General features: G+C 36.6%; 93 protein-coding genes, 1 tRNA gene and 1 riboswitch (2 of these 95 cut by a window edge). Of the genes, 53 read left to right on the top strand and 41 right to left on the bottom strand.

Annotated elements, in window-relative coordinates; all coding sequences use genetic code 11:
* The 3 genes from EO766_RS01510 to pfkA all read right to left on the bottom strand — a co-directional run.
* On the bottom strand, positions 1 to 1,627 hold the 5' portion of the coding sequence (locus tag EO766_RS01510) for a CocE/NonD family hydrolase (protein WP_074421265.1). The gene continues 230 nt to the left of window position 1, outside the view; 1,627 of the gene's 1,857 nt are visible here — the first part of the coding sequence; the start codon lies at positions 1,625 to 1,627; its stop codon lies off the left edge, out of view.
* A gap of 86 nt (positions 1,628 to 1,713) precedes the next feature.
* Positions 1,714 to 3,207 (bottom strand): pyruvate kinase, encoded by a 1,494-nt coding sequence (pyk, locus tag EO766_RS01505; RefSeq protein ID WP_218331007.1) that lies wholly within the window; start codon positions 3,205 to 3,207, stop codon positions 1,714 to 1,716.
* A gap of 29 nt (positions 3,208 to 3,236) precedes the next feature.
* The gene (pfkA, locus tag EO766_RS01500) at positions 3,237 to 4,226 is read right to left on the bottom strand and encodes a 6-phosphofructokinase (protein ID WP_218331008.1); all 990 of its coding nucleotides are present in this window, start codon (positions 4,224 to 4,226) and stop codon (positions 3,237 to 3,239) included.
* Positions 4,227 to 4,582: 356 nt separating this feature from the next.
* Between pfkA and EO766_RS01495 the strand changes: the two genes are divergently transcribed.
* Positions 4,583 to 5,485, top strand: coding sequence for an SDR family oxidoreductase (locus EO766_RS01495; RefSeq protein ID WP_287100641.1), 903 nt, complete (start codon positions 4,583 to 4,585; stop codon positions 5,483 to 5,485).
* 115 nt (positions 5,486 to 5,600) lie between these two features.
* Positions 5,601 to 6,398: a CHAD domain-containing protein gene (locus tag EO766_RS01490; RefSeq protein WP_218331010.1), complete on the top strand. Its 798-nt coding sequence runs from the start codon at positions 5,601 to 5,603 to the stop codon at positions 6,396 to 6,398.
* A 7-nt stretch (positions 6,399 to 6,405) separates the two neighbouring features.
* On the opposite strand, the gene ctlX is transcribed toward EO766_RS01490, so the two are convergent.
* The 3 genes from ctlX to EO766_RS01475 all read right to left on the bottom strand — a co-directional run bounded on the left by ctlX (position 6,406) and on the right by EO766_RS01475 (position 9,611).
* Entirely contained in the window at positions 6,406 to 7,326 is a 921-nt protein-coding gene (gene ctlX / locus EO766_RS01485; protein ID WP_287100640.1) for a citrulline utilization hydrolase CtlX, read from the bottom strand.
* A gap of 3 nt (positions 7,327 to 7,329) precedes the next feature.
* Positions 7,330 to 8,778 (bottom strand): arginine deiminase family protein, encoded by a 1,449-nt coding sequence (locus tag EO766_RS01480; RefSeq protein WP_287100639.1) that lies wholly within the window; start codon positions 8,776 to 8,778, stop codon positions 7,330 to 7,332.
* Positions 8,779 to 8,978: 200 nt separating this feature from the next.
* Positions 8,979 to 9,611: a spheroidene monooxygenase gene (locus EO766_RS01475; protein ID WP_287100638.1), complete on the bottom strand. Its 633-nt coding sequence runs from the start codon at positions 9,609 to 9,611 to the stop codon at positions 8,979 to 8,981.
* Positions 9,612 to 9,758: 147 nt separating this feature from the next.
* Between EO766_RS01475 and hutI the strand changes: the two genes are divergently transcribed.
* From hutI to EO766_RS01455, 4 genes are all read left to right on the top strand, one after another.
* Entirely contained in the window at positions 9,759 to 10,991 is a 1,233-nt protein-coding gene (gene hutI / locus EO766_RS01470) for an imidazolonepropionase (RefSeq protein WP_287100637.1), read from the top strand.
* Positions 10,992 to 11,117: 126 nt separating this feature from the next.
* On the top strand, positions 11,118 to 13,271 hold the full coding sequence (locus EO766_RS01465; protein WP_287100636.1) for a cation:proton antiporter: 2,154 nt from the start codon (positions 11,118 to 11,120) through the stop codon (positions 13,269 to 13,271).
* A 39-nt stretch (positions 13,272 to 13,310) separates the two neighbouring features.
* On the top strand, positions 13,311 to 14,366 hold the full coding sequence (locus EO766_RS01460; RefSeq protein WP_074420387.1) for an arginase family protein: 1,056 nt from the start codon (positions 13,311 to 13,313) through the stop codon (positions 14,364 to 14,366).
* Positions 14,367 to 14,526: 160 nt separating this feature from the next.
* Positions 14,527 to 14,709 (top strand): hypothetical protein, encoded by a 183-nt coding sequence (locus EO766_RS01455; protein ID WP_074420386.1) that lies wholly within the window; start codon positions 14,527 to 14,529, stop codon positions 14,707 to 14,709.
* Here EO766_RS01455 and EO766_RS01450 read toward each other — a convergent pair.
* Positions 14,706 to 16,646 (bottom strand): ABC-F family ATP-binding cassette domain-containing protein, encoded by a 1,941-nt coding sequence (locus EO766_RS01450; protein ID WP_081301323.1) that lies wholly within the window; start codon positions 16,644 to 16,646, stop codon positions 14,706 to 14,708. The genes EO766_RS01455 and EO766_RS01450 overlap by 4 nt on opposite strands.
* A gap of 159 nt (positions 16,647 to 16,805) precedes the next feature.
* On the opposite strand from EO766_RS01450, the gene EO766_RS01445 reads away from it, so the two are divergent.
* Entirely contained in the window at positions 16,806 to 17,393 is a 588-nt protein-coding gene (locus EO766_RS01445) for a DUF3347 domain-containing protein (RefSeq protein ID WP_074420385.1), read from the top strand.
* A 29-nt stretch (positions 17,394 to 17,422) separates the two neighbouring features.
* On the opposite strand, the gene EO766_RS01440 is transcribed toward EO766_RS01445, so the two are convergent.
* Positions 17,423 to 18,622 carry a hypothetical protein gene (locus EO766_RS01440; protein ID WP_074420384.1) on the bottom strand — a complete coding sequence of 400 codons (1,200 nt, stop codon included), beginning with the start codon at positions 18,620 to 18,622 and terminating at the stop codon, positions 17,423 to 17,425.
* Between the two features lie 178 nt (positions 18,623 to 18,800).
* Between EO766_RS01440 and thrS the strand changes: the two genes are divergently transcribed.
* The 3 genes from thrS (at position 18,801) to EO766_RS01425 (ending at position 24,074) form a co-directional block, all read left to right on the top strand.
* Entirely contained in the window at positions 18,801 to 20,738 is a 1,938-nt protein-coding gene (gene thrS / locus EO766_RS01435) for a threonine--tRNA ligase (RefSeq protein WP_287100635.1), read from the top strand.
* Between the two features lie 51 nt (positions 20,739 to 20,789).
* Positions 20,790 to 21,389, top strand: a complete 600-nt coding sequence (infC, locus tag EO766_RS01430) for a translation initiation factor IF-3 (protein ID WP_068242113.1) — start codon at positions 20,790 to 20,792, stop codon at positions 21,387 to 21,389.
* A gap of 201 nt (positions 21,390 to 21,590) precedes the next feature.
* Positions 21,591 to 24,074, top strand: a complete 2,484-nt coding sequence (locus tag EO766_RS01425) for a TonB-dependent receptor (protein WP_074420382.1) — start codon at positions 21,591 to 21,593, stop codon at positions 24,072 to 24,074.
* 483 nt (positions 24,075 to 24,557) lie between these two features.
* Here EO766_RS01425 and EO766_RS01420 read toward each other — a convergent pair whose 3' ends face one another.
* Both EO766_RS01420 and EO766_RS01415 read right to left on the bottom strand, forming a co-directional pair.
* Positions 24,558 to 26,084: a Do family serine endopeptidase gene (locus EO766_RS01420; protein ID WP_287100634.1), complete on the bottom strand. Its 1,527-nt coding sequence runs from the start codon at positions 26,082 to 26,084 to the stop codon at positions 24,558 to 24,560.
* A gap of 141 nt (positions 26,085 to 26,225) precedes the next feature.
* Positions 26,226 to 27,299, bottom strand: a complete 1,074-nt coding sequence (locus EO766_RS01415) for an acyl-CoA reductase (protein WP_287100633.1) — start codon at positions 27,297 to 27,299, stop codon at positions 26,226 to 26,228.
* Positions 27,300 to 27,317: 18 nt separating this feature from the next.
* On the opposite strand from EO766_RS01415, the gene EO766_RS01410 reads away from it, so the two are divergent.
* The 4 genes from EO766_RS01410 (at position 27,318) to EO766_RS01395 (ending at position 30,178) form a co-directional block, all read left to right on the top strand.
* On the top strand, positions 27,318 to 27,665 hold the full coding sequence (locus EO766_RS01410; RefSeq protein ID WP_218331020.1) for a 4Fe-4S dicluster domain-containing protein: 348 nt from the start codon (positions 27,318 to 27,320) through the stop codon (positions 27,663 to 27,665).
* Positions 27,666 to 27,991: 326 nt separating this feature from the next.
* Positions 27,992 to 28,978, top strand: coding sequence for a D-alanine--D-alanine ligase (locus EO766_RS01405; RefSeq protein WP_287100632.1), 987 nt, complete (start codon positions 27,992 to 27,994; stop codon positions 28,976 to 28,978).
* A gap of 52 nt (positions 28,979 to 29,030) precedes the next feature.
* Positions 29,031 to 29,843 carry a PASTA domain-containing protein gene (locus EO766_RS01400; protein WP_075051766.1) on the top strand — a complete coding sequence of 271 codons (813 nt, stop codon included), beginning with the start codon at positions 29,031 to 29,033 and terminating at the stop codon, positions 29,841 to 29,843.
* 26 nt (positions 29,844 to 29,869) lie between these two features.
* Entirely contained in the window at positions 29,870 to 30,178 is a 309-nt protein-coding gene (locus tag EO766_RS01395) for a rhodanese-like domain-containing protein (protein ID WP_075051765.1), read from the top strand.
* Between the two features lie 57 nt (positions 30,179 to 30,235).
* Here EO766_RS01395 and EO766_RS01390 read toward each other — a convergent pair whose 3' ends face one another.
* The gene (locus EO766_RS01390) at positions 30,236 to 32,620 is read right to left on the bottom strand and encodes a TonB-dependent receptor (protein ID WP_075051764.1); all 2,385 of its coding nucleotides are present in this window, start codon (positions 32,618 to 32,620) and stop codon (positions 30,236 to 30,238) included.
* 65 nt (positions 32,621 to 32,685) lie between these two features.
* A riboswitch (TPP riboswitch) is annotated at positions 32,686 to 32,807 on the bottom strand.
* A gap of 108 nt (positions 32,808 to 32,915) precedes the next feature.
* Between EO766_RS01390 and EO766_RS01385 the strand changes: the two genes are divergently transcribed.
* The 5 genes from EO766_RS01385 (at position 32,916) to EO766_RS01365 (ending at position 36,318) form a co-directional block, all read left to right on the top strand.
* The gene (locus tag EO766_RS01385; protein ID WP_075051763.1) at positions 32,916 to 33,641 is read left to right on the top strand and encodes a head GIN domain-containing protein; all 726 of its coding nucleotides are present in this window, start codon (positions 32,916 to 32,918) and stop codon (positions 33,639 to 33,641) included.
* Between the two features lie 57 nt (positions 33,642 to 33,698).
* Positions 33,699 to 33,770, top strand: a tRNA-Met gene (locus EO766_RS01380).
* 58 nt (positions 33,771 to 33,828) lie between these two features.
* Entirely contained in the window at positions 33,829 to 34,701 is an 873-nt protein-coding gene (gene era / locus EO766_RS01375; RefSeq protein WP_075051762.1) for a GTPase Era, read from the top strand.
* 30 nt (positions 34,702 to 34,731) lie between these two features.
* The gene (der, locus tag EO766_RS01370) at positions 34,732 to 36,045 is read left to right on the top strand and encodes a ribosome biogenesis GTPase Der (protein ID WP_075051761.1); all 1,314 of its coding nucleotides are present in this window, start codon (positions 34,732 to 34,734) and stop codon (positions 36,043 to 36,045) included.
* An 87-nt stretch (positions 36,046 to 36,132) separates the two neighbouring features.
* On the top strand, positions 36,133 to 36,318 hold the full coding sequence (locus EO766_RS01365) for a hypothetical protein (RefSeq protein WP_068241051.1): 186 nt from the start codon (positions 36,133 to 36,135) through the stop codon (positions 36,316 to 36,318).
* A 59-nt stretch (positions 36,319 to 36,377) separates the two neighbouring features.
* On the opposite strand, the gene EO766_RS01360 is transcribed toward EO766_RS01365, so the two are convergent.
* Positions 36,378 to 37,604 (bottom strand): 4-hydroxy-3-methylbut-2-enyl diphosphate reductase, encoded by a 1,227-nt coding sequence (locus EO766_RS01360; protein WP_075051760.1) that lies wholly within the window; start codon positions 37,602 to 37,604, stop codon positions 36,378 to 36,380.
* A 296-nt stretch (positions 37,605 to 37,900) separates the two neighbouring features.
* On the opposite strand from EO766_RS01360, the gene EO766_RS01355 reads away from it, so the two are divergent.
* Entirely contained in the window at positions 37,901 to 39,439 is a 1,539-nt protein-coding gene (locus EO766_RS01355; protein ID WP_287100631.1) for a glycoside hydrolase family 28 protein, read from the top strand.
* Between the two features lie 2 nt (positions 39,440 to 39,441).
* On the opposite strand, the gene msrC is transcribed toward EO766_RS01355, so the two are convergent.
* Positions 39,442 to 39,918, bottom strand: a complete 477-nt coding sequence (gene msrC / locus EO766_RS01350) for a free L-methionine (R)-S-oxide reductase MsrC (RefSeq protein WP_075051818.1) — start codon at positions 39,916 to 39,918, stop codon at positions 39,442 to 39,444.
* A 1-nt stretch (position 39,919) separates the two neighbouring features.
* Positions 39,920 to 41,461, bottom strand: coding sequence for a hypothetical protein (locus tag EO766_RS01345; RefSeq protein ID WP_143439280.1), 1,542 nt, complete (start codon positions 41,459 to 41,461; stop codon positions 39,920 to 39,922).
* A gap of 206 nt (positions 41,462 to 41,667) precedes the next feature.
* Here EO766_RS01345 and EO766_RS01340 point away from each other — a divergent pair, with 206 nt between their 5' ends.
* On the top strand, positions 41,668 to 43,566 hold the full coding sequence (locus EO766_RS01340) for an ABC-F family ATP-binding cassette domain-containing protein (RefSeq protein WP_075051819.1): 1,899 nt from the start codon (positions 41,668 to 41,670) through the stop codon (positions 43,564 to 43,566).
* 58 nt (positions 43,567 to 43,624) lie between these two features.
* On the opposite strand, the gene EO766_RS01335 is transcribed toward EO766_RS01340, so the two are convergent.
* Positions 43,625 to 43,870 (bottom strand): FKBP-type peptidyl-prolyl cis-trans isomerase, encoded by a 246-nt coding sequence (locus EO766_RS01335; protein WP_353744802.1) that lies wholly within the window; start codon positions 43,868 to 43,870, stop codon positions 43,625 to 43,627.
* 277 nt (positions 43,871 to 44,147) lie between these two features.
* Here EO766_RS01335 and EO766_RS01330 point away from each other — a divergent pair, with 277 nt between their 5' ends.
* The 3 genes from EO766_RS01330 (at position 44,148) to EO766_RS01320 (ending at position 46,206) form a co-directional block, all read left to right on the top strand.
* A complete protein-coding gene (locus tag EO766_RS01330; protein WP_218331029.1) occupies positions 44,148 to 44,792 on the top strand; it encodes a potassium channel family protein in 645 nt (214 codons plus the stop codon).
* Between the two features lie 64 nt (positions 44,793 to 44,856).
* Positions 44,857 to 45,159 (top strand): cation:proton antiporter regulatory subunit, encoded by a 303-nt coding sequence (locus EO766_RS01325; protein ID WP_218331030.1) that lies wholly within the window; start codon positions 44,857 to 44,859, stop codon positions 45,157 to 45,159.
* Between the two features lie 57 nt (positions 45,160 to 45,216).
* Positions 45,217 to 46,206, top strand: coding sequence for an aldo/keto reductase (locus tag EO766_RS01320; RefSeq protein ID WP_287100630.1), 990 nt, complete (start codon positions 45,217 to 45,219; stop codon positions 46,204 to 46,206).
* Positions 46,207 to 46,325: 119 nt separating this feature from the next.
* Here the strand turns inward: EO766_RS01320 and EO766_RS01315 are convergent, their stop codons facing one another.
* Positions 46,326 to 47,372 carry an NAD(P)-dependent alcohol dehydrogenase gene (locus EO766_RS01315; protein WP_218331032.1) on the bottom strand — a complete coding sequence of 349 codons (1,047 nt, stop codon included), beginning with the start codon at positions 47,370 to 47,372 and terminating at the stop codon, positions 46,326 to 46,328.
* A gap of 207 nt (positions 47,373 to 47,579) precedes the next feature.
* On the opposite strand from EO766_RS01315, the gene EO766_RS01310 reads away from it, so the two are divergent.
* Positions 47,580 to 48,080 (top strand): DUF4399 domain-containing protein, encoded by a 501-nt coding sequence (locus EO766_RS01310; protein WP_218331033.1) that lies wholly within the window; start codon positions 47,580 to 47,582, stop codon positions 48,078 to 48,080.
* A 74-nt stretch (positions 48,081 to 48,154) separates the two neighbouring features.
* On the opposite strand, the gene EO766_RS01305 is transcribed toward EO766_RS01310, so the two are convergent.
* Entirely contained in the window at positions 48,155 to 48,988 is an 834-nt protein-coding gene (locus EO766_RS01305; protein ID WP_228733173.1) for a CvfB family protein, read from the bottom strand.
* A gap of 108 nt (positions 48,989 to 49,096) precedes the next feature.
* Positions 49,097 to 50,554 carry a M20/M25/M40 family metallo-hydrolase gene (locus tag EO766_RS01300; protein WP_218331034.1) on the bottom strand — a complete coding sequence of 486 codons (1,458 nt, stop codon included), beginning with the start codon at positions 50,552 to 50,554 and terminating at the stop codon, positions 49,097 to 49,099.
* Between the two features lie 185 nt (positions 50,555 to 50,739).
* Here EO766_RS01300 and EO766_RS01295 point away from each other — a divergent pair, with 185 nt between their 5' ends.
* A complete protein-coding gene (locus EO766_RS01295) occupies positions 50,740 to 51,726 on the top strand; it encodes an acyl-ACP desaturase (protein WP_218331035.1) in 987 nt (328 codons plus the stop codon).
* A 225-nt stretch (positions 51,727 to 51,951) separates the two neighbouring features.
* On the top strand, positions 51,952 to 54,216 hold the full coding sequence (locus EO766_RS01290; protein ID WP_287100629.1) for a hypothetical protein: 2,265 nt from the start codon (positions 51,952 to 51,954) through the stop codon (positions 54,214 to 54,216).
* 78 nt (positions 54,217 to 54,294) lie between these two features.
* Here EO766_RS01290 and gcvP read toward each other — a convergent pair whose 3' ends face one another.
* Positions 54,295 to 57,177, bottom strand: coding sequence for an aminomethyl-transferring glycine dehydrogenase (gene gcvP / locus EO766_RS01285; RefSeq protein WP_287100628.1), 2,883 nt, complete (start codon positions 57,175 to 57,177; stop codon positions 54,295 to 54,297).
* 199 nt (positions 57,178 to 57,376) lie between these two features.
* Positions 57,377 to 58,336 carry a sterol desaturase family protein gene (locus tag EO766_RS01280; protein WP_287100627.1) on the bottom strand — a complete coding sequence of 320 codons (960 nt, stop codon included), beginning with the start codon at positions 58,334 to 58,336 and terminating at the stop codon, positions 57,377 to 57,379.
* A 126-nt stretch (positions 58,337 to 58,462) separates the two neighbouring features.
* Between EO766_RS01280 and EO766_RS01275 the strand changes: the two genes are divergently transcribed.
* Entirely contained in the window at positions 58,463 to 58,951 is a 489-nt protein-coding gene (locus tag EO766_RS01275; RefSeq protein ID WP_218331039.1) for a YkgJ family cysteine cluster protein, read from the top strand.
* Between the two features lie 45 nt (positions 58,952 to 58,996).
* Here EO766_RS01275 and EO766_RS01270 read toward each other — a convergent pair whose 3' ends face one another.
* Genes EO766_RS01270 through folK form a run of 3 tightly spaced genes read right to left on the bottom strand, consistent with a single transcriptional unit; the run spans position 58,997 to position 61,463 of the window.
* Positions 58,997 to 60,244: an MFS transporter gene (locus EO766_RS01270; protein ID WP_218331040.1), complete on the bottom strand. Its 1,248-nt coding sequence runs from the start codon at positions 60,242 to 60,244 to the stop codon at positions 58,997 to 58,999.
* A gap of 58 nt (positions 60,245 to 60,302) precedes the next feature.
* On the bottom strand, positions 60,303 to 60,935 hold the full coding sequence (locus tag EO766_RS01265) for a deoxynucleoside kinase (RefSeq protein ID WP_218331041.1): 633 nt from the start codon (positions 60,933 to 60,935) through the stop codon (positions 60,303 to 60,305).
* A gap of 30 nt (positions 60,936 to 60,965) precedes the next feature.
* Positions 60,966 to 61,463 (bottom strand): 2-amino-4-hydroxy-6-hydroxymethyldihydropteridine diphosphokinase, encoded by a 498-nt coding sequence (gene folK, locus EO766_RS01260; RefSeq protein ID WP_218331042.1) that lies wholly within the window; start codon positions 61,461 to 61,463, stop codon positions 60,966 to 60,968.
* Between the two features lie 205 nt (positions 61,464 to 61,668).
* Between folK and EO766_RS01255 the strand changes: the two genes are divergently transcribed.
* Together EO766_RS01255 and EO766_RS01250 are read left to right on the top strand one after the other, a co-directional pair.
* The gene (locus EO766_RS01255) at positions 61,669 to 62,034 is read left to right on the top strand and encodes a cupin domain-containing protein (protein ID WP_218331043.1); all 366 of its coding nucleotides are present in this window, start codon (positions 61,669 to 61,671) and stop codon (positions 62,032 to 62,034) included.
* A 73-nt stretch (positions 62,035 to 62,107) separates the two neighbouring features.
* The gene (locus EO766_RS01250) at positions 62,108 to 63,577 is read left to right on the top strand and encodes a M28 family metallopeptidase (protein WP_218331044.1); all 1,470 of its coding nucleotides are present in this window, start codon (positions 62,108 to 62,110) and stop codon (positions 63,575 to 63,577) included.
* 33 nt (positions 63,578 to 63,610) lie between these two features.
* Here the strand turns inward: EO766_RS01250 and EO766_RS01245 are convergent, their stop codons facing one another.
* Together EO766_RS01245 and EO766_RS01240 are read right to left on the bottom strand one after the other, a co-directional pair.
* The gene (locus EO766_RS01245; RefSeq protein ID WP_218331045.1) at positions 63,611 to 64,486 is read right to left on the bottom strand and encodes a creatininase family protein; all 876 of its coding nucleotides are present in this window, start codon (positions 64,484 to 64,486) and stop codon (positions 63,611 to 63,613) included.
* A gap of 82 nt (positions 64,487 to 64,568) precedes the next feature.
* Positions 64,569 to 65,042, bottom strand: a complete 474-nt coding sequence (locus EO766_RS01240) for a hypothetical protein (protein ID WP_218331046.1) — start codon at positions 65,040 to 65,042, stop codon at positions 64,569 to 64,571.
* A gap of 317 nt (positions 65,043 to 65,359) precedes the next feature.
* Between EO766_RS01240 and EO766_RS01235 the strand changes: the two genes are divergently transcribed.
* Positions 65,360 to 66,466, top strand: a complete 1,107-nt coding sequence (locus tag EO766_RS01235; RefSeq protein ID WP_218331047.1) for an ABC transporter permease — start codon at positions 65,360 to 65,362, stop codon at positions 66,464 to 66,466.
* A 7-nt stretch (positions 66,467 to 66,473) separates the two neighbouring features.
* The gene (locus tag EO766_RS01230; RefSeq protein WP_218331048.1) at positions 66,474 to 66,968 is read left to right on the top strand and encodes an SRPBCC family protein; all 495 of its coding nucleotides are present in this window, start codon (positions 66,474 to 66,476) and stop codon (positions 66,966 to 66,968) included.
* Between the two features lie 6 nt (positions 66,969 to 66,974).
* Here the strand turns inward: EO766_RS01230 and EO766_RS01225 are convergent, their stop codons facing one another.
* Genes EO766_RS01225 through queG form a run of 3 tightly spaced genes read right to left on the bottom strand, consistent with a single transcriptional unit; the run spans position 66,975 to position 70,454 of the window.
* Positions 66,975 to 68,168 (bottom strand): anhydro-N-acetylmuramic acid kinase, encoded by a 1,194-nt coding sequence (locus EO766_RS01225; protein WP_218331049.1) that lies wholly within the window; start codon positions 68,166 to 68,168, stop codon positions 66,975 to 66,977.
* On the bottom strand, positions 68,161 to 69,432 hold the full coding sequence (gene bioA, locus EO766_RS01220) for an adenosylmethionine--8-amino-7-oxononanoate transaminase (protein ID WP_218331050.1): 1,272 nt from the start codon (positions 69,430 to 69,432) through the stop codon (positions 68,161 to 68,163). Before bioA ends, EO766_RS01225 begins: the two co-directional genes overlap by 8 nt.
* A gap of 59 nt (positions 69,433 to 69,491) precedes the next feature.
* Positions 69,492 to 70,454 (bottom strand): tRNA epoxyqueuosine(34) reductase QueG, encoded by a 963-nt coding sequence (gene queG, locus EO766_RS01215; protein ID WP_218331051.1) that lies wholly within the window; start codon positions 70,452 to 70,454, stop codon positions 69,492 to 69,494.
* A 91-nt stretch (positions 70,455 to 70,545) separates the two neighbouring features.
* On the opposite strand from queG, the gene EO766_RS01210 reads away from it, so the two are divergent.
* Complete coding sequence (locus EO766_RS01210) at positions 70,546 to 72,579, top strand: transglutaminase domain-containing protein (RefSeq protein ID WP_218331052.1); 2,034 nt, start codon at positions 70,546 to 70,548, stop codon at positions 72,577 to 72,579.
* A gap of 66 nt (positions 72,580 to 72,645) precedes the next feature.
* Positions 72,646 to 74,544 carry a DUF3858 domain-containing protein gene (locus EO766_RS01205; protein WP_287100626.1) on the top strand — a complete coding sequence of 633 codons (1,899 nt, stop codon included), beginning with the start codon at positions 72,646 to 72,648 and terminating at the stop codon, positions 74,542 to 74,544.
* Positions 74,545 to 74,551: 7 nt separating this feature from the next.
* On the opposite strand, the gene EO766_RS01200 is transcribed toward EO766_RS01205, so the two are convergent.
* Positions 74,552 to 75,598 (bottom strand): serine hydrolase domain-containing protein, encoded by a 1,047-nt coding sequence (locus EO766_RS01200; RefSeq protein WP_287100625.1) that lies wholly within the window; start codon positions 75,596 to 75,598, stop codon positions 74,552 to 74,554.
* Positions 75,599 to 75,733: 135 nt separating this feature from the next.
* Between EO766_RS01200 and clpB the strand changes: the two genes are divergently transcribed.
* Positions 75,734 to 78,331 carry an ATP-dependent chaperone ClpB gene (clpB, locus tag EO766_RS01195; RefSeq protein WP_218331055.1) on the top strand — a complete coding sequence of 866 codons (2,598 nt, stop codon included), beginning with the start codon at positions 75,734 to 75,736 and terminating at the stop codon, positions 78,329 to 78,331.
* A gap of 118 nt (positions 78,332 to 78,449) precedes the next feature.
* Positions 78,450 to 79,028 carry a DsbA family protein gene (locus tag EO766_RS01190; RefSeq protein ID WP_075051683.1) on the top strand — a complete coding sequence of 193 codons (579 nt, stop codon included), beginning with the start codon at positions 78,450 to 78,452 and terminating at the stop codon, positions 79,026 to 79,028.
* Between the two features lie 54 nt (positions 79,029 to 79,082).
* Here the strand turns inward: EO766_RS01190 and EO766_RS01185 are convergent, their stop codons facing one another.
* Complete coding sequence (locus EO766_RS01185) at positions 79,083 to 80,957, bottom strand: M1 family metallopeptidase (protein ID WP_287100624.1); 1,875 nt, start codon at positions 80,955 to 80,957, stop codon at positions 79,083 to 79,085.
* 215 nt (positions 80,958 to 81,172) lie between these two features.
* Here EO766_RS01185 and EO766_RS01180 point away from each other — a divergent pair, with 215 nt between their 5' ends.
* Positions 81,173 to 83,158, top strand: coding sequence for a S9 family peptidase (locus EO766_RS01180; protein ID WP_075051686.1), 1,986 nt, complete (start codon positions 81,173 to 81,175; stop codon positions 83,156 to 83,158).
* A 79-nt stretch (positions 83,159 to 83,237) separates the two neighbouring features.
* On the opposite strand, the gene EO766_RS01175 is transcribed toward EO766_RS01180, so the two are convergent.
* Positions 83,238 to 84,134, bottom strand: a complete 897-nt coding sequence (locus EO766_RS01175) for an NIPSNAP family protein (RefSeq protein WP_143439724.1) — start codon at positions 84,132 to 84,134, stop codon at positions 83,238 to 83,240.
* 270 nt (positions 84,135 to 84,404) lie between these two features.
* Here EO766_RS01175 and EO766_RS01170 point away from each other — a divergent pair, with 270 nt between their 5' ends.
* The gene (locus EO766_RS01170) at positions 84,405 to 85,271 is read left to right on the top strand and encodes a DUF4382 domain-containing protein (RefSeq protein WP_287100623.1); all 867 of its coding nucleotides are present in this window, start codon (positions 84,405 to 84,407) and stop codon (positions 85,269 to 85,271) included.
* A gap of 435 nt (positions 85,272 to 85,706) precedes the next feature.
* Here the strand turns inward: EO766_RS01170 and EO766_RS01165 are convergent, their stop codons facing one another.
* The 3 genes from EO766_RS01165 to EO766_RS01155 all read right to left on the bottom strand — a co-directional run bounded on the left by EO766_RS01165 (position 85,707) and on the right by EO766_RS01155 (position 89,635).
* On the bottom strand, positions 85,707 to 88,436 hold the full coding sequence (locus EO766_RS01165) for a TonB-dependent receptor (protein WP_287100622.1): 2,730 nt from the start codon (positions 88,434 to 88,436) through the stop codon (positions 85,707 to 85,709).
* Between the two features lie 10 nt (positions 88,437 to 88,446).
* Positions 88,447 to 89,268 carry a GLPGLI family protein gene (locus EO766_RS01160; RefSeq protein WP_287100621.1) on the bottom strand — a complete coding sequence of 274 codons (822 nt, stop codon included), beginning with the start codon at positions 89,266 to 89,268 and terminating at the stop codon, positions 88,447 to 88,449.
* 70 nt (positions 89,269 to 89,338) lie between these two features.
* On the bottom strand, positions 89,339 to 89,635 hold the full coding sequence (locus tag EO766_RS01155; protein WP_287100620.1) for a hypothetical protein: 297 nt from the start codon (positions 89,633 to 89,635) through the stop codon (positions 89,339 to 89,341).
* A gap of 165 nt (positions 89,636 to 89,800) precedes the next feature.
* Between EO766_RS01155 and EO766_RS18365 the strand changes: the two genes are divergently transcribed.
* Together EO766_RS18365 and EO766_RS01150 are read left to right on the top strand one after the other, a co-directional pair.
* Positions 89,801 to 90,061 (top strand): ThiF family adenylyltransferase, encoded by a 261-nt coding sequence (locus EO766_RS18365; RefSeq protein ID WP_353744800.1) that lies wholly within the window; start codon positions 89,801 to 89,803, stop codon positions 90,059 to 90,061.
* Between the two features lie 133 nt (positions 90,062 to 90,194).
* Complete coding sequence (locus EO766_RS01150; protein ID WP_287100619.1) at positions 90,195 to 90,548, top strand: hypothetical protein; 354 nt, start codon at positions 90,195 to 90,197, stop codon at positions 90,546 to 90,548.
* A gap of 3 nt (positions 90,549 to 90,551) precedes the next feature.
* Here the strand turns inward: EO766_RS01150 and EO766_RS01145 are convergent, their stop codons facing one another.
* The gene (locus EO766_RS01145) at positions 90,552 to 91,316 is read right to left on the bottom strand and encodes a helix-turn-helix domain-containing protein (RefSeq protein ID WP_287100618.1); all 765 of its coding nucleotides are present in this window, start codon (positions 91,314 to 91,316) and stop codon (positions 90,552 to 90,554) included.
* A 235-nt stretch (positions 91,317 to 91,551) separates the two neighbouring features.
* Between EO766_RS01145 and EO766_RS01140 the strand changes: the two genes are divergently transcribed.
* From EO766_RS01140 to EO766_RS01085, 12 genes are all read left to right on the top strand, one after another.
* Positions 91,552 to 92,016 carry a hypothetical protein gene (locus tag EO766_RS01140; protein WP_287100617.1) on the top strand — a complete coding sequence of 155 codons (465 nt, stop codon included), beginning with the start codon at positions 91,552 to 91,554 and terminating at the stop codon, positions 92,014 to 92,016.
* 275 nt (positions 92,017 to 92,291) lie between these two features.
* Positions 92,292 to 92,495: a cold-shock protein gene (locus EO766_RS01135; protein WP_068248209.1), complete on the top strand. Its 204-nt coding sequence runs from the start codon at positions 92,292 to 92,294 to the stop codon at positions 92,493 to 92,495.
* A gap of 228 nt (positions 92,496 to 92,723) precedes the next feature.
* On the top strand, positions 92,724 to 94,052 hold the full coding sequence (locus tag EO766_RS01130) for a TolC family protein (RefSeq protein WP_068248206.1): 1,329 nt from the start codon (positions 92,724 to 92,726) through the stop codon (positions 94,050 to 94,052).
* A gap of 18 nt (positions 94,053 to 94,070) precedes the next feature.
* Positions 94,071 to 95,192 carry an efflux RND transporter periplasmic adaptor subunit gene (locus EO766_RS01125; protein ID WP_068248202.1) on the top strand — a complete coding sequence of 374 codons (1,122 nt, stop codon included), beginning with the start codon at positions 94,071 to 94,073 and terminating at the stop codon, positions 95,190 to 95,192.
* Positions 95,193 to 95,213: 21 nt separating this feature from the next.
* Positions 95,214 to 98,399, top strand: coding sequence for an efflux RND transporter permease subunit (locus EO766_RS01120; protein ID WP_218331361.1), 3,186 nt, complete (start codon positions 95,214 to 95,216; stop codon positions 98,397 to 98,399).
* 128 nt (positions 98,400 to 98,527) lie between these two features.
* Entirely contained in the window at positions 98,528 to 98,998 is a 471-nt protein-coding gene (locus tag EO766_RS01115; RefSeq protein ID WP_218331360.1) for a nucleoside deaminase, read from the top strand.
* Between the two features lie 21 nt (positions 98,999 to 99,019).
* Positions 99,020 to 99,841, top strand: coding sequence for a purine-nucleoside phosphorylase (locus EO766_RS01110; RefSeq protein WP_074417807.1), 822 nt, complete (start codon positions 99,020 to 99,022; stop codon positions 99,839 to 99,841).
* A 70-nt stretch (positions 99,842 to 99,911) separates the two neighbouring features.
* Positions 99,912 to 101,963, top strand: coding sequence for a putative porin (locus tag EO766_RS01105; RefSeq protein WP_074417806.1), 2,052 nt, complete (start codon positions 99,912 to 99,914; stop codon positions 101,961 to 101,963).
* 348 nt (positions 101,964 to 102,311) lie between these two features.
* Entirely contained in the window at positions 102,312 to 102,947 is a 636-nt protein-coding gene (locus EO766_RS01100; protein WP_074417805.1) for an HXXEE domain-containing protein, read from the top strand.
* 130 nt (positions 102,948 to 103,077) lie between these two features.
* Entirely contained in the window at positions 103,078 to 103,467 is a 390-nt protein-coding gene (locus EO766_RS01095; protein WP_074417804.1) for a hypothetical protein, read from the top strand.
* Positions 103,468 to 103,609: 142 nt separating this feature from the next.
* On the top strand, positions 103,610 to 107,980 hold the full coding sequence (locus tag EO766_RS01090) for a CusA/CzcA family heavy metal efflux RND transporter (protein ID WP_287100616.1): 4,371 nt from the start codon (positions 103,610 to 103,612) through the stop codon (positions 107,978 to 107,980).
* Positions 107,981 to 108,019: 39 nt separating this feature from the next.
* A complete protein-coding gene (locus tag EO766_RS01085) occupies positions 108,020 to 109,159 on the top strand; it encodes an efflux RND transporter periplasmic adaptor subunit (RefSeq protein WP_287100615.1) in 1,140 nt (379 codons plus the stop codon).
* 46 nt (positions 109,160 to 109,205) lie between these two features.
* On the opposite strand, the gene EO766_RS01080 is transcribed toward EO766_RS01085, so the two are convergent.
* The 6 genes from EO766_RS01080 to EO766_RS01055 all read right to left on the bottom strand — a co-directional run bounded on the left by EO766_RS01080 (position 109,206) and on the right by EO766_RS01055 (position 114,752).
* Positions 109,206 to 109,994: a hypothetical protein gene (locus EO766_RS01080; protein WP_287100614.1), complete on the bottom strand. Its 789-nt coding sequence runs from the start codon at positions 109,992 to 109,994 to the stop codon at positions 109,206 to 109,208.
* Positions 109,995 to 110,064: 70 nt separating this feature from the next.
* Positions 110,065 to 111,270 carry a hypothetical protein gene (locus tag EO766_RS01075; protein WP_287100612.1) on the bottom strand — a complete coding sequence of 402 codons (1,206 nt, stop codon included), beginning with the start codon at positions 111,268 to 111,270 and terminating at the stop codon, positions 110,065 to 110,067.
* 75 nt (positions 111,271 to 111,345) lie between these two features.
* Positions 111,346 to 112,194, bottom strand: a complete 849-nt coding sequence (locus EO766_RS01070) for a type 1 glutamine amidotransferase (protein WP_074419187.1) — start codon at positions 112,192 to 112,194, stop codon at positions 111,346 to 111,348.
* Positions 112,195 to 112,257: 63 nt separating this feature from the next.
* Positions 112,258 to 113,367 carry a M42 family metallopeptidase gene (locus EO766_RS01065; RefSeq protein WP_074419188.1) on the bottom strand — a complete coding sequence of 370 codons (1,110 nt, stop codon included), beginning with the start codon at positions 113,365 to 113,367 and terminating at the stop codon, positions 112,258 to 112,260.
* Between the two features lie 18 nt (positions 113,368 to 113,385).
* Entirely contained in the window at positions 113,386 to 114,300 is a 915-nt protein-coding gene (locus tag EO766_RS01060; RefSeq protein WP_074419189.1) for a UbiA prenyltransferase family protein, read from the bottom strand.
* On the bottom strand, positions 114,300 to 114,752 hold the full coding sequence (locus EO766_RS01055) for a hypothetical protein (RefSeq protein ID WP_141676743.1): 453 nt from the start codon (positions 114,750 to 114,752) through the stop codon (positions 114,300 to 114,302). Before EO766_RS01055 ends, EO766_RS01060 begins: the two co-directional genes overlap by 1 nt.
* A gap of 55 nt (positions 114,753 to 114,807) precedes the next feature.
* Here EO766_RS01055 and EO766_RS01050 point away from each other — a divergent pair, with 55 nt between their 5' ends.
* Positions 114,808 to 115,343, top strand: the 5' portion of a protein-coding gene (locus EO766_RS01050) for a LuxE/PaaK family acyltransferase (protein ID WP_074419190.1). It continues 433 nt past the right edge of the window; only the first 536 of its 969 coding nucleotides appear in the window; the start codon lies at positions 114,808 to 114,810; the stop codon falls past the right edge of the window.

The following is a 115,343-nucleotide window of genomic DNA, read 5'->3' as shown; positions in this document are numbered from 1 at the left end:
TAGGTATAAAAGCCTCCGGTTTTTCGAAACTGTTTCTGTATCTGCCACGCATAATTTCACCACGAACCAGCATTTCATATCCGCCCATTGGGTAGGTTTGGTGTATGGTATAACTAAAATCTTCCGGAAAAGCATCAATTAATTTTACCACAAAATCGGCATCGGTAGTTGAAATACTTACTTTTAAATGTGCCATAAGCGGCCCTGCAAGTGTTATGTCTTCTTCTAACGGTGGTGTTTCATATACCAAAACATCCGGCCTTGTGGCGGCAAAACGCTGATCATCATCCATATATTCCCTGGTTCTGTATTCATGTATACCGGCAGTATACGGTACCGGCCTTGCGGGATCACTGATGTATTCATCATAACTAATGGCTTTTTCTTTTTTAGATAAAAAAGAGAGCACTCCATTTTTTTCTAAATAAACAGGTTGTGGTTGTGTGTTATCGGGTGGCCAAGCATTGAAACGGTGCCACTCATTTGCGCCACTAAAAAATATATTGGCTTCTGCAATACTATCAACTGTTCCAATTCCTTTTAAGTAATAATTAAAATACGGAATTTCAATATGCTGTGCATACCAGTCTGCCGTATTGCTATTAAAATAAATATTTCCTAAATGTGTGCCATTACCGCTTGCCCATTGGCCATGATACCATGGGCCTATCACTAATTTGTTATTGTTTTTTGCATTGCTTTCAATGGCTTTGTATAAATTCCATGCACCAAAACAATCTTCTGCATCAAATAATCCACCCACCACCAATGATGCTGTTCCGGGTAAAATATGTTGCATAAAATTCCGATCATTACGTTCCTGCCACCAGGCATTGTAGTTGGGGTGATTCATCAAATCATTCCAAAATGCAATACTATCGCCCAATAAACGGGTTAAATTGGGTAATGCGCCGGTGGTAAGATAAAACCTGTAATTATCTTTGATTGGGTAATTAAAAGCAGTTGGACCAACGGTAGTGGGTTTAGGTCGCGGTTTCCCAAACGATGAGTAAAAAGCAAATGCATCCATGGCAAAGAATGCACCATTATGGTGAAAATCATCCCCCATAAACCAATCGGTAACCGGTGCCTGCGGACTTACTGCCTTCAATGCAGGGTGATTACTTAATGCAGCCATAGCGGTATAAAAGCCGGGATAAGAAATGCCAAATACGCCTATGTTACCATTGTTATTGTTTATGTTGTGTATTAACCAGTCAATGGTATCATAGGTGTCTGATGCTTCGTCAATATCTGTTTTATTTTTTTTATTGGGTAGATAGGGACGAATATTTACAAATTCTCCTTCGCTCATCCAGCGTCCTCTAACATCCTGTATCACCATGATAAAATTTTCTTTTAAATAGGTTTTATAATGGTTACGCCAAAATTTTCTAAATTCATTTTCGCCATAAGGGGCACAAGAGTAGGGGGTGCGTGTCATTAAAATGGGATGTTTTTCTGAAACATCTTTTGGAATATAAACAGATGTAAATAATTTAACACCATCCCGCATAGGAATGTACACTTCTTTTTTGATGTAGTTTTGTACAATCCAGGCAGAATCAGTGTTTTGTGCAATAGAAATGATGGGGATCAGGAAGAGTAAGCAAAAAAAATTTCGCATGGCAGTTTATTTTGTTGAGCGTTATGAAAATAAAAAAGATTCTTCATTTGAAGAATCTTTTTTTATGAAAAACGAATGATTTGCTATTAATCAATTTTTGTAACTTTTAATACGTTGGTAGGCAAATGTTTATCAACAGGTGTACTTCCTGTATTTACTACCACATCATTTGGTTTTATGAAACCACGTTGTTTTAAAATATTAATTTGATCGAAGATAATATCATCCAAACTTTCTTCTTCATCATAGTGAAAAGCCCTGACACCCCAGCTTAAACTTAATTGGTTCACCAAAGTTTTTTCTTTTGTAAAAATATACAATGGTGCTCTGGGTCTGTAACTGCTCAACATGAAGGCAGTGTAACCACTTTGCGTCATACCAATCAATGCCTGTGCATTTACATCTTCTGCCATTTTACAGGCATTGTAACAAACGGCATCACTTAAAAAGGAAGGAGAGTGGGGCTGTGGTTTTAAATCTTCTTCGCGGTTATATCTGTATTCCGTATTTTCTACTTCTGTAATAATTTTACGCATGGTTTCCACCACCAATTGCGGGTGATTACCTGTTGCGGTTTCACCGCTTAACATTACTGCATCGGCACCTTCTAAAACAGCGTTGGCAACATCTGTAATTTCACTGCGGTTGGGTTTTACCCTGTCCATCATACTTTCCATCATTTGTGTTGCAACAATAACGGGCTTGGCTCTGTGTATGCATTTGCGAATAATATCGCGTTGTGCCATCGGTACTTTTTCAACCGGTAATTCAACACCTAAATCGCCCCTGGCCACCATAATACCATCTGATTCAATAATAATATTTCTTAAATCAACCAAAGCGGAGGGCATTTCAATTTTTGCCATCACTTTAATTTTGCTTTTCTTTTCCTGCACTCTTCTTTTCAGGTCAATAATATCTTCTGCTTTTCTTACAAATGAAAGGGCTATCCAGTCTAATTCATTGTCAACAATAAATTCAAAATCGGTAATATCTTTTTCCGTCATGGAAGGAAGGGATATTTTCGTATCGGGAAGATTGACGCCTTTTTTGGGTAATAATATTCCGCCATAAGTTACTTTTACTTTTACATCGCCGGAAGCAGTGATGGAATCTACTACCACTTCCAACTTGCCATCATCAATTAAAATTTTATTGCCAATCTCCACATCATTGTGCAGATTGGGATACGATACATAAATTTTTTCTTTTGTACCTACTACTTTTTCTTTTGAAGTAAAAGTGAGTATATCGCCCGGATTAATTTGCAGCGAACCATTTTCAATTTCGCCTACGCGTAATTTAGGGCCTTGCAAATCGCCTAAAATGGAAATGTTATAAGGTTGTGTTGCATTAATTTTTCTGATATATTGAATAATTTCGAGTTTATCTTCATGTGTGCCATGAGAAAAGTTAAGCCGAAAAATGTTAACACCTGATTTAACGAGGCCCAACAATTTATCATAAGTATTACAGGCGGGGCCAACTGTTGCAACAATTTTGGTTCTGTGATAAGCGTGTTCAATACCTGCTTCTTTGTTCATTTCTGAGTATAGGTACTTGTCAATGTTTTTAGACATATAGTTGGTTTGTTTGCTTTGCTAAATAATTAAGATGCAAGAATTTTTACAATTTTCATCCATTCCTGCCCAATAGCCTGCCTTTCTTTTACGGCCATATCTAATGGGGTATAATGAATTTTATTATTGATAACACCCACCATTACATTATGCCTGCCAATTAACAAACTTTCTACAGCATAATAGCCCATGTGGCTGGCTACCAGTCTGTCGTGACAGCTTGGAGCGCCCCCGCGCTGAATATGCCCCAGAATACATACCCTGGTATCGGCGTTGGGCACTCTTTCTTTAATTACTTTGGCAATTTCTTCTGCACCGCCAAATTCTTCACCTTCCGCCACAACAATTAAATTTACTAATTTTTTCCGTTTTTCTTTTTCTGTTAATGAATGTATGAGTTCTTCAATATCAGTTTTAGTTTCGGGAATTAAAATATTTTCTGCACCGGTTGCAATTCCGCTGTGTAAAGCAATGTAACCCGCATCACGGCCCATTACTTCTACAATAAATAAACGGTCGTGTGCATCCATTGTATCTCTTATTTTATCAATGGCATCCACAGCAGTATTTACGGCAGTATCGAAACCAATGGTATAATCAGTACCTGCCATATCTTTATCAATAGTGCCGGGTATACCTATGCAGGGAATATCGAATTCGTTGGCAAAACGTTGCGCGCCTCTAAAACTTCCATCTCCTCCAATAATCACCAGTCCATCAATGCCATATTTTTTTAAATTGGTATAAGCCCTCTTTCTGCCTTCGGTTTCAAAAAAATCTTTGCTTCTGGCTGTTTTTAAAATGGTGCCGCCACGTTGAATGATATTGGCAACACTTCTGCTGTTCATGGGTATAATATCATCTTCCAACATACCATTATACCCCCGCATAATACCAAATACTTCCAGGCCATAATATAAGCCCGTTCTAACAACAGCTCTAATGGCTGCGTTCATACCGGGGGCATCACCACCCGATGTTAATACACCTATTTTCGTAACTTTTTTCTTGTCTGTCATTTTTAATTAAAAAATTATCGGCTATCAATGGTTTTGTTAATAATTTTTAAAGCACAAGGCTTTTTATTTTGAAGGTGCAAAAGTAAGCAATTACCGGTATACCACCATTTAGCCCCGGGGTATTAAATTTTTCTTTATCAAAACATAATGGCAAATTGGTTTGTATGGCATATTTGCTGTATCATTTGATTTTTGTCAAATTAATTGATATACATATCCAATTATGGGTTAAGAAGTGTTTCTATGTGTAGAATATGAATACGTTGGAGGATATACTGTCGTTAAAAATATTTCTTTCAAAATGATGCAATAGCAGAAAATAGTTTCATCCATGTATTAATTTTGTAGTATTGGTGATGAAAATTTTAATTACCGGTGCCAACGGTTTTATTGGTGCACATTTCATTCAATATTGTTTACAACACAAATTAAATTTTGTGGCTACAGGAACTAAGCCTGTTTGTAGTATTGATATACCGAATGATTATGCCACGATGGATATTACCAATAGAAAAAATATTCGGAAAGTATTGGAGCAATATCAGCCCAATGTGATATTGCATGCTGCAGCCATGAGTAAGCCGGATGAATGCCAATTGAATCAGGAAGCCTGTCTGCAGGTAAATTTGTTGGGAACACATCACCTTTTAATGGAGGCAGCAAACCTGAATCAGGCTGTACATTTCATATTTATATCAACCGATTTTATGTTCGGGGGTAATGGGCCTAATGCGGAAGAAGATGTAAAGCAACCACTTAATTTTTATGGTGCTTCAAAATTAATGGCGGAATTATGTTTATTGCAAACATCCCAACCGGTTACAGTAGTGCGGCCGAGTTTTGTTTTTGGCCCGGAAATAAAAGGTGTGAGAAAAGATTTTTTGCATCAGGTGTATGATAAAATTCAACAGCAGGAAGTGTTTCCAATTGTAAACGACCAGTACCGCACTCCAACATTCATTGTAGATTTTTGTAAAGGCTTGCATCAAATTATAGACACTGGTTCAACAGGTACATTTCATTTGTCCGGCAGTACCTACATTACGCCTTACCAAATGGCAGTTACAATGGCAGACATACTGCAATTGCCTAAACATACCCTGAAAGCCGTAACAGCAAATGATTTTCCTGAACCGGTAAAGCGAGCAAAACAAGGTGGATTAAACATTCAAAAAGCAGAAAAAATATTGGGTTATACTACTACTGATTTTGAAACAGCCATCCGGTTGAGTTTTGAAAAACAGGTTTCATACCAGTAAAATGATGCTGTTTGATAAGTTCAAGCCATAAAATATGCAGGAATGAAACCGTTGTTGTAAATTTATGTGCCAATGTAATAACTATTTTATTACATAAAAGTGGTATTCAATTTTTATGGCATCGCCATTTCAAAAATATTATGCACTCAGGGTAAAGAATGTTTTCAACAATCTTTATGAGGTAGAATTAACTGCCAGCAGCACTGCACTGCATGATATGCGGATTGAATTGAAGAAATTCAAAACCATTTTACATTTTTTAAAAACAGTTTATCCCAGGCACCGCATCAAAAAAGCAGCGAAATTAGTGGCTTCTGTTTTTGATGAAGCCGGGGTATTACGTGAAACACAATTGTTGCAACAATGGCTGCAGCAGCATAAAATGAACGAATTAGAAACCATGTTGGGGTTACAAGGTTCTTTATTGTATTCGCAACATATTTTTTTACAACATATACCCAAACACAAACAAGCCCTGCAAAAGGTGATTGATATTTGTGGCCCTTTGGTTGAGGAAACCAATGCGCTTTTACCCGAACAATACATGCAAAAATTGAAAATTGAAATTCAAGAACAGTTGAAAAAAAATTTAACGATAGAAGAGTGGCACGACTTCAGAAAAAAAATTAAACGTTGGATGAATGCTATTCGATGGGTGGCTATTGAAGGGGATGATTTTGAAGAAGCGCATTTTCCTTATTTTAATAATTTGCAAGAAGCAATCGGCAATTGGCACGACCTTATTATTATACAAGATTACTTTGTTGCATTACAGGCACAGAAATCAATTGACAAACAATTGCAGCAACAATTAAGTGCCGCACAACTCACATTATTATCGGGTTTGCAATACCGCGAAAAGCAGGTTAAGCACCTGCTGCAAATGCCGGTGCAACCTGCTCAGCTAAAATAGTTGTTATTTATTGTGTCTGTTGAACTGGTAAAAACACTTCTGCCAGCATACATCTGGCGCTGCCACCGCCATTTGTTTCAATAGTATTTAAGCTGGAATGAATGATGCGATTATAATTTTCTAAAATTTTTATTTGGTCAGCAGTTAAACTTTCATAGGCCTGTGTTGACATAATCAGCAGTTTTTCGCCCCTATTGTTTTGCACCTGTAACATATTGCCGGCAAAATGTTCCATTTGATGGAAGCTAATGAGGATAATGCTTTTATCCGTTTTATGAATGGCATCACGCACTAATTTTTTTTCATTTTCATCCGTAATACTTTCCATGCAAACCACAACAAATTGATCTGCCACACACATCATTACATTGGTATGGTAAATGGGCAAACCATTTCGATCGTTTGCGTGAAAAGCAACTGTTGTAAAACCGGTTTTTTCAGCAAAATTGTTTAATGCACTCATGTGGGTTCTGGGCGATAAACAGGCATAAGCAATTTTATGATCACGATCTAAAACCATACTGCCTGTGCCTTCCAAAAATTGATGGTTGGCTTCTAATGCAGTTAAATCAATTTTATTTTGAATCCTGAATTTTTTTTCAATGGCTTTCAATACATGTGGTTTCCGCTCGGCACGCCGGTTAACTGCAAACATGGGATATAAAATAATGTTTCCATCTTCATGAAAAGATATCCAGTTGTTCGGGAAAATTGAATCTGGTGTATACGGTTCGGGGGTATCTTCTACAATGGTAACATCTACACCATTGGCCTGTAATTTTTGTGCAAAAGCATCAAATTCACGGGCTGCCATTTCTGCTACATTATTGTTGGTATCATTTTGCTGAAAAGCATTATTCACGGCAGTTTGTTCATTAAATGAAAACTTAACCGGACGTATCATTAATAAATGGGAAGTGTTTTGCATAACTTATTCATTAACTGTTTCTCTTAATAAGGGCATGCTCATACAATGAAAACCGCCTCTGGCCCTCGATAATTCTGCAGATGGCATTAAAATAAGGGTATCCGTAATTTGTTGTGTATTAATTTTTCCTGAAACAATTTGTGGAATTAATTCTTTGGCATGTATTACCTGAAAACCTGCTGCTTTAAATGCTTCGGCGGTTTTGTCGTTTCGGTCGTAGCCCAAAACTACCCCTTCTTTAATAGCCAATAAATTACAGGAGTCTGTCCATTGCTCTCTGGCGCTATAAGGAAATTCATTATTGCCCGAAAAAATAATTTTAATATCTGCTTCCCTGCAATGAAAATCGTTTTTACTGATATCTATCAGCAGTTCTTCAAGACTATCGAAATGTACACTATTTTCCGGATCGTTTTTATGGAATTGTTTAATCTTTATTTTTTCATCTTTTTTCAGTTCCAGTGTGCGTTCAATGGCATCTTCATCTTCATGTAAAACTGCCTTTTTTGAAAAATTACCCAACATTACCCAAACATTTTTTTTTACCTGTGTAAAAACGGTATCAATATGCATGTAATCGCGTTTTTTGGGTATTTTAATGATGGTTACTTTTTCCATCAGGTTTTTCTTAAATACGATATGTGCAATTTTAGCTGCTGCTTCCGGCGATGTTCTTTCACTAACCCCCACCAGTAAATGATCATTACTGATCACCATAATATCGCCTCCCTCTAAAGTAATTTTTCTCTCATCTTCCTCTTTTGGTAATAAAAGATTTTGATAGGTATCGGTTAATTCAATGATATTCTGCTGGTATGCCTTAAAAAATGGATGGTTAAAGAAAATATATTTCGCCAGCAAAGCTTCTCTGGTTCTTGCTTTTTTAGCAGGTTTGTTCAATAAAACATGATCTTTAATAGTAATGCCAATATCTCGTGTAAAAATAAAATTGGGTATGGGTGCAAACAGCATTTCTTTGTTTTTTGCTGAACCGCTGATAAATGTTTTGGCTAATGCAACTGCATCATAATCCATTAATGCATTCTGTGTTTTAAAAGTGCAACCCTCTATGGCACAAACCGAAGCAACTAAGCTGTGTTTAATTGCATCGTTCAGTAAAATTTCAGCCAGTAACCATTCTAATTCAATTACTTTATCCGATTTGAAGAAGGCAGGATTATCCGGTTTATAAAAACTTCGGTTGGCTTTTTCTGCATCAATTTCAGGAAGTTTATCCTTTATTTTTTCGGGATCTAAAAAAAGCAGCAATATTTTGGTGTAATAATCATATTCTTCTTTCCGAATGGTGTTTAGATGTACAATATCTTCAAATAGCCAGTCCTGCGCTTTTGAAGGAACTACTTTCCCCAAACCGCTATCCGGACTATGAACCAATAATCGTTTTAGGGTACCAATTTCAGAGTTTACAAATAAACTTTGCGCATTTTGCATATACAAAAAATTTTATGTTATAAGTAATGAGGAATACGGAAAGACACAAGTGGTAATCCGTTGTTATAATCAAAAAAATATGGGAAGTATATAGCTGCCAAGCTAATGATCAGGCATTGCATTTAGACCGGCGTAAAGCCAGGCAAAATGAATAATGTAGGGTAATATGTTTCTAAAAGTTCTATTCATTGAGGTGCAAGTTACAATTTTCCGATGAAAGGATCAATGCCCTGCAAAGTTCCTTCAGCAGCTAAAGGTATAAAACGTACAAACATATCTTCTGCATACCAGTTTTCTTTTCTGGTTTTCACAATTACCTCTTGATGAAAAGGTTGTGAATAGGCAAATGAGCGCATGTGTGCTTTTGTTTCCCAAACACTTAATGTTGCACCTCTGAACCAAGGCATCTCTCCAATGCCAATAGAAGTAATTAATCCCTGTGCCTGTTGCATTTCTGCTGAAACAGCATCTACATGTTGCCAAAATCGTTTTACTTTTCTGCTACGAATGGTAGCTCTTGTTAATATGGCAATCGGGCCCTCATATTCCGACTTTTGGGGTAACTTTCCAAAACAGTATTGTTTATCCCATTTGCCACGGCCTTCAATAGGTTGCAGTTTTAACCAGAGTAATTCACATTTAAAAAATTGCCACCACCATTGAATGAATGGGGTTATATGATGAACTCTATTTTCTTGTACACTTGAAATGGTTAGAACAGCCCATTGCCGCCAGTCGGGTTGTAAATCGAAACTGCCATTTTTACCGCAGCCCAGCAGTTTATAAAAATGAACCGATTTGTTAAAAAACAGTGGAATTCTGAAAATAGCCATAGAAAGCATTCCAAAAAATCCCAAATATTTTGGGTATCTTACAACGTGGACATAACATATCATATTTTTAAGCTGTTAACCTGCAATTTAAGCTTAACAATGTTTATTTTAGAATTTGTTAATCCTATGGTGATAAAATAATGAATCATGCATTTGTTAATTACCAACATACATCAATTATTGAATGTTCGTGAACAGTGTTCTTTACTGCGCGGAAAAGCAATGGCTGAGTTACCGATGATTCAAAATGCTTTCTTGGTTGTTCATAAGGGCAGAATTGCTGCATACGGATGTATGGATGATTTACCCGAAAAAGTATATGATGCCGTATATGATGCTGCGGGTGCTACCGTATTGCCAACCTGGTGCGATAGCCATACCCATCTGGTATTTGCCAAAAGCAGAGAACAGGAATTTGTAGATAAATTGCATGGTTTGAGCTATGCAGATATTGCTGCCAGAGGAGGCGGTATTCTACATTCAGCTGCTGCATTGCAAGCCACATCTGAGGATGTTTTGTTTGAAAGTACATTAAAGCGTTTGCAGGAATTAATGCTTTTGGGTACAGGTGCTATTGAAATAAAAAGTGGTTATGGATTAACGGTAGCCGATGAATTAAAAATGTTACGGGTAATTCGGCGTTTGAAAGAGGTTGCACCCATACCTGTGAAAGGTACTTTTTTGGGAGCACATGCCGTTCCACACACGTATAGAGATAATAAGCAGGGTTATATAAAACTTATTATAGAAGAAATGTTGCCAAAAATTGTTCAGGAAACATTAGCCGATTATGTAGATGTTTTTTGTGAACAAAATTTTTTTTGTGTGAGCGATACAGAAAAAATTCTGGAAGCTGCTGATAAATATGGATTACCTGCCAAATTGCACGCAAATCAACTGTCTGTTAGTGGTGGGGTAGAAGTGGGAGTAAAATACAAAGCCGTATCCGTTGATCATTTAGAAGCCATGAATGAAAAATCAATTCATGCTTTAGGCGCATCGAATACAATTGCCACAGTATTGCCTACTGCAGCCTTTTTTTTAAGAATGCAATATGCACCGGTACGTAAAATGTTACAGGAAAATTGTGCGCTGGCATTGGCATCTGATTATAATCCCGGTTCATCGCCAAGTGGTAATATGAATTTTGTTGTTTCATTAGCCTGCATACAAAATGAATTTTTACCCGAAGAAGCCATTAATGCAGCTACGCTGAATGGTGCTTATGCAATGGGGGTAGAAAAAGAAGTTGGTAGTATTACCATTGGTAAAAAGGCAAATCTTATCTTCACCAAACCCATACCGTCAGTTGCTTATTTACCTTATCATTTTGGAACGCCGGTAGTTGATAAGGTAATGATTGAGGGTAAATGGGTTTAACCAACAATTTCAAGTAAGAATAGCGCGAATGTTAAAATGCAATCACCAAATTTTTATTTAAAACTTTTCTGTTATATTGCTTTAATAAATAAAACAGTTAACATTTAGCTTTTAATTTTTGAATTTATGAACGATTTTTTCAAACATTTTATCCATGAATTTCAATTACCGTTACAAAATCCTGTATTGATATTTTCATTAATATTATTTATAATATTATTATCGCCCATTATTTTAAAAAAATTAAACATACCCGGAATTATAGGTTTAATTATTTCAGGAGTTATTATTGGGCCACATGGTTTTAATGTACTTGAAAAAAATTCGGCTGTTGATTTATTTTCAACCATCGGCTTACTATACATCATGTTTATAGCAGGATTGGAATTAGATATTAATGAGTTTAGGGCCAATAAAAATAAAAGTTTCCTGTTTGGTTTTTTAACATTTATCATCCCATTGGGTATTGGTTTTCCGGTATGTCATTATTTATTGGGATACGATGTAAATGCCAGCTTTTTAACTGCGAGTATGTTTTCTACACATACTTTGGTAGCATACCCTATTGTCAGCAAATTAGGAATTGCTAAAAATCAGGCGGTGGCTATTACTGTGGGGGCAACGGTATTGACAGATACTGCAGTGCTGATTATTTTAGCCATTATTATGGGTAATCATGCAGGAACATTAAACTCCGATTTTTGGATACGGTTGCTGGTATCGCTCTCTATTTTTTCAGTCATCATGTTTTTATTGGTTCCACGAATTGCCAAATGGTTTTTCAGAGAATTAGAAAGTGAACGCCATTCACATTATATATTTGTTTTGGCTGTAGTTTTTTTTGCTGCCTTTCTGGCTGAAGTAGCTGGTGTAGAGCCCATTATTGGTGCATTTGTTGCGGGCTTAGCACTCAATAAACTCATTCCACATTCATCAGCCTTAATGAACCGGATTGAATTTATGGGTAATTCGCTGTTTATTCCTTTTTTCCTGATTTCCGTGGGAATGATTGTTGATGTGAGTGTAATTACGCATGGACCGGCTGCTTTAATTGTTGCAGGTACCTTAATTGCAGTGGCATTATCTGGCAAGTGGCTTGCAGCCTGGTTTACACAATTATTTTTAAAGTACTCAAAAGCGCAGCGCCAACTTATTTTTGGCTTAAGCAGCTCACATGCTGCTGCCACTTTGGCTATTATTTTGGTAGGGTTCAGAGCTAATATTATTGATGAAAATATTTTAAATGGTACCATTATTCTGATTTTAGTGACATGTGTTTTTTCTTCATTTGCAACTGAAAAAGCTTCCAAAAAAATATTGCTGAATAAGGAAAAAAATGAAATTGATATCTTGGAATCGAGTGTAATGAACAGTGAACAAATTTTAATACCTACTGCAAATGTTGAAACAGTTGATAAAATATTGGATTTGGCCATTTTAATTAAAGACAAAAAATCAGCTAATCCCGTTACTATTTTAACAGTTGTTCCTAATGATGAAACTGCAGAAAAAAATATTATATTATCGAAAAATAAATTAGAAAAATATATACAACAGGCATCTGCTACTGAAAATAAGGTTAATACCGTTACTACCATTGATCATAATGTTTCCAGCGGTATTTCAAGAATTACCCGCGAAATATTGGCTGATTATATTTTATTAGGCTGGCCTCATAAAAATGGAATTTTGGAAAACCTGATTAGCGATAAATTTGAAAATATATTAACAAAAATTAATAAAAATATTTTCATTACCCATTTATCGAAGCCATTTGTTTATAATAAGCGTATTGTTGTAATTATACCGGCTCTTGCCGAACTGGAAATAGGCTTTAATGCCTGGTTAAAGAAGTTAATTTATCTGTCGCAGGAACTCTCAATCCCTGTTTTAATATTTGGAAGCAACAAAACCTATACATCCATTCAACAATTTTGTACCCTCAATAAAATTAATTTTATTCCTTCTTTCAAAGAATTTTCAAATTGGGAAGATTTCCTAATTTTATCAAGAAATATTGTAAAAACTGATTTGTTGTTTTTTGTGTCTTCCCGAAAGGGAACAATGTCTTATAATAGCTTTCTCGAAAACATTCCCTATAAATTGGAAAAATATTTCGATGAGAATAATAAAATCATTATTTATCCGGAGCAAAATAATGCATATCAGGAAAATGAATATGATGGCATTCCATTAGCGCCCATAGCAAAAGGAATTGAATCCTCCATCGGAAAGGGAATTGACCTGATTTTTAAAAAGAAAAAAGATGGAGATAAATAAGCTTCGAATAATTTTATATTACTTATAAACTTTTCAATTATGCCCTATCTGCACCCATTTAAAAAAGAAGACATTTTATCGTTGGTTCGTATACGCAGGTACGAAACGAAATTAGGGGAGCGGGTGCAGACCATGCATCAGGTGCAGCAATTTAGAGAAAGTATGATGGAATCGGATGCGGATTTTGTTGTGCTGGGTATTCCGGAAGATATTGGCATAAAGGCCAATGAAGGGATTGGTGGCGCACATACCGCCTGGTCAGCATTTTTGCAAACTTTCCTCAACATTCAAAGCAACGATTTTTTAGATGGCCGGGAAATACTAATGGCAGGCTATTTCGATTTTGGTTCTTTACAGGATATAATTGAAATGAATGCATATAATTATGAAGAAAAAATAGAAGCATACCGACATGCAGTAAATACCATTGATGATGCTGTAGAACAGATGATTCATGAAATAACCCAGCAAAAAAAAATTCCCATTATTATAGGCGGTGGCCATAACAATGCCTACCCCTGTATTAAAGGTGCTGCAAAAGGCTGGTACAAAGCCGGTGTGATTGATTTGCCGCAGATAAATGTAATTAATTTAGATGCGCATGCCGATTACCGTGCCATGGAAGGAAGGCATAGTGGCAATGCTTTCCGCTATGCGGAAGAAGATGGTTATTTGGAAAAATATTGTATTCTGGGCCTTCATGAAAATTATATTGCACAAAACATCTGGATGGATATTGTGAACAATCCCTTTATTGATTGCATTACGTACGAAGATATTTTTCTGCACGAAAAACGTAGTTTTCAACAGGCAATGGCACATGCTGCCGGTTTTACGGAAGGAGGTTTATGTGGCATTGAATTAGATGTGGATGCTATTGAAAATGTATTGAGTAGTGCCGGCAGCCCAACAGGTATTGGTGTTATCCATGCCCGGCAATATGTTAATTTTATGGCCTGGAATATCCGTCCTGCCTATTTACATATCTGCGAAGCTGCTACCAGACTGGAAGATGGCCGTCAGAATATTGCTTCCGGAAAATTAATCAGTTATCTGGTGTCCGACTTTATTAAGGCCATGCTGGCGCAACTGTGAATAAAAAGAAAAAAAATAACAATGGTTTTAAAAAGGAGGCATAGCAATAACGATACCGTTTTTTATACCTATTTCCAATCCGGATTTGATGGGTTACCCAATGCCATTAGTGAATATCAGGCCGCTTTTGATAATGTAAAAGCTGCAATGGGAGAGGGCTATGTTTATTATTTTCAGAAAAAACAGCCCTGCAGAAGCAAAAGTTGTATTTGCAAAATTTTCTGATATTACCAAAGCAACTTATCCGGTAGTTACCATGCAATTACAAAAAAATATCAACATTGCCACGCTTTCAAAACAACAATATAAAATTGTGCTTGAGGTTGTAATGCCGGGCTATTAACCCTCTAATTCCATCAATTTTTCAAATAAAATTTCATATTGCTGCTGAGCGGCATCCCATTCTTTTTGAATCGCAGCATAGGCTTTTTCAAATTCAGAAAATTTTGCAGGATCCTTGTACAAATCGGGGTGTACCAATGATATTTCCAAAGCTGATTTTTTCTCGTTCAGTGTTTCTAATAAAGCCTCTGTTTGTTGAAATTTTCTTTTTACCTGTGCTAATTCCTTTTTTTGTTGTTTTTCGGGTTGATTGAATGGGGTGTTATTTTTTTGAAAAGCTACTTCCTTAACCGGCTGAGGTGTTGCCGCTTTTCCTTCTTTTTTGGAAGAATTTTGCTTCGCCATTCTTTCATTCCATTCTACCCATTCCTGATAAGTTCCTTTAAATTCTTTAATCTGATGGTCAACAATTTCCCAAATTTTATTGGCTGTTTTTGAGATAAAAAACCGGTCGTGACTAACTAATAAATAACTGCCTTCATAATTATTCAGTGCCTCGGCCAATAGTTCAACAGAATGCATATCTAAGTGGTTGGTAGGTTCATCCAGTAATAGAAAATTACTTCGGCTTACAATTACTTTGGCCAAAGCAACACGAGCTTTTTCACCTCCGCTGAGTAATCTGATTTTTTTATCGCTGTCATCCCCGCTGAATAAAAAACAACCTAACAAGGTGCGCAGTTCCAATTCATTTTTGTTGCTGCCACATTCTTTCATTTCATCCAGAATTGAATTGTTGAGGTTTAAGGCCTCTAATTGGTGTTGCGCATAAAAACTTTCCTCAACATTATGGCCCCAATTGCGCAATCCCTCAAATGTTTCGGTGCCGGCAACAATTCTTAACAAAGTAGATTTTCCTTTACCATTGGCGCCAATTAATGCAATTTTATCTCCCCGGTTTATTTCTGCTGTGGCATTTTGTAAAATTAAAGAAGCGCCAAAGCTTTTTTTTATGTCTTTTAGTTCGCAAATAATTTTTCCGGGTTGTTTATCAACCTGAAAATTAATTTTCATATTGGGGCGTTCTAGACTTATATTTTCAATTCTGTCAATTTTATCTAATCGCTTAATAGCACTTTGGGCTGCTGCTGCTTTAGATGCTTTAGAACGAAATCGTTCAATAAATCGTTCTTGTTGACGTATATAATCTTGCTGATTTTCGTATGCTTTTTGTTGTAATTCAATACGTAATGCTTTTTCTTGTTCATAAAAATCAAAATCGCCCACGTACACATGTAATTGTTGTTGGTACAATTCAACGATTTTATTCACCATTCTATTTAAAAAGAACTTATCATGGCTAACAATGACTACACTTCCACGATAATGTTTCAGGTATTTTTCTAACCATTCAATAGAAGGCAGGTCAAGATGATTGGTCGGTTCATCTAACAATAGTACATCGGGTTGTTGTAAAATCATTTTGGCCAAAAGTACCCGCATCCGCCATCCACCACTGAATTCTTTGTAAGGACGGTGCAGATCGGCATTTTGAAAGCCAAGTCCCTGTAATACCTCCTCTGTTCTGTGATGAATGGTATAACCGCCGGCTACTTCCAGTTCGTGTAACTTATCGGTATATGCCATTAAAAGTGCTTCGTCTTCTTTTGTTTCCAAAATTTTACCCAATTCCGCAATTTCTCTTTCTAATTGTTTTACTTTTTCAAAGGCACCCATCGCTACTTCAAGAATGGAATCATTGGTATCAAAACTCAATAAATCCTGATGCAGATACCCAATGGTGGTATCTTTCCCTTTTTCAACTGTGCCTTTTGATGGAGTATACTCGCCCACCAAAACCTTTAATAGGGTCGATTTTCCGGTTCCGTTATACCCAATTAATCCAATTCTGTCACCCGGCTGTATGTGCCAGGTAGCATCTGCTACAATTACTCTTGCACCAAATTCAAACGTAACATTTTGTAAACCTATCAACATTTTTTTTTGTATGTTTTGCTGCAAAGGTAATTGTCTGGTTTGAATGCATGCATGCAATAAGTGACATGCATCTAATTATCAATATATTGAAGGTAATTCAGAACTGATTTGCGCAGGTTTAAGTAAATTTGATGTATTATTCAGTATAAAATTGATGGTATGAAATTATGGCATTGGGGTTTTGTATGTTGTTTTGTTGTAATAGGATTAATAGCATGTAATCAAACCAATAATAAAGTTCCTATTCAGGAAAATACAGATGAGCCACTCATGGTATCGAAACACCAAATAAAATTTGATGCTGCATTTTCGGTGTTTCTGCACCAGTATTATCAATTGTCTGACGGATTGTATCATCAACAAATGAATACTATGAACAAAGCTGCTACCGATATGATGACTGCTGCCGATAGTTTACCGTTTCAGTTACTGAAAGCAGATACAGTGATTATTGAAACAGCACAACAAAATGTTGCGAACATAAAGGCAGATTTAGCGGGTATGGTTGGTGAACAAAATATGCAGGAAAAATTAAAAGGTTTTGCTGCAGTAAGCCAGGCGTTATATGATTTAATTAGAACCGTTCAATACAGTAAAGAAACAGTATATCATTTTCATTGTTCTACTGTTTTTAATAATGCCGGAGCCGATTGGTTAAGTAATTGTTCTGAAATTCAAAATCCATATTTGCCAAAAGCAAAAACTGTTTGTGGTAGTTTATTGGATTCATTACAATTTAAACCTTAAAACAAGCTTGCATTTGCATCATTATTATTTTAATATTTTTCTGCCCGGATGGTTTTGGGTCGGTAAGTAATTAGTACTTTGGCATTGGTGCCTTCATCAGAAGTAATAAAAATTTCATGCCTTTCATTACCGGCTGTGACTACCATTAATGCAGTATTGGGCGGTACATCGCCTAAATTATTGGCCACTGTAATAATTTCATGTGTTGGATTTTCTTTGCTCAGATGCAAGTATACTGTAATGGGTTTTTCGCTGAGCCTGCCGCTGTTCACCACTAATTGATGGTCATCATATACAGTAATAGTATCATTGTCAATTACACCATTGTCGTAAAAATCTATTTTTACATCTGGTGCAGCAACAAATATTTCCTTCACCATTTTATTTTTTCGTTCGGTTAATTCAGGTGGAATAACCGAAGACTGGGGAGTTGTTTTTACAACCGGTTTTTGGGCCGTATCCGGTAAAACCGGCGTTGTTTCCCTTTGCTTGTTTTGTTGTAAATTGGGTGTTGCAGGTTTTGTATTATTCCCACTTATTGTATTTTTTTGTTGTATTTCCTGAATCAATGCATTAATTTGTTGATTGTTGTTGAAATCAGGCGCTGGATTTACATCGGGTATTTTTTTTAGCAAAGCAGCTTTGCTTTTGGGCCCCCAGTTGCCATCTACAGTAATTCCCAATGCCTGTTGTAATTTTTTGATATTAACATGCTCAGAAGAGGCAATAGCCGGTGGTGAATCCGGTTTATTTTTCTCAACCAGCGGGTTTTGTTTTAAGAAGGGGGCAGGTTCAAAATCAGATTCGGGCACTTTTTCTAAATATACCATCCCACTGCCGCAATCCGTTTTATCTTTTTCACCCATACTGGAATAAGTACCGGAAAGCGTTTGCAGTTTACCTTCTTTACTATAATCCAAATAACAGGTCATTAAACAGGGCACACTGTAATCGCCAGCTTTTATTTCCAGCATTTTGGTTTCTTTGATTACTAAATTTTTAGTAGCAGGCGTATACAAGCCCCTGAATGCAGCCTTACCATAAAATACAGTGGTTTTATAGGAATAAGTAACACCTTCCAATGCTTTATTGGGCAGCTCATTAATTTGCACTTCATACTTATATCTGTCTTCCACAAACTGTCCGGAAAAGGGGTTATAATTTTTTTGTATAAAATAGCCCCTCCATATTCCCGTTAATTTTTGAGCGGGGAGCAATTGAAAATTCATGCAGAGAAAAAGGCAGATTGCAACAACACGATACATATCTTACAAAGCTAAGTTTCTTAATGAGGATGGCAGTATAATAAAGCGTTAAGGTTTTTTGAAGCAATTTAGTACAAAAAAAAATCTCTGCTGCCAATTTGTTACCTTTGTGTTTCTTTAAAAAATATATTTAAAATTGAATATGATTGAAATTCGTTTTCCCGATGGTGCAGTGAGGACATACCCCAAAGGCACCACTTCATTGGAAATAGCAAAATCTATTAGTGAGGGATTAGCAAAAAAAGTACTGGCAGCTAAAGTGAATGGTGTGGTTTGGGATGCCACACGACCTATTGAAACCGATGCTACATTGCAATTACTTACCTGGAATGATACCGATGGCAAACAAACTTTTTGGCATTCTTCAGCTCACTTAATGGCCGAAGCGGTTGAAAGTATGTTTCCGGGTGTTAAATTTTGGGTAGGCCCGGCCATTGACCATGGATTTTATTATGACATGGATCTGGGCGACAGAAAAATGACGGAAGAGGATTTGCTAGCATTAGAGAAAAAAATGAATGAACTGGCTAAACAAGCCAATGCCTACCGGCGTAAAGCCATACCCAAAGCCGAAGCCATTGCTTATTTTAATGAAAAAGGCGATGAATATAAATTAGACCTTTTACAAAACCTAAACGATGGCGAAATTACTTTTTATACCCAGGGTAACTTTACCGACCTGTGCCGTGGCCCGCATATTCCCAATACCGGATTTATTAAAGCCATTAAGCTTACCAATATAGCCGGTGCATACTGGAAGGGAGATGAACACAATAAACAACTTACCAGGGTATATGGCATTACATTCCCCAATCAGAATGAGTTGGATGAATATTTAGCCATGTTAGAAGAGGCTAAAAAACGCGACCATCGTAAATTAGGCAAAGAATTAAGTATTTTTACAATGGATGATGATGTTGGTCCGGGTTTGCCTTTATGGATGCCCAATGGCACCATTATTATTGAAGAATTAGAAAAATTAGCCAAAGAAACAGAAGAAGATGCCGGTTATAAAAGGGTAGTAACACCGCATATTGCCAAAGAAAGCATGTATTTAACCAGTGGTCACCTGCCTTATTATGCCGACAGTATGTTTCCGCCCATGGAAATGGATGGAGAGAAATATTATTTAAAAGCCATGAACTGTCCGCATCACCACAAAATTTTTGCTGCGGAATCCAAAAGTTATCGTGATTTGCCTTACCGCATTGCAGAATATGGTACCTGTTATCGGTATGAGCAGAGTGGCGAATTATTTGGCTTAATGCGGGTGCGTTGTTTGCATATGAATGATGCACATATTTATTGTACCAAAGAACAGTTTGCTGAAGAATTTGAGGCAGTAAACAATATGTATCTGAAATATTTTGATTTATTTGGAATAGATAAATATGTGATGCGCTTATCATTGCACGATCCGGCTAAACTGGGGCAGAAATATGTGAATGAACCGCAATTGTGGTTAGAAACCGAAGAAATGGTACGTAAAGTTTTAATAGAAACCAATACACCTTTCATTGAAGTGCCCGATGAAGCTGCCTTTTACGGGCCTAAAATTGATGTACAGATATGGAGTGCCATTGGGCGTGAGTTTACTTTAGCCACCAACCAGGTAGATTTTAATTCAGGAAGAAAATTTTCATTAGCCTACACCACCGCCAATAATGATACAGATATTCCGCTGATTATTCATAGGGCACCTTTAGGTACACATGAGCGATTTATTGGCTTTTTGTTAGAACATTATGCAGGTAAATTTCCGGTATGGCTTGCGCCGCAGCAAGTGGCTGTATTGCCCATTAGCGATAAGTTTGCTGCTTATGCACAGGAAGTAGTACGGCAATTGAAGCAATACCGGGTACGTGCTCAGGTAGATGAACGCAATGAAAAAATAGGAAAGAAAATTCGGGAAGCTGAAATGATGCGAATACCTTATATGTTGGTAGTGGGCGAAAAAGAAATGAATGAAAATAAGCTCTCAGTTCGCCGTCAGGGAAGAGGAGATGCAGGCACTTTACCTGTTGAAGCTTTCATAAAAAATATCGTTGCAGAAATATCTAACCGTAAATCTGTTGATTAGCAATATTTAATCATTATTTTTACATTCGAATTTATAATTTAAACCAGTTTAATGGCATTACCTTTTAAAAGTAACAGCGGTGGATACGGAGGAAGAATGAATCCCCGCTTTCAAAGACATCAGGAACCTGAACATCGAATTAACGAAAGAATCAGAGCAGCGCAGGTAAGGTTGGTAGGTGATAATGTAACCGTGGGAATTTATCCGTTACAGGAAGCATTGAAAATTGCGGCAGAACAAGAGATGGATTTGGTGGAAATATCGCCCAACGCAGATCCACCAGTTTGTAAAGTAATTGATTACAAAAAATTTCTGTACGAAAAAAAGAAGAAAGAAAAGGAAATGAAAGCCAATGCCAAACAAAGCGAAGTAAAAGAAATTCGCTTTACGCCAGGCACCGACGATCATGATTTCGACTTTAAATCCAAACATGCAGAAAAGTTTTTACAGGATGGCAATAAAGTGAAAGCTTATGTTCAATTTAAAGGAAGGGCTATTCAGTTTAAAGAAAGAGGAGAACTGATATTATTAAAATTTGCTGAAAGACTGGCAGAAATTAGTCAGCCGGAAAGTTTACCCAAATTAGAAGGCAAAAGAATGTTTCTGATGCTTACGCCTAAAACAGCAAAAAAGAAAAAAGAATCCGCATAAATTTAAATTGTTACATCATTATTAAGAGGCTGTCTCAAAATTGAGGCCGCCTCTTTTATTGTACATTAGTTTTTTTGATATTTATCAAACCAGTAATACCGCTCATACATTTTAACATACTGCAAAGTTTTTATACAGATTTCCTACAGAATACAAGGTTAGTTTTGCAATTTAATTAGTTGCCGAAAATTCTTTTAACTGATGTATAAATTTTTCCTCACTGTTTTATTGTTTATTGTTTCAACACAGGTTCAGGCTTTTGATGCTGCTGCGGGCAAAGTAACCGGTAAGGTAATGGATGCTGTAAGCAAACAACCCATTGAATATGCAACGATAACCGTTTTAAATAAAAGCACAAAGAATGTAGTCAATGGAACCATTACCGATGGCACGGGATCTTTTGTAATAAAAGGATTGGCTCCGGGCAATTATATTTTTAAAATACAATCGCTGGGTTATCAGGAATATACCATTAATACAGTTAGTGTACAAAAAAACGCTTCCATCAACTTACCGGTTATTGCATTGGTAAAACAGGAGAATGTACTACAAGGCGTTACCGTTACTGCTAAAAAACCTTTGGTTGAAAACAAAATTGATAAGATGGTTTTTAATGCAGAAAAGGATCTTACCTCTCAAAGTGGGGTTGCTACCGATTTATTGAAGAAAGTGCCCATGGTTTCAGTAGATGTAGATGGTAATGTACAGTTGGCAGGTAGTTCCAGTATTCAGTTTTTAATTAATGGGCGACCTTCTACCGCATTTGGCAATAATATTGCCGATGTATTACAGGCAATACCTGCCAGCCAGATTAAAAGTATTGAAGTGATTACCAACCCCGGCGCCAAATATGATGCATCCGGATTAGGTGGTATCATTAACATCATTTTAAAAGATAACCATGCAAAAGGCATCAATGGTAATTTGTCATTAACAGCAGGTACTTTATTGCAAAATGGTTCTTTTAACCTAACAGCAAGAAAGAAAAATTTTGGTATCAATGCATTTGTAAGCGGCGGTGCCCGTTTAAGATCAACCACTCCCAATACAGTTGACAGAGTATCGATGGATACGCTGAATAAAACCAATGTTGCTTTATTACAATCAGGCACATCACGTTTTACCCGTCATGGCATGCAATCGGGGGTTGGCTTCGACTGGACACTCGATTCAATGAATAATATTTCAGGCGGTGTAAATTATAATTTGTTTGGGTATGCCGGCAGCGGTTTTGTGAATCAAACACAAACCACCACCGATATAATGAACGGTGGCAATGTGTTATCTGACATCGCTTCTTTCAGTAACTCAAATGGCGGATTTCATTTTCATAATATTGATGCCAATTTAAATTACAAGAAAACATTTGCAAAGCCCGATCAGGAATTAGATATTTCATTGAATTCCAGTTTTGGACATAATCATGGTTACTCAAACAGCGAGCAGTTTTTAGTACCATCCGATTCAAAGTTTTTTGGAACACAGAACGATAATCCGGGTACCAATAACGTACATGTATTGACGGTAGATTATACACAACCCATTACCTCAAAAATAAAATTTGGAACCGGAGGCAGAGTTACTTTAACCGATATTAACAGTACAGCTTCCATTCTTTCACTCAATAACAATACCGGCAATTATTATTTTGATTCTACACAATCCAACCATCTCAACTACCATCAGCAGGTATATGCTGTATATAGCGAATTAAGTTTTCCGGTTGGGACCTTGTTTGATGCTAAAGTTGGCGGACGTTACGAAAGAACTGAAATAAACGATTATTATTCCAATGCAATCTCCCAGGTAAAAACCCCGGGTTACAATACATTTGTACCCAGTGTTTACTTCATCAGAAAATTAACCGGCAATTCAACTTTAAAAATTAGCTACTCTAAACGAATAGAACGCCCCAGCTATCAGGATTTGAACCCTTTCGTTAATACTAGCGATCCTAAAAATATTTCAACAGGTAATCCTTATTTACAACCCCAAATAGGTAACCGCTATGAGTTGAGTTACAACAAGCAAATTAATAATATTGGTTCTTTTATGGTAGCAGCCTTTTATCGAACTTCTAATCATGATATTCAGCCCTATGTGGTTTTTTATCCTGATTATACCGTAGGAGATTCAGTTTTTACAAATGTATCAGTGAGTACCCGACAGAACATTGGCTTGGAAAAAAATATAGGTATAAATTTATTTTCCAGTATTGATGTATCCAATGCACTGAACCTGCGAACCAATATGTTTTTTTATGAACGCAATACCATCAACGCATTAGATCCTGGCTATAATTCAAATAGTTTCAATTACCATATTAATTTAAATGCGAGTTACCAGTTTAAACATGATGTAGCAGCAGAAGTATTTGGTAATTTTCGTTCTGCCAGAAATGAAGTACAGGGCAGGTATCCCTCTTTCACTACTTACAGCTTTGCGGTTCGTAAACAATTTTGGAACAAAAAAGGAAGTTTGGCTTTAACAGCAGTAAATGTATTCAGTCAATATCTTGATCAGAGAACGGTTTTAACAGGACCCAATTTTACCACCAATAATTTAAGACAAATTCCTTTTCGCTCTATCGGACTCAATTTTACTTGGAAATTTGGTAAGTTAGAATTTAAAAAAGACGACAATACCAAGCCAGATTCCGGGGGAAATGGATTAGACAATGGTTAGTATATGCTACTGAATTGTTGATGTATTTGTATTTCCAATTTATCAATCACCATCATAGCATTCAGAATTTATTCCAGGCCACCCCTGCCACTCATTTTTGGCACCCTAAAGGCTCTTTCAATGTGCCATAGGTTCTTATAATTTTCAATGACCTGCTTATCGGATATTTTGGTATTGGTGGTGTATCCTTTTAACCCATCCCAGACTTTATCCTGATGAAACTTTTGATAATCAATAGCTATAGATATATTGCCTTCTAATTTTAAGTATTTGTTGTAGCCTTTGTTGTTGATGTTTTCATTTTCTGTTGTATTGATGCATGAAAATAACTTTCATGAGAACATAAGTAATTGGACATGCGGCTACTCATGTATGGCTATCACAAAAAAATGATTCTTTTAAAAGTAGTGAAAACCTACAGTCATCAAAAAGCCACCTTTTACAAGATGGCCTTTTTTTATACACGGGTTAATCTGTGTTGTGTTATTCACCACCGTCAATCCGAACGGGATAGCTATAGGTATCACCATAACCGGGATAAATACCATCTATTCTAACGGTACCACTATTGCTGGAATTAGATAGGGCAGCTTTTAAATCGTCTACTGTTTTTACTTCAATACCATTTACGGCAGTAATCACAAATCCTTCCTGTATGCGTGATTTTTGAATAGCGCCACCGGGCTGTATTTTCTTTACTACTACACCACCATTTAGGTTATTGGCATCGGCGGTCTTCTTATCTACATTCGCCAGATCGGCTCCCAAACGATCCATTACATTGGCTACCTTCACTACATTGGTGTTACCTGCTTTGTTTTTAAGGGTAACGTTCACGGTTTTCTGTTCGCCGTTTCTGATATAACCCAGTGTAATTTTATCACCCGGTTTGTAACGGGCAATTTGTTCAACCATTTCTGGTCCTGTGGTAACGGTCACCCCATTGATGTTGGTAATAATATCGCCTTTTTTAATGCCTGCCTCAGCAGCGGCACCACCGGCGGGTACATCCAATACATAAATACCATTGTTTACATCTTTAATACCGGCTTGTTTTTTCTCTTCATCACTCAACCCATCTTTAGGATAAGATATACCCAAAAATGCACGTTGTACGGTTCCGTATTTAATAATATCGTTCACAACTTTTTTTACAATGTTCACCGGAATAGCATAAGAGTATCCTGCATAAGAACCGGTAGGAGAGGCAATGGCCGAATTAATACCAATTAATTCGCCACGGGTATTGATTAATGCACCGCCACTGTTACCCGGGTTAACTGCCGCATCGGTTTGGATAAATGATTCAATCGGTGTTGCACTTTGGCGTGAGTTAATATTAATCTGCCTGGCTTTGGCACTAATAATACCGGCGGTAACCGTAACATCTAAAGTTAATGGATAACCAATAGCCAGTACCCATTGTCCTAATTTGGCTTCATCACTATTGCCGTATACCAGATAGGGAAGGTTTTTGGCATCAATTTTAATAACAGCCAAATCACTACTGGGGTCGGTACCTACTACCGTTGCTTTGTACGTTTTGCGGTTAGGTAAGGTAATATTAATTTCATCGGCACCATCAACCACGTGGTTATTGGTAACAATATAGCCATCTTCACTAATAATAACCCCACTGCCACTGGCTCTTTGTTCAGGAATAATTCTGGGGCCCATGCCACCAAATAAATCGCCAAACATATTATCGCCAAAAAAATCGCTGAATGGGTCATTGCGTTTGGGTAAGTCATTGCTAACCTGTTTGGCTTTGGTTCTGGTTTTAATATGAACAACTGCAGGTGTGGCAGCAGCACAAGCCTCTGTAAAATCAAAACTGTTGTCTGATGGTCCGGAATGGTTGTTAAAAAAACCGGCATAATTTACGGGTAATTTACCGGGTTCCTGCATACCTGCATACCTGTATTCCTGATAACGGCCAAAGCCCCATACACTTAATAAAGCGGTTGCAGCACTAATGGCAACAATCGCTAACACGTTTTTAAGTTTCATAGTATATACATTAATAAATGTGAAAAATTAAACTTCTATTGCAAAGTAACGCAGCAGTTTGAATACTGTTTGTTAGTAAAAATCCATTTAACAAATGTTTTACGATGCTTGTCGTATTTTCTGTTAGTGAACTCAAAAAAATTATAACACGTTTTGGTTAACATGGTTGTAATTAGCAATGTTGTTTAAAAACAATAAGGTGTCTTCTCCATCGGCATAATCGTTCAGTGCCGGTTGTTGCGCATTTCCGAAAGGTACATCTTTTTTGCTAACAATGCATTGTACATCGTTGTTTCGTTGCAATGTTTTTTTCAATTCCTGTGCATTGCTGTAATAACCGTAGTGTATTTGTGCAATGGGAGAGAAGAGTGTTTCTTTTTCTACCAGCAGCACCGATTCATTGGTCATATAATACTGATTGCTCATAATTAATACAGCCAGTTGGTAATCATAATTGTGTTTGTATTTATGAAAATCCATATAATAATCGTATTGCTTCAAGGCTTGCAGCAGAGGGATGAAATCATAATTTTCCGGAACATAAATTTTGGTAACATTTCTGCATCCCAAACCAAAATACAATTGAATGTCTGAGGCCAGGGCAGCAAGTTCCTCTTTTGTTTCCTCACCGGTTAACAGTGCTACAGAGGTTCTGTTGCGGCGTATAATGTGCGGATATTTTCCAAAATAATAGTCAAAATACCGGCTACTGTTATTGCTGCCTGTGGCAATATAGGCATCACAGCCTTTTAATTGTGGCGCAATAGTGATGCTATCTTTCAGTGAAGGCTCAAAGACAAATAATTTTTGTATCAGGTGGGTGATCAGTACTTCATCTTTTGAAGAAGGTTTAATAATGGCATTGTGCCCGCTGATGCATACACATAAAAAATCATGAAACCCAACCAATGGAATATTACCAGCCATTACAATACCAATATTTTTGGGGCTTGCATTGTGTTGGGCAATATCGTATTGCTGTACCCAGGCGGCTAATTTATCTTCCTGTAAAAAAGCGGTACAAATATTTTCAATGGCTGTATCAATAAATTCGGGTAAAAACCAGAGATTTTTTTCGGCAGCTATTTTTTTTATAGCTTGCCATTCTGCCTCATTTGCCTGCATATAGGCGCCTAATTTGCTCAATGCGATAATTCTTTGTGCTAAATCCATTTGTTGAATTGCTTTTGCGTTTAAATTTGTTACATCTTTCAAAAATTCAAAATTACACTTATGGCCATTAAAATTACAGATGAATGTATTAATTGCGGTGCCTGTGAGCCCGAATGCCCCAATAATGCTATTTACGAAGGCGGTGTTGAATGGGCAATTGCCGATGGAACTACTGTAAAAGGCACGTTTACTTTAATGGACGGTACTGCTGTGGATGTAGAACAACGCTTTCCACCCATATCAACCGATACCTATTATATTGTTCCCAATAAATGTACGGAGTGTCAGGGTTTTCATGAAGAGCCCCAATGCGCCTCTGTTTGTCCGGTAGATTGTTGCGTACCCGATGAAATGTATCAGGAAACAGTAGAAGGGCTGCTTGCTAAAAAAGACCGTTTGCATATTTAACATTTGTGCATATTTTTTTGTAGAAAAAAATTTGTCATTTTCTACAAAAGCATATTAACTTTATAAGGTCAATCAAATGCTACTGAAAAGTAACATTCTGTAACGGTGGGTGATATTTCCCGCCAGCGTGAGGTGAAGAAGCTATAGGTTTCTTCACCTTTTTTGTAGCCGATTGGTGCTGAGCATAGCTGCTGATTCTCCAACTCGTATCCATTGTAAACATAGAATAGTTGCTATATTTGGCGTATACATGTAAAAAAGGTAATTGGGTTGGCCTTTTAATACACATGATAATTGCAAATGGTAAAAAGTATTAATCATAATATATGAAGAAAAAGATTGCTTTGGTTACGGGCGGATATAGTCGCGAGGCGGAAATAAGTTATAAAAGCGCTAAAACAATAGAAACGCATATCAATCGCTCATTATACGATGTGTTTGTGATTGATATTACTCCGGCAGGATGGTGGTATATTCCATCCAATGGTCAACAACAGCCAGTGAACAAAGCCGATTTTACTATTCAGGAATCGGGTACTACCATTCATTTTGATGCCGTTTTATTTTGTATACACGGCACACCCGGCGAGGATGGTAAAATGCAGGGCTATTTTGATATGCTACATCTGCCTTATACTAGTTGTGATGCTGCTACATCGGCCATTACCTTTAATAAACGGTATACCGTTGCTGTAGTAGCATTCAGTGGCATTTCGGTTGCCAAAAGCATGCATGTATTTCATCATACACCGGTAACTGCAACTGAAATTTTGCAAACCATACAATTGCCTGTGTTTATTAAACCCAATAATGGTGGCAGTAGCATTGGTATGAGTAAAGTGAATGATGCGGCCGAACTAATGCCCGCTATTGAAAAAGCATTCCAAGAAGACAATCAGGTGTTGGTAGAAGAATATATTGCCGGCCGTGAATTTACCATTGGGGTATTTAAATCTGAAGGAAACATTATTGTATTGCCCATTACAGAGGTGATGACCGAAAAAGATTTTTTTGATTTTGAAGCAAAATACCATGGAAAAAGCAAGGAAATTACGCCGGCCATTATACCTGCCGAATGGCAAAACAAATTAGAAGCAGCAGCAAGAAAGGTTTATGAAGTGTTGAATTGCCGCGGTATTGTACGAATGGATTTTATTTTTAATGCAGCCAGGCAAGCGCCTTATTTGTTAGAAGTGAACACAATACCCGGACAAAGTGAAGCGAGTATTGTACCCCAGCAGGTTAAAACAATGGGGTGGAGCTTGCAGGAATTTTATACCCGATTAATTGAGGAGGCTTTTAACAAATACTAAATGGCTTTTACCCTTCAAATCAATTATTTTCACTGAACCAACTAAAAATATCGTGTTTAAATTCATTACGCGTAAGCCTCTTTGGGTAAATATTATGGCAGCCATTGGCATTGTATTGGTTGCGCTGTTTGTTTTCATTGAAATGTTGTCGTTTATAACCCAACATAATAAAACCGAAAAAGTACCCTCTGTAATTGGGCAAAATATAGATGCTGCACGACAAGCTTTAACCGCAAAGGGTTTTCATGTGCAGGTAATCGATTCAGTGTATGATAATACCATTGGGGCATTGGCTGTGGCCAAACAAAGTCCAGATGCCGATGCACAGGTTAAACTGGGGCGTACTATTTATTTAACCGTGAATCGGGCATCAGCACCCGAAGTATCTATGCCCAACTTAATCGGTTTTTCCATTAAAAGTGCACAAATGTATTTGCAAACCCTTGGGTTAAAAATGGGTGATACTACTTATAAACCGGATATTGCCCGTAATGCTGTGTTAGAGCAACGGTATAATGGAAGCAGCATTAAGCCCGGCACCAAATTGCCCGTGGGCAGCGTTATTAGTTTTGTGTTAGGCAGCGGTATTGGCAGTGGTGAATACCAGGTGCCCGATTTAATTGGACTCACTTTGGCACAGGCACGTAACCAGTTGAATGCTTTAAATATTAATATTGGTTCAATTGTACCCATGGATAATGTGTCTGATACATTGAATGCTTTTATTGTGAAACAAATTCCGGAAGTATTTACCGAAGTATCACCGGGAACCAAAGTGCATAATGTAATTCATCAGGGACAGGTGATAGATGTATTTATCAGTAGTACACCACCACCCGCAAGAGATTCTGCCTTGCGCTACTAAACTATCATTCACTAATTTATAAAAATATGAAAGTACTTTCAGTAGATGACTTAAAAATGAAAATTGAAAATGGCGAACCGGTAAACCTGATAGATGTGCGGGAACCGCATGAAAATGCAGAATTTAATATTGGTGGAATTTTACTGCCTTTAGGCAAAGTACAAACCATGCAAATTGAAGCGATTGAAGATTTAAAAGAGGAACCTATTATTGTGTATTGCAGAAGTGGCAACAGAAGCATGCAGGCTGCCATGATATTAGAGCAATTAGGTTTTAGTGATGTTACCAATTTAGCCGGTGGTATGCTGGCATGGGAAGATAAATTTGGCCGATAAAAAAGAGGTTAGCTTGATGAACCAGCTAACCTCCTTTGTTGAATTTGTGTACAATCTTTATAAAAAAATATTCACAGCCATCATAAAATTGGTGCCGGCCATGGGGAAATAATTATTATCGGTGTACAACTGATTGTTGCTGATGTAACTATAGGTATAACCGTTGGGCTGGTATAATTTATTGAATACATTATTCACCTGCAGAATAAAATTCCATTCCTTAAATACTACATTCTTTACACTATAACTGGTGCGAACGGTTTCAGTAAAAAAGCCGGGCAAACTTCTGTTTTCGGTTTGGGTATTATCCATATACTGTTTGCTTACATATTTGCTTAACAAACTAAGGGTAACATTTTTTGCAGGAATAATATTGATGGTAACACCACCAATAATATCGGGCGAAAAAGAAATATCTGTATTGTTGTGTTGCACGGCATTTTGTCCGCCGGTATCATAATTGTCTATATACTCGGTAAAGCTTTTTATTTTATTTCTGCTAAAACTCAAATTAGCTTGCGCATTTAGCCATTCATTAAATACATATGCACCTTGTAATTCAATTCCCATTCTGTAACTGTTCGGAACATTAATGCGGGTATAAGCACCTACATCGTTAATAATACCGGTTAACACCAATTGGTTTTTGTACAACATATAATACAGATTGGCGCTATAATTAAAACGGCTATTTTTTCTGGCAACGCCTAACTCAAAATCGTGTAGGGTTTCTGCTACGGGCTGATTTTGTAAACTGGCCTGAAAATCATCTCTGTTGGGTTCTTTATTACCCAAGGCATAACTGAAATAGGCCTGCCAACTATTGTGGCTGTAGGTAATACCTGCTTTCGGATTCACAAAGTGAAAAGTACGGTTTACATCTAAATTGCCATTGCCTTCAAAGCCCTGCATATTGTGGGTAACGGTACGGTATTGCACATCGGCAAAACTATACCAGTACTTTGCAAAATTGTGTTGCCATTTGGTATACACATTGATGTCGGTTTTTACTGCAGGATAATAATAATACTGATAGTTGGGCTCTGTTACACCATATTGTGCCCATATTACATTACCGAAATGGTTGCCTTCATACCGCGTCCATCCACCACCAATAGTGAGTTCATCTTTGGCGTTTTTGTATTGCAGTGAGGCAATTTGCCCGTAAAAATGGTTGCTTAACCAGCGGCGGCGAATTAAATCGGTTGAATCAAGTACCGTATTGCCCACGATAAATGGCGATAAACCATAATCACTAAAATTTTGCGCGGCTTTGTATTCTTCATAATAACCCCGGCCATAAGTCATGAATAAAGCTGTATTAAAATTCCAACGATTGTTGATTTCCTGATTCAGAAATAGCTGATAGTGGTCTTGCTGGTAATTGTCGGTTTCGTTGGCGTATGGTGCTCCGGGTTTTTCTGTTCCGGCGGGATTGTAGGTTCTGTCTTTTGCCAACAGGGTATCGGGTACGCCGTACCAGGCCTGATAAGTTTTTTCTTTTCCGGAGAAAATATTAAAACGAATGGAAGTTTTTTTGTTGATATAAGCGGTAGAAAGTGCAAATGATTGCAGCAGTGAGCTGGCACGGTCAATATACCCATCGCTGCTGATTTTGCTCAAACGGGCATCAACGGTAAAATGTCCATTCAATAAACCACTACCCACTTTCAATGTATTTTTCCAGGAGTTGAAAGAGCCATAACTATTATTGACTTCAGCATAAGGCTTTTCATGAAATTCGTTGGTAGAAAGGTTGATGGTAGCGCCAAATGCACCAGTGCCGTTGGAGGAAGTACCTACGCCACGCTGAATTTGAATGCTATTGAGCGATGAAGCAAAATCAGGTAAATCCACCCAATAAGTACCCTGGCTTTCTGCATCATTATAAGGAATACCATTAAGGGTAACATTTATTCTCGTAGCATCTGTACCTCTGATGTGGATATCGGTATAGCCAATGCCATTGCCGGCATCTGAGTTTACAAACACAGAAGGGGTTTGGTTGAGGAGGAATGGAATATCCTGTCCCAGATTGGTTTTGGCAATTTCCTGTTCATTGATATTGGTAACTGCAAATGGTGCTTTACTGCCTGCGCGGATGGCCTTCACTTCTAAAGGCTGTAGGAATAATGGAATGTTGGTTAAAGTAATTTCTAACTTTTGTCCTTCCTGAGGTATTTGAATGGTACGCTTGTACACTTCAAATCCAATGCTGTTTACAACAACGGTAGTATTGCCGGTTATCAGGTTCATGAAAATAAAATGGCCATCATCACCGGTAATGGTGGTTCTGTTTTGCGTTGTAATAGCAGCGCCTGCAACGGGTTTTTTGGTTTGTGCATCTACTACTACACCCGAAAGAAAAGCATGTTTTTTTATCTGGCTAAAGCTGTTAACATAACAAAGCAAAAATGCCAGCGTTCCCAAAAAGAATTTCATTTTTTTTTGATTAAATGGTTAAAAAATTTGGGAACAGGGAGCTGTGCTAATGGAGAGGCTGACTAAAATAAGCAGTACACCTTCCCTTCGCAGGAATTACCCTGTTCAGGTTCAACGGGTATTATCTCAGCCGGATGTTGTTGATGTGTTAACCCATCAAGGCAATCCAGCACCCCGGGGAAAATCTGCTGCAAAATTAATGCGTAAAAATTTAAAAAGGGTGTAACTTTTTTTGCAGTGCTGCGTTTCAATGTAAAAACTAACTTTTTTGTTTCATTTCTTTAAACAAATAACAATGAAAAAAATAATGTTGATGCTGGTAACCCTTCTGTCGCTTTCTTTTGTAAAAGGGCAGGAAGTTAAAAATTTGGTGTATGATGCCAATGCCGAAGTACGGAAGGTGGGCAATTTTTCCGGATTAGATGTTTCCGGTGCTGTTACGGTGTACCTTTCACAAGGTAATACTAATGCCGTTGCCATTAGTGCCGATGGGGGCGATAAAGCAAAAATTATCACTGAAGTAAAAAATGATGTATTGCACATTTATACGGAAAGTGGTTTTTGGAACAAATGGAATTGGAGCGATAAAAAAATTAAAGCTTATGTAACAGTTACTGATTTAAATAAAATTGTGCTTTCAGGAGCCAGCCAGTTGAATATTGTTGATCAATTAAAAGGAAATGCTTTAAAATTAAAAGCAACCGGTGCCAGTTATGTAAAAGGCAGTTTTAATGTAGCTGAATTATCCATTAACTTAAGCGGAGCATCCAATGCAACAATGAAAGGAAAGGTAGGAACTTTAAATGTAGATGTTAGCGGCGCCAGTGTAATAAAAGGTTATGATTTAACCGTAGCCAACTGCGATGTATCTGCTTCCGGCGCATCGAATGTTCGTGTAAATGTAGAAAAAACTTTTACCCGATTAGAAGCCAGTGGTGCCAGCAGTATACGATATAAAGGCAATCCCGTTATTCAAAATATTCAGTCGAGCGGCGCATCTTCCATTCAAAAAGCAGACTAATGTTAAATTAGTTTTGGCAGTTCACCTTGCTAACCTTAATTTTGCAACTTATTAAATCGCGAGGTAGAGCAGCGGTAGCTCGTCGGGCTCATAACCCGAAGGTCGGAGGTTCGATTCCCCCCCTCGCAACTAAAACTTTAAAAGCCTCAATTCGTGAGGCTTTTAGTTTTTAAACACAGTTATCATCATGAAAGCGGGATTTGTAGGTATTTTTGGAAAACCCAATGCAGGTAAAAGCACATTACTCAACGCCTTATTGGGCGAGAAGCTGGCTATTGTTTCTGCAAAAGTGCAAACCACACGCCATCGTATCAAAGGGTTTTTAAGCAAACCCGGCGAATACCAAATTGTATTTTCAGATACACCCGGCATCATTGAAGCCAAATACAAATTGCACGAAAAAATGATGGGTGCAGTGAAAAGTGCATTGGAAGATACGGATGTGGCCATTTTATTAGCAGATGTTACCGACGATTTGGAAAGTTGCGATGCCCTGTTTCAATCGCTGCATTTAAAAGTGCCTGTTATTGTGGTGTTGAATAAAAAAGATAAGGTGGGCAAAGAAGTGTTGCAAAATGCCATTCATTTCTTTGAATCAAAACCTTATGCTAAAAAAGTGTTGGCCATTGCAGCATTGCAGCAGCAAAAAACCGATGAACTGGTCAATTCAATCGTTGAATTTTTGCCCGAAGGAGAACCTTTTTATCCCGAAGATGAATTAAGTGATTTACCCACCCGTTTTTTTGTGAGTGAATTAATCCGGGAAAAAATTTATACTTTGTTTGAAGAGGAAATACCTTATCATGTGGCGGTACTGGTAAACGAGTTTAAAGAAAAAGAACACTTAATTAAAATACAGGCCGATATTATTGTAAACAGAGATACCCAGAAATCGATCATCATTGGGCATCAGGGTAATAAAATAAAAGAAATTGGAACTTTGGCCAGAAAAGATATAGAGGCCTTCTTAGGCGGAAAGGTATTTTTAGAATTATTTGTAAAAGTGCGGCCAAAATGGCGGGATAATGATTTGTTTTTGAAAGAATTTGGCTATCATTAAAAATTTAACCATCTGTAAAAAATGTGAATTATGGGCTATACAGTAGCAATTGTAGGCAGACCAAATGTGGGGAAAAGTACACTGTTTAACCGTTTATTAGAACAGCGCAAAGCTATTGTAGATGATATTAGCGGCGTAACCCGCGACCGGCAATATGGTATTTCTGAATGGGCCGGCAAAACCTTTAATGTAATTGATACCGGCGGTTTTGTGCCCGATTCGCAGGATGTATTTGAAAAAGAAATTCGTAAGCAGGTGCAAATTGCCATTCAGGAAGCCGATACTATTGTTTTTATGGTAGATGTTGCCGTGGGCATTACCGATTTAGATGATGCCATGGCGCATTTGCTGCGGCAGGCAAAAAAACCAGTGTTTCTAACTGTGAATAAAGTTGATAATGGGCAGCGCGAATTAGAAGCCGCCGAATTTTATCGTCTGGGTTTTGATACCATTTATACCATCAGCAGTATCAGTGGAACGGGTACCGGCGAATTATTAGATGCCATTGTGGCCAATATACCTGAAGTGCTTGATGAAAAGGAAACAACAGAAAAAACAATTCCCAAATTAGCCATTATAGGGCAGCCGAATGTGGGTAAATCTTCATTACTGAATGCTTTGCTGGGTGAAGAAAGAACCATTGTAAGTGATGTTGCCGGAACCACCCGTGATACCATTCATACTCATTACAACTTATTCAATAAAGAATGTATACTAATTGATACCGCCGGTATTCGGAAAAAAAACAGCGAGAAAGACGATTTAGAATTTTATTCTGTAATCCGTGCCATTAAAGCCATGGATGAAGCCGATGTTTGTTTGATTGTAATTGATGCACAAAAAGGTATTACTGCTCAGGATGTATCGTTATTTAGTTTAGCTACCCGTAAAGGAAAAGGTGTAGTAGTAGTAGTTAATAAATGGGATTTGATGGAAAAAAACACTAATACTGCCCGTGATTATGAGAAAAAACTAAAAGAAAAAATTGCGCCATTTACCGATGTGCCCGTTTTGTTTATTTCAGCATTAGAAAAAACAAGGTTACTAAAAGTGCTGGAAGCCGGTATGGCGGTATTTGAAAGTAAGCAACAAAAAATTGCTACATCCAAACTAAATGAAGTAATGCTAAAAGCGGTTGAAGCTTACCATGCACCGGTAGTGCGGGGGCATACCGTAAAAATAAAGTATGTAACCCAGTTGCCAACTCATGTGCCTTCTTTTGCTTTTTTTACTAATTTTCCGGATGATATTAAAATGCCGTACAAAAATTATCTGGAAAATCAGCTCCGTGCACACTTTAATTTTAAGGGAGTACCCATTAGAATTTTCTTTCGGAAAAAATAAATAACAAAAAATATCGTTAAATTTTGTGTATTTTAAGCGTGAAGCCTATATTTGCGCAAATTTTAAAATTTTAAAAAAACAAGTACAATGAAAAAATTATTAGCTCTTTTAGCAATCGCAGGTTTTGTAGCTTGCAACAGCGGTGAAAACAAAGAAGCAAAAGCAGATTCTACAGCAACAACTGCTCCTGCTATGGACACAACCATGAAACATGACAGCATGCCAGCTATGGATACTGCTAAAAAAGCAATGGACACTACTAAAAAAATGTAGTTCTTATCTTTTGCAGATATTGAAGAAACCCCCCGGATTCATTTCAGGAGGGTTTCTTGTTATTGAAAAGCAGTGCGAACTGCTTCCATTGTTTTGGCGCCGGGGAAAAATGATACCAGCCTTTCTATTACTGCTTCTACAATATTATCCGGACAACTTGCTCCGCTGGTAATTAAGATTTTAAGAGGTGTTTTGCCAGGTAAATAACCTGAAATGGTTTGGGTTGCTTTGGTTTGCCAGTTGCAATGCACTAAGTTTTGTGCATCTAATAATTTATTGGCACTATCAATAAAATAAGTAGGTAATTGCTGTTCGCACAATTCAACCAGGTGTGAAGTATTACTGCTTTTATAACCTCCTATAACAATAGCCAAATCGGCAGGAGTACGCAACATACCTGTTACTGCAGTTTGGTTATCGTTGGTAGCATAACACAATGTATCTCTGGTATCAGCAAATCTTTGTTGCATGGTAGCATCGGTTAATTGATATTTTACAATCATTACATTTTTTAAATAATCGGCTATGGCCTGGGTATCGGTAGCTAATTGTGTGGTTTGATTTACTACGCCAATTTTCTGCAAATCCTTTTCCACATCAAAACCTTCAGAGAAATGCCCTTTGAATACTTCATAAAATTCTGCAGCGGGTCTGCTGCCGGTTATAAATTCTCCCAATATAATGGCTTCCCGCATATCACTAATAATTAATGTGGCTGTATTGGCAGCTGCATGCGAAAAAGTAGCCCTTGTTTCTTCATGCTTTGGTTTGCCGTGAATAATAATGGTATAACCTTTTTGTGCAATCTGTTCACTTCGGTTCCATACTTTTTCTACAAAAGGGCAGGTAGTATTGTATTGTGCTGTTTCAATTCCTTTTTCGTGTAATATTTTTTCAATGGCCAGCGTGGTACCAAAAGCCGGAATTAAAACAATATCATCCTGTTTTAATTCATCAAAAGGAATCAGTTGGTTGCCCAAATTATCTTGCAGAAATAAAACACCTTCTGCCTTTAAATCGGTATTTACCTGTGGGTTATGAATCATTTCACTCAATAAAAATATGCGCTTGCCTTTATGTATTTCAATGGTTTTAAAGGCAATTTCAATGGCATTTTCAACGCCATAGCAAAACCCGAAATGGCGTGCCAGGTATATTTGTATCGGTCCAAAATCTAATAGGGTGGGTGTAAAATCCTTTTTCAGTTTATCTGCATTCTTCCTGTAATTTTTAATATGGCTGATTAAATTACTTCTATAAAATACCGGAACATTAAATTGCTTCATGCTTTATTCATTATGGGTTAATGCAGGTAATGTTTTTTCAAAAGTTTCAAAATATTCTTTAGTTGCTAATTGCTACTCCTGCTACAAATTTGATTAAAATGGTATAACCATTTAACTGCTGTAAAGTAGTAATATCATCCATGCAAAGGTACAATGTTCGGCTGCAATTTATGAGCACCTGTGCATTTCGTTTTCGGGAACGTTTCCGTAAAATTTTTTCTGTTCATCTTCAATGCATAATAGATTTGACTAAATTGGAATAACCGATTGCTCAAAAATGATATACAAACTTATTTATGAAAAAAACAATTTCTTTTCATTCCTTCTCAATACAATACAGGTTGTTGTTGATGGTAGTAATCTGCAGTTTATCAGTAGTAACCCAGGTAGCTGCACAGGATAAAACCATGGACGATTATCATAAACTGGCACCCTTTGCCATGCCGGAAGTACAATTACCGGTTTTTTCTGAAAACTGCTACCGTATTACAGATTTTGGTGCCATTGGCAATGGTCAGGCTTTGAATACCAGTGCCATTCAGCAAGCCATTGAAGCCTGCAGCAATGCCGGTGGTGGAACCGTGGTATTTCCACCGGGTTTATGGCTTACCGGACCTATTACGTTAAAAAGCAATATTCAATTGCATATTTCAACCGGTGCAGTTGTTTTATTTACACCTGATAGAAACAGTTATCCTATTATACCAGCATCAAAAAATACCATCAAAAATTTTATTGTACAGCCACCTGTTTATGGTTATAAACTAAAAAATGTGGCCATTACCGGAGGGGGTGTATTAGATGGTTCAGGAGAAGCCTGGAGGCCGGTAAAAAAATCGAAAGTTTCTGAGATTCAATGGAAATATTTTTTATCGGCAGGTGGTGTATTAAGTAAAGATGGGCAAATTTGGTGGCCATCTGAAGCGGCAATGAATGGCGATAAATATTTAAAATCGATCCGGAAAAAAGAAGCGCTAACGGCGGATGATTTTTTGCCGGCACGTGATTTTCTCAGACCCAAAATGGTGGTATTGGTGGATTGTGATAAAGTGTTGATAGATGGGCCTACTTTTAAAAACGCACCCAATTTTGTAATGAATCCGCAACATTGCACCAATCTGGTGATTAGAAATGTGCAGGTGAATAATGAATACTGGGCACAAAATGGGGATGGTATTGATATTAGTTCCTGTAAAAATGTTATGATTTACAAATGCACTGTTACGGCAGGTGATGATGGTATTTGTATGAAATCGAGCGGCGAAAAAACACCCGGTGTGACGGAGTTAGCCAATGTAATTATTGCAGATTGTATTGTATATCATGCACATGGTGGTTTTGTAATTGGCAGCAATACCGATGGTGGGATGCAAAACATTTTTGTAAACAATTGCAGCTTTATTGGCACTGATATGGGTGTAAGAGTAAAAAGTAATGCCGGCCGGGGCGGAACAGTAAAAGATATATATGTGCAGAATATTTATATGACTAATATAGTAAATGAGGCCATAGGGTTTGATACATATTATGAAGATATGCCTGCAGGAAAAGAAAAATCAACCTTACATGAACAACCCATGGATAAAGTGCCCAACTTTTCAAACTTTTATTTTCAGAACATTTATTGTAATGGTGCTGCCACAGCAATCAGTATTAAGGGAATGCCTGATGCATTGATTCGGCAATTACATTTTAAAGATATGGTCATAGCAGCCAAATCAGGCTTTGCCTGCGAAAATGCAACAGACCTGTTTTTGGAAAATGTACACATTATTACCGGTAAACAACCTGTTTTTGAAACCAATGGTTGTAAAAATATTCAAATAACAGAATAGGTTCAAGTAAGCGGTATTAACTGCACAATTTGTTCCAGATACAACCTGTCTGTTTCATCGAATTGTGAAACAGTTTTTGCATCTGCATCCAACACACCCATAACAGCACCTTTATGCAAGATTGGAACTACAATTTCTGATTGTGATAAACTACTGCAGGCAATATGTCCTGGAAAAGCATTTACATCCGAAACAACAATGGTGGCTGCCTGTTGCCAGCTGGTGCCACAAACGCCACGGCCTTTGCGTATGCGTGTACAGGCAATGGGCCCCTGAAAAGGCCCTAAAACCAGTTCATCATTTTTTACCAGATAAAACCCCACCCATAACCAGTTAAATTGTTCTTTTAACATGGCAGCTATATTGGCTAAATTGGCAATTAAATCAGTTTCTCCCTCAATAATGGCTGCTATTTGTGGTAGCAAAGTATTGTATTGTTCTGTTTTACTTCCTGTTGCTTTTATAAAATTTTCTGCCATATTATGGTATTGAATCTTTTTGAACGAATGGTTTATTTAATGGAATGCATTTGTAAATAATTCCATCTGAAAATGTATGCATCGGTATGCATTGTTTTACTTTATTCATTTCATTATGTTCTATCAAATCAGGGTTGTCGCCACTATTCAGCCAAATAACATACAAAGCATTAGTTTGTAAAAACACATTGAGTTCATTTTCGTGGGTTAGTTCGGGTAAGGTTTTTACTTTTTTTCCGGTAAAATAATAAATGGCAGCATAGTCATTACTGTATAAAGGAATGGTAGCAGTATCTGTAAATGGAGAAGTTTTTAAAAAATGCAATATATCAGATGATTGCCAGTAATCTTCCGCATAACCTCCAATACCCGCTTCATGATTGTTTTTTAAAGTAGTATAGCCATTCTTTAAATTGCCTATGAAAGCAAATAAGGCCAGTAATCCGGCCAGAATCATGGTTGTTCTGGATGATTTTTTGGGGGCATTGATCATTTGAGGAATTCCGGCACCAATGATTAAAAAAAATGGAATGGCAACTGGGGCCAACAAGCGATTATTGATATCATCATAATTAGAAAATGTAGAAGAAAGAATAATAAACAACACATATATCAGAAGAAAAGCTTCAGCAATGACAGTAAAACCTATTTCCTTTTTTTGATGAAAGATGGCTGTATACAAATAAATTCCTGTGATGATGATTAATAAAATACCCAGCAACAACGCAAAAAGCATGGATGGATGATTAGAGCCCAGCCATCCTGCCAGTACATTGCCATATAGCTGCATGTTTTCAATAAAGCCTGTATCTGCCGGTAATCGTTTACCGGTTAAATATCCCGACTGTAGTATGTTCGATAACAAATTAATACACAAAAAACTACTGCTGATGCATCCAAACAAAATGGTATGCATCCATCTTTTTGTCCAGTTGGAATGTGTTGCAAACAGCAACAAAAAGCAACCTGTTGCAATTAAGGTAATACCTGCATAACGCGTAATGGCGGCAAAACCGGCAATAACAGCAGCAAATAATAAATTTTTAAAATCAGCGTGATGCATATAACGCTGTTGTACTACAATAAACAACATTACCAGAAAAATAAACAGTGTTTCAGACCAAAGCATGGTATACACCTCCAAAAGTGCAGGGTTGGTTATCAGCAACAGCAGTATAACATTTTTGTATATACGATTTTTCATCCTTGCATTTTCTAAAATATACCCTGCTATATAAATATTACCGGCAAATAAAATAGCGGTGAGGTAGGGAGCAACCACAACAATATCCTGCTGTGTTAGCAACATTATCAAATGTAAAAAATAAGGAAAGGCAACCGGAAACATGGTAAGCGGTTTGCCATCAAACTGCAGAAAGCCATTGCCCAACGTAAGATTTCTGGCTACGCTGGTATACATAATTGAGTCGGGCGAAATACCAATGCCACCATGTTGCGTTAGTAACAATACAAAGTAAAATGCCAGTGCTGCAGCAATACAAGTGTCAATATGTTGTTTCAAAAATTGAACAATAAGTTTCAATGCTTTGTTTTTTGGGGTTATAACGCTGTAAAATAATGGTATATGATTATTTCGCAAAAATAAACAGATACTTGCAATCATTCATCTATGTTCATTTCACTGAGAACATGCGCTCATTTCATTAAAGCGGAATATATTGTTGAAAGATGTTGGCGTATTGTGCTGAACCTTGCGGTTTAACCTGTATCAGGCAGTATATTTGCAGCATGCATTATGTTTCTGTAGAAGGACTTACAAAGAGTTATGGGATCAATCCCTTGTTTAAAAATATTTCATTTCACATTAATGAAGGAGATAAAATAGCATTGATTGCCAGAAATGGAGTAGGCAAGTCAACCTTACTGCGTATTTTAAATGGGGATGAAACAGCTGATTCCGGCACCATTTTTATACACAAAGATGTTACCGTAGCATTGTTTGAGCAGGAACCCAAATTTGAAGAACATTTAACGGTATTGGAAAATATATTCTCATCTGATCATCCCGTTATGAATGTAATCAGGGCTTATGAAGCTGCGGCTGATAAAGAAGATGGAGAGACAATGGCCGAATTGTTCGAAAAAATGGATACTTATCAGGCATGGGATTTTGAAGTGAAGGTAAAACAGATTTTAACCAAATTAAACATTCATCATTTAGAACAACCGGTTAGTGCATTGAGTGGCGGGCAAAGAAAAAGAGTAGCCCTGGCAAAAACTTTAATTAACATAGGTTTTAATCATCAACATACTTTGTTAATGATGGATGAACCTACCAACCATTTGGATGTTGAAATGATTGAGTGGCTCGAAAATTATTTAAGTCAGCAGAATGTTACCTTATTATTGGTTACCCACGACCGCTATTTTTTAGATACCGTTACCGAAGAAATTTGGGAATTGGAACGTGAAAATATGTATGTGTATAAAGGTAATTATGAAAACTATCTGGAACGAAAAGCGGCACGTATTGAAAGTGAATTAGCCAGTATTGACAAAGCAAAAAATCAATACCGGAAAGAATTGGAATGGATGCGTAAGCAACCAAAAGCACGCACCACCAAAAGCAAAAGCAGGCAGGATAATTTTTATGAAGTAGAAGCCAAAGCCAAACAAAGAATAGAAGATGCCCAATTGCAATTAAACGTAAAAATGAGCAGGCTGGGAGGTAAGATTGTTGAAATGAAAAAAGTATACAAAAGCTATGGAAATCTTAATGTATTAAAAGGGTTTGATTATACATTTTCAAAAGGGGAGCGTATTGGTATTGTAGGAAAAAATGGGGTAGGAAAAAGTACATTTTTAAATGTGTTGCAACAAATTGAACCAACCGATAGTGGTAAAATCAATATAGGCGATACGGTGTTATTTGGAAATTTTTCACAAGCCGGATTAGTGATTAAAGAAAATATGCGGGTAATTGAATATGTAAAAACTTTTGCAGAAAGCTTCCCCTTGGCCAATGGTGGCTCTATTAGCGCTGCGCAGTTTTTAGAATTGTTTCTTTTTACTCCTGATAAACAATATACTTATTTGCAATCGTTGAGTGGTGGTGAAAAAAAACGCCTGCAGTTATTAATTGTGCTTTTTCAAAATCCTAATTTTTTAATTTTAGATGAACCTACCAATGATTTAGATTTACCAACATTGGCCGTTCTGGAGCAGTTTTTAAGCGAATACCAAGGTTGTGTGTTAATTGTAAGTCACGATCGCTATTTTATGGATCGGTTGGTAGATCATTTATTTATTTTTGAAGGAGATGGCGTTATACGCGATTTTCCTGGAAATTACACCCAATACCGTATCTGGCTAAAAGATCAGGAAAAGAAAACACTGAATATGGTGAGCCCATTGTCTGAAACAAAGGAAGAAAAAGGCGGAAAAAATAAAACAGAAAGCACAACTGAAGAAAAAAAGAAATTTAGCTTCAAAGAGAAACGTGAGTTTGAATTGTTAGAACAAGAAATTGTTGCACTGGAAGAACAGAAAAATGAACTCACCACCAAAATGAGTAGCGGTAATTTAGATTTTGACGCTTTACAACAATTGAGTCAGCAAATGATTGAAATAACCAACATGCTTTCATTGAAAGAAAACCGCTGGCTTGAATTAAGTGAAAAAATGTAGCAGTAAAAATTAATTGATATGAATTAACTCCACTTCAAAAATAAGGATGCTGTTGGGATCAATGGCAGCACTTACCTGGCCTGTCGCCATAGCCTAAATGTGGCGGTATAAACAATCTCCATATACTTCCTGTGGGCATTAATTGCAAAGCTTCGGTCCATCTTTTTATAACCCTGTTTAATGGAAAACTGGCTGGCGTACCTCGTTGCACACTGCTGTCAAAAACAGTTCCATCAATCAGCTTTCCATGGTAATGGCAGGTTACTGTATCCGTAGCTAATGGCTTTTCTCTATTCCCGGCAATTAGAATTTCATACTGAAGCCCATCCGGAAGTGTAACTACATTATTTCTTTTGGCATTTTCTACAAGAAATTGAAGTACCGGCTGCTAAATTTTCAGTTGCTTTTTTCGATTTCCATTGAAATAATTTATCAGAAAGGCTCACTTTTTTTTTGTTACAAACTTAACCGTAAACAATGTAAACCATTTACTTGTGTAGAAATAAACTTAATTTTATTGTCTGAAAAGTATTGTGGTAATGGCTTGCAATTGCTGCTGAGTTCTAAAAAATCATATTATATTGAAACGTATACATCCTTTAGTTATTTGGGCGGGCATCATCATTATCATCCTTACCATTGGCGTTTTAGGATTTATGCTGGTTGAGCACTGGTCGTTTTTAGATGCGTTGTATATGACCATCATTACCATTACTTCCGTTGGCTATCAGGAAATTAAACCACTATCTGATAATGTAAAAATATTTAATATTATTTTTATCATTGGTTCTTTTTCAACTTTTACCTATGCGTTGGCCAGTTTAACCCGCTATATTATTAGTGGTGAAATGCAATTGTATTTTAAAAGCAAAAAAATTATGAGCAGTTTAGATAACCTTCGCAATCATGTAATTGTATGTGGTTTTGGCCGAAATGGTCAGAAGGCAGCCATTACGTTAATGGACCAACAAATTCCATTTGTAGTAATTGAACCGGAAGAACGCAATACCAGGGAGTTTATCATTGAGTATTCTAATTTCATTTTTATTATTGGTGATGTTACGGAAGATGCTTTGTTAAAAAAAGCAGGAATTGAACAGGCAGTTAGTTTAATCACTACTTTACTCGATGATGCGGATAATGTTTTTATTGTTTTATCAGCCTATTCTTTAAATAGTCATTTACAAATAATCAGTAGGGCATCTTTTAATTCTGCAGTAGCTTAACTATTAACTAAAAAAAGCTGGTGCCAAAAATGTAATTATGCCCAATAAAATTGGTGGTTAACACATGGCTACCATTGTATCAAAACCCGATGTAGTTGCATTTATTGATTATTTAACGGGCCATGAAGATGAAAGTATGAATATAGAATCGGTAGGGTATGAGCAATTACCTGCAGCCATTCGTAATAGCACTTTACAACAAATTATGGATTGGCAAAAAACAGGTGTGAATTGTATTGGTATCAAACAAAAAAATGGAAGGTTTTTGATCAATCCGCCGGAAAATACTGTTATTTCAGACGGTATGAAATTAATTATTTTAGGCTCTAAGCAACAAATTCATAAAATGAAATTGAATCTTGGTTAAATAGGCTGAGCCGATTTTGAGGGATGAAATTGAATTATTCATTTTAAATATTCATTTATGAAACAAAAAAAATTAGGCAGCCAGGGAATTCTGGCATCTGAATTGGGTTTGGGATGTATGGGTATGAGTGAATTTTATGGCCGGGCAGATGACAACGAAAACATAAAAGTGTTGCATCATGCATTGGAAATTGGTGTCAATTTTTGGGATACCGCCGATATGTACGGTCCGTACACCAATGAAATTTTGGTTGGAAAAGCACTAAAAGGTCATCGTTCTGCGGTAACACTGGCAACAAAATTTGGTATTGTACGTAGTGGTGCCGATCACCAAACACGAGCATTAAACGGTACACCTGCGTACGTAAAACAAGCCTGTGAAGCCAGCTTAAAGAGATTAAATACCGATGTAATTGATTTGTATTATTTACACCGTCGCGATCCGAAAACGCCTATTGAAGATACGGTTGGTGCCATGGCCGAATTGGTAAAAGAAGGTAAAATTAGGGGTATTGGTTTAAGTGAAGTATCTGTTGAAACTTTACATAAAGCCCATGCCGTTCATCCTATTACTGCCGTTCAGAGTGAATATTCATTATGGTCAAGAGAACCTGAGGAAGGTATGTTAGCTGCATGCAGCTCAATGGGTATTGCATTTGTACCATACAGCCCCTTAGGCAGAGGATTTTTAACAGGGCAGTTTAAAAAGTTTGAAGATTTTGCGCTGGATGATTATCGTAGATTTTCACCGCGTTTTCAGGGAGAAAATTTTACCAGAAACTTGCAATTGGTTGAAAAAATTGCAGAATTGGCAAAACAGAAAAATTGTACACCTGCTCAATTGGCACTAGCTTGGGTGATGGCACAAGGCGATTATATTTTTCCCATTCCCGGTACCAAAAAAATAAAGTATTTGGATGAAAACATTGGTGCTTTAGCGGTGCAGCTTACTAAAGATGACTTGGCGGCAATTGATGCTGTGTTTCCTAAAAATGCAGCAGCTGGTACAAGGTATCCGGAGAGTATGATGGGTACTTTGAACGGGTAAAATTTCGTATTGCTTTTGTTCAATTCATTGCTTTCTGCAATCATTGTATTGCAATATTTTTATAAAATAAAAAAGCCTGTTTGCTTTTGGCAACAGGCTTTTGTTTGGTTGAGCTTTACTTATTTTTTTAAGGAAGCAATATCAATTACAAAACGATAGCGTACATCGCTCTTTAACACTCTTTCATATGCTTCATTTACATAATCAATATTAATTACTTCAACATCTGATACAATATTGTGTTCACCACAAAAGTCTAGCATTTCCTGCGTTTCTTTAATACCACCAATTAATGAACCAATGATACTTCTTCTTTTGGCAATTAAGTTAAAAGCAGGTACTTGAGATGGAGTAGGGGGAACGCCCACTACAATCATAGTTCCATTTGTTCTTAAAAGTGGCAGGTAAGTATTGTAGTCATGCGGAGCAGAAACGGTATTTAAAATAAAATCGAAGGTGTTTTCTAATTGCTGCATGGTTGCTTTGTCGGATGTTAATGCAAAATGGTGTGCACCCAAACGTTCAGCATCTGCTTTTTTTGAGGGTGATGAACTGAGCATGGTTACTTCAGCTCCGAAAGCAACAGCAAATTTTACAGCCATGTGTCCAAGTCCACCTAAGCCTAAAACGGCTACTTTGTCGCCTTTTTTAACGCCAACATAGCGTAAAGGTGAATAGGTGGTAATACCGGCGCATAATAGTGGTGCTACACCTACTAATGGTAAATTGGCAGGTATTTTTAAAGTGTATTGTTCATCTACAACAATTTGAGTAGAATAGCCGCCATAAGTAGGTTTACCTTCTTTGTCCAGTGAATTGTAAGTGCCAATCATACCTGTATCGCAATATTGTTCTAATCCATCTAAGCAATTTTGGCAGGTACGGCAGGAGTCTACAAAACATCCTACACCGGCTAAATCACCAACTTTAAAGTTTTTAACATGATTGCCTACATGCGTAATTCTACCTACAATTTCGTGTCCGGGTACCATGGGGTAAATTGAGTTACCCCATTCATTTCGTACCTGATGAATATCGGAGTGGCAAACACCACAATACAATATTTCAATTTGTACATCATGTGGGCCGGGTGTTCTTCTTTCTAACTGAAAAGGTGTTAAAGGGGTTGTTGCTGCCTGTGCGGCATAAGCTTTTGTTGCTGTCATATTCATGAATTGATTTGTTACAGAAAAGAAACAAAAGTAACGCATAATGGTTTAAAAAAGGTGCAGAACTGTTAAAGTGGAAAACAAGTCTAATTGTTTTTTAATGAAAATTATAAGTACTTATCCGTGATACTTGCTAACTTTATTCACTTCAAACAAAGCATATCATGCTAAATTATGCATTTACCAACTTAAAAAATAATACATATGCGTAAGTTTTTATTTGTTTCGGCGGCAGCAATGATTGTTTTTACTGCCTGTAATTCCGGCTCAGAATCGGCCGCTTCTAAAGATTCAATGGCTGCAAAAGCAACAGATACTGCTGCTAAAATGGAAGAAGCCATACCTCCTGTGCCTGCTATCCCTGCAGGAGCAAAAGTGTTTTTTAAAAATTTAAAAGATGGACAATCGGTAACTTCACCACTTAAAATTGAAATGGGTGCTGAAGGTATTAGTGTAGATTCATCAGGCCATGTGGTTGCCAATTCAGGGCACCATCATTTGTTAATTGATAGTGGAGATTCTATTCCAATAGGTGTAGTGGTTCCAAAAGATAGTCTGCATTTGCATTTTGGGAATGCACAAAAAGAAACCACCATTCAGTTAGCACCTGGTAAACACCGTTTGGCTTTACAGTTTGCAGATGGTATTCATCGTTCTTATGGAAGTAAATTATCTGCTGCCATTACGGTGAATGTTAAAAAATAAATGATATTTTTTTGGGTACTAAAAAAGCCTCACTGCAATGTGGGGCTTTTTTGTAAGTAGGTATTTGGATAAGGTTAACCAATTAATTCAATGCCATTTTCGGTTAAGGTAATTTTCTTTTTTTTGTATAATGTGCCTACTACCATTTTAAAAGTTTTTTTACTCATTCCAAATACCTTATAAATTTCTTCAGGTGCTGATTTATCGTGGTACGGTAAGAAGCCTTTGTTTTGTTGAAGCAAATGCAGAATGTGTTCACTTTCGTCGGCAACTTTTTGAAATCCGGGTTTGCCTAATGCCACATCAATTTTATTATCGGGTAATATGTTTTTGATATAGCCTTCATATATTTTACCAATCACCAAATCTTTAAACACTTCATTATCATGCAGCAAGCCAACGTGTTGCTGATTGATGATCATGCTATATCCAAGATCTGTTTTGCGATAAGCCATTAGTTGCACCATTTCTTTTTCTGAAACAGTTAATATCTCATTACTTAAAAAATGGTCTATTTTTTCAGATGCTGCAATTCTATTACTCTGCTGGTCAATATAAATTTTAACCAAATAAGTATCACCAGTTCGCATTCCCATTATTTGTTGCGATTTTGCAACAAATAAATCTTTCATTAAACCCCAATCTAAAAAAGCTCCGGCGCCTGTTGCACTTACACATTTTAATAAAACAATATCGCCAACAATTCCTTTTGGATCCTGGGTGGTGGCAATGAGTCTGTTGTCTGAATCGTGGTAAACAAATACTTTTAAACTGTCTCCAATTTTTAGTTCCGGTGGTGCAAAGCGCTTCGGTAATAAAATACCTTCTCCACCATCATCCATATAAAAACCAAAGTCCACTTTTCTGCTAACGGTAAGGGTATTGTATTTTCCAAGTTCTATCATCATTGCTGTAGAATTAATCGGTGAAAATAACAAAGCTTTTTTAATATAACATATAAAACTGAAAGCAGTTATTATTTATTTAAATTTTTTTTCATAAAACTCCCATTATAATCAATGAACCAATCCTGCACTGGTTTCAATAACCGTTCTGTAGAAATTGTAATATCTTCTGTAATCGGCAATGGGCAACCGTTCATTCAATCCGTGAAAACCTTTACTATCCATCAATGCAGAAAAATTAACCACACCATTACTTATTTTTCGATAACTTCTGCTATCTGTAGCACCTATCATAATAAATGGAACAGGTATTACATCATCTACCACATCTGTAATAGCCTGTTGTACAGCTAAAAATGCAGGGCCATGTGTATCAGTAGCAGCAGAAGGTTCTGTATTAAAATCGCCTGTAACAGTAATGTGTACCCTTTCATCCTGAATGGTATTTTTCATAAATTGAATTACATCATGGGTTGTTTCTCCCGAAAGAATTCTGGAATTTACAATAGCAGTTGCAATGGTCGGTATTACATTTTCTCTTACACCACTTTCCAGAATAGTGGGTACAATCGTTGTTCTGATCATGGCATTGCTTTCAGGGCTGGCAGATAGTACTCTTTTATCTGCCCATGCAAATAACCATTGATTGGTGAGTAGTACTTTATTGAAAAAATTGGTAGAAGAAGCGCCTGCCCTGTCTAAAAACGTAGCAACCGGTTCGGTAATGGTTGCAGGCATTTGTGTGCTGCGCAATTTGTATAAAGCCCTTGATAATACATCGATTGCTGTTTCTCTGGCGGGTTTGGAAGAATGCCCGCCAGGAATACTTACTTTTAATTGAAAAGTAGCATATCCTTTTTCTGCCACACCAATAAACGCAATGGGACGAGGTATATCTTTTATTTTTTCAGTACTGATTTCGCCACCCTCATCAATAACCAGATCTGCACGTATACCTCTTTTTTGCAAAGTATCTACAATAGCTATTGCACCGGTTCCGGTAGATTCTTCATTGTGTCCAAAGCAGAGTAAAACTGTTCGTTTAGGTTGATAGCCTTCTTTTAATAACTGTTCTACGGTTTCTAAAATAGAAACGACACCCGATTTATCATCTACCGATCCGCGACCCCAAATAGCACTGTCTGCCACTACGCCACTAAATGGTGGATGCTGCCACATGGTAACCGAGGCTTGTTCAACCGGTACCACATCATAATGGCCCATTAATATAATGGGTGCTAGTGTTTTGTCGGTTCCATCCCATTGGTACACATAACTATAGCCATTTACTACGGTTCTTTTCAGTTGCTGATGAATGAGCGGGTAAGCATTGGTTAGAAATTGATTGAATTGGGTGAAATGCAAGGTGTCGATATGCAGGGTATCTTCCGGCGATATAGTAGGTATTTGAACTGCCCGGCTCATGTGTACAATAGCCGAGTCGGGTAATGGCAATAATGCTTTTGCTTTTTGTGCAGGCCAGGGTTTTTGAAAAACAGTGTGGAGAATAAGGGTAATCAGCAAGACTAAAAAAGATGCCATTAAGATTTTAATCCAATTATATTTCATAAGTGTAGTAGTGTTGGTTTTTTGAAGTAAAATAATGCATTGCACCTACCATTTACTGTTGATGTAAAAAGCATTTAATCATTATTTTGTTGAACAGAAAATAAAATTAACCAAGTTGTGTGATTGAAGAGCATAAATGTAGCTTAACTTTGTGCTTATTTGTTAACTTAATTATAATTGTAACCTTGTTAGAGATTAAAAAAGCTTCCCGGAAAGAAGTAATGTTGCATTTGTCAAAAGAAATGGATGACATTATTGAGACTTATTTAAAACCAATTGACGAAAATTGGCAGCCCGGCGATTTTTTGCCCCAAAGTAATCATCCCGATTTTATTGATGAAATCAAAGAAATACAGAAGGAGTGTAAAGAATTACCGTACGATTATTTAGCGGTATTGGTAGGTGATATTATTACAGAAGAAGCATTGCCCACCTATGAAGGGTGGTTAATGCAGGTAGATGGTATTGCAAATCAGGAACCGCACGGCTGGAGCCGGTGGGTCAGAATGTGGTCGGCAGAAGAAAACCGGCACGGCGATTTGCTGAATATGTTTATTTATTTATCTGGCAGGGTAGATATGCGTCAAATGCAAATCAGTACGCAATATCTTATTGCAGATGGAATGGATATTGGCGTTGCTAATGATCCTTATTTGAATTTTGTATATACCTCATTTCAGGAAACGGCTACACAAATTTCGCACAGAAGAACTGCAACAATGGCCAAGAAATATGGTAATAACCGCTTGTCTAAAATTTGTGGTGTTATAGCAGGCGATGAAGCCCGGCATGCAAAAGCATATAAAAGTTTTATTGAAAAAATATTTGAAATAGATACCAGTGAAATGATGTTAGCATTTGAAGATATGATGCGTAAAAAAATTGTAATGCCTGCACATTTTTTACGACAACAGGGCGAAAAAATTGGTGCAACATTTTCTCATTTCAGTGATGCCGCACAACGGTTAGGTGTTTACACTTCTAAAGATTATACTGATATTGTTGAAACCCTTGTAAAAGAATGGGGTATTGAATACATGACGGGTTTAACCGATAAGGCTGAAAAAGCCCGTGATTATTTAATGAATTTACCTGCCCGATTTAGAAAAGTGGCAGAGCGCACTGCTATAAAAGCGCCATTAGAATATGAATTTAACTGGATTTACCGATAATATTTATATAGAAATTTTAAAAAGCAGATCTTGTTGGGTCTGCTTTTTTATTTGGCAGGAATCTTGCTTAGATAGCTTGAAGAATTGAATTAGAAAGAAACGTTAAACTATTGTATTTTATCTTATTTTTTTGCCGGATAGTTTAATAGTTCTGCCTTTTTTAAAGTCTATGTAATATTGTCGCAGCATTATGTAACTAATTTTACTTTTTTAAAATTTGAGTGTATGAAAAAATTACGCCTATTTTTTAGCCCTTTACTTTTTGTTGCTTTTTTGATATTACATTCGGCAGTAATGGCGCAGGATAATACAGAATGGCCAAAAGTGATTACTGCCAATGATGGATCAATCATTAAAGTTTATCAGCCAGAACCTGAGTCTTTATCCGGTGATATTTTGAAATTTCGTGCAGTAGTATCTGTACAAAATTCAGATAGTCAAGATCCTTTGTTTGGAACTTTTTGGTCTGTAGCAACCATTTCAACCGATAGAGATACTCGATTGGTGCATTTTGTATATACACGGGTGCCCAATTTAAAATTAAGCAGCGATAGTGACGTAAATCGTATTGCCTACTTAAAAACAACTTTAGAAACACAATTGCCACAGGCAGGAATTACATTGCCTATGGATCAGTTATTAACCCAGTTAGATAATAATATAGAAAAGCATAAGTTGGCGCAAAATTTTGATAATAATCCGCCTCATATTATTTATGCTAACCGACCTTCTATATTGGTGTTAGTAGATGGTGAGCCTAAAATGAAAAAAAATCCGAATTGGGGATTAGATGCCGTTGTTAATACCCCTTATACCATTGTAAGGAATACCGATGGACAGTTTTATTTATATGGTGCCAAACATTGGTATCGTGCCCCAACTGCAACGGGGCCATTCTCTCCGGCAAATAATCCTCCGGCAAACTTATCTAAAATTGCCAGTGATGTAGATGCAGCCAATGATGCACAAGCAGGCTATAGTAGTAATGCAGAAAAAAGTGATGATAATGTATATACCGGCTATTCCGATATCATTGTAAGTACCCAACCTGCCGAATTAATTCAAACCAATGGCCAGGCGAATATGGTGCCGATTGATAATACTGCTTTATTGTACGCAGCCAATAGCAGCAATGATATTTTTCTGGATACTCATACACAGCAATATTATATTTTAATTTCTGGAAGATGGTATACTTCCAATAATTTAAACGGAAACTGGCAAAACATTGAAGCAAATAATATTCCTAATGATTTTACTAAAATTCCTGAAGGTTCACCGAAAGATAATGTTTTAGCCAGTGTGCCCGGAACCTATGCCGCCAAAGAGGCGATTATAGATGCACAGATACCCCAAACAGCGAAAGTAGACAGAAATAAAGCTGCAACTGAAGTAACTTATGATGGTGATCCACAATTTAAACCCATTGAAGGTACCCATATGCAGTACGCTGTTAATACTGCCTCTTCTGTTGTGAGATATGGTAACCAGTATTATACTGTGGAAAGTGGCGTTTGGTTTGTAGCACCTTCACCCAACGGCCCCTGGTCTGTTGCCACTGAACGTCCTGCTGAAATTGATATTATTCCGCCCAGTTATCCGGTATACAATTTAAAATATGTGTATATCTATGATGTTACTCCCGATTGGGTGTATATGGGCTATACCCCGGGTTATTTAAACACATTTGTGTATGGGCCTACAGTTGTGTATGGTACCGGTTATTATTACAGGCCCTGGTGGGGTAACTATTATTACCCCAAGCCATATACATGGGGTTTTAATATGATGTATAATCCCTGGTACGGATGGGGTATGGGCTTTAATTATAGTTTTGGCTGGTTTAATATTGGCTTTGGTACCAGTATCTGGAATGAATGGGCCGGCGGCTGGTGGGGCCCAAGAATTTATCATCCACCTTATTGCTGGTCGCCACGCAATTATGGTTTTTATGGAAGAAATGTAGGTGGAGGTGGTTTTGCCAGAAGACCTATAATTGTTAACAACAATCGTTTTGTAACCAACAATATTTACAATTACCGGCATGATGTAATTACCAACAACAGAATGGTATATAATAACAGCAATGTGAATGTCAGAAACGATCGTTACAATTACGATAGAGCTAATATTCGAAATAACAATTATGGTAATGATAGAAATATAAGAGGGGTACATGTTCAACCCAATATGCCCAATAATGTAGCAGGAGAAAATAATATTTTATCTGACAGACAGGGAAATGTGTATAGAAACCAGCAAGGCAAATGGGAACAAAGAATCCCCCAACGGCAATGGGCACCCGTTAATAACAATTATCAGGAAATTATTAGAAATTTAGATCGGCAGCAGGCAATGCAGCAAAGAGGACAAACGAGGTTTCAAAATTTCCAAATCAACCGGCCGCCACCAGTACAACGTTCAGCACCGGCACCATCCAGAGGTGGCGGCGGCTGGAACAATAACAGAGGTGAGAGAGGCGGACATTAATCCTGTTCATCGCAAAAAAACTGTTGAGGTAATTTAATTTAATGCCTCAACAATTTTTTTAGGAATGTACCTCTAAGATTACTTCTCCATGTAACTCTCAATGGGATCGCAGGTACAAATTAAATTTCTGTCGCCATACGTGTTATTGATTCTGGCAACCGATGGCCAGAATTTATTTTGCGTAACATAAAACAAAGGAAATGCTGCCTGTTGCCTGCTATAACTATGGTTCCAGGTATCGGCAGCAACCATTAATTGTGTATGAGGTGCATTTTTTAAAGGATTATCCACTGCATCTAACTCGCCGGATTCAATGGCTTTAATTTCATCGTGAATAGCAATTAATGCATCGCAGAAACGATCTAATTCCGCCTTATCTTCACTTTCAGTGGGTTCAATCATAATGGTGCCCGGTACCGGAAAACTCATGGTGGGGGCATGAAAGCCATAATCCATTAAACGTTTGGCCACATCTTCTGCTTCTATACCTGCGGTTTGTTTATATGGTCTTAAATCAACAATAAATTCATGTGCTGCAAAACCATTGGTACCAGTATATAAAATTTTAAAATAGGGTTCTAATCGGGCCTTCATGTAATTGGCATTTAAAATGGCATATTCGGTAGCCATTTTAACGCCATGTGCACCTAACATTTTGATATAAGCATAGCTAATCAGTAAAATAGAGGCAGAGCCAACCGGTGCAGCACTAACAGCGCCTGAGCCATGATTATTGTTGTTGCTGTAAATGGTATGACCCGGTAAAAAAGGTGCCAGTTGGGCTGTTACACAAATAGGTCCAACACCCGGTCCGCCGCCACCATGCGGAATTGCAAAGGTTTTATGTAGGTTTAAATGACAAACATCGGCACCAATTTCTGCAGGAGAAGTTAAACCCACCTGTGCGTTCATGTTGGCACCATCCATATAAACCAAACCGCCATTTTCGTGAATAATGGCACAGATTTCTTTAATGCTTTCTTCAAAAACACCATGGGTAGAAGGGTAGGTAACCATTAAACCTGCCAATTCTTGTTGATGCATTTCTGCTTTTTCCTTCAAATCATTTACATCAATATGTCCTTCTGCTGTTCCTTTCACTACAACTACTTTCATTCCGGCCATTACTGCACTGGCAGGGTTGGTGCCATGTGCTGAAATGGGTATCAGCACTACATTGCGATGACTATTATTATTTGCTTCATGAAATTTTCGAATGGTTAATAAGCCAGCATACTCGCCTTGTGCACCGCTATTGGGTTGCAAACTGCAATCGGCAAAACCAGTAATAACACATAAATATTTTTTCAATTCTTTTATCACCTGATGGTAGCCTGCTGCCTGATTTGTGGGAACAAATGGGTGTAACTGGCTAAATGCCGGCCAGCTAACTGGCATCATTTCAGCAGCTGCATTTAATTTCATGGTGCAACTTCCTAAAGATATCATGCTGATATTGAGCGATAAATCTTTCTGTTCCAATTGTTTAATATACCGCATCATTTGTGTTTCACTATGATGTGTATTAAATACAGGATGTGTTAAGTAGGCAGAATGGCGCTGTGCAAATTCCGGAATTTGGTGCTGTTCATTGAATGCGGTTTCAAAAACAACAGCTGCACTGTCTTTGTCCTGAGCAGCAGCAAAAATCATAGCAATATTCACCACATCTTCACGGGTTGTTGTTTCATCTAAGGCAATGCTAACTGTATTTTCATTGCTATAAAACAGATTAATATGGTGTTGTTCAGCAATAGACTGAATCAACTTTGCATTTGCTTTTAGCTGAATGGTATCAAAAAAGTGCTGCTTTTCAATGGTATAATTCAGGGCTTCCAGTGTATTTTTCAGGGCTACTGTTAATAAATGAATGCGTTTGGCAATATTTTTTAAACCTTTAGGACCATGATATACCGCATACATGGCGGCCATGTTGGCCAAAAGTGCCTGCGCTGTACAAATATTACTGGTTGCTTTTTCTCTTTTAATATGTTGCTCTCTGGTTTGCAGGGCCATTCTAAGTGCCCGGTTTCCCTGTGCATCAACACTTACACCAATTAACCGGCCAGGCATATTGCGTTTAAATTCATCCTTGGTAGCAAAAAATGCTGCGTGTGGGCCGCCATACCCCAATGGTACTCCAAAACGTTGTGCAGAACCAACGGCCACATCTGCTCCCAATTCACCGGGAGGTGTTAATAAAGTTAAAGCTAACAAATCGGTAGCTATTACTGCATAAGCACCTACAGCATGCACATTGGCAATAAATCCGCGATAATCGTTAATAGTACCATTGGCAGCAGGATATTGTACAATAGCACCAAAAAAAGTATCGTCTAATAAAGCGGTTGCAAAATTTCCAAATACCAATTCAATTTCCAAAGGATTGGCCCTTGTCATTAAAACATCTTTGGTTTGCACAAAAATGGCATCGTCCACAAAAAATTTATTTCTGCTTACCTGTTCTGTTTTATTGGCCTGATGGTATAGCATAGTCATGGCTTCTGCTGCTGCTGTAGCTTCATCTAATAACGATGCATTGGCTATTTCTAAACCAGTTAAATCTGTAACCATGGTTTGAAAATTCAGCAAGCTTTCCAATCGTCCCTGCGATATTTCTGCCTGATAAGGCGTATACTGGGTATACCAACCCGGATTTTCGAATATATTTCTGAGTATAACAGAAGGGGTAATGGTATTATAATATCCCTGACCAATATAGGTTTTGTATAGCTTATTTTGCTGTGCAATTTGTTGTAACTGGTTTAATAAAGCCTGTTCACTCATCGCATCCGGCAATTGAAGCGGTTTTTTTAAACGGATAGAGGCAGGAATGGTCTGATTCATCAGCGTTTCAATACTGTCTACCCCAATAGTGTTTAACATTTTTTCGGTATTGGCAGGATTAGGGCCAATATGACGATACAAAAATTCAGCATCTTGTAATTGAAATAAATTCATAATATATTAGGTTGACCACGTTAAAAGATTTGCAAAGTTAAGCGGAAATCAGAGCAAAAGAAAGCGTTTGTTGAAACTGTGCATAGTGTGTGTATGAAGTAGATGGACAGATTATTTTTTTGTGCACTTTGTATGATTCAAAGCAATAGTATTGTTTAATATTGGAACAGGTGTAAGGAAAGAAATAAGAATGGTTATTTTAAATGGTTTGCATCTGTAATTGGTCGGATTCCCCAGATTGAATAGAATTGGCTGGATCACCTGATTGCTGTGATTCTAATATCTGTATATCTTTGCTGGTTTGTCGGCTGCCATCATGGCTCCACCCCGGAGGGCCAAATAAATAGCCCATTCTTTGTTTAAAGGAAATATTTTTTTGAAGAACATCTTTGGCAATTTGAATCCATTCATGAAAAATAATGGTGAAAGCATCGGGTTTTTCGAGATTCTTGGTTAATCCGTAATGTATGGGCTGGTATTCATCGGTAGGCAATTCTTCCTGAAAAGTATTGAATAGTTTATCCCATATAATCAGGAACATTCCCATGTTTTTATCTAAGTATTTTGGATTCGATCCATGGTGTACTCTGTGGTGGGATGGGGTAACCATAAAATATTCTAACCAACCCATTTTGCCAATAAGTTCCGTATGCACAAAAATGCCCCATATCTGTGTAGCAGAATATATGAACAGAATATCAACCGGATGAAAGCCTGCCATGGCTAAAGGAATGAAGTAAATAAAACGATACAGTGGTTGAAAAACGGATGAACGAAAGCCAACCGTAAAATTCATTAACGGCGAACTATGGTGTGTTACGTGAGTAGCCCAGAAAAACCGTATTTCATGGTCGAACCGATGCAGCCAATAATATAGAAAATCTTCTGCCAGCAGTAACATCAGCCAATAGGTTAATCCATGTTCTTGCCATTTAAAAAATGCATGCAGAAAAAAATACTGCCAAATACCGATATAAATAAGCCTGAGTACCAAATCAATTCCGCCATTCAACAGCATTAAATACACATTGGTTACGGTATCTTTAAATGTATATACTTTTTTATGTTGCAGGTGCGATAACATCAATTCTATACCAATGATGATGATATAGACAGGTGTTGAAATTAAAATCAGCCATTGCTCCCTTAAACTGTCCATGCTATTGAAAAGATTGAATATTATTGCAAAGTAAGGTCATAACTTGCATAATAAGTAATAACAAAGCCTTAATATATTGTTGAAATCGACAAATATTTTGTATTAAAAATTAATTTATATTATAGTATGAGTGGTGAAGTTTTTTTAGATAACTGGCACAAACAAAGCGCAGCCAATCAAAAAAAATACAAAAATTGGTTGCAACGTGTACAACGCAATAAAGTATTGAAAAAATTACCTGCTTTGCATGAGGAGGCATTTCGGCATATTGACTGTTCGTCGTGTGCACAATGTTGTAAAAATTATTCCCCCCGTTTTAAAACTCCGGATATCAAACGAATTAGTAAGCATCTTAAAATGAAAGAAAGTTTGTTTATAGACACATATCTTACGTTGGATGTGGAAGGGGATTATGTTGTAAAGCAAACACCTTGTCCGTTTTTAGTTGAAAATAATGCCTGTTCTATTTATGAAATCCGGCCATCAGATTGTGCCCGGTTTCCCTATACGGATGAAGATGTATTGTTAAAAAGAGTGAACATTACTTTGAAAAATTCAGAATTTTGTCCGGCTGTATTTTATGTACTTGAAAAACTGACGAATGAGAAACTGTAATACTTAAATTCAATGCTATTTTTGGTAAACGTTTTGGTTACCCATTTAATATTCCATTTTTCTTAATACCGGCGATTTAATCCAGGTAACACCTACAACCAATAAGGTCATACATCCACCAAAAACAACTGAAGGCACTACGCCCATAAGTTTAGCTGCCATTCCACTTTCAAATTGTCCCAATTCATTGCTGGAGTTTACAAACATAGAACTAACACTTAATACCCTTCCACGCATATGATCGGGTGTTTTTAATTGCATAATAGTTCCTCTTACCACTACACTAACCCCATCTACAATTCCTGAAATTAATAGAACTACAAATGATATCCAGAATACTTTAGAAATTGCGAACACAATAATGCATAGACCAAACATTCCTACGGCAATCAATAATTTTTTACCCTGTTGTTTTCTAAGCGGGAATAAAGTGAGCCATATTACGATGCAAATAGAACCTAAGTCGGATGCGCCGTTTAAAAATCCAAATCCTTCAGGTCCCACTTTCAAAATATCTCTGGCATAAACCGGTATCATGGCAACTGCGCCACCAAAAAAAACGGCAAATAAATCGAGGGTAATAGCGCTCAGCAGTTCTTTGGTTCTGTAAACAAAATACAGGCCTTCTTTTACACTTTCCCAGGTTTTTTTTTCGCCGCGTTCATTTAAAGGAGGTTTTGGTTTAAGAAAAAACAAAACCACCAGCGCAATACTCACTAAAACAATTACGGTTATTAACGTACCCGTATTGCCGAAACTAGCAATTAAAAATCCTGCGGAAGCGTGTCCGGTTACAGAAGCCGAAAGCCATGTTCCCTGACTCCAGGTAGTGGCATTGGCAATAATTTTTTTAGGAACAATATGCCCCAGCAAAGCACTAAAAGTAGGGCCGGTAAATGAACGGATAATGCCGGTGCCAAATACAATACAGTATATGCAGCCGGCAATGATGGTATTTTTTAAGTGTATAGCTGTGAAATGGGTGGAAAGTATGGTTAATAATATTGCTGCAAGCATGTATAAACCAATACAGGTAAGTAGTAATTTTCTTTTTTCACTTATGTCAATTATATGTCCGGCATACAATGCCAATGATACTGCAGGAATTACTTCAGACAAACCAATTAAACCAATGGCAATGGGTGCATTCGTTAATTCATATATCCACCAGCCCAGCAAAGTAGCCATCATGCGTAAACCCATGATAAAAGCAAAACGCCCAATCATTAAACTTCTAAATTCCGGGATACGCATCGATGCAAATGCATCGTGTAGTTGGTTAGGCTCATCCATTCATTGCAACAATTAAATGATCATTCCTACGAAAATAACATACAATAACATGTAAACATCAGGGCAGAGAAAAAAAGTGTTGTCCGGCATCATATTCCCGGTCTAAGGCATCTATTATAACTTGTAAATGTGCAGAATTACCTAAGAAATCCGCGTTTGAAACGTCAATAAACAAGGTTTTAATATTATGTTGTTTAATGTACTGCGTATAGGTTTCCTGTAAATTGAATAAGTAACTATCGGGAATATTTTGTTCGTAACTGCGTTGTCTTTTTTTGATGTTTTGCTGTAGTTTGTTTACTGGGGCATGTAAGTATATCAACAAATCAGGAAAAGCAATTTGTTGCTGCATAATATCGAATAACTTTTGATATAATCTGAATTCTTCATCCGGTAAATTCACTTTTGCAAATAACAAACATTTTGAAAACAAATAATCTGAAATGGTAATACTGCTAAATAAATCATGTGTATGCAGCATGGTTTTTAATTGTTTAAACCTTTCAGCCATGAAAAACAATTCTAACGGAAATGCAAATTTTGAAGGGTCGGCATAAAATTTTTCAAGGAATGGATTGTCTGCAAATGCTTCTAAAATAATTCTGGCATTGTAGTGCTTAGCCAGTAAATGGGTAAGCGTGGTTTTGCCTGCACCTATATTTCCTTCAACTGTAATATAATGGTATTTCATTGAGCAGTAGCGATGGTTTGATGGGTAAAATTAAGCGTGATTTTCAAATTTTTCTACACGCAATTTATCTGTACAAGCTTGTAACATTTGGGTAATGCTAAGTTGAGTTATTGGATGAATAATTTGCGGTGCTATTTCCTGCAAGGGCAATAAAACAAATTTGCGTTGTTGCATGGCAGGGTGCGGAACAGTTAAGAGCGGTGTTTGAAAGATGAGGTTATTAATGAGTAAAATATCTAAATCAATGGTTCGTTCTGCAAAACGTTTTGTTCTTTTTCTGCCTAATTTCAACTCAATTTCAAGCAAGGTTTGCATTAACTGTTCAGGCAATAAAGTGGTTGTAATGGCAATTACCTGATTTAAATAGGGCGGCTGTTGTTCTACTCCCCAGGCTTCTGTTTCATAAATAGATGAAGTTATAATAATTGGTCCGCATTGCTTCTCAATTTCATTGATGGCAGCTTGCAGGTATGCCGTTCTGTTACCCAAATTACTTCCCAATAAAATATATGCAGTTGTAGTTGCCATGATGACTTTGTTATTCAGAATTTTTTGAAAATCCGAATAATTGGCAGCAATACTACAACAATTGTATATGGGAAAATTATTTTTTTATTCTTTTGCTGTGTTTTCGGTAATTGCGTTTTGTAGATAGAATGGATTGACTGAGCAACAATTCAAAATCATACAACTTGGTTTCTGTATCTTTGATGGAAACATAATTTCAAACAATATGATGCCACAATCTGTGAATGTTGCTGAAAAGCTATCTTGTATAGATACCTATTGGAATCCTGCTGTTGTGGGCCACTTAAATGGCCAGGACGTAAAATTAGTAAAATTTAAAGGTGCATTTATCTGGCATCACCATGATGATGAGGATGAACTATTTTATGTAATAAAAGGAGCTTTTGTAATGGAGTTTGCCGATAAAAAAATTGATGTGAAAGAAGGGGAATTTATTATTGTACCTCGTGGTGTTGAACACAGGCCTGTTGCAGAGGCGGAGGTGCATATAATGTTGTTTGAACCTGCAGGTACATTGAATACCGGTAATGTTGTGAATGAATTTACAAAAGCAACACTGCGCAATATTTAAAATGGTTCATCAATTTGCTGTTATCAAGTATCATTATACAGTAAATCTTTTTTATTAAAATAGTAATACTGCTATGAAAAAAATTACCATCTTTTGTTCTTTTGTATTGGTTAGTTTAATAGCTTTCTCTCAGCAAAAAACAAATAACCTGCTGCTTCCACCTGCCTTTAATGCTATTCGTATTGAAGATTTACAAAATAATTTGTACTCACTTGCAGCTGATGCTTTCAGGGGTAGAAGGGCAGGAACATTGGATGAATTGGAAGCTGCAGCGTGGGTAGCACAAAAGGCACAGGAAGCAGGTTTGGCACCCGGAGGTGATAATGGCACTTATTTTCAATTTTTTAATTTATTGCGTGCAAGAATAGCCGATGAGAGCCGGTTTGTTTTAAACGGAGTACCACTAACATTATGGAAAGATTATTGGCCAACAGTAGTGGCAGATATACATTTATCCGGCAATATTGTTTGGCTTAACACTTATGCCGATACGGTACAATCTATCAAAGATAAAATGGTGGCTATGCAAATAGTAGCACCTAATCCGCTACCTGCTAAGGGAATGAGTTTGTGGGCGTTTAGATATACGTTATTGGCTTTGCGTAATGCCGGATCAATTATGCAAAGAAATGGGGCTTCAGGGTTACTTGTGGTAGCTGATAGCACCGTAATGTCTTTATTGCCTTTTATCAGTCATGCTTACCAAACAGGGCAATACCAGATTGAGGGAATGCAACAAGCCAATACCGATCGTAAACCATTTCAAATTATTTTGATTTCCCCAACTAAAGCACATGAATTATTGGTAGCGAATGCAAAAGTCAACATTCATTTTATTGCCGAACATTTTACTTATCCTTCAGTAAATGTAATTGGGAAGATAAAGGGAACAGATCCTGTTTTAAATCAACAATATGTTTTGTTCAGCAGCCATCATGATCATGATGGGGTAGGCAATCCTGTTGATAATGATTCTATTTGGAACGGAGCAGATGATAATGCCTCTGTAACTGTTGCCATGTTGGCTATTGCCAGAGCCTGGCATGAAAAGCCCGGGAAGCGATCTGCTTTATTTGTTTGGCATGGAGCCGAGGAGAGAGGTTTATTGGGCTCACGCTGGTATGCCAAACATTCCACTGTTCCCAAAAATGATATTGTTGCAGTATTAAATGGTGATATGATTGGCAGAAATGCACCTGATTCTGCAGCCTTATTAGGGACGTTAAAACCACACAAAAATTCAACTGCATTGGTCGATATAGCCATGCAAGCAAATGATAAGTATACTCATTTTAAGGTAGATTTTTCTTGGGACGCACCTACACATCCGGAAAACTGGTATTTTAGAAGTGATCATTTGCCTTATGCACAAGAAGGTATACCTGCAATATTTTTTACTACTTTACTGCATCCAGATTATCATACGCCGAAAGATGAGCCAAATAGAATAGATTATAATAAGTTATATAAAATGACCAAATGGATGTATGCTACAGGATGGATAGTAGCAGAATCAACTCAAAAACCTGCGTTAGACAAATAATGATTAATTAATTGATAAAATGAATGGGCGGATTCACTTTCTTACCCGTTTATAAAATTCCTCCTGCAAAGGTAATGTAGTGGTATCTGCTTTAATAGCTTTAATGGCATTTGCCAATTGATCCACAACATGATTTACTAATAGCTCACCCAATGCCGCTGTGGCTTTATCACCCTCGCCGGCATAATGATTCGGAAAATCGGCATACCACCAAATGGCCGTATACACATTAGGAATATGCCATCTGTTTAAATTTTTACCCGATTCATTTTTAGCGCTATCCATTTTAACTAAATCTGGTCTTAGATACAACAATTCTGAAGTTTCATTTTCTCCGGCATGCATATCTGTACTAAGCGGAGATTGGTGCAATGTTTTCAATTGTTGTAGATATGCACTATCACTATGGGGCTCAAAAAAATAAACTGCATAGTTATGCGGTTGCTCTAATCTTGTTTGGATGAAATAACGTATCAATTCCGGATTGCCGCCATGACCATTAATAATAATGATTTTTTTAAATCCGTTACGCGCAATTTCATCACAGGTTGCTTCTAATAAATCCCATACTACGCGTTCTTTGAGGGCAAAAACACCGGGCTGATGCCGGGCTTCATTAATTTGGCCATAGAAATAATCCGGAAAAACAACAGCATATTCTTTTTTTGTGGCGCGGGCTGCATATTCCCTTACCCGTATTAAATCAGACCCAATGGGTACATGCGGGCCATGTTTTTCTAAGATGCCAATGGGTAGAATACAAGTGTAGTTTGATTGTTGAAGTACATTGTTCCAATCACTTGCAGTTAATTCATCCCAACGGGTAGGTAAAGCTTGTGCATGGCTTTTTTGTACAAGGATAAGGAGTAAAAAAAGAAAAATTTTTGCTGCGTTCAATAAATATTTCATTGCAATTGTTTTATAATGTTTTATAATAAAAATAACTTAACCGTAAAACTGAATCATATGATTGTAAATTAGGGGCTGATATTTAAAACAATTTTTTTAAGTCATCAAAATCTACATCCACATCTTTATCAAGCCCCAATTTGCTTCCAATAGAGTTAGCTATACCCCAAAAATTAGTATTGCCCGATGTAAGGCTACTCAATATATTCTGAATATCGCCCGAACCATTTCCCATATTTTGGATGCTATTCAATACATTGGGTATTACACTGGCGGCAATACCGGATGCAGCTTCACTTGATATGCCAAATTTTTGCGTAATACTGCTAATAAAATTGCTTGAAATGTTCTGAATGGCAGGATTGTTGGTTGATACATTGCCGCCTTGAAAAAGCGTATTCAATCCACAGCCAGATAACAGATTTTGCAATCCATTGGTAATGGAATGGCCGGCCTCCTGCATTACTGCTTCATTGTTTTCGTTGGGAACGGCCGGATTGTTCACAACAGCATCCTGTGCATGTTGCTGAACCAATTGCAAGATTTGTTCAAACATAAGTTGTATTATTTGTTAGAATAGGCATTTAAAATACAACAATTTGGTCAATAATGCTCCTGTCAGTATTTATTTTGCCTTGACGTAATATTCAATATATTGTTGAAAATAGAATGTATAGTCTGCATGAATGGTGTGGATAGATTGCATTAATTGTTGAAGGGGCAGGCTTAAAGCCATTTTACAACAGAAAAGGAAATACAAACGGATTGAATTTAAAATATTTGCTATAATTTTTTTTAATGATTTTTTAATAATGCTCAGTTGCCTGCAGAAGATAAATAAACAAATAGCTTTGCTACACAATTAAAATTGATATGCAGAAAAAATATAATCAAATAACTGCCATGTTGGCAATTACTAAGGCCAGTTTAAGAGCTACCTTGCGTAGCCCTTCAGCCGTAGCGTTCAGCATTGGATTTCCATTAGTTTTTATTTTGGTTTTTGGTTTTTTAGGAAATGGCGGTGGTGTTTCGCTGAATGTGGTTATGGACAAAACTTCTGATACGGCCAATTTCATTTATCCTGCATTGAAAAACATCAGCAACTTAAAGTTTAAAGACAAAGCGGATGAACAATTGAAAGAAGACTTGGAAAAAGGGCGCATTACGGCTATTATAAAAATTGAACATTCTAATAATCCGGCCATTCCTTATATCATCCAGTTAAAAAGCTCCGAATCGGTAAATCCTCAGAATATATCCATCTTAAAGCAAATTATTCAATCGATTATAACGGGCATCAATCAAAAAATGTATCCCAATACACCTAGTATTGCTACCATTAATAATACGATTGAAAAAATTCCGGGCAGAATTTACCGTACCATCGATTTTATACTACCGGGCCAATTGGGTTTTTCTTTATTAAGTTCCGGCGTATTTGGGGTTGCTTTTTTGTTTTTTAACTTGAGGCAACAGTTGGTATTGAAGCGTTTTTTTGCTACACCCATTAAACGATCTTATATTATTTTAGGTGAAGCCTTGGGCAGAATTATATTTCAGTTAATTACTGCAGTGGTTATCATTGTAATTGGAAAAGTATTTTTTCATTTTACGTTAGTGCATGGAATTGTAACCTTCATCAACATCATGCTTCTGAGTTTTTTGGCTTTAATCGTATTCATGGGTTTTGGTTTTATTGTAAGTGGTGTAGCCAAAAACGAAAGCACCATTCCTCCTTTTGCCAACATTTTTACATTACCTCAATTTTTATTAGCCGGCACCTTTTTCTCGATTGATAATTTTCCGGTATGGATGCAACCTTTTTGTAATGCATTACCCTTAACGCAATTCAACAATGCCATGCGGTCAATTTCTTTCGAGGGCGCATCATTAATCAGTGTGTGGAAAGAGATTGGCATTTTAGCAATTTGGGGTATTTTAATTTACTATGTAGCCATTAAAACCTTTAAATGGGAATAACTGCATTATGCGATTAGTAAAACAAGCTTTTTTCAGCATTCTTTTTTTAGCAATATTGGTACAGGTAATAGCACTATTGTTTCCTGCACGTATTATTGTTTCAAGAGCCATTACCATTCATGCACCAGTAGATAGTGTAAGACCTTACTTGCAAAATATGCAAGGTTGGCAAAAATGGATTTCGGGTATGCAGGATACATCGGTACATGTGCTTTCACAAACTGAAGCAGAAATTGGAAATAGAACAGTGCAGATCGAAAAAGTTGTGCCCGATTCTGTTGTTTCTGTTTGGCGAAGTGCAAAAAATCATCTCTTAATTTCAACCATGCAAATCATACCTGCATCTAATGGAGCATCTGCTGTTGTGCAATGGCAATATGAACAATTTTTTAAATGGTATCCCTGGGAGCGATTTGGTTCTTTAATGAGTGATAAAATTATTGGCAGAATGTTAGAACAAAATCTGAACCGGCTTCAAACATTGGTTGAAAAGAAAAATTAATTTTGTTTAGGCAGGAAAACTGACTTTCCCCATTGTAATAGCAGGCTGACCTTCACCTAACGCCAACCCCTTTCCGCTAACACATTCATTACCTAATACTGCAAATAATACGGCTTCTTTTGCATCGGGATTAATGTTCAACTCCTGTGTATTTCTAAAAACCATATTGGGTAATAAAGCCTTTAAATGATGCATGAGTAAAGGATTGTGCATGCCACCACCACTACAATAAATAACAGACGTTTTGTTGTGTGTACTTGCTTTTAAAATGGCTTCTGCTATAGTATCGGCCGTAAATTTGTTTAAGGTGGCCATTATATCTTCTTTTGTATAGTGCTGAATGCCGGAGCTTTCAATAGCCTGTTGCAAATAGGCCAGATTAAATAATTCCGGTCCAATTGTTTTGGGGAATTCGTTATTGAAGAAAGTATGATCTTTTAATGCTATTAACAGTGCAGGAAGTATCTTTCCGTTTAACGCAACAGCGGCATTTTTATCGAAATAATTTCCCGGAAAATGATGTTGAATATAAGCATCCATCAGGGTATTACCCGGGCCGGTATCGGTACAAAAAACTTTTTGTACATCTAAATCTCCCGGCAAATAAGTAAAATTGGCTATGCCGCCAATATTCAGCATAATCCTATTTTCATGTTTTTTGCTAAACAAAAAATAATCGCCATAAGCTGCTAAAGGGGCACCTTCACCACCTGCGGCAATATGTTTTTGCCGAAAATCGCTGATGGTGATAATGCCTGTTTTTACAGCCAAATGATCTCCATCGCCAATTTGCAGTGTGGCATTATTAAATGCTTCTAATCCATGTAATCGTTTTGGGGCATGGTAAATGGTTTGTCCATGGCTAGCAATCAAATCAATATTTTTGGGATGAATGTTCCAGCCTGCAAGAGTTGCCAGAATTATTTTGGCATGTTCTTCTGCAATCCATTCATTCAGTATACATACTTTTTCTAAATCGGCATGGCGATTGCTGAAAACAGATTTTACTTCCGTTTTAAACTTTTGTGTGTATGGTACTGTTGTAAATTCTTGAATGGTTACAGATGTATTCAACCCATTGCCTTCACATGTGCAAATAGCAATATCCAAACCATCTAAGGAAGTGCCACTCATCAATCCTATAATTTTTTTGGATTGCTTTTGTGCTATATGATAGAGTTGCTCAATATTGCTATTCATAATGTTGCAGTATGTTTTTAATAACTGTGAAAACTATTCTTAACTCCTCATCTGTAATGCAATAGGGCGGCATCACATAAACGGTATTGCCCAATGGTCTTAAATAAACCCCTTGTTTTAATGCTGCTTGTGTTACAAATTGGCTCACATTGTTTAAGTACTCATCTTTTCCTAATTTTATTTCAAAGGCTATAATTGTGCCTAAAGTTCTAATGTTTTTGATGGGCGCTTTTAATTGGGTAAGTTCATTTGCAAAAACTGCTATTGATTTACAAATTTTCTCAATTGCAGTAACGGTATCGGGCTGCTGTAGTAAATCCAAACTGGCTAAGGCTGCGGTACAGGCTAAGGGATTGGCAGTGAAGGAATGGCCATGGAAAAAAGTTTTGAGTGCATCATCCTGCATGTATGCGTTATATATTTGTTGAGTGCAGGCAGTAACACCCAGTGCCATAGTGCCTCCTGTTAATCCTTTGCTCAAACAAATAATATCGGGTTTAACAGTTAAATATTCTGAAGCAAACATTTTACCTGTTCTGCCAAACCCGGTCATTACTTCATCTGCAATGCAAATAATGCTGTTTTCTTTTGCTGCAACAAGTAGTTGATTGAGTAAAGCGGCATCATACATTTTTAATCCGCCTGCTCCCTGAACCAATGGTTCATAAATAAATGCAGCCGTTTCTGCGGCATATTGTTGCATAGTGGCAATAGATGAAACTATGTTTTCTTGTGAAGGTGTATCCAAAAAAATTACTTCAAAAAGTAAATCATGAAAAGCAAGTGTAAAAACACTACGATCGCTAACACTCATGGCCCCAAATGTATCTCCATGATATGCGTTTTTAAAAGCAATAATTTTCTTTCTTTGCTGCTGTTGTTGGTTCCACCAAAATTGTATCGCCATTTTTAATGCCACTTCGGTTGAGGTGCTGCCATTATCGCTGTAAAATATTTTTGCAAAGGGGCCGGATAAAATTTCAAGTAATCTTTCTGCTAAACAAACGGCTGGCTCATGTGTAAAGCCTGCAAAAATTACCTGTTCTAACTGCAAAGCCTGCCGGTATAATTTTTCTGCAATGTAAGGATGTGCATGTCCGTGTAAGGTAACCCACCAACTACTAATCGCATCAATGTATGCATTACCGGCTGCATCAAACAAAAGTGTACCTTTTCCTTTCGTGATAGGAATAGGGTCTATTCTGTTTTTTTGTGGCGTAAAAGGATGCCAGATTACTGCTGCATCGCGTTCAACTAAATTCATTACACAAAATTAAGGGTATGCAAAATATGGATATAAATACTTTAAGTAGGCTATACCCATTAAGGTATGTTTGTGTCATCAATAACTGTATCTGATTGAATGAAACGCAAGTTGCGTTGTATACCCTTGTATTTACTTCTTTTTAAAGGGGAATGTTTAAATATCTGGTTGAATGCTGCTTCACTTAGGTGCATCCATTCCTGCGTACTTAATTCTAAAATTTCGGGAATAGGCGAAAATGCCGGCTCGTTGTGTGGTTGACTGAAACGGTTCCAAGGGCATACTTCCTGACAAATATCACACCCAAACATCCAGTTATTAAACTTCCCTTTTTGTGTTTCGGGTATCATCATTTCTTTCAATTCAATGGTGAAATAGGAAATACATTGACTACCATTAATGGTTTTATTAGGCAAAATTGCATCAGTAGGGCAGGCATCTAAACATTTGGTGCAGGTGCCGCAGTAATCTTTCGTCAATGGGTTATCGTAATTCAACTCTAAGTCGGTAATTAATGTTGCAATAAAATAAAATGAACCTGCTTTGGGGTGAATTAAGTTGCCATTTTTCCCAATCCAGCCCAAACCGCTTTTTTGTGCCCATGCTCTTTCTAAAACTGGTGCTGAATCAACAAATCCTCTTCCGGCTATTGCCCCGATAGTATTTGAAATACTTGCTAAAAATTCATTCAGTTGCTGTTTAATAACCAGATGATAATCTTTGCCATAGGCATAACGTGCTATTTTAGGCGTATTGTTTTTTTGTTGTTGCGCAGGAAAGTAATTCTTTAACAAGGTAATAACTGATTTTGCTCCCGGTACCAACTTGCGTGGGTCTGTTCTCATGTCAAAATAATTTTCCATGTATTGCATCGTGCCATGCATGCCTTTATTTAGCCAGGCTTCTAATTTTTTGGCATCTTCCTCTAATTGTTCAGCCTTGGCAATACCACAATAATCAAACCATAATTTTTGAGCAGTTTGCTTAACAATGCTTGTATTTCTATCGGTTAAATGGCTCAAAATTTTTTTCTTATTAAATTGTTGATGAAATAAAAATTTTATGTATTATTGATTATGCAAAAATAAAATTACGCTTCCTAAACTTTATTCTATGAAAAGTTTTAAAATTTGGCCGGTTTTTGTTTGTTGTTTATTAAGCATGGCTTTTGCGCAGCAACGGAGAATTCAATTAAAATTTGGGCATATAACTACCGATGATTTTATGCCTACGCAATATAAAATTGATTCTGCTGCTGATGCGGTAATATTGTATAATGCAGGAAGTTCAAGTTATGTAGGAAACAGTAATGGTTTCTTCTCCGTAATTTATGAGCAATATTCCCGTATGCGTTTAATGCATAAAAATGGTTTTGATGCAGCTATTATAATAATACCACTTTATATTTCTAATGATTATCAAACTAAATTGGTATCGCTTGAAGCTTCTACTTTTAATTTAGAAAATGGACAAGTGGTTGAAACCAAATTGGATAAATCTGCTTTGTTTACTGAAGTAGGAAAAGATATAACTACATATAAATTTACTTATCCCAATATAAAAGAAGGTTCAATTGTTGAGTTTCATATTAAAGTTATTTTGCCTGGGTATAGTTTTATGCCCGACTGGGATTTTCAAAAAAAATATCCTGTTTTATATAGTGAATATGAAGTGAATGTGCCTTACTTTTTTAATTATGCCATCATAAAACAAGGGTTGCAAAATTATTATATTGATACAGCTACAGAAGTGCGAGAACGGTATTACATTCATGAAAATGGTAAAAGTGCAGCGGAGTCGGGAAATACCGGAGCAGTGAGTACACAGGCAATTAAACATATTTGGGCAATGAAAGATGTGCCGGCATTCCATCCTCAATTGTATATGACTAGTTCTGGTAATTATGTAAGTGCTATTCAATTTCAATTATCAGAAATACGCATGCCCGAAGAAAATGTGGAAAAAGTTGCACAAAGCTGGTTTCAAATTTCTGAAAAATTATTGAAAGACTCAGATTTTGGTTTAGAGTTGAATTACAATAATATCTGGTTGAAAGACGATATTAAAACCGCAACTGCAAATGCTACCAACGATCTTGAAAAAGCACAAGGTATATTTGCTTTTGTAAGAGATCATTATTCCTGTAATGATTATAGTTCCAGATTTTTATCTGCACCATTAAAAAAAATTGCTCAATCAAAAAAAGGGAATGTTGCTGATCTTAATATTTTATTAACCGCCATGTTAAAGCAGGCCGGACTGGAAGCCTATCCTGTTATACTCAGTACCCGCGATCATGGAAAAGTTTTACAAAACTATCCGGTGATGCGGAAGTTTAATTATGTAATTACCCGTGTTTTTATAAATGATGAAGCCTATTACTTGGATGCAACCAGACCAAATTTAGGTTTTAATCATTTGCCGGCTGATTGTTACAATGGCTTTGCAAGAGTTATTAATGATAAAGAGCCATTGCTGATAAGTTTTGATGCTGATTCTGTGAAAGAGTATCAAATGGATATTGTGCATATGCAACCCGATGTGGCTAATAAGGCACTCAATGTTGTTTTCAATAAAAGCTTTGGCAATTTTGAATCGCAGGATGTGCGTAATGAAATTACCGCTACATCAATAGATGCCTACACCAAAAAACTCCAAAAACAATTCAATGAACCGGTTCAGATTAAAGATATGCATGCCGATAATTTAAAAGATTTGGATGAGCCATTAAAATTGCAATATACTGCTGTTTTTAGCTTTAATCCCGATGATGATTTAATTTATTTAAATCCGATTTTACAAGATAAAATAACTGACAATCCTTTTAAAGCAGAAAGTAGAACCTTTCCTGTAGAAATGCCTAATTGTTTCAACAGTACCTATTTGTTGGATATGGATGTACCGGAAGGTTATGTGGTGGATGAATTACCTAAATCGGCCAGAGTACAATTAAGTGGGAAGGAAGGTAGTTTTGAATATTTGATTGTAAACAAAAATAACCATATACAAATGCGTTGCCGTTTGGCACTCAATAAAGCCAATTTTGATCCGGATGAATATAGCACTCTTCGCGATTTTTATGCGTTTATAGTGCAAAAAGAAAGTGAACAAATAGTTTTAAAAAAGAAAGTAGCTACTAAACCGTAGTTTGAAAAGTAAAACACGGCAATAAAATGGATGTTATATTTTTTTAAAGTATGTAAAATCAATTCGATGAAATTGATCCTGCTATTCTCTTTATTTTTTCTTTGTATACAAAATAATGCACAATCATTAGATGTTCATCTCATTCCCGATTCTATTACGGCCAATGCAAATGCCGTAGTGCGATATGATAATACTATCGTTACTATTGATAATGAAAGCAAGGTAGTAGTTCACCATAACTATGCTATTACGGTATTGAATCAAAAAGGGAATGATTATGCCGTATACTTAAATACCTATGACCAAATGAATATGTTAAGAGATATTTCAGGTACCCTTTTTGATGCTTCTGGAAAGAAATTAAAAAGTATGAAAAAAAAAGATATTGATGATGTTCCGGTGAATGATAACATGAGTTTGGTGCTCGATGACCGTAGAAAATCCTATGATTTTTTTTATCGTTCTTATCCCTATACTGTTGTGTATAATGATGAGGAAATACATACTCAAACCTTTCAATTACCCAACTGGCAACCTTTGGCAGGTAGTAATATTAGCGTAGAGCAAAGTAGTTTTAGCGTAACTTTTCCATCTGAATTGTATGTCAATTACAAAGTTTTGCAAAAAGAAATGTTGCATTTTGATTCCGTTATAGTCAATAATACCAAAACATATACCTGGCTGCTTAATTTTAAAAAAGCTATTCATCGAGAACTATTTCAGCCCAATGTATTCCAAACAGATCCGTTTGTTTTCATCACCCTGCCTGTGTTTCAGCTGCAAAATTATACAGGCAGTATGCAGAGTTGGCAATCGTTTGGAAAATTTATCAATCAGTTAAATGCCGGGCATGATATGTTACCCGATAATATTAAACAGCAGGTGCATCTGCTTACAGATCACTTACAAAATCAGCAGCAAAAAATTGTTACTTTGTACCAATATCTTCAAAAAAATACACGTTATATCAATATTGCATTAGGAATAGGAGGTTGGCAACCTTTTGATTGTAAATATGTATCGGATAACAAATATGGCGATTGTAAAGCACTTTCTAATTTCATGGTGGCACTCTTAAAAGAAGCAGGTATAAAAGCTTATTATGTGCTCATCAGTGCAACGGATAGGCATTTGCCTATATGGAAAGATTTTCCATGTGGTTATTTTAATCATGCTACTGTATGTGTGCCTGATGGGCAAGATTCCATATGGTTAGAGTGTACCAGTTCATCCGTAGCACCGGGATTTGCAAGCCATTTTACTGATGATAGAGATGCATTACTGATTACTGATTCAGGTGGTATTGTAGTGCATACGCCCACTTATTCTATGCATGACAATCAACAAAACCGGGTGGTACATGCAACCATTGATGAAAGAGGGAACATGCAGGCTCAAGTGCATACCCTTTATACTGGTCAGGCTATTGATGATGTACATGAATTATTGAATGTTGGTATACCGGAAAAGATACAACAATATTATAATCAGAATTTTAACTTACCTACGTATAACGTTCAACATATTCAATTAGAGGAGCAAAAAAGTATCATTCCGGTTGTGAAAGAAAGTTTTGAAATTATTGTAAATGGATTTGCGGCAGTTATGGGGAAGCGACTATTTATAAAACCTGATATTTTTAATAAATGGGAACTAAAATTATTGCCTGATGAAACGAGGAAATATCCCATTGTATTGAAAGAAAATTTTTTACATACCGATTCTGTTTTTATCACTATACCCACTGGTTATGAAATAGAATCACTGCCGAAACCACAAAGTATTCATACCATTTTTGGCGATTATGCCATACAGTTTATTTATAATAATAACGAAATTGAAGTGATCAGATATCAGACAGGCATCAAACAACAGTTTCCGGCTACTGATTATGAAAAATTGGTTGATTTTTATAATGTCATGTATTTAAATGATCATGCTCAAGTGGTGCTTAAGAAAATTTAAATGTTTTTTATTCACAATGTCCCGGTAATAGCTCATCAATTGTGGTTTTCAAATTAAGATATACATCTTTCTTCTGATCAACGTTTTTGCTTTTTTCAAAAATTAATGCGGCATAATTGTGGCAACGATCAATCCATGGATAACAACCCATAGCGCCGGGTGATGCCATGGCACTAGTAATACCCTGCGCATTACAGCCAATTATCCATGCTCCCAAACCATAATTATATCCGGCTGCAATGGCCGGTGCATATTGAATCATAGACAAATTAGTTTCCGCTTTCTCCATTTCTTCTATGGCTTTTTCACTCAAAATTCTTTTATTATTGAAGACCCCATTATTTAATAACATGGCCAAAAAGTTCATGTAATCAGCAGCGGTAGTAACAGCCCCATCCGATGGATTTACAGCACGATTACTATAAAAAGACGAATTGCGCATATTCAGCGGCCTGAAAATTCTTTCAGCCATTAATTGGTCAAACTGCTTTTTACTAATCACTTCTACAACACGGGCAGCAATGTTTAACCCAATATTAGAGTATCGAAATGCTACACCAGGGTTATCCTGAATTTCCCGTTTCGATGCAAATGCATTCACCTCTTCTTCTAAAGTGGCGTATTTGTTTTTTTGTAATACACTTACAATCCCGGGTGGCGATTGAATGCCTGTTAAATGGCTTAAGCACTGCCTAATGGTAATATAGGCTTTTCCATAAGTGGCAAAAATGGGTAAGTAGGTACTTACTTTATCATCTAAACCCAGTTTACCCTGTTCAACAAAAGTCATTACCAAAGCTGCTGTAAGCCATTTGCTGCAACCCGCAATAGGCAATTGTGTGTTGGTTTTTAAATCGCCTTCTTCCTGCTTAAAAATTATTTTACCCCCTTTGTATACCATGCAAACATAGTTTTTGCCAATCTCTTTTTTAGCGGCAGTTAATTGTTTTTGCAAGGGTTCAAAATTATATTGTCCGTAACTTACCTGAAAGAATAGCAGCATGCCAATAACAAGACTGACTTTACAGCAGGTTTTAACGTTTTTTACCGACATATTTTCCATATTTTATGGTTGGATTATGATTTGTGAATGTAAAGAAAACAGTAAAAACCGTATGAATTGTTATAAGGTTTAACTTTTTAAAAACGATTATATCTATTTTCAATCATTAACACCAATTTTAAACATATGAATTTGAATAACTATACTATTAAAGCACAGGAAACCATTCAGGCCGCTCAGCAGTTGGCTTACAATGCGGGTAATCCGAACATTGAAACCAACCATTTATTAAAAGCACTATTAACTGATGAAGACAGTTCTATTGCCTATTTACTGAAAAAAAATAATGTAAATGTTGCTTTTGTTATTAATAAAACTGAGGAGAGCATTGCCAAACTTCCAAAAGTACAAGGCGTGGAACCTGCTCAGGCTTTGGGCAGGGAATTAAATAATGCCCTGTTAAAAGCCAATGCATCCTTAAAACAATTTGGCGATGAGTTTGTAAGTGTAGAACATTTGTTGCTGGGAATTATGCAGATGAATGATGATGCGGCTAAAATTTTAAAAGATGCCGGATTAACGGAAAAGGGATTTGTAGCGGCGGTAAAAGAATTACGGAAAGGTGCTACCGTTAACTCTCAAACACAATCGCAACAATTCAATATACTTCCAAAATATGCTAAAAATTTAAATGAATTAGCTAGCAATGGAAAATTAGATCCTGTTATTGGAAGAGATGAAGAGATTAGAAGAACCCTGCATATTTTATCGCGCCGTTCTAAAAACAATCCAATATTGGTTGGTGAACCGGGCGTAGGTAAAACAGCTATAGCAGAGGGATTGGCCATGCGTATTGTAAATGGCGATGTGCCCGAAAATTTAAAAAGTAAAATTATTTATGCATTAGATATGGGGCAGTTAATTGCCGGTGCAAAATATAAAGGTGAGTTTGAAGAAAGGTTGAAAGGTGTTGTGAAAGAAGTGGCCGAAAGTGAAGGCGAAATTATTTTGTTTATTGATGAAATTCATACTCTTATTGGCGCCGGTGGAGGAGAAGGAGCCATGGATGCGGCCAATATTTTAAAACCTGCTTTAGCTCGTGGCGAATTAAGAGCCATTGGTGCAACCACTTTAAATGAATATCAAAAATATTTTGAAAAAGATAAGGCTTTGGAACGTCGTTTCCAAAAAGTAGTGGTAGATGAACCCTCTGTTGAAGATGCTGTTTCTATTTTACGGGGCATCAAAGACAGATATGAAACGCACCACCATGTTCGCATTAAAGATGAAGCTATTATTGCAGCAGTCGAATTATCGAACCGGTACATAACCGATCGCTTTTTGCCCGATAAAGCCATTGATTTAATTGATGAGAGTGCCGCCAAACTTAGGCTGGAAATGAATTCTATGCCGGAAGAGTTAGATAAATTAGAAAGAAACATACGCCAGTTAGAAATTGAAAGAGAAGCCATTAAACGTGAAGATGATGAAGCGAAACTAAAAGAATTGAATCAGGAAATTTCGGTGTTGAGTGTTGAACGCGATACCTTAAAAGCTAAGTGGAAACAGGAAAAGGAAATTGTTGAAAAAATACAAAATGCCAAAGCAGCTATTGAATCATTGAAATTAGAAGCTGAACGTGCTGAACGGGAAGGCGATTATGGTAAAGTAGCCGAAATAAGGTATGGAAAAATCAAAGAAATGGAAGCACAAATTGTGCAATTAACCAAAGAACTGGATGAGGTATCACCCGAAAAGCGTTTATTAAAAGAAGAAGTAGATGCAGAAGATATTGCAGAGTCTGTAGCCAAGGCAACCGGAATTCCATTAACTAAAATGCTGCAAAGTGAACGGGAAAAATTATTAAATTTAGAAGATGAGTTGCATAAACGAGTTGTTGGTCAGGATGAAGCCATTACTGCCGTTGCCGATGCCATTAGAAGAAGTCGTGCCGGATTACAGGATCCTAAAAAGCCCATTGGTTCATTTATTTTTCTGGGTACAACCGGTGTTGGTAAAACAGAATTAGCCAAAGCATTAGCCGATTATTTGTTCGATGATGAAAACATGATGACCCGGATTGATATGAGTGAATATCAGGAAAAGCATACCGTATCTCGTTTAGTGGGTGCACCTCCGGGTTATGTTGGATACGACGAAGGAGGGCAACTAACTGAAGCTGTACGGCGTAAACCCTATTCCGTTGTGTTGTTAGATGAAATTGAAAAGGCGCATCCCGATGTGTTTAATGTATTGTTACAGGTGTTAGATGATGGCCGGTTAACCGATAACAAAGGCCGTACCGTTAATTTTAAAAATACCATCATCATCATGACCAGTAACATGGGTAGCCAGATTATTCAGGATGCTTTTGAAAATGTAAACGAAAAAAATAAAGAGGAAGTTGTTGAAAAAGCAAAAGTGGAAGTATTAAATCTATTGAAGCAAACCATTCGTCCTGAATTTTTAAACAGGGTAGACGAGGTAATTATGTTCCAGCCGTTAATGAAAGATGATATTAAAGGAATTGTAAACATACAGTTAAAGAATTTACAGGATTTGGTTGCTGCCAATGGAATACATATTGATTTTAGTGATTATTTGATTGATTATCTGGCTGAAAATGGGTTTGACCCTCAATTTGGAGCAAGACCTTTAAAACGCTTAATTCAAAAGGCTATTGTGAACCAATTGAGCAAGAAAATACTTGCTGGTGAAGTGGATAAATTAAAGCCGGTATTAGTAGATGTATTTGATGGGGTAGTAGTATTTAGAAACGAGTAGTTGTAATAAAGAAAAACACTATTTGATTGTTTTTGCGTTAATTATGCTACTTTGCGCCCAAAATTCAGTAAAATAAGCTGATTTTAATTCATTTTTTTATCGATTAAATAGTGTAATAATGGCAATGAAACCCAAAGAGGCACTCATAATTATTGAACCAAAAGATATATATGTAGGCAAAGATACTGCGCCTGTAACTTTAATGATGTTTGGTGATTATGAAAGTGATGCCTGTGCGGCTGCTAATGAAGTGGTAAAACAGGTATTGGAAAAATATCCGGATGATGTTAGATTAAATTTCAGACATTTCCCTTTAACCAATATTCATCAACGGGCTTTAAAAGCTGGCGAGGCAGCTGTTGCAGCAGGGCAGGAAGGTAAATTTTGGCCTATGCATAATTTACTGTTTCAGAACAGGCATAATTTGGGTACCATTACTTTAAAATCTTATGCAAGGGAAGCGGGTGTTACCAGTAAAGTATTTTTAGATGATTTGATGAACTCAACTTTTGGATGGCAGGTTCGTGGCGATATTAGTTATGGCCAGCAAAAAGGGGTAAAAGAGGTACCCACTTTCTTCCTGAATGATGAACGTTATACTGATTCCATTACATTAGCCGGATTTTCAAAAGCGATTGATGCTATTTTGGCTTCGGGAGGTTCTAAAACAAAAAAGGCCACTAAAAAAAGGGCCTAATGATAATGGATATTTGAAAGCCTGTGTTCCATGCTCATAAAACACAGGCTTTTTTTATTGTGCCTGCCAACTATTGTCTTTTGTGTTGGCATCCATAAATATACCACCGTCAATTTTTAACGATTGAATGCTTTTGTTAGTTTCAATAGCAATACTGGCTTGCTTTTCATTGGTTTTCCAGATAAAAGCATTTTGGTGTATAGCATCTGTACTTCCATCGGTGTAAGTAACCATTACATCAAACGGCGCATCAAATCCACCGATATTGTTAATACTAACGGTGTACCCTTTGCTATTTTTAGTAATATTTTGAATGGCTAAATCAATGTACCCGTTCGTGAAATACCAATTTTGCCAAAACCAATTTAAGTTCTGCCCCGAGGCATCGTTAAACGTGTTGAAAAAATCCCATGGAAAGGGGTGCTTACCGTGCCAGCGGTTCATATAGGTATGTAAACATTTTTTAAACAAATCATCACCCAACATATCTTTAACAGCTAAATAGCCTAGCGATGCCTTTCCATAGGCATTATTACCATAGGCAAGACCTCTCAAAATATTAGCAGGTGTAATAATGGGAATATCTTCTTCTGCCGATGGATCGTTAATCCAACTACGCACTCTAAAACTTTGATAAAAATTTGCTGCAACTTTTGGCCCCAAATCTGCCTGTCCAATCAGGTATTCAAAGGTAGTAGCCCAACCTTCATCCATAAAGCCAAAACGGTTTTCATTAATGCCCATATAAAATGGAAAATAGGAGTGTGCAATTTCGTGTTCTGCTACAAAACGCGAAAAAACCGGGTCATCATTCGTACCGTCATTTACCATCATGGGGTATTCCATATCTGCATAACCCTGGCATACCGTTATTTTAGGAAAAGGATAAGGCACTCCGGGCCAGTTTTTTGAAAACCAGTCAATGGCATGATGAGCAAAGTTTATCATTTGATGGAAATCTTTTGCAGTATCGTTGTATGCCGATTGCACACTCACTCTTTCCCGGTTTGGGGCAACTGCAATACTGGCCGCATCCCAAACATAATGATCACTCACGCATAAAGCCATATCCGTGATGTTGTCTGCACTAAATTTCCAGGTATTGTTTTTTTGTTGTGTTACTTTCCCCTGCAACATTTCATTCAGAGTGGCAATAGAAATGGTAGAGTCTGTTTCCTGCGCCTGTTCTAACCGTTCAATGATATTAGGTGCCAGCACTTCTTTTGGATTGTTTAAATTACCGGTTGCCCATACCACAAAATTTTTGGGTACAGTTACTTGCAAACGATAGTTATTAAAATCATTGTAAAATTCCTGCTGATCGGTAAAATCTTCTTTATCCCATCCATTGTAATCGTCATAAACAGCCACTCTTGGATAAAAATAAGCCAGATAAAAAGTGGTGGAATCAATCATACCTTCTCTGCCGCTTTCCAATGATGCATCATAATGCCAGTCAATATGCAATTGAACAGAATCTTTAGGCATTAATTTTTGGGGAAAGCGTAATGCCTGCCAGGTAGCATGATAATTGGGTTCCTGCCATTCTATTGTTTTACCATTTACGCTAACTTTATCAATATGTACACCGGATGTTAAGTAATTGGCCGATGCATCATTATAGCGTAATGCGCCGGGTTTGTGTATATTTAAAATTAATTTTATAATTAAATAGGCAAGTGAGTCTGGGCTGTTGTTAAAATAAGTAATATCTTCTGATCCACGAACGGTTCTGAAAGGCGGTGATACTTGTAATGCTATAGCATAGTTGCCGGTATTTTGCCAGTAATGTACACCAGGCATGCCATTGGCCGATCGGGTTTGTTGTGTATAGGCCTTTTTTATATTTCGAGGCATATATAATGGCTGTGCAAAAATTTGTATGACCAGCAGCATGGAGCAAATGACAATGAAAGTTTTTTTCTGCATCTGAAATTTTTTAAAGATGAAAGTTATTTCATTCTATTCATTTTTCAGGAACGGAATTATATGAGTGGCACATGGCTTAAGGATGTTTGTAATATATTTACAACAAAAAAATACCCTGTTCATGTGAAATGATCATACGCGAAAGGTGGGTGTAATATCATTCGTTTACAGGGAACCAAAAATTGAATCAATCACTTAAACAGAAATATATGCACATGAAAAAATGGATATTGCCCGTAGTGCTTTTTATAAGTGGCAGTTCGGTTGTAATGGCACAGTCATCATCAAAACGCAGTTTACTGCCAACGGATATTTATCGGATAAAAAATGTATCAGATCCACAAGTATCGCCCGATGGAAAATGGATAGCTTACACCGTTAGTATGGCCGATAGTGCTAAAGATAAGCGCAATACAGATATCTGGATGGTGAGTTGGGATGGGCATCAGACTGTACAGCTTACCCATACACCTGAATCGGAATCAATGCCCAGATGGAGCCCAGATGGGAAATATCTTTCGTTTGTGTCAGCACGAATGGGAAATGCAATGGCGCAAATTTGGCTTTTAGACAGGCGTGGAGGTGAGGCAAAACAAATTACCCATTTAAAAGGAGATTTGGATGAATATGTTTGGAGTCCGGATGGTAAACAAATTCTTTTAACCATGAAAGACCAGGATTTTTCTGATACAGCCTCTACAAAAACCAGAAAACCTTACGTAATAGATCGCTACCATTTTAAAGAAGATATTACGGGTTATTTAGACAACCGGCATACCCATTTATATTTGTTTGATGTACAGGCCGAAAAGTTAGATACATTAACAAAGGGCCAGTTTGATGAAAGTGCTCCGGCTTGGAGTCCCGATAGTAAACGTATTGCTTTTGTAAGCAACAGAACGGCTGATCCTGATAAGAATGATAATACCGATATATGGTTGATGAATGCCGAAAAAGGAGCTTCTTTACAACAAGTAACTACTTGGCCGGGCAGTGATACGCGTCCTATGTGGAGTCCCGACGGGCAATCGATTGCTTATTTACAATCCAGCAGCAATGAGGCTTTTACCATGTATGGCCAAAATATTTTAGTGGTTGTGCCTGCCAATGGTGGAACACCTGTGTTGTTAACCACTGCTATTGACAGACCTGTTTCAAATCAGCAATGGGCCGCCGATGGCAAGTATATCTATTGTTTGATAACTGATAACAGAAAAAAATATCTTGCAAAAGTAGAACTGGCTACCCAAAAAATACAACCACTTGTGGAGGGTGAATTTTGTTTGGAAAGATTAAATATGAGTGATAATAAATCGCAAATGGCAGCGCTTTGGAGCGATCCCTATCATCCTTATGAAGTGGTGGTGATAGAAGGAAATGCCATGCACCAGATAACGCACATGAATGATGATTTTATGCAATCACTTACCCTGGCTAAAGTAGAAGGCTTTACATCAGTAAGTAAAGATGGAACAAAAGTTCCCTGCCTGTTATTTACGCCTCCGGGTATGGATAATGCTACTAAGTTATCTGCCATATTTTATATACATGGTGGCCCGGTAGCGCAAGATGACTATGCTTTTGATTTTACAAGGCAAGTTTTAGCAGCAGGGAATTTTGCTGTGATAGGTGTTAATTACAGAGGTAGTAACGGTAGTGGCTTGGCTTATATTAAAGCCATTTATGCAGATTGGGGTAATAAAGAAGTGATGGATATAACAGGCGCAGCAGATTATTTAATTAAAGCCGGAAAAATTGATGGAAACAGAATGGGAATTAGCGGTTGGAGTTATGGTGGTATTTCAACCAATTATACCATTGCTACCGATAACAGGTTTAAGGCAGCGGCCAGCGGTGCAGGCAGTTCCTTGCAATTAAGTATGTATGGCTTCGATCAATACATTACACAATACGAAACAGAATTAGGGAAGCCATGGGAACATCCTGAAAAATGGATGGCATTGTCTTATCCTTTTTTTCACGTAAACAAAATTAAAACACCAACATTATTTATGGCCAGTGAAAAAGATTTTAACGTACCTACCATTGGCGCAGAGCAAATGTATCAGGCATTAAAATCAATTGGTGTACCCACTGAATTGGTGATTTATCCGGGGCAACATCATGGCATTATCAAACCCTCTTATCAGGTTGATCGGTTAGAGCGGTATTTGGTATGGTTTAAACAATACTTACAATAGCTTACTATTGAAATAATCACAAAAAAACCTGATGCACTCTGCTCAGGTTTTTTTATGCAAATAGGCTAAAGTTTGTTGTTTAAAAATCTGAAAAAGATGTAGGATGCAGTAAATAAATATTAGCAGTAGAAACAGTATGCTGATATTCCGGTAAAGCAGATAATGTTTTCCAGGCCGGACTGTCGCCAAATGCTTTCCAATGCGCATCTCTGTCTGATATATTATTAAATGTTGTCATGTACATTAAGTCGGGCATATGGCAGCCTGATAAAACTTCTGCATAAAAAACTGCATTAAAATTGAGGCTTTTAAAAATATTGATTTCACCACCTTCATTAAACATTTTCACCTTTTGGTGATAGAAGGTTTCGTTAGAACCCTCATAACTTCTTAATTCATAAATACGTTCGGTAAGTGGGCCAGTTAATTGAGGTAAGGCAAACGTTGGATGATCTTTAAATGCTCTTAGCACTATGGTTTCAATTCTCTGATAAGGAGGGGTGTTATAAGCAGCCTGCAAATAAGTTGTACCATTTTTTTGCAGGTTACCATCTTTTAATAATTCATCATCCAGCAACAATAGTTTTTGTACAACTGTATTTGGGATAAAAACATATACACGTTTGTCGGTAGCCGTATCGTTATCATATCTTGTAAATACGCCAATTTTTTCAAAACCATGTTGGTGTAAGGCAGGTAAATATGCTTTTTCTAAATAATCATTTACCATGTTTACCTGGTCAGTGCTTTTACAATGGTAAACTTTAATAAGGTAATAATCTTTTTTCTGTTTTTCTTTTTGTGCTTTCAATGAATTTGAAATTGCTGCAATAAAAAATAAAGACAAAGCCAGCATGCTTTTTTGAGCCAGTCGTTTCATATGGTTTGATTTATCAGTTACAAAATGGTAGCTATTGGATATTGGATATTGGTTATGATTGTGTTTGGTTTTGTAAGTACAATCAGGACTATCCATTTTTTAAATTCAGCCTGCAAGCTACATTTTGTAGTGCTCCGATGCAAGTACATTTCAATTATTCCTGCGTTTTGTTAAGCATTTCTGTTATTATTTGAGGAATATCAATTGTTGGGCTTATTTATACTGGATGAATTTTTAAGTTTTTTTTAAGCTCGTTTGGGCAACAAAATAACTGAACGGGTATCTTTTCATTAAATATTGGCTCGTTTTTTGGAAACAATAATTAAACTGTATCCATGTAATCATTTTTACTTAAAATTTTACGCAATGAAAAACAAAATCGGCATGGTTGGGCTGCTGTTATCAGCCATTTTTATTTGGGCTGCCTGCTCAAAAAGTAATTCAGTTCAGGTACCACCCGGTACACAACAGGTAAGTTTGTATATGACGGATGGCCCTGGTTTCTTTGATCATGTGTATTTAGACATTGATTCGGTTATGGTATTGGTAGACACATCCACCAATACCCGAAACAATGATACTACCAATTGGGATCATGTAGGGGAAGATGATGAGCACCATCATCCCGAAGGAAGTTTTGTTTGGGAAAATTTACACGTACAGCCGGGAGTTTATGATATTCTTTCTTTAAGTAATGGCGTAGATACGCTGTTGGCATCTGCTAATATTAAGGCCGGTTCTATCCGCTTAATTAGAATTAATCTGGGCACCAGAAATTCATTGGTTAAAAACAGTGTAACATACCCATTAAATCTTTTGCCGGGTTCAAAAGGTTATGTATTAATACAATTAAAAGGAGATGAATGGGATGAATACCAGCCCGGTGCATCCAGACTTTGGTTAGATTTTGATGTAGCCAGATCTGTTGTTCAGTGGAATAATCAGTTTTATTTGAAACCCGTTTTCCATTTCTTTACTGAAGCTACTACAGGTAGTATTGCAGGTGCTGTATTGCCCTACAATGCCTATCCGGTGTTAAGCATTTACAGTGGTACCGATACGGCCTATGCATTGCCCAATAAAAAGGGACAATTTAAAGTGCGTGGTTTAAAAAGCGGTTCGTACAGCGTTTTCATCAACGCATCCAATGGGTATAAAGACACTACTATTAATAACATTAATATTAGCGGTAATAGTAATGTAAATATTGGGGTTATTCAATTACACCAATAAGCAAAATTTTTCCTCCTGAAAATTTGGCACCGAAGCAGCAATGCTTCGGTGCTTTTCTTAATCATAATTATGTTTCTTATAACGGTTCTTGGCTTGCTGATGTGCTGATATTCATTGCTTGTCCTGCCCGGAACTGCAGCCCAATAGAATTACTGATGATGAAGATAAGTACAAAAGCAGAATAGAATTACGACTGACTGAACCACTGCTGACAGCAAACAAAAAAATGAGGATTTATTTGTCAGCCAGCATAGCAGTAAACTAATGTTGTTTGTTCGCCCTTTGTCTTCGTCATGTTAAGCGCCTTTGTTTTATCTGCATCCACCGGAAACAGGTTGCAAATAAAAATTACAAAATCTTTCTTGCAGGTTACGGTATTGGCAGTGTTTAAAAGACTTTAAAAATAAGATAATTACAATTGAGTACTAAGAGCTATCAAAAGCTGTAAGCAAAAGTGAAAATCAAAAACCTGGGATTGATTGCATAAAGTGTGGAGCTTTGAACATAAGTACCTAAGCTGTTTTGCAATATTTTTTTTGAATTAAGTAAATTAATACCTTTCAGTTCAAACGAATACCTTTTCTTAACAGGGGAGAAGTTAATTTGTGCATCAAAAAAAAATGCATCATTTGTTATATCAGTCCCCTTCCATTTAAGATATTCTCCGGAAATATTAGCTGTTATTTCCTTGTATGGCCGAAGCTTTATACCAAGCTTTGACTTTCCAATACTATTTTTAAAACTTGATGTTACCGGGGCTGAATGAATGGAGTTGATTTGTTTCATTGGATTAACTGATGCCTCAATAGAAAGATTGAACCATTTATCAAACCCTGTAATACAATAAGCACGGAAACCGGTTCCTATCGTTGTTCCATCCCATAAAGAACTGTCAATGCTAAAATTAGATTTACTAAACATCAATGACGGCTCAAATCCCAACCTGATTTTAAAAAAGGGTAAATATTTGCTAACCTCTCCTGAAAATGAAGTAATATGGCTACTGGCAATAAATGGGAAAGAGTTTATAAAATTAATATTCGGCACAAAAGAATAAAAGTTTGACAAATATGGATTGCTTTGCCTGGTATAATTGGCTTTTAAATAAAGAAAAAAGTATTTCGTACTATTAACATAAGAATAATTCAAATTTGATTGAAATACTTTGTTTAAGTTCCACGAAAATGTTTTAGAAAAAACGTTTCTGTAGTCAATCAGGATATACCCACCATACATGTCAAAGATTCCTGACACAGTGTTTTCCAAAGACATATCAATAGACAATTTACTGTATCTGCCTAACAAATAAGAAGCATTCAAACTCGGGTCGGCAACCAACTTCCTTAATTTAATTGACCCTAAATTATTACTATCCGCTTCTGCGGTAAGCATGCGTATTGGCACTTTAAAATTAACCCCAAGCCTTCCCAATTTAATCATATCCTGAAACGCAAAGGAAACGACACTTTTGTTATAATGTACAGCATTTTTCCACCTGCTATCATTTATTGGCTCAATTATCTGTTTATCGCTTATTTTAACCCCCGAATTAAGTTGTGCACTATACCAGTTTTGACTCATACTGATTTCATAGCTATGTACACCTTTTGTTCCTATCCATTTAGCGCTAAGTGTATATGCTTTTTCAACTGTATTGAGTTCTTGTTGAACTATAGGTTCAGAAAGATTATAAATCCCGAATACATCGTCAAACCTGTTAGAGCTGATATAATTTTGTGGTTTTGTATTTTTAGCACTCAACAGAGCTTCTAAAATAATTGCACCATTGCTATCGGGCCTGTTTATATAAGTGAATTTATTTGTATAAAGACGACTATTATCCTGAACAATAGTATTTGTCAATTCTGATGTATTGGGGTTCTGAATTTGGTATTTATTGTAATAAGATGGTAGCTCCGATGAATATGAAAATATATAGCGGAGTGAAGACTTCTCATTTATTCTATATAATAAGTTCCAGTTAATTGCACCATTCAAAATTCTTCTATTGTTGGCCATTTGTTCCTGAATGTTAAATGTTGAGTCGGGTAAGTTATAATTATAAAAATTTTCTAATGAAAAAAGAGAATTGTCTTTGTACCAATATCCGTATAAACCGGATTTTATCTTTGTGCCCATTGGTAAACTTACCTGAATAGCTGCCATGTGTGAATTATTTCGATTATACTTTTCGAGTTGAATACCGGGCACACCAATAATATTCATCCTGATAGGAGGTGGAGTTAACTCAGCGTTTTGATTTAATAGCTTATTGTCGTTCGGATTGATGCTTAAAGTGTACTTTGTATTACCCATTGGGTCAAAGCCGGTATTATTAAAATTTGTAAGCGCACCAATTTTTAATTTATTAAGGAAAGAAAAAACGCTTGAATTTAAGTTGAAAAGTTTGGGGTCGCCTACCCCTGCCTCTATGTTACCGAAAAGGCTCGCAGAAAACTGTTTGCCGATTTTTAGATTCAATACAACTTTGTTTGAGTTTTGTATGCCTTTTAATAAATATTCATCATTATAGTTTTCAATTGCTTCAACCTGCTCAATTAGCAGTGCCGGTACATTTTTAGATAGTAACTTGTAGTTTTGAGAAAAGAAATCATCCCCCTCAATCATTATTTTATCAATTTCTTTTCCTTTGAATGTTATGGCACCCGTTTCAGATACTTTAATGCCGGGAAGCTTTTTCAGAATATCCTCCAACTTTCTCTCCGTACCATCAGAATAACTACTAAGATTGTAAACAGTAGTATCATTTGATGCTTTAAATGGCAGCCTTTTGGCCGATACAATTACTTCCTTTAAAGTTGTAGCTTCCTTTTCGAGATAAAAAATAAGCAACTCTTTAAAATCAACTCCGAATTTTAATACTTTTTCACTTTTGGCATAATTGATATGTGTAGCTGTGATAATCAAACTGTCCGTCAAGCCCGCCGGAATTTTGATTCGAAAGAATCCATCTTTGTTGGCTATTGTGAAACTAACAATAGTTGAATCTGAAATCTTTTTTAAAATAACATTAGAATTGGGCAATCCATTTCCTTCCCAATCTCTCACATATCCTGAAATTTCCTGTATTTGCTGGCCATGAAGAGAATTAGTTGCATAAAAGAAAAAAAATATTAGTACTCCTCTTAAGAAATAATTTTTCACTGACCCAATTTTATTTAGCAATGAGGTTATACTGTTCAATCTCCTCATGGAAAGCTACGCTACCGCTACCTCCTCCTTCACCCAAAATAGATAAGATATAGCTTTTACGTTCTTCTTTCTTTTTGTTATAAAATGCTATAAATTCCTCCTTAGACATGAATTTATTATTCAATTTTTGCGAGAACATTGAAATACTATCGTAGCCTAAGATGTCGGGCAGGCTTATTTCTCTAAATAAAAAAATAAATTTTTTTGATGTATCCTGTGCCTCAAGTATGGCGCCTGGTAACCCAAAAAGCTTCCAGGGGCCAATGCTTATCGGTATTTCTGATGTAAACCAAACTTCCCAATTCCTGCCATAAGCAAAAGCAGTTGCCTTTTGACAAACAAATTTCCCTATACTTTTCTTTTCGTTAGATATTTTCCAATCTATATGTTGAAAACGGTCTTTGTAAAAATAATATGTTTCACGGCTAAAAGAAAAATTTTCACGGCATAGGAATGTATCTTTTTCATTTGTGCGATAATACAAAGCACCTATAGTGTCGAGGTTTTTATAGCCCGGCCTCATAACTACGTTTTTTATAACCTCTCCATTTCCTGTTCTTCTCAATTGAGTAGTGGTGGCATTTAAGCGCTGCCGAAAGAGTGAGGCTGTATCATTAAAATATAGCCATGCATCTTCTGTTTCGTACTCAGCATAATCATCAGATACTTTTAACGGCGCTGTAACCAAATCATATTTTGCATAATATCGGATATACCCAAATGATTGTGCTACAATAAACAAGGGAAATAATAAAATAAAAAAAAATAATATTATAACTTTCATATATAAAAATTTTTAAGACAGCTTTTTATCCTGAAATGAATGTGCAAATTGTTCAATACACTACTTTTTGCTATGGTTCAACATATTGTGTAGCAGGTGCTATTATCTTATCGCAAGCAGCACCGGCTTTTGCACCGGCTTCTTCACAAGTACTTCCGGTAGCAGTTACGGTAACACCACCGCATTCCAAAGATACCGTACATGAAAAAACTTTATCCTGATGATTGATACCAGGTTTTAGCATGTTTTGAGATTTAATTTCATTCTGTTGTAATGATAATGACTTTTCAGAAGTGATTTCTGTTGAAGCAAATACAAACGAAAATGTTAATACAGCAACAACAATTGTTAGAATTGTCTTTTTCATAATTGTAATTTTTAAATGTTAAAAAAACAGGATAAAAAGCTGTATTAAAAATATATAAATTATACAATACAAATATTAAAATATAAATAAAATTTTAAAAATACCTATACAAAAAGATAGTAATTTTAAAAAAAGTTATCCCCAAGTAACTTTGAGTAGCAAAAAATAACAAATATCCGCTACAACAGAAACAGGTTTTACAATTCAAAAAACAAAACAAGAACGAATAAAAAATACAAAATCTTTTTTGCAGGTTGCGGCATCGGCAGCTTATTGGCAGAATGTGCTTTGCGAATAGGATTTGAAAATTTTATTATTGCAGATAGCAATACGGTAGAGATTAGCAACCTGAACAGGCAAAATTATTTACAGGATGATATTGGCCAACCCAAAGCTGAAAGCATAAAAAATGCCTGCTGCAAATAAACCCTGCTGCTAACATTATAACACATAATTTGTATTTAGCAGAAAATAATAAAGAGCTGTTACTAACAGGGCATGATGCTGCTATCAATGCTTTGGACTTTTAAGGCAAGGTACCTTTTGTTTTTGAGGAACTGTGCCTGCAAAAAACATTCCTGCATTGCACCCGTATAATATCGGCTGGGCTGCTTTGTTGTTTATTATTATGCCTGATGGCGCAGGGCTTGCAAAAATTGCAAACGGGTATAAAGGATTTGAAAATAAAGCCGTTCATTTTTTCTTAAACAAAACGGGGTCTGGCAGTAAACAAAGAAAATGGGTTGAGCAGGTTTTAACTGAATATGACAGCGAAGATAAGCAACAATCGCCGCCCCAATTAGCTACGGGCTCATGGCTTTTAGTTGGCCTTTGTGCTACTGTTTTATACAGGCTTGCTATTAATAAGGTAGTAAAGCAATTTCCTGATTTTTACTTTTTATCAACAGTATAGGGCTTATTCAAAAATGTTATAGCTTTTAGCAAAAGATATGGCTTGGGTAATATTTTTAACCCGTAGCTTACGAAAAATATTTTTTTTGTGAAACTTAACCGTAGCTGTTACTATTTTTAATTTTACGGCTATTTCATCCATCGTATAACCTTGAATAGACAAGGTCAGAATTTCTTTTTCGGGGGCAGATAATTTTATTTTTTTCTGTTCTGCCCATTCTTTTGTGGCCGGGTCGTATTCAAATCTTTTACTTGTACCTTGTTTAAAAATAATAATATTCCCTGCGGTTTTGCTTGTGGAGTGGGTAACTACACATAAAGCCAGCCAGATGTTATGTTGCTTGTCTAATACCAGCGGAGTAAGTTTATGATTTATTAAGACGAGTTGCTTGTTCGGGTGTATTAAATGAAAATCGAACGATATAGAATATTTAAGCTTTTCGTAAACAGGTATTTTATTGTAAAACTTAAACCCGGCTTCGTTAATTTCCAACAGCATATTCAATTCATCGGCAGGAACATGCGTTGCATAAAAATCATATCCGGAGTTTAACACACTCTTTGCAGATTGGCCACATAAAAACAAAGGGTTCTCCGAAACGTAAAGAAAGCCCTTTTTATAATAATCAATGATATAAATACACTGGTGGGCAGTGCGGGCAAAAGCATCGGCAGCATTACAATACAATTCTGCTTCTTTATAATCTTTGCTTGTTGGCTGCGATGCCAGTTTTAAAGGCTTAAAAAAATCATCCATTTTAATGTTCATAAGCGTTAGTTTATGACAGTAAATGTTTTAAAGCTACGATATATATATTTTTAATGTGAAATATACCCAAAAATGTGATTAATAAATAGAAAAATAAACAAATTTGGGAAATACCTATCCTTTTGTATATGTATTTGAGCAAATTTTTGTACTGCAAAATATAATGAAAGCGATAAATCTATACTTTTTAGGAAACTATCATTTATAATACAAATTATACAGTTAAAAAAATGGCTTGCACAAATTAGCAGGGTTTGTAGTAAGCGAAAACAGTAGCCACCACCGCAGTGTTCCGTGTTACGAAGAAAATTTTTTAAAAGAAGTTGAAAGCGTTTATGCAGAAGATTTATTACTGTATGACACTTCAACTTTTTATGTTTCCAAGTTCAATAAAAAAATTATGGGGTCGGTAAAAACTACCTTGTGGGATGAACTGACTGTTTTACCAATAGAAAAACGCTTTAACATTCCTTGTAAAGAATTATCCTTTTTTAATGATGATTTGTTAATATGGCATATAGGTGGATTAGCTATTTCCAAAAGCAACAATCCTTACGGCTTAAAACTCTTAATGCAATTGCTTATTTTGGCCATTTATGGTATTTGCCGGCATCCAAATAGTATAATGGTTGCAGAATTCGACAAAAAGTTATTGCGGTGGTTAAATAGGATGGGGATAAAAACCGAAGCATTAGCCTAGGGCATAGAATACTTAGGTTCTGAAACTATTCCTGTTTATATAACGGATGAATGGCTTAAAGTTTTTTTGCAGCATAATGATTATGTGGAAGAAGTGAGTAAAATAGCGTGGGGCAGCGAAGGCAAAGTTTCAGGCTGTGTAAGTTGTTATGCTGCAGGCAAGTAGAGTGACGTACAACACTACCCCACAATATTTAAAAATTAACACAAATAAATTAGGCTTACAAAAGAATAAAGCCTACCTTGCAGGCATTATTTTATTTTTTAAATTTTACAATGAACACAAAAATTCAAGGAACTGTAAAGTTCTTTAACGAAGAAAAAGGTTTTGGATTTATCAAACATGACGATTCAAACAAAGAAACTTTTGTACATGCCAATGGTTTAATTGACCAGATTGAAGCAAACGACAAAGTTGAATTTGATGTACAGGAAGGCCGTAAAGGTTTGAACGCTGTTAATGTTAAAAGAATAGTATAAAAGTATATCTATTTACAACCTTACCAAGGCCGGTAGCAACATTGCTGCCGGTCTTTTTTTTTGATATGTGTCAAACATCCATTTAAATAATTGTTTGTTTTTTTAGTGTTTAAACTTTTAACTTCGCACTCCTTTCACCAATTCCCCGGTTATAATTATTGCAAAAAGAAAAATCAATAAGTATCTTTCTAAAAAAGCTACATTTAATATATGAAATTAAAATAAAATATGAATCGAATATTTTTATTACTTTTTTTGTTAGTATCCAGTATTGGGCCTAATAAAGCTCAGGCGCCATTAAAAGCGACTGCTGCAGATACACTGGCGCAGGCAACATTACAGTCTTGCGTTCAATATGCTTTGCAACACCAACCCATTGTGCAGCAATCATTAATTGACGAACAAATTGTAGATAAAACCATTCAAACCAAATTAGCCGATTGGTATCCACAAATTAGTATGAACTATTATATTCAGCACAACTACCAATTACCTGCATTTTATTTTGGTGGGAATTATGTACGCAATGGTACTTATAATGCATCTAATCTGGGTTTAACACTTACCCAAAATATCTTTAACAGAGATGCGTTATTAGCCAGCCAAACAGCACAACAGGTAAAAAAGCAGGTAAGGCAAAATACTGTTAGTAATAAAATTGATGTTACCGTAAATGTGAGCAAGGCATTTTATGATGTGTTATTAACGCAAAAACAAGTGCAGGTGTTAGACCAGGCTATTATTCGTTTGCAGAAAAATGTGCAGGACTCTTATCATCAATACGAAGCGGGTATTGTAGATAAAACCGATTATAAAAGAGCTACCATTTCATTAAACAATACCATAGCACAACGTAAGCAGGTTTTTGATTTGGTAAAAGCAAAATCTGTTTATTTAAAAGAGTTAATGGGATATCCTGATTCAGCAGATTTACATTTAAGTTATGATACCACTGCCATGGAAAAAGATGCGTTTATAGATACTTCTGTAAATGTATTTTTCGAAAATAGAATCGAATATCAGCAATTGGTTACCCAGCAAAAGTTACAGCAGGCCAATTTAAAATATTATAAATGGGGATTCATTCCCACCATCTCTGCTTATGGTATTTATAATTTCAACTATTTAAATAATGATTTTGGAAAATTGTACAACCAAAATTTAGGTAACTCAAATATTGGATTGCAATTATCTGTTCCAATTTTTCAGGGAAATAAACGTGTGAACCAAATCAAAGAAGCGCAATTACAAATAGATCGTTTAAACTGGGATGTTGTAGCTTTGAAAAGCCGCGTAAATACTGAGTATGCAACAGCACTGGCCAATTACAAAGGCAATCTTGCCAATTATGTTGCATTGAAAGATAATTTGTCGCTTGCCAATGATGTGTATGAAACCATCCAACTCCAATACAATTCCGGAATTAAAACTTATTTAGATGTTATTGTTGCTGAAAGTGATTTACGCACTGCACAGTTAAACTATTATGATGCGCTTTATCAATTGTTGGAAAGTAAAATCGATGTTGAAAAAGCTTTAGGTACTATTAAAAATTAAAAATATAAATATTTTTATATGAACAATTCGCTACGTTTTATTTTGGTATATTTTACAGGATTAGTTTTAATGGCATCCTGCACCAACAAACCGCAGCAACAACAAGCACCGCCACCCGTTGCTGTTAACACTTACCAGGTACAAAAAGGTTCGGCCGTATATTATGATAACTATCCTGCCACTGTTGCAGCACTCAACGAAATTGAATTGCGTGCACAGGTTACCGGATATATAAAAGGTATTTTTTTTAATGACGGACAACATGTTTACAAGGGTCAGAAGTTGTATGATATTGACCATGAAACCTATCAGGCTGCTTATAATCAGGCAGTAGCCAATATGAATGTGGCTTTGGCTAATTTAGACAAGGCACAGCAAGATGCCGACCGTTATACCGAACTGCTAAAGAAAGATGCCATAGCCCGTCAGGTAGTTGATCATGCCATTACAGATTTACAGGCTGCAAAAATGCAGGTAGCAGCTTCAAAAGCAGCAGTTGCAAGAGCAGAAACCGATCTGAAATTTTCTGTTTTATATGCACCTTTTGATGGTACCATTGGCATTTCGCAGGTAAAAATGGGTACACTTATTTCGGCCAATCAAACTTTATTGAATACAATATCTTCAGACAATCCGATGGCAGTTGATATTGCTGTAGATCAAAGCCTGATACCCCGCTTTGCTGCATTAAAAGCACATCCTGCACCGGCTTCAGATTCTATGTTTACCATGAACTTTAATGACCAGTCTGTATATCCTTTACCCGGTACACTTAGTTTTATTGACAGGGCAGTAGATCCCCAAACCAGTACCATTCGTGTTCGATTCATCTTCCCCAATAAAGACAATATGCTAAAACCCGGAATGAGCTGTAATGTTCGGGTAAAGAACAATAATCCATTGCAACAATTTTTACTCATTCCATTTAAAGCAGTGGTAGAGCAAATGGGCGAATATTTTGTGTTTGTACTGAGTGCCAACCAAACTGTTAAAGAACAGAAAATTGCTTTAGGTCAACGCATCAATGATAAAATTGTGGTTCGTTCCGGTTTAAAAGAAGGTGATGCCATTGTAATAGATGGGGTACAAAAATTAAGAGATGGTGCAAAAGTTCAATTAGCTGCACCGCAGACTCACTAAACAAATAATTTAGAAAATATTATGATTGCAAATACATTTATAAAACGCCCGGTTACGGCAATTGTTATATCTATTGTAATTGTGTTATTGGGCGTTTTGGCTATTTTAAATTTACCCATAAGTCAATATCCCGATATTACACCTGCAACGGTTCAAATTACCGGAACCTTTAATGGGGCAGATGCACAAACCGTTGAACAAACTGTAACTACACCTATTGAAACGCAGGTAAACGGTACACCCGGAATGGCTTATCTGCAAAGCAATAGTACCAGCGATGGGCGCACCACCATTAATGTAGTATATAATGTAGGAGCCGATGTAAATATTGGTGCACTTGATGTACAAAACAGAGTGGGTATTGCCACACCACAATTGCCCGATGATGTAAAGCGACTGGGCCTTACTACCCGTAAAAGAAATCCCAGTATTTTAATGCTGGTGGCTATGTACTCGCCCAATGGCACCCATAGCGTAACTTTTGTAGATAACTATACCAACATATTTGTACGCGATGCGTTGTTGCGTGTAAAAGGGGTGGGCGATATTTTTACCCGTGCCGATGATTTTAGCATGCGTATCTGGTTACAACCCGATAAAATGGCGCAGTTAGGGTTAACTACTACCGATGTGTTGAATGCACTGCAGGATCAAAACCTGCAAATTGCTGCCGGATCGGTAGGAGCTCCTCCGCAAAGCAACGACCAGTCGTTTGAATACAATGTGTTTACCAATAGTAGGTTGAGTACCGAAGATCAGTTTGCACATATTATTGTTCGCAGTAAACCATCTGATGGGTCATTGGTGTATTTAAAAGATGTAGCCCGTATACAATTGGGTAAATTCAGTTATGCCAGCAATTCATTTGTAGATGGTAAAAGAGCTTCTTATTTACTGGTATACCAGGCGCCGGGCAGCAATGCATTGGAGACTGCGCAGGGTGTGTATAATGCCATGAATCAGTTGCGGCAGTCTTTTCCGAAAGATGTAGATTATACCGTTCCATTTGAATCTGTTTCTGTTGTAAAAGTATCGATTGATGAAGTGGTAAAAACTTTATTAGAAGCGTTGGCACTGGTTACTCTGGTTGTATTCTTATTCCTGCAAAGCTGGCGTGCTACTTTAATTCCGGTATTGGCCATTCCGGTTTCTATTATTGGCACATTTGCATTTTTTGTACCCTTAGGGTTTACCATTAACACATTAACCATGTTTGGTTTTGTACTGGCCATTGGCATTGTGGTAGATGATGCCATTGTGGTGGTAGAAGCTGTGCAGCACTATATTGATCAAGAACATTTAACGCCCAAAGAGGCTACTGCACGTGCCATGAACGATATATCGGGTCCGGTAGTGGCCATTGCTTTAATTCTGGCAGCAGTTTTTATTCCTGTTGGTTTTATACCCGGTATTGTTGGGCGTTTGTACCAGCAATTTGCTATCACCATTGCAATTTCTGTGTTAATTTCTGCATTTGTTGCATTGTCATTAACACCTGCCCTTTGTTCACTGATGTTGCGACCTATGGACTTAAACAAAAAATCAAGAGGTATTAATCAGTTCTTTTTCCGTTTTAATGAATGGTTTAGAAGAACAACAGCTAAATATACCATTGGTGTAAGAAAGGTAATTAAATGGGCACCTTATACAATGGTATTGCTAGTTTGTATTTTTGTTGGAACTGCCATTTTATTTAAAAACAAACCCACCGGCTTTATTCCTACTGAAGATGAAGGCCGTATTTATATTACGTTTGAGTTACCGGAAGCCAGCTCAACCACCCGAAGTTTAGATGTATTAAACCGGATGATGGGAATTTTAAAAGAAGTTCCAGGAGTAGGCCATTTTGCGGCTTTAGGCGGATTGAACGTAGTAACATTTGCCACCAAATCAAACAGCGGAACCATCTTCTGCCAATTAAAACCTTGGGATCAACGTACCGATAAATCACAACAAATTAAATCCATCATTGCAACGCTTCAAAAACGCTTTGCCATTATCAAAGAGGCAAATATTGTGGTAATTCAGCCACCAGCCATTCCTGGTTTGGGGCAAACTGCCGGTTTTACTTTTGAATTAGAGCAACGAGAAAGCACCGACGATATTAAAACCTTTGAAAAAGTGGTGCAGAATTTTGTAATGGCTGCCAATAAAAGGCCGGAAATAGCCAGGGCATTTAGCTTCTTTACCGCTCGAACTCCGGGTTATAAGGTAGATGTTGATCGTGAAAAATGTAAAAAATTAGGAGTTTCTATTGCAGATGTATACAATACCTTGCAAACATTTCTGGGAAGTCGTTATGTAAATGATTTTACCATTTATGGCAGAAATTTTCACGTAGTGGCTCAGGCAGATTCCTTATATCGTGGTGATATTAAAGACCTGAATCAGTATTATGTAAAAAATCAGGCAGGTACTTTATTGCCGATGAGTACTTTAATCACTTATCAGCTTACGGAAAGCGCACCGCTTATTTCGCACTACAATCTATTTAGAACGGCCGAAATTAATGGTACACCCAAAGAAGGGTATAGTAGCGGGCAGGCCATTGATGCATTAAAAGAAGTAGCTGCACAAGTATTGCCTGCAGGCTATGGTTATGAGTTTTCTGGTTTAAGCCGCGAAGAAATTAATGCCGGCAACAGTACAGTGTATATATTTAGCTTATCTATTTTATTTGTATTTCTGTTTTTAGCAGCTTTATATGAAAGTTGGAGTATTCCATTTTCGGTATTGCTGGCGGTCCCCATTGGTGCTTTTGGTGCCATTTTAACGTTAACATTTATTCCAAGGCTCGATAATAATGTATATGCGCAAATTGGCTTGGTAACTCTAATTGGTCTGGCTGCAAAAAATGCCATTTTAATTGTTGAGTTTGCCAAGGAAAGGGTAGATAGTGGAATGGATATAGTACCTGCAACACTGGAGGCTGTTAAATTAAGATTACGACCAATTTTAATGACTTCAATGGCTTTTATTTTAGGAGTATTGCCTTTGGCTTTTTCAACCGGTGCCGGCGCGATCGCCCGTTCTACCATTGGATTTACCGTGTTGGGTGGTATGCTGGCTGCCACTTTACTGGCTATTTTTATAGTGCCTGTTTTATTTGTGCTGATTGCTAAGATAGCTTATGGCAAACAGAAATTAGAAGCATTGCGCAGGCAACGTTTAGATGAAATAAATGATCTGCCCAAAGCTAATATATAGAGGTTAAAACAAATAATCCATCTTCTTGCAACAGCCTTACTTTCCGTTAAGGCTGTTGTTGTTTTATCCACTTTTTTTCCCTTATTAAAAAATATGTAATATCCTTGCAGCTGCTAAAACAAGTGTACATGAGTGCTTTACATTATATGAGAGAAGCCATTAAAGTAGGTTTGGAAGGAATGATGGCTAACCAGGGTGGACCATTTGGCTGTGTAATTGTGAAAAATGACGAAATTATTGCCCGGGGTTGCAATAAGGTGTTGTTGTTAAACGACCCTACCGCACATGCCGAAGTAACAGCCATTCGGGAGGCTTGTAAAGTATTGAACGATTTTCAGCTTATCGACTGCGAAATTTATACTACCTGCGAACCATGCCCCATGTGCATGGGTGCTATTTATTGGGCAAGGCCTAAAAAAGTATATTATGCCAATACAAGGGAAGACGCTGCAGCCATTGGATTTGATGATTCATTTATTTATCATGAATTAACGCTGCCGGTAGATCAGCGTAAAATAGTAATGGAATGTATAGGCAGAAACGAAGCCATTGCTATGTTTGAAGCCTGGCAACAAAAAGACAAAAAAACATTGTATTAATACTTTTCAAATTTTATAATAATGAGCAATTTAATGAGCGAGTTACAGGAAGCAGTTGCATATATTATGTCACAAGCAAACATTACAGCTAAAGTGGGTATAGTTTTAGGCAGTGGTCTTGGTAATTTAGCCAATTTGGTAGAAGCTGAAAAAGAAATTCCTTATACACAAATTCCGCATTTTCCTGTTAGTACCGTAAAGGGACATGGCGGTAAATTAATTATTGGAAAACTAAAAGGAAAGACTGTTATTGTTATGGCAGGTCGTTTTCATTTTTATGAAGGCTATGTTCCACAACAAGTGGTTTTTCCTATTCGGGTAATGAAGTTGTTGGGAGTTGAAACCCTTTTACTCTCCAATGCTGCCGGAGCTGTGAACCCCGATTATAAAGTGGGGGATTTAATGATTTTAAAAGACCATATTAGCTTTTTTACTGCCAATCCATTAATAGGTCCCAATGAAGAGGCTTTGGGTACCCGCTTTCCCGACATGAGTGAACCTTATTGTAAAGTACTTATTGAAAAGGCAATTCAAATTGCAAAAGAAAACAATATTGAATTGCATCAGGGGATTTATACGGCTGTTACCGGACCTACTTTTGAAACACATGCCGAATACCAACTTATTAAAATTGTTGGCAGTGATGTGGTGGGAATGAGTACTGTTCAGGAAACCATTGCCGCAGTACATGCAGGTATGAAAGTATTTGCAGTAAGCGTAGTAACCGATTTAGGAATTCGTCATGAAGATAACATCATTACCCACGAAGAAGTATTACAAGCCGCCAAAGCTGCCGAACCTAAGCTTAGTTTGTTGTTTATGGAGTTAATTCAACAATTATAATTACAAGTGTGCATGGATTATAACGGTTCTTTTAAAGCTTTAGCTTTAATTTGCACATCATTTAGTTAGCATGAACAAATTGGCAGCAGTAAAAATAATTTTTTTATGGATGGTTTTCATCAGCTTTACAAACTTAGCTGCTGCGCAACAACAATACGGTCAATCCGGCCGATTTGGAGGTGGTAATACCGGTAATGTTTCTTATGATAGAAACGGGCGTCCTATTCCTGCACAACCCAAACAAGATTCATTGCAACACCGTGATAAGTATGCGGATTCTATCACTATTTTTTACAGGCATTTCGACTCTACCAGTATTCGTAAAATAGATTCTTCTTTAAATGATTTTACAAAGCGCTTCCCACAACCTTACAATTATTATACGTTAGGCAATTTTGGAACTGCATCGCATTCCCTGTTGTTTTCTCCCATGATGCAATCCGGTTGGGATGCCGGTTTTCATCAGTTTGATATTTATAATTTTACATTAGAAAATACTAAAATATATCAAACAACGCGTCCCTATACGGAAATTGCATATTTGTTAGGCAATAAATCAGAACAGTTGCTCGATTTTTTGCATACGCAAAACCGAAAAAGTAATTTCAATTTTTCTTTCGAATATCGGTTTACAAATGCACCCGGTACTTATAAAAATCAAAATGCCAGTAACAATAATTTACGGTTTACCACCCATTATCAATCGCCGAATAAACGCTACGAAAATTACTTCATTTTTCTTTCCAATAAAAATGCATCCTCTGAAAATGGGGGTTTAAAAAACCCCGGTAAAATTAATAACCTTGCACTCAACAATCCATATGAATTGGAAACCAGATTGGGTATTGCCGGTATTGCCAACCCCAACCCATTTAGCACAACTGTTAGTACGGGTAATGTATATAAGCAAAATACTTATTTGTTTAGGCAACAATACGATTTTGGCAAGAAGGATTCATTGGTAACCGATTCTGTTACTTATAAGTTGTTTTATGCTCGTTTGCGTTTACAACATACACTCATTATTAAAAGTAGTAGTTATAATTATTATGACAACAATGTAATTGATTCGCAATACCAGCAATATTTTAATTTCAGCACCATACGCGACAGTTTAAGTTATAAAGATGCCTGGAGTAATATTACCAACGAGTTTGCCGCCATTACATTTCCCGATAAAAACAATCAAAGTCAGTTTTTTAAAGCAGGTTTAGGTATCCAGCTATTAAAAGGAACATTTACCGATACACTCAATACACGAACGCAAAATTATCATAATATTTATTTGTTGGGTGAATACAGAAACAGAACCCGAAATCAAAAATGGGATGTAGAGATATCTGGTAAATTATATCTGAATGGGTATAATAGTGGCGATTATCATGCTTTCATAAGTCTGCAAAGAGAATTAAGTAAACGGTTAGGAACATTGGCATTAGGTTTTCAAAATACAAACAGAACACCTTCTTTTATTTTCGATCCTGCTACTGCATTCCCGGTGAGTGACAAACAGAATTTTTCAAAAGAAAATATTACTAAATTATCTGCTATTTATGATAATCCGAAAGCGGCGTTTACTTTAAGTGGTGAATATTATTTGATGAATAATTACACTTATTTTGATAGTTTCTTTGTGGCTACCCAGGATAAAAATTTATTCAATTTTATTCATGTAAGTGCTGAGAAGAAATTTAAACTCACAAAGCATTGGAATTGGTATACCGAAGTACATTTACAACAGGTAACCGGAAATGCTCCTATTCATGTACCTTTTTTATTAACCAGAAACCGACTGGCTTTTGAAGGTAATTTTTATACCAACTTATTTCTTTCTACAGGTATTGAAGTAAGGTACTATTCAAATTTTAAAGCCGACAATTATTCCCCTTTTATTGGCCAGTTCTTTTATCAGTCTGCTTACATAACAGCTAACCGACCGGATGTGAATTTGTTTTTCCATTTTAGAATTAAAGGCTTCAAAGGATTTATTCGGTTAGAAAACATCAATACCATCAACCCTTCCAAAGGGTTTACCTTCAATAAATACAATTTTATTACACCACTTTATCCGGAAAGGCCTTTATGGTTTCGATTTGGGGTATGGTGGAATTTTGTAAATTAGTAGTTGACTGAAACTGTAACATACTTTCACTTTTTATTTTTTGAAGGACACTAATATCAATCAATAAAAAATTGCTTGCATACTTGAATTTTTATTTGTAACTTATGTTCTGATACTAAAGTTTTAGACAGGCATTTATTTTTCTGTTTGTAAAAAATTGATTGCTTTTATAGATTTAATTTGGTCATTCACCTTCAGTGCATTTTAATTTTTTTTTAATTATCTACTGTAAGCGTTTGCAGTTAAGGGTTTGAGTGTATGAAATATTTATTTATATGTTAAATGGTATGGTTATTGGACTTATAAAATTAGCTATATCAATATTTTTTCACCCCTAAATTTTATCTTATGTTAGAATTTTTTAGAAGAAAATGGTTTGATGTGGGTGCCGTTTTATCAGTTGTAGTGTTGAAGGGTATTTTCATGGAAATTAATAAAATATCAGATGTTACACTCGCTATCTGGGTTGGTTTTGCATCATTGTTATTGCACCAGTTTGAAGAGTATCACTGGCCGGGTTATTTCCCACAAATGATTAATAAGGTATTGTACAAAAGCAAACTGCCAGATAGTTATCCATTAAACCCCAATAGCGCTTTTATAATGGATGTGGGTGTGCAGTGGACTACCTTTATTATTGCCGGTTTTTTATCAATATCTGCTGTTTGGCTGGGTATTGCAGTAATGCTGTTTTTATTTGGTAATTTTATAATGCATACTTTTTACTACAACATCAAAGCTAAAACCAAATATAACCCGGGTATGGTAACCGGTATCGTTTTTTTAATGCCTGTTTCTATTTTTTATTTTTGGGCTTTAATTTCTGAACATGCTGCCGGTGTTTGGGATTATGTAATTGGCCTTCCTTTAGGTCTTATTTTCATCTTTGTAAATTTCGTTAAGTTAATTGATTGGATGAAGAATAAAAATGTGCATTTTAAATTCAGAAAAGGAGCCACTTATTCATCAAAATCAACAAACTAATGGCAGGTTTATCCTACTTGCCGGGTAGATTAAAAATATGTATATTATTGTATAATAATGGGCCAGATTGCAATGATCCGGCTTTTTATTTAAAATAAATGCGTAAATTGCACATGTTTTAGTACCAATAATGAAAAAAATTGCTGCAATATTTTTAATACTTATTTTCCTGTTTGGGGCAACTGAAGCTTATCAGTTACTCAAATTGCCTTTATTGGTACAGCATTACATACAGCATCGTTCAGAAGATCCCGATATTTCTTTTATTTCTTTTTTAAGAATTCATTACAATAAGAAATTGGTGATTGATGCTGACTGGCAGCAAGATCAACAATTGCCTTTTAAAACACAGCAGTCTGCTAATGCGTTTATGTTTGGTTTTGTAAGTATGCCTTCACATCCTATTTCTGTTCAGTCTGCCCCGCCTCCATTTGTTCAAAAAACTTTTAGAATCGATAAAGATCCGGAATACTCCTTCACCCGCTTACAGGATATTTTTCAGCCTCCCAAATTAGCATAATACACAGCAATTTTTATCATAAAAATTGTAGTACTCTATTTTATTTCATCTACATCACTTTCATGTTGGTATACTGTTATTGTAATTAAGCGGTACCAGCTTGTTGTAGGCTATTCTAAATATTTAAATGTATGTGTTTATTATGCTACAAGCTATTATACAATTTTCTGTAAGAAATAAACTGATTATTGGATTACTGTTATTTGCATGGATTGGATATGGCGTTTATTCGGTTACCAAATTACCGATTGATGCAGTACCGGATATTACTAATAATCAGGTTTTAATCATTACTTCTGCGCCGAGTTTGGGTGCTCCGGATGTAGAACGATTAATTACGGTGCCCATTGAACAGGCAACCCGCAATGTGCCCGGTATTGCCGAGCAAAGAAGTTTTTCTCGTTTCGGTTTAAGTTTGGTAACAATTGTGTTTGATGATAATACCGATTTGTACTGGGCACGTCAGCAAATCAGTGAACGTTTGGTAAAGGTACAATCGCAAATTCCCCTCGGCATTGCGACACCCGAATTGGGTCCAGTTACAACAGGTCTTGGAGAAATATTTCAATATGTTGTTAGGCCAAAGCCGGGATATGAGGGAAAATATTCTTTGGCAGATTTGAGAGATATTCAAGACTGGATTGTGCGTCGCCAATTATTAGGTACAGATGGGGTTGCAGATGTAAGCAGTTTTGGTGGAAAGGTGAAGCAATATGAAGTTGCTGTGAATACAGATAAATTAAAGAGTTTTCAGTTAACCATTGCCGATGTGTTCAAGGCTATGAATGCCAATAATCAAAATACAGGTGGCGCTTATATTGAGAAAGGTCCTAATGTTTTATTTATTAGAACGGAAGGATTAGTGCAAACACTGGATGATATTCAACACATTGTAGTAAAACAAACAGATAACGGAATACCTGTTTTAATTAGTGATGTAGCCGATGTAAGATATGGTACAGCTATACGATATGGAGCAACTGTTTTTAATGATAAAAGTGAAGTAGCCGGTGCGGTAGTGATGATGATAAAGGGTGGAAATAGCAACCAGGTAATTGGCAATATAAAAAAGCGTATTAAAGAAATTGAAAAGTCATTGCCCGAAGGTGTGATGATAGAACCTTTCTTAGACAGAACAAAAATGGTGAATAACGCCATTAGTACCGTTGAAAAAAACTTAGAGGAAGGCGCGTTAATTGTACTGTTTGTGCTAATTGTTTTTTTGGGAAACTTACGTGCCGGCCTTATTGTAGCTTCTGTTATTCCATTGAGTATGCTATTTGCTGTTGTAATGATGAATTTTTTTGGTGTTAGTGGCAATTTAATGAGTTTGGGTGCACTCGATTTTGGTTTGTTGGTAGATGGAGCGGTAATTATAGTTGAAGCTGTGATGCATAAAATTGTGCATTCACATGCATATATCAATGCAACGAAATTGAATCAGCATCTAATGGATAAAGAAGTGGAATCATCAGCAGGTAAAATGATGAGTTCTGCTGCATTTGGGCAAATTGTAATACTGATTGTTTATTTACCCATACTTAGTTTGCAGGGAATAGAAGGAAAAATGTTTAAGCCAATGGCAGAAACGGTTTCCTTTGCTATTTTGGGTGCGTTTATTTTATCGCTTACATATGTGCCAATGATTACTTCATTGTTACTGAGTAAAAAAGTGAAGCACAAAAAAAACTTTTCTGATAAAATGATAATGCGTTTGCAGCAATGGTACAAGCCTGTTTTGATTAAAGTTTTAAAAGTTCCTAAAACCATTGTTGCCATTAGTTTTATATTTTTTATAGTGGCGGTATGGTTGCTTACTACATTGGGTGGCGAGTTTATCCCAAAATTAGAAGAAGGTGATTTTGCCGTTGATACCCGCTTGTTAACGGGCTCTTCATTAACCAACACCATTGCTACTACCGAAAAAACTGCAAGCGTATTGTTGCATCAATTTCCCGAGGTAGAAAAAGTAGTTACCAAAATTGGTTCCGGCGAAATTCCAACCGATCCTATGCCGGTAGAGGCTGCTGACATGATGGTAATTCTGAAAGATAAAAAAACATGGACCAGCGCTAAAACATTTGATGAGCTGGCTGAAAAAATGAGCAAAGCCTTAGAGGAGGTTCCGGGTGTGGCTACCGGTTTTCAATTCCCGGTGCAAATGCGTTTTAATGAATTGATGACCGGCGCCAGGCAAGATGTAGTATGTAAAATTTTTGGAGATGATTTAGACTCACTGGCTCATTTTGCAGGTGCATTGGGCAATATCATTCAATCGGTTAAAGGTGCTCGTGATTTATATGTGGAAACAGTTACCGGAGTTCCGCAAATTGTGATTCATTACAACAGGGAAGCCATTGCAAAATATGGTGCCAATATTGCTGACATAAATATGGCGGTACAGGCAGCTTATGCCGGTGCCACAGCAGGATTGGTATTTGAAGGCGATAAACGTTACGATTTAGTGATTCGGTTAGATGAGAATCAGAGAGAAAGTATCAGCAATATTGGTAACCTGCAAATCGGTGTTGCAAATGGGTTGCAGATTCCGTTGAATAATTTGGCAAGTATTGAAGTAAAAGATGGTCCTTATCAAATACAACGTGAAGATGCCCACCGTAGAATTACTGTTGGTTTTAATGTACGGGGCAGAGATGTAGAGAGTATTGTAAATGAATTACATGCAAAAGTGGAAAAACAATTAAAATTTCCACCGGGCTTTTATATTACTTATGGTGGACAATATGAAAATCTGCAAAGAGCCACTAAACGGTTAAGTATTGCTGTACCCATTGCGTTGATTTTAATTTTATTAATGCTCTACTTTGCTTTTCAGAATTTAAAATATGCCTTACTTATTTTTTCTGCCATTCCACTTTCTGCTATTGGTGGTGTATTTGCACTATGGTTAAGGGATATGCCATTTAGTATTTCTGCAGGTGTAGGATTTATTGCATTGTTTGGTGTTGCGGTATTAAATGGAATTGTTTTAATAGGAGAAATGAATCATTTGAAAGTAGAAGGCCGAAAATCAATCATTCAAATTATTATTCAGGCAACACAAATCAGGTTACGACCGGTATTAATGACTGCCTCCGTTGCGTCACTAGGGTTTTTGCCAATGGCTTTAAGCAATGGTGCAGGTGCTGAGGTACAACGACCTTTGGCCACTGTAGTAATAGGTGGATTATTAACGGCAACCTTATTAACATTGTTAGTATTACCATCATTGTATTTGTTGTTTGAAACAAAAAAGAAACCAATGAAACACATACAAAAAAACAAATTGCCTGGTGCGTTATTGTTGTTAATTTTATTTAGTGCGCCATTTTTACATGCGCAAACAACTGTAAAAAAAGCTTCTTTGCAGGAAATAACAGACCTGGCTTTGCAAAATGCACCTGCATTAAAAGTTTCATTATTGCAGGAAAAGTATAATAAAATAATGGAGGCAACTTCAGCTGAATTGCCGAAAACACAACTGAATGCAGAACTGGGTAATTATAACAGCATGTTTTTTGATTCGAGAATTATGGTAACTCAAAACTTTGCTTTACCTGGATATTATGCCTCTGTTAAAAAATTGCTTATGACCAATACTGCTATTGCTCAGACACAAACAACCTTGCAAAAAGCAGAAATTAAAAAATTGGTAGAACAACTCTATGTTACGTTACAGTATCAAACAGCTCAACTGCAATTGCTGAAAAGGTTAGATAGTATTTATAGTTTTTATAAAAATGTGGCAACACTTCGTTATAATAAGGGTGAAAGCAATTTGTTGGAAAAAACGACCTTGGAAAACACAGCCGGTCATGTAAGCATGAGTTTGGAACAAATAAAAGCTGATATTCTTTCAACACAATTTCAATTGCAAATATTTACACAACAAAATGTATTGTTTGAGCCTGCTGATAGTTTAGCTGCTACACCACTTTTGTTGGATAGTGCTAAATTAGCGCAACACCCGTATGTGCATTTATACCAACAGCAGCAGCAACATGCATTGATGCAAACTAAATTAGAGAAAGCCAAATTGAAACCCGATTTTGTGATTGGTTATAACAATCAGTCTATTGTTGGCTGGCAACTTTCTAAAGACAGGGTGGAGGATTATTATAATGCATCCTCACGTTTCTCTTCTTTTTCTTTGGGTATGGGCATTCCGCTGTTTGCAAAAGCACAACATGCCCGTATTCAGGCAGCCTCAATTAATGAACAAACTGCAAAAGCAGCAATTGTTTCCATTGAAAATCAGTTGTCCGGTTCTTATAATAAATATGCACAGTTGTACAAAAAATATTTTTCATCTGTACAATATTATCAAACAAAAGGTTTGGCGCAGGCTAATGTTTTAATGCAAACTGCTTCATTGCAATATCAATCGGGTGCCATCAATTATATTGAGTGGAGTACACTTGTTGCACAGGCCATTGCTTTGCAAAATGATTATTTAAGTGTACTGTATAATCAGCAAATGGCTGTTTCAGAAATCCATTATCTGCTGCAGTAAATGGAGATAAAAATAATTAATTCAAAAAAAATGACTAAAATGTATAAATTAATTTTTGTGGCTATTACAATCAGTGTGTTACTGGCTTGTAAAAATTCACCCTCAGCTACTGAAACTCAAAATGATACCGGTAAAGCCGATACCGTTGTAGTATTAAATGATACGCAATTTCGTAATGCAGGTATTCAATTAATACAACCCATTAAAAAAATAATGCACCAAACAGTTACTATTAATGGTATGGTTGATGTGCCTCCGCAAAGTATGATATCAGTGAGTATTCCTTTAGGGGGATACTTAAAAAGCACACATCTGCTGCCCGGAACCAATGTGCACAAAGGAGAAGTGATTGCATTAATGGAAGATCAGAGTTATGTACAGTTACAAGAGGATTATCTGGTAGCTAAAGCAAAACTTGGTTTTTTGGAAACTGATTTACAGCGGCAAAAGGAATTAAGTGAACAGGATGCAACCAGTAAAAAAACATATCAACAGTCTTTATCTGATTATAATGTTCAAATGGCCATGTTAAAGGGTATGGAAGAAAAACTCAGGATGATTAATATCAATCCCGCTAAACTAACCATACAAAATATATCCAGAACTGTGCAATTGTTTTCGCCTATTACCGGCTATGTAACAAAAGTGAATGTGAATATTGGCCGATATGTAAATCCTTCAGATGTTTTGTTTGAATTGGTAAATCCGGATGATATACATGCCGCCATGACTGTTTTTGAAAAAGATATAGAATTGTTTCAGAAAGGTACTGCCGGAAAAGTTTCATTAATCAGCGATAGTGAGAAAAAATATGATGTAGAAGTGATTTTAGTTACTAAAAATGTAAATGATAACAGAACGGGAATGTTGCATTGCCATTTTGAAAAACCCAATCACAGCCTTTTACCCGGTATGTTTTTAACCGGTGTGTTTGATGTTACCAGTCATCAGGCTATTTTGGTTCCGGAAAATGCAGTAGTGCATTATAATGGTGCTGAATATGTGTTTGTGCAAAAAGAAAAAAATACTTTTGTTGCAACGCCAGTTGAAACAGGGCTTTCACAGAATGGATATGTAGAAATAAAGCCCAATGGTTATATAAATTGGCTATCGGTGCAATTAGCGGGTGGAAATGCATATGCCCTAATGGGGAAACTAAAAAACAAAATGGAAAATTAATTTTATAAAAGTATTCCTAACGGTTTTGTACAACAATGCATACCCGTTAGGAATTCATTTTATGTTCCCATTTTATTTTTCTCCCGATTAACACTTTAAATACTAAACCATCGGTTGCAGGAGTTAAACCCCATCCGGGGCCAATATTTACTTCCCAATCGTTATTGTTTTCTAAATCATAAACAAGGAATAGTGCATGGTTTTCCTGCGGCAGTTGTTCAAAATTATTAATAGGCCCAACGGAGCCATAATATTCAAATCCAAAATCGGTATTTTTAAAAAATTGATAAGCAACTTTTACATTGGGCTCAAAATCAGGCGCTTTATGCTGGTCAATTCCTTTTAAAGCTACACCTACAGTAGGATTGAATGAAACATATAAATTCTTCCATTGTTTATCAACGATAGGTCTAATCTCAATACTCCACGTGTCGGGTGAGTAGTATTTACTTTGGTAACCAAATTCTGTAGAGAGGCTTAACCCAACCGGTAAATGCCAACTTAATGGTGCCATAATTCTTGGACGTATGTGTGAGCCTATGATTTGATAACCGTATTGAGATGTGTAATTAGTAAATAAATAAAATCCTAATTCAAAATTATCGGTAATTCCATTTGTAATTTCCAAAGTTTCATGCAGGGCGTGGTTAGAAGGTCGTACGCCGTCTATGATAGCTTTTTCGCCATTAAATGTAAAATTACTGTGCAATTCAAACATGGCAGACCCTTTGGGTTGTGTTTGTGAACCATATACCTGTATTTCATAATTATCCTGTGCATAGCTAAAGAAGCTAATGTAAATGAAAGAGAGGGTAAACAAAATTTTTTGCCTCATCTTTAAAAGTAACGTAAACCATTAAAAACTGCAGAATTCAATGGGTCGCTCATCACTTTTTAAACGAAATTTAAGCAGGTTGTTCAAAATATGCCATACTGCCGCCCACCCATTCCTTGTCTTTGTTATACCTTGTTCCAATCATTTTCCCTTTGCTTAATCTGGCTAAATTCATCATTGCTCTGGGGCGCTTCCAGTCTTCATCCCAAAAATAAAATAGTCTGATTTCAGCTTTTGCTGGCGAATCAGGCGTTTCAATAATAGCAGCATAATCTACTTTTTTTTGAATAATCCAATTTTGAGGGTCAGGTATTGCTGTAATGTTTTCCTGATTTACATCTATAATAACCCCCTGGCCTGCAAATGAAAAGACAGGTTTTACTACATATTGGTTTAAATTTACAGGCAAAGGATGCACAGAATTTAAAAAATGTGTTTCAGGTATATTTGGGTGTTCTATAAATGGTAAAGTGTATTTACTGATGCGATAAAACCAATTCGGATGCGGAATCCATTCTACTTTTACAGGTTTAAAAAAAACAGCTGCTGCTTTTTTCTGAACGGCAGTAGATTGCTGTAACAATTCATCAAAAATTATTCGATTGTATATCCTGTATACAGGTGTTTTTTGGCCCCGATGCAGATAGAAAATATTTTCATTTTCAACCATTAATTCTGTTAAACAAACTGTTTCAATGCCGGTATAATCTTTTGTGCAATAAAAATCAATTCTGGTTTTTTGCCGGTGTGGAAATAATTCCAGCAATATTACATTTTCGGGAAGATGGTTGCCAATAATTATTTTTTTGAGCGTTTGTATATAACTGTTTGCATCATAACCATTTAAGAATGCTGTATATTGTTTTGGTATGTCAAAATGTTGCCTTAAAATTTCATCATATAATACCTGGAAGGAAAACAAAGATGGGAATCCCTGCATTTCAATTAATTGAGGTTCTATAGCTCCATTATCTCCGGTGCAAATGCCAAAATCAAATGCAATAAAATTTGTATAATCCGTTTCATTTGGCACCATGAGTTGTTGAGGAACAGCTTGTTCTGTAAGTTTTTTAAAATTGGTAGCAACAATAACATCTATAATACTTTCACAAGCACTCAGCATTTTTTTTGTAAAAGAAGCCGGAATAAAAATGGGTGTTTCAGCCACTCTGAAATCAATGGCACCGGGATGTTTACTGTTGAGTGATTGCAGGAAGTGCTGATATTTTTTTTCAGAAAACGCACTATTAAATGATTGGCGAATAGATGGTACCATAGTATTTTTTTTTCTGTACTATAAATATATAACATATTCATCATATACCATCATTTGTTCTTTCTAAAATGCTATTTATATTGAAACTGTCTGTTTCACTTCTAAAGCCATTGTTAAAAAATTAGGAATGATGTGGTGGTAAGTAAACATAATTTTATCGGGGTCTTGTAATTGTGCTACCATGCTCTGCCATTTTTCTTCTCCATGTTCATCAATTACGGCCTTTTTTTTATCTGCCCGCTGTAAATACATTTGCATACCAACCGCATCTGCTTCAGGATGAAATTGTGTTCCGATAAAAAAAGGATTAAATCGAATGGCCATCATGGCTCTTTCATAAGGAACATGGGGTCTTTCTTTTTCTATGGCTAAAAATGCACCGCCCATTGCTTCAATGCGTGTTTCATTTGGTGCAATTACCTGATAGTTGCGGCTGTCAACTGCATAAAAAGGATCAGATAAATTTTGAAAGAGTGGCTCCTTTTTTCCTGCGGGTAGGAGATGCACCGGGAAAACACCAAATGCGGTAGATCTTCTTGGAGAAACGGTTCCTACCTGATAATACCTGCAGGCTAATTGAAAACTATGACAAATAAAAAGTATATGTTTTTTTAAATTGTTATTCGATTCATGTAGATTGAATGTTTCAATGGATTGCAGCCAATTAAAATAAGCGGCTTCCCATTCATTACCTTCACTGTCGAGGGGAGAACCGGGCCCGCCACTGGAAATATAAGCATCGAAGGATGTATCAGGAACTGCTAATTGTTGGCGAACATCAAATACCTGCATCTGTATTTTTGTGTTATTCAAAATACCCCATGCTGCAATGATGTCTTTAATACATCGCATACCTTCATTTGGCTGGCTATCATATAAATCCAGAATTGCAATGCGTTTTTGGGCATTTTTAGAATCATTCATCCGGCAAAAATAAAGAATTGCAGGAATGTTGTTTTTTACCGGATGAATGAAGTTGTTTTTGTATTATGAAAAATAGCTTAAATTGGTTTTGGGGGTAAGTGCAATTAATGTTTCATAAATTAAGTGAATGGTTTGTTCAATGTCTTTTTTATGAATCATTTCTACGGTAGTGTGCATATAGCGCAGTGGTATGGAAATGAGCACGCTGGGGCAGCCATCATTGGCGTAAGCAAAACTATCTGTATCGGTTCCGGTGCTTCTGCTTACTGCACGCATTTGCAGTGGTATATCTTTTTTCTTTGCTACTTCTTCAACAAAATGAAGTAGTTTGTTGTGAACTGCAGGTCCATAAGTAGGTGAGGGGCCTTTACCGCAGGCAACATCGCCTTCAATATTTTTGTTAATCATTGGCGTTTGGGTATCGTGGGTTACATCAGTAATAATGGCAACATCCGGTTTAATTCTTCTGGCAATCATTTCCGCACCACGTAAACCAATTTCTTCCTGAACTGCATTCACAATATACAATGCAAATGGCAATTTTACTTTATTCTCCTTTATCAAGCGTGTCACTTCAGCAATCATAAATCCGCCAATACGGTTATCAAAAGCTCTGCCAATAAAATATTCGTTGGCCAATTCATCAAAGCCATCGGCATAAGTTACCACTGCGCCAATATGAATGCCCAATGCTTCTACTTCTTTTTTGCTTCTTGCACCGCAGTCTAAAAACAGATTTTCAACCTTGGGCTGATTTTCTTTCTGATCGCCGTTACTCATGCGGGTATGAATAGCCGGCCATCCAAATACCGCTTTTACCGACCCTTTTTTGCCATGAATAAAAACACGCATGGAAGGTGCGATCTGATGGTCAACACCGCCATTTCTTTTCAAATAAATCAAACCCTGGTCTGTAATGTAATTAACATACCAACTGATTTCATCGGCATGCGCTTCAATCACAACTTTAAATGCCTCATTTGGATTGATAATACCTACTGCAGTTCCGTAGGCATCGGTAAATGTTGTATCTGTGTAATTTTTTATATAGTTTAGCCACAGTTTTTGTCCGCTACTTTCAAAACCAACCGGCGATGGAGTATTAATATAGCTTTTTAAAAATGCCATAGAGGCTTCCGGTAACATTGCTTTTGATTTCTTTTCTTTTGACATATTATTCAATTTTAATGTTTAGAATAAAGTACTGAAAATACCACAACAGGCTTTTACCAGCATTAATCCATCAATAATAATAAGATAATACATAATGCTTTGCCGTTTGTGCATTGAGTATGCCACAGTGAGAATGAGTATAAATGGAATGGCATTCCAAATAATTCGTGCTGCACTGAAATGGTGTGTAATGGTATACACTAAAAAAGTGCCAAACCCTATTACACAAAGTGGAATAAGAATATAAAAAATTGTTTTACGCAAACCTACTCGCACTACAAATGTTTTAAGTTGTTGGTTGTAATCGGTGGCATAATCTTTTATATCAAACATAATACACAATACAGCAATAAACATGAAGTTTTTGATGAAAAACATTATATCAAAACTATTTAATTGAAATGCAATATACCCTGTCATTGCCCTGTAAAGTATAGGATAAATGGTAATGGTACCCGCCCATACAAATCCAATTACAAAAGGTTTTAACCAGCCTGTATTTCTTAAATTAAAATGCTTAAAGTTCGTAAAGCCTATACCGTAATACAAGCCTGCTACAATGGGAACGGAAAGCCATAGTAACCACTCTGTAGCAGTCATATTGAAAATATGGTGCCAGCTGCTTTTTAACAGCAAACAAAAACAAAGCAGGCTAATGATGGATAAGCTGATTTGGGAAATCCATACCCAACGGTGATGTTTTACATACCAGTGAGCTCTTTTGTTAGCTGAATCTTCTATATTTTCGGTAAGATATGCTTTGGTATAATAAACAACGGTTGCAGCAAAAACTAAAACATAATAGGGCCATGGGTTGAAGGGCACATTCAACTGAAAGGCGGTTTCAACAGATAATGCTACAACACAAATACCATAAAAGTAATTGCCAAAAAAAATTGCGGGTATGATACCCCTGTAAGCTTTTAATTGCATCAGGGTAAAAGTACAATATTCGGCGAAACAAGCGTATCACTGGTATGCCCGGCTAAATCTTTCAAAACAAACCTGAAATAGCAGGTATCCGGCACATTCCCACATCCGGTAATGTAATAATAACCGGTACCTGTAACATTGTTAATGAAATTAATATCAAAGTTGCCTTTCAGGTTTTTGGTAGAGGGGAAGTTGGGTACCTGAAAATTAATGGTAAAATTTGCAATAGGACTGGTAGGGCATACTTTTGAAACTTTTTGAATCCACATACTATCCTGTACGTCTCCTTCTTTATCGGTAAATTCAATATTAAAGGATAGGGTTTGCCCTTTGGCAACAACAGTTCTGCTCACACTTTTTAAGCTTAATTGCGGTTGGGTGGTGTATTTATTTTTCGAACAACCTGCTATTAGTCCTGTTAAACAAAAAATCATTAATATTTTTGCCTTCATAAATTGCATATTCTATTCAAATATAATTCATTCATCTCAACATTATTTCGCTATAATGGAACTTCTTAACAAGATTTTTTCAATTACACCTCAAAATAAAACGAAAGTAATTCAGGAAGTGTTTCATTTTCAATTAAAAAATAACACCGTTTATCGCCAATGGTTTGAATTAACTGGCGGTAAGCAGCAAAATACAATTGATTCCATTCCTTTTCTTCCCATTTCCTTTTTTAAAACTCATGTTATTACAACTACAGCTTTTGAACCTCCCATTATTTTTGAAAGCAGCGGCACCACCGCAACCGTAAATAGTAAACATTATGTAAAGGATTGGCAGATTTATGAAACCAGCTTTTTAACTGCTTTTCAACTATTTTATGGTGCGCCACAAGATTGGTGTATTATTGGGCTACTGCCTGCATATTTGGAAAGGAAGCATTCTTCATTAGTGGCGATGGTGCATACATTGGTGCAACAAAGCAGGCATCCCGACAGTGGTTTCTATTTGTATGAATATGAACAATTGCATGCCACTTTACAGCGTTTAGAGGCAGCCGGCCAGCCGGTAATATTAATTGGAGTTACGTTTGC

It is taken from the genome of Hydrotalea sp. AMD (assembly GCF_004100315.1).
In the GTDB taxonomy this organism is placed as follows: domain Bacteria; phylum Bacteroidota; class Bacteroidia; order Chitinophagales; family Chitinophagaceae; genus Hydrotalea; species Hydrotalea flava.
Note: the sequence above shows the minus strand (reverse complement) of the source record. Positions and strands in the feature narration are given on the sequence as shown.

What these genes read in the sequence shown, in the direction of transcription:
- pyk (WP_218331007.1), bottom strand. Translation starts at nt 3,207, where the DNA reads ATGTCTAAAAACATTGACAAGTACCTATACTCAGAAATGAACAAAGAA.
- pfkA (WP_218331008.1), bottom strand. Translation starts at nt 4,226, where the DNA reads ATGACAGACAAGAAAAAAGTTACGAAAATAGGTGTATTAACATCGGGT.
- EO766_RS01495 (WP_287100641.1), top strand. Translation starts at nt 4,583, where the DNA reads ATGAAAATTTTAATTACCGGTGCCAACGGTTTTATTGGTGCACATTTC.
- EO766_RS01490 (WP_218331010.1), top strand. Translation starts at nt 5,601, where the DNA reads ATGGCATCGCCATTTCAAAAATATTATGCACTCAGGGTAAAGAATGTT.
- ctlX (WP_287100640.1), bottom strand. Translation starts at nt 7,326, where the DNA reads ATGCAAAACACTTCCCATTTATTAATGATACGTCCGGTTAAGTTTTCA.
- EO766_RS01480 (WP_287100639.1), bottom strand. Translation starts at nt 8,778, where the DNA reads ATGCAAAATGCGCAAAGTTTATTTGTAAACTCTGAAATTGGTACCCTA.
- EO766_RS01475 (WP_287100638.1), bottom strand. Translation starts at nt 9,611, where the DNA reads ATGGCTATTTTCAGAATTCCACTGTTTTTTAACAAATCGGTTCATTTT.
- hutI (WP_287100637.1), top strand. Translation starts at nt 9,759, where the DNA reads ATGCATTTGTTAATTACCAACATACATCAATTATTGAATGTTCGTGAA.
- EO766_RS01465 (WP_287100636.1), top strand. Translation starts at nt 11,118, where the DNA reads ATGAACGATTTTTTCAAACATTTTATCCATGAATTTCAATTACCGTTA.
- EO766_RS01460 (WP_074420387.1), top strand. Translation starts at nt 13,311, where the DNA reads ATGCCCTATCTGCACCCATTTAAAAAAGAAGACATTTTATCGTTGGTT.
- EO766_RS01455 (WP_074420386.1), top strand. Translation starts at nt 14,527, where the DNA reads ATGTTTATTATTTTCAGAAAAAACAGCCCTGCAGAAGCAAAAGTTGTA.
- EO766_RS01450 (WP_081301323.1), bottom strand. Translation starts at nt 16,646, where the DNA reads ATGTTGATAGGTTTACAAAATGTTACGTTTGAATTTGGTGCAAGAGTA.
- EO766_RS01445 (WP_074420385.1), top strand. Translation starts at nt 16,806, where the DNA reads ATGAAATTATGGCATTGGGGTTTTGTATGTTGTTTTGTTGTAATAGGA.
- EO766_RS01440 (WP_074420384.1), bottom strand. Translation starts at nt 18,622, where the DNA reads ATGAATTTTCAATTGCTCCCCGCTCAAAAATTAACGGGAATATGGAGG.
- thrS (WP_287100635.1), top strand. Translation starts at nt 18,801, where the DNA reads ATGATTGAAATTCGTTTTCCCGATGGTGCAGTGAGGACATACCCCAAA.
- infC (WP_068242113.1), top strand. Translation starts at nt 20,790, where the DNA reads ATGGCATTACCTTTTAAAAGTAACAGCGGTGGATACGGAGGAAGAATG.
- EO766_RS01425 (WP_074420382.1), top strand. Translation starts at nt 21,591, where the DNA reads ATGTATAAATTTTTCCTCACTGTTTTATTGTTTATTGTTTCAACACAG.
- EO766_RS01420 (WP_287100634.1), bottom strand. Translation starts at nt 26,084, where the DNA reads ATGAAACTTAAAAACGTGTTAGCGATTGTTGCCATTAGTGCTGCAACC.
- EO766_RS01410 (WP_218331020.1), top strand. Translation starts at nt 27,318, where the DNA reads ATGGCCATTAAAATTACAGATGAATGTATTAATTGCGGTGCCTGTGAG.
- EO766_RS01405 (WP_287100632.1), top strand. Translation starts at nt 27,992, where the DNA reads ATGAAGAAAAAGATTGCTTTGGTTACGGGCGGATATAGTCGCGAGGCG.
- EO766_RS01395 (WP_075051765.1), top strand. Translation starts at nt 29,870, where the DNA reads ATGAAAGTACTTTCAGTAGATGACTTAAAAATGAAAATTGAAAATGGC.
- EO766_RS01390 (WP_075051764.1), bottom strand. Translation starts at nt 32,620, where the DNA reads ATGAAATTCTTTTTGGGAACGCTGGCATTTTTGCTTTGTTATGTTAAC.
- EO766_RS01385 (WP_075051763.1), top strand. Translation starts at nt 32,916, where the DNA reads ATGAAAAAAATAATGTTGATGCTGGTAACCCTTCTGTCGCTTTCTTTT.
- era (WP_075051762.1), top strand. Translation starts at nt 33,829, where the DNA reads ATGAAAGCGGGATTTGTAGGTATTTTTGGAAAACCCAATGCAGGTAAA.
- der (WP_075051761.1), top strand. Translation starts at nt 34,732, where the DNA reads ATGGGCTATACAGTAGCAATTGTAGGCAGACCAAATGTGGGGAAAAGT.
- EO766_RS01365 (WP_068241051.1), top strand. Translation starts at nt 36,133, where the DNA reads ATGAAAAAATTATTAGCTCTTTTAGCAATCGCAGGTTTTGTAGCTTGC.
- EO766_RS01360 (WP_075051760.1), bottom strand. Translation starts at nt 37,604, where the DNA reads ATGAAGCAATTTAATGTTCCGGTATTTTATAGAAGTAATTTAATCAGC.
- EO766_RS01355 (WP_287100631.1), top strand. Translation starts at nt 37,901, where the DNA reads ATGAAAAAAACAATTTCTTTTCATTCCTTCTCAATACAATACAGGTTG.
- msrC (WP_075051818.1), bottom strand. Translation starts at nt 39,918, where the DNA reads ATGGCAGAAAATTTTATAAAAGCAACAGGAAGTAAAACAGAACAATAC.
- EO766_RS01340 (WP_075051819.1), top strand. Translation starts at nt 41,668, where the DNA reads ATGCATTATGTTTCTGTAGAAGGACTTACAAAGAGTTATGGGATCAAT.
- EO766_RS01325 (WP_218331030.1), top strand. Translation starts at nt 44,857, where the DNA reads ATGGCTACCATTGTATCAAAACCCGATGTAGTTGCATTTATTGATTAT.
- EO766_RS01320 (WP_287100630.1), top strand. Translation starts at nt 45,217, where the DNA reads ATGAAACAAAAAAAATTAGGCAGCCAGGGAATTCTGGCATCTGAATTG.
- EO766_RS01315 (WP_218331032.1), bottom strand. Translation starts at nt 47,372, where the DNA reads ATGACAGCAACAAAAGCTTATGCCGCACAGGCAGCAACAACCCCTTTA.
- EO766_RS01310 (WP_218331033.1), top strand. Translation starts at nt 47,580, where the DNA reads ATGCGTAAGTTTTTATTTGTTTCGGCGGCAGCAATGATTGTTTTTACT.
- EO766_RS01305 (WP_228733173.1), bottom strand. Translation starts at nt 48,988, where the DNA reads ATGATGATAGAACTTGGAAAATACAATACCCTTACCGTTAGCAGAAAA.
- EO766_RS01300 (WP_218331034.1), bottom strand. Translation starts at nt 50,554, where the DNA reads ATGAAATATAATTGGATTAAAATCTTAATGGCATCTTTTTTAGTCTTG.
- EO766_RS01290 (WP_287100629.1), top strand. Translation starts at nt 51,952, where the DNA reads ATGAAAAAATTACGCCTATTTTTTAGCCCTTTACTTTTTGTTGCTTTT.
- gcvP (WP_287100628.1), bottom strand. Translation starts at nt 57,177, where the DNA reads ATGAATTTATTTCAATTACAAGATGCTGAATTTTTGTATCGTCATATT.
- EO766_RS01280 (WP_287100627.1), bottom strand. Translation starts at nt 58,336, where the DNA reads ATGGACAGTTTAAGGGAGCAATGGCTGATTTTAATTTCAACACCTGTC.
- EO766_RS01275 (WP_218331039.1), top strand. Translation starts at nt 58,463, where the DNA reads ATGAGTGGTGAAGTTTTTTTAGATAACTGGCACAAACAAAGCGCAGCC.
- EO766_RS01270 (WP_218331040.1), bottom strand. Translation starts at nt 60,244, where the DNA reads ATGGATGAGCCTAACCAACTACACGATGCATTTGCATCGATGCGTATC.
- EO766_RS01265 (WP_218331041.1), bottom strand. Translation starts at nt 60,935, where the DNA reads ATGAAATACCATTATATTACAGTTGAAGGAAATATAGGTGCAGGCAAA.
- folK (WP_218331042.1), bottom strand. Translation starts at nt 61,463, where the DNA reads ATGGCAACTACAACTGCATATATTTTATTGGGAAGTAATTTGGGTAAC.
- EO766_RS01255 (WP_218331043.1), top strand. Translation starts at nt 61,669, where the DNA reads ATGATGCCACAATCTGTGAATGTTGCTGAAAAGCTATCTTGTATAGAT.
- EO766_RS01250 (WP_218331044.1), top strand. Translation starts at nt 62,108, where the DNA reads ATGAAAAAAATTACCATCTTTTGTTCTTTTGTATTGGTTAGTTTAATA.
- EO766_RS01245 (WP_218331045.1), bottom strand. Translation starts at nt 64,486, where the DNA reads ATGAAATATTTATTGAACGCAGCAAAAATTTTTCTTTTTTTACTCCTT.
- EO766_RS01240 (WP_218331046.1), bottom strand. Translation starts at nt 65,042, where the DNA reads ATGTTTGAACAAATCTTGCAATTGGTTCAGCAACATGCACAGGATGCT.
- EO766_RS01235 (WP_218331047.1), top strand. Translation starts at nt 65,360, where the DNA reads ATGCAGAAAAAATATAATCAAATAACTGCCATGTTGGCAATTACTAAG.
- EO766_RS01230 (WP_218331048.1), top strand. Translation starts at nt 66,474, where the DNA reads ATGCGATTAGTAAAACAAGCTTTTTTCAGCATTCTTTTTTTAGCAATA.
- EO766_RS01225 (WP_218331049.1), bottom strand. Translation starts at nt 68,168, where the DNA reads ATGAATAGCAATATTGAGCAACTCTATCATATAGCACAAAAGCAATCC.
- bioA (WP_218331050.1), bottom strand. Translation starts at nt 69,432, where the DNA reads ATGAATTTAGTTGAACGCGATGCAGCAGTAATCTGGCATCCTTTTACG.
- EO766_RS01210 (WP_218331052.1), top strand. Translation starts at nt 70,546, where the DNA reads ATGAAAAGTTTTAAAATTTGGCCGGTTTTTGTTTGTTGTTTATTAAGC.
- EO766_RS01205 (WP_287100626.1), top strand. Translation starts at nt 72,646, where the DNA reads ATGAAATTGATCCTGCTATTCTCTTTATTTTTTCTTTGTATACAAAAT.
- EO766_RS01200 (WP_287100625.1), bottom strand. Translation starts at nt 75,598, where the DNA reads ATGTCGGTAAAAAACGTTAAAACCTGCTGTAAAGTCAGTCTTGTTATT.
- clpB (WP_218331055.1), top strand. Translation starts at nt 75,734, where the DNA reads ATGAATTTGAATAACTATACTATTAAAGCACAGGAAACCATTCAGGCC.
- EO766_RS01190 (WP_075051683.1), top strand. Translation starts at nt 78,450, where the DNA reads ATGGCAATGAAACCCAAAGAGGCACTCATAATTATTGAACCAAAAGAT.
- EO766_RS01185 (WP_287100624.1), bottom strand. Translation starts at nt 80,957, where the DNA reads ATGCAGAAAAAAACTTTCATTGTCATTTGCTCCATGCTGCTGGTCATA.
- EO766_RS01180 (WP_075051686.1), top strand. Translation starts at nt 81,173, where the DNA reads ATGAAAAAATGGATATTGCCCGTAGTGCTTTTTATAAGTGGCAGTTCG.
- EO766_RS01175 (WP_143439724.1), bottom strand. Translation starts at nt 84,134, where the DNA reads ATGGATAGTCCTGATTGTACTTACAAAACCAAACACAATCATAACCAA.
- EO766_RS01170 (WP_287100623.1), top strand. Translation starts at nt 84,405, where the DNA reads ATGAAAAACAAAATCGGCATGGTTGGGCTGCTGTTATCAGCCATTTTT.
- EO766_RS01160 (WP_287100621.1), bottom strand. Translation starts at nt 89,268, where the DNA reads ATGAAAGTTATAATATTATTTTTTTTTATTTTATTATTTCCCTTGTTT.
- EO766_RS01155 (WP_287100620.1), bottom strand. Translation starts at nt 89,635, where the DNA reads ATGAAAAAGACAATTCTAACAATTGTTGTTGCTGTATTAACATTTTCG.
- EO766_RS01145 (WP_287100618.1), bottom strand. Translation starts at nt 91,316, where the DNA reads ATGAACATTAAAATGGATGATTTTTTTAAGCCTTTAAAACTGGCATCG.
- EO766_RS01135 (WP_068248209.1), top strand. Translation starts at nt 92,292, where the DNA reads ATGAACACAAAAATTCAAGGAACTGTAAAGTTCTTTAACGAAGAAAAA.
- EO766_RS01130 (WP_068248206.1), top strand. Translation starts at nt 92,724, where the DNA reads ATGAATCGAATATTTTTATTACTTTTTTTGTTAGTATCCAGTATTGGG.
- EO766_RS01125 (WP_068248202.1), top strand. Translation starts at nt 94,071, where the DNA reads ATGAACAATTCGCTACGTTTTATTTTGGTATATTTTACAGGATTAGTT.
- EO766_RS01120 (WP_218331361.1), top strand. Translation starts at nt 95,214, where the DNA reads ATGATTGCAAATACATTTATAAAACGCCCGGTTACGGCAATTGTTATA.
- EO766_RS01115 (WP_218331360.1), top strand. Translation starts at nt 98,528, where the DNA reads ATGAGTGCTTTACATTATATGAGAGAAGCCATTAAAGTAGGTTTGGAA.
- EO766_RS01110 (WP_074417807.1), top strand. Translation starts at nt 99,020, where the DNA reads ATGAGCAATTTAATGAGCGAGTTACAGGAAGCAGTTGCATATATTATG.
- EO766_RS01105 (WP_074417806.1), top strand. Translation starts at nt 99,912, where the DNA reads ATGAACAAATTGGCAGCAGTAAAAATAATTTTTTTATGGATGGTTTTC.
- EO766_RS01100 (WP_074417805.1), top strand. Translation starts at nt 102,312, where the DNA reads ATGTTAGAATTTTTTAGAAGAAAATGGTTTGATGTGGGTGCCGTTTTA.
- EO766_RS01095 (WP_074417804.1), top strand. Translation starts at nt 103,078, where the DNA reads ATGAAAAAAATTGCTGCAATATTTTTAATACTTATTTTCCTGTTTGGG.
- EO766_RS01090 (WP_287100616.1), top strand. Translation starts at nt 103,610, where the DNA reads ATGCTACAAGCTATTATACAATTTTCTGTAAGAAATAAACTGATTATT.
- EO766_RS01085 (WP_287100615.1), top strand. Translation starts at nt 108,020, where the DNA reads ATGTATAAATTAATTTTTGTGGCTATTACAATCAGTGTGTTACTGGCT.
- EO766_RS01080 (WP_287100614.1), bottom strand. Translation starts at nt 109,994, where the DNA reads ATGAGGCAAAAAATTTTGTTTACCCTCTCTTTCATTTACATTAGCTTC.
- EO766_RS01075 (WP_287100612.1), bottom strand. Translation starts at nt 111,270, where the DNA reads ATGGTACCATCTATTCGCCAATCATTTAATAGTGCGTTTTCTGAAAAA.
- EO766_RS01070 (WP_074419187.1), bottom strand. Translation starts at nt 112,194, where the DNA reads ATGAATGATTCTAAAAATGCCCAAAAACGCATTGCAATTCTGGATTTA.
- EO766_RS01065 (WP_074419188.1), bottom strand. Translation starts at nt 113,367, where the DNA reads ATGTCAAAAGAAAAGAAATCAAAAGCAATGTTACCGGAAGCCTCTATG.
- EO766_RS01060 (WP_074419189.1), bottom strand. Translation starts at nt 114,300, where the DNA reads ATGCAATTAAAAGCTTACAGGGGTATCATACCCGCAATTTTTTTTGGC.
- EO766_RS01055 (WP_141676743.1), bottom strand. Translation starts at nt 114,752, where the DNA reads ATGAAGGCAAAAATATTAATGATTTTTTGTTTAACAGGACTAATAGCA.